83 protein-coding genes, 1 tRNA gene and 1 riboswitch are annotated in these 94,357 nt (G+C 65.6%); of the genes, 67 read left to right on the forward strand and 17 right to left on the reverse strand.

Annotation, left to right across the window (positions count from 1 at the left end; translation table 11 throughout):
- Nucleotides 1–38 precede the first annotated feature (38 nt).
- From rpsA to cysM, 8 genes are all read left to right on the forward strand, one after another.
- Nucleotides 39–1,745, forward strand: coding sequence for a 30S ribosomal protein S1 (gene rpsA, locus LQV39_RS18335; RefSeq protein WP_290368605.1), 1,707 nt, complete (start codon nt 39–41; stop codon nt 1,743–1,745).
- 18 nt (nt 1,746–1,763) lie between these two features.
- Nucleotides 1,764–2,069 carry an integration host factor subunit beta gene (locus LQV39_RS18340; RefSeq protein WP_072787195.1) on the forward strand — a complete coding sequence of 102 codons (306 nt, stop codon included), beginning with the start codon at nt 1,764–1,766 and terminating at the stop codon, nt 2,067–2,069.
- A 216-nt stretch (nt 2,070–2,285) separates the two neighbouring features.
- The gene (locus LQV39_RS18345) at nt 2,286–2,588 is read left to right on the forward strand and encodes a lipopolysaccharide assembly LapA domain-containing protein (RefSeq protein WP_230027580.1); all 303 of its coding nucleotides are present in this window, start codon (nt 2,286–2,288) and stop codon (nt 2,586–2,588) included.
- Between the two features lie 15 nt (nt 2,589–2,603).
- The gene (gene lapB / locus LQV39_RS18350; RefSeq protein ID WP_230027581.1) at nt 2,604–3,779 is read left to right on the forward strand and encodes a lipopolysaccharide assembly protein LapB; all 1,176 of its coding nucleotides are present in this window, start codon (nt 2,604–2,606) and stop codon (nt 3,777–3,779) included.
- 12 nt (nt 3,780–3,791) lie between these two features.
- Complete coding sequence (locus LQV39_RS18355) at nt 3,792–5,159, forward strand: UDP-glucose/GDP-mannose dehydrogenase family protein (RefSeq protein ID WP_230027582.1); 1,368 nt, start codon at nt 3,792–3,794, stop codon at nt 5,157–5,159.
- 7 nt (nt 5,160–5,166) lie between these two features.
- Complete coding sequence (gene rfaE1 / locus LQV39_RS18360; protein WP_290368606.1) at nt 5,167–6,168, forward strand: D-glycero-beta-D-manno-heptose-7-phosphate kinase; 1,002 nt, start codon at nt 5,167–5,169, stop codon at nt 6,166–6,168.
- 98 nt (nt 6,169–6,266) lie between these two features.
- Nucleotides 6,267–6,608 (forward strand): helix-hairpin-helix domain-containing protein, encoded by a 342-nt coding sequence (locus LQV39_RS18365; RefSeq protein ID WP_230027583.1) that lies wholly within the window; start codon nt 6,267–6,269, stop codon nt 6,606–6,608.
- 182 nt (nt 6,609–6,790) lie between these two features.
- Entirely contained in the window at nt 6,791–7,693 is a 903-nt protein-coding gene (gene cysM, locus LQV39_RS18370; RefSeq protein WP_230027584.1) for a cysteine synthase CysM, read from the forward strand.
- A gap of 140 nt (nt 7,694–7,833) precedes the next feature.
- Here the strand turns inward: cysM and LQV39_RS18375 are convergent, their stop codons facing one another.
- The 5 genes from LQV39_RS18375 to LQV39_RS18395 form a co-directional block, all read right to left on the reverse strand.
- Complete coding sequence (locus tag LQV39_RS18375) at nt 7,834–8,172, reverse strand: hypothetical protein (RefSeq protein ID WP_230027585.1); 339 nt, start codon at nt 8,170–8,172, stop codon at nt 7,834–7,836.
- Nucleotides 8,173–8,622: 450 nt separating this feature from the next.
- Nucleotides 8,623–9,798: a lytic murein transglycosylase B gene (gene mltB, locus LQV39_RS18380; RefSeq protein ID WP_230027586.1), complete on the reverse strand. Its 1,176-nt coding sequence runs from the start codon at nt 9,796–9,798 to the stop codon at nt 8,623–8,625.
- Nucleotides 9,795–11,813 carry a DUF3488 and transglutaminase-like domain-containing protein gene (locus LQV39_RS18385; RefSeq protein WP_230027587.1) on the reverse strand — a complete coding sequence of 673 codons (2,019 nt, stop codon included), beginning with the start codon at nt 11,811–11,813 and terminating at the stop codon, nt 9,795–9,797. Before LQV39_RS18385 ends, mltB begins: the two co-directional genes overlap by 4 nt.
- Nucleotides 11,810–12,823 carry a DUF58 domain-containing protein gene (locus LQV39_RS18390; protein WP_230027588.1) on the reverse strand — a complete coding sequence of 338 codons (1,014 nt, stop codon included), beginning with the start codon at nt 12,821–12,823 and terminating at the stop codon, nt 11,810–11,812. The genes LQV39_RS18385 and LQV39_RS18390 overlap by 4 nt, the downstream gene beginning before the upstream one ends.
- Before the next feature lie 16 nt (nt 12,824–12,839).
- Nucleotides 12,840–13,760 (reverse strand): MoxR family ATPase, encoded by a 921-nt coding sequence (locus LQV39_RS18395; protein WP_230027589.1) that lies wholly within the window; start codon nt 13,758–13,760, stop codon nt 12,840–12,842.
- 71 nt (nt 13,761–13,831) lie between these two features.
- Here LQV39_RS18395 and LQV39_RS18400 point away from each other — a divergent pair, with 71 nt between their 5' ends.
- From LQV39_RS18400 to ylqF, 6 genes are all read left to right on the forward strand, one after another.
- Nucleotides 13,832–14,761, forward strand: coding sequence for a histone deacetylase family protein (locus LQV39_RS18400; RefSeq protein WP_230027590.1), 930 nt, complete (start codon nt 13,832–13,834; stop codon nt 14,759–14,761).
- A 56-nt stretch (nt 14,762–14,817) separates the two neighbouring features.
- Nucleotides 14,818–15,690 (forward strand): hypothetical protein, encoded by an 873-nt coding sequence (locus LQV39_RS18405; protein WP_230027591.1) that lies wholly within the window; start codon nt 14,818–14,820, stop codon nt 15,688–15,690.
- Nucleotides 15,691–15,874: 184 nt separating this feature from the next.
- On the forward strand, nt 15,875–16,762 hold the full coding sequence (locus LQV39_RS18410) for a hypothetical protein (protein ID WP_230027592.1): 888 nt from the start codon (nt 15,875–15,877) through the stop codon (nt 16,760–16,762).
- Complete coding sequence (locus LQV39_RS18415; RefSeq protein ID WP_230027593.1) at nt 16,752–18,044, forward strand: hypothetical protein; 1,293 nt, start codon at nt 16,752–16,754, stop codon at nt 18,042–18,044. The genes LQV39_RS18410 and LQV39_RS18415 overlap by 11 nt, the downstream gene beginning before the upstream one ends.
- Nucleotides 18,045–18,054: 10 nt before the next feature.
- A complete protein-coding gene (locus tag LQV39_RS18420) occupies nt 18,055–18,672 on the forward strand; it encodes a DUF416 family protein (RefSeq protein ID WP_230027594.1) in 618 nt (205 codons plus the stop codon).
- A gap of 30 nt (nt 18,673–18,702) precedes the next feature.
- A complete protein-coding gene (gene ylqF / locus LQV39_RS18425; RefSeq protein WP_230027595.1) occupies nt 18,703–19,650 on the forward strand; it encodes a ribosome biogenesis GTPase YlqF in 948 nt (315 codons plus the stop codon).
- Here the strand turns inward: ylqF and LQV39_RS18430 are convergent.
- Nucleotides 19,647–20,567, reverse strand: coding sequence for a LysR family transcriptional regulator (locus LQV39_RS18430; RefSeq protein ID WP_230027596.1), 921 nt, complete (start codon nt 20,565–20,567; stop codon nt 19,647–19,649). The genes ylqF and LQV39_RS18430 overlap by 4 nt on opposite strands.
- Nucleotides 20,568–20,663: 96 nt before the next feature.
- On the opposite strand from LQV39_RS18430, the gene LQV39_RS18435 reads away from it, so the two are divergent.
- On the forward strand, nt 20,664–22,055 hold the full coding sequence (locus tag LQV39_RS18435) for a S41 family peptidase (protein ID WP_230027597.1): 1,392 nt from the start codon (nt 20,664–20,666) through the stop codon (nt 22,053–22,055).
- Complete coding sequence (locus LQV39_RS18440; RefSeq protein ID WP_230027598.1) at nt 22,052–22,663, forward strand: pyridoxamine 5'-phosphate oxidase family protein; 612 nt, start codon at nt 22,052–22,054, stop codon at nt 22,661–22,663. The genes LQV39_RS18435 and LQV39_RS18440 overlap by 4 nt, the downstream gene beginning before the upstream one ends.
- Here the strand turns inward: LQV39_RS18440 and LQV39_RS18445 are convergent.
- The 3 genes from LQV39_RS18445 to LQV39_RS18455 form a co-directional block, all read right to left on the reverse strand.
- Nucleotides 22,645–23,472 (reverse strand): class III extradiol ring-cleavage dioxygenase, encoded by an 828-nt coding sequence (locus LQV39_RS18445; RefSeq protein WP_230027599.1) that lies wholly within the window; start codon nt 23,470–23,472, stop codon nt 22,645–22,647. The two genes, LQV39_RS18440 and LQV39_RS18445, sit on opposite strands and share 19 nt — an antisense overlap.
- Before the next feature lie 162 nt (nt 23,473–23,634).
- Nucleotides 23,635–24,567 (reverse strand): hypothetical protein, encoded by a 933-nt coding sequence (locus LQV39_RS18450; protein ID WP_230027600.1) that lies wholly within the window; start codon nt 24,565–24,567, stop codon nt 23,635–23,637.
- Nucleotides 24,564–26,801: a M1 family metallopeptidase gene (locus LQV39_RS18455; protein ID WP_230027601.1), complete on the reverse strand. Its 2,238-nt coding sequence runs from the start codon at nt 26,799–26,801 to the stop codon at nt 24,564–24,566. Before LQV39_RS18455 ends, LQV39_RS18450 begins: the two co-directional genes overlap by 4 nt.
- A gap of 112 nt (nt 26,802–26,913) precedes the next feature.
- Nucleotides 26,914–27,147: riboswitch (cobalamin riboswitch) on the forward strand.
- Between the two features lie 74 nt (nt 27,148–27,221).
- On the opposite strand from LQV39_RS18455, the gene LQV39_RS18460 reads away from it, so the two are divergent.
- The 4 genes from LQV39_RS18460 (at nt 27,222) to LQV39_RS18475 (ending at nt 31,301) form a co-directional block, all read left to right on the forward strand.
- Nucleotides 27,222–29,168 carry a TonB-dependent receptor gene (locus LQV39_RS18460; RefSeq protein WP_230027602.1) on the forward strand — a complete coding sequence of 649 codons (1,947 nt, stop codon included), beginning with the start codon at nt 27,222–27,224 and terminating at the stop codon, nt 29,166–29,168.
- Between the two features lie 329 nt (nt 29,169–29,497).
- Nucleotides 29,498–30,160, forward strand: a complete 663-nt coding sequence (locus LQV39_RS18465; RefSeq protein WP_230027603.1) for a thiol:disulfide interchange protein DsbA/DsbL — start codon at nt 29,498–29,500, stop codon at nt 30,158–30,160.
- Nucleotides 30,157–30,498 carry a hypothetical protein gene (locus LQV39_RS18470; protein WP_230027604.1) on the forward strand — a complete coding sequence of 114 codons (342 nt, stop codon included), beginning with the start codon at nt 30,157–30,159 and terminating at the stop codon, nt 30,496–30,498. Before LQV39_RS18465 ends, LQV39_RS18470 begins: the two co-directional genes overlap by 4 nt.
- Before the next feature lie 125 nt (nt 30,499–30,623).
- A complete protein-coding gene (locus LQV39_RS18475) occupies nt 30,624–31,301 on the forward strand; it encodes a thiol:disulfide interchange protein DsbA/DsbL (protein WP_230027605.1) in 678 nt (225 codons plus the stop codon).
- A 2-nt stretch (nt 31,302–31,303) separates the two neighbouring features.
- On the opposite strand, the gene LQV39_RS18480 is transcribed toward LQV39_RS18475, so the two are convergent.
- A complete protein-coding gene (locus LQV39_RS18480) occupies nt 31,304–32,620 on the reverse strand; it encodes an ATP-binding protein (protein ID WP_230027606.1) in 1,317 nt (438 codons plus the stop codon).
- Between the two features lie 238 nt (nt 32,621–32,858).
- Between LQV39_RS18480 and LQV39_RS18485 the strand changes: the two genes are divergently transcribed.
- The 4 genes from LQV39_RS18485 (at nt 32,859) to LQV39_RS18500 (ending at nt 36,492) form a co-directional block, all read left to right on the forward strand.
- Entirely contained in the window at nt 32,859–34,091 is a 1,233-nt protein-coding gene (locus tag LQV39_RS18485; protein WP_230027607.1) for a hypothetical protein, read from the forward strand.
- Between the two features lie 66 nt (nt 34,092–34,157).
- Nucleotides 34,158–35,036: a MipA/OmpV family protein gene (locus tag LQV39_RS18490; protein WP_230027608.1), complete on the forward strand. Its 879-nt coding sequence runs from the start codon at nt 34,158–34,160 to the stop codon at nt 35,034–35,036.
- Between the two features lie 2 nt (nt 35,037–35,038).
- Nucleotides 35,039–35,719, forward strand: coding sequence for a hypothetical protein (locus tag LQV39_RS18495; protein ID WP_230027609.1), 681 nt, complete (start codon nt 35,039–35,041; stop codon nt 35,717–35,719).
- 26 nt (nt 35,720–35,745) lie between these two features.
- Nucleotides 35,746–36,492: an SDR family oxidoreductase gene (locus tag LQV39_RS18500; protein ID WP_230027610.1), complete on the forward strand. Its 747-nt coding sequence runs from the start codon at nt 35,746–35,748 to the stop codon at nt 36,490–36,492.
- Here the strand turns inward: LQV39_RS18500 and LQV39_RS18505 are convergent, their stop codons facing one another.
- The 3 genes from LQV39_RS18505 to xseA all read right to left on the reverse strand — a co-directional run bounded on the left by LQV39_RS18505 (nt 36,493) and on the right by xseA (nt 39,489).
- Nucleotides 36,493–37,179 (reverse strand): response regulator transcription factor, encoded by a 687-nt coding sequence (locus LQV39_RS18505; RefSeq protein ID WP_230027611.1) that lies wholly within the window; start codon nt 37,177–37,179, stop codon nt 36,493–36,495.
- A 277-nt stretch (nt 37,180–37,456) separates the two neighbouring features.
- Nucleotides 37,457–38,032 carry a superoxide dismutase gene (locus LQV39_RS18510; RefSeq protein ID WP_230027612.1) on the reverse strand — a complete coding sequence of 192 codons (576 nt, stop codon included), beginning with the start codon at nt 38,030–38,032 and terminating at the stop codon, nt 37,457–37,459.
- 95 nt (nt 38,033–38,127) lie between these two features.
- Entirely contained in the window at nt 38,128–39,489 is a 1,362-nt protein-coding gene (gene xseA / locus LQV39_RS18515) for an exodeoxyribonuclease VII large subunit (protein WP_230027613.1), read from the reverse strand.
- 1,259 nt (nt 39,490–40,748) lie between these two features.
- On the opposite strand from xseA, the gene LQV39_RS18520 reads away from it, so the two are divergent.
- The 7 genes from LQV39_RS18520 to LQV39_RS18550 all read left to right on the forward strand — a co-directional run bounded on the left by LQV39_RS18520 (nt 40,749) and on the right by LQV39_RS18550 (nt 47,125).
- A complete protein-coding gene (locus LQV39_RS18520) occupies nt 40,749–41,354 on the forward strand; it encodes a MotA/TolQ/ExbB proton channel family protein (RefSeq protein ID WP_036237285.1) in 606 nt (201 codons plus the stop codon).
- The gene (locus LQV39_RS18525; protein ID WP_230027662.1) at nt 41,354–41,806 is read left to right on the forward strand and encodes a biopolymer transporter ExbD; all 453 of its coding nucleotides are present in this window, start codon (nt 41,354–41,356) and stop codon (nt 41,804–41,806) included. The genes LQV39_RS18520 and LQV39_RS18525 overlap by 1 nt, the downstream gene beginning before the upstream one ends.
- 182 nt (nt 41,807–41,988) lie before the next feature.
- A complete protein-coding gene (gene lpxK / locus LQV39_RS18530) occupies nt 41,989–43,032 on the forward strand; it encodes a tetraacyldisaccharide 4'-kinase (protein WP_230027614.1) in 1,044 nt (347 codons plus the stop codon).
- Nucleotides 43,013–43,186: a Trm112 family protein gene (locus LQV39_RS18535; protein ID WP_230027615.1), complete on the forward strand. Its 174-nt coding sequence runs from the start codon at nt 43,013–43,015 to the stop codon at nt 43,184–43,186. Before lpxK ends, LQV39_RS18535 begins: the two co-directional genes overlap by 20 nt.
- Nucleotides 43,187–43,193: 7 nt before the next feature.
- Nucleotides 43,194–43,946, forward strand: a complete 753-nt coding sequence (gene kdsB, locus LQV39_RS18540; RefSeq protein ID WP_230027616.1) for a 3-deoxy-manno-octulosonate cytidylyltransferase — start codon at nt 43,194–43,196, stop codon at nt 43,944–43,946.
- Between the two features lie 147 nt (nt 43,947–44,093).
- The gene (adk, locus tag LQV39_RS18545) at nt 44,094–44,750 is read left to right on the forward strand and encodes an adenylate kinase (RefSeq protein WP_230027617.1); all 657 of its coding nucleotides are present in this window, start codon (nt 44,094–44,096) and stop codon (nt 44,748–44,750) included.
- Between the two features lie 173 nt (nt 44,751–44,923).
- Nucleotides 44,924–47,125, forward strand: coding sequence for a sodium-translocating pyrophosphatase (locus LQV39_RS18550; protein ID WP_230027618.1), 2,202 nt, complete (start codon nt 44,924–44,926; stop codon nt 47,123–47,125).
- Here LQV39_RS18550 and LQV39_RS18555 read toward each other — a convergent pair.
- The gene (locus LQV39_RS18555) at nt 47,049–47,585 is read right to left on the reverse strand and encodes a thioredoxin domain-containing protein (RefSeq protein ID WP_230027619.1); all 537 of its coding nucleotides are present in this window, start codon (nt 47,583–47,585) and stop codon (nt 47,049–47,051) included. The two genes, LQV39_RS18550 and LQV39_RS18555, sit on opposite strands and share 77 nt — an antisense overlap.
- A gap of 75 nt (nt 47,586–47,660) precedes the next feature.
- On the reverse strand, nt 47,661–48,959 hold the full coding sequence (locus LQV39_RS18560; RefSeq protein WP_230027620.1) for an acetyl-CoA hydrolase/transferase family protein: 1,299 nt from the start codon (nt 48,957–48,959) through the stop codon (nt 47,661–47,663).
- Nucleotides 48,960–49,097: 138 nt separating this feature from the next.
- Here LQV39_RS18560 and LQV39_RS18565 point away from each other — a divergent pair, with 138 nt between their 5' ends.
- The 10 genes from LQV39_RS18565 (at nt 49,098) to map (ending at nt 62,115) form a co-directional block, all read left to right on the forward strand.
- Nucleotides 49,098–49,484: a VOC family protein gene (locus tag LQV39_RS18565; protein ID WP_230027621.1), complete on the forward strand. Its 387-nt coding sequence runs from the start codon at nt 49,098–49,100 to the stop codon at nt 49,482–49,484.
- Between the two features lie 85 nt (nt 49,485–49,569).
- The gene (locus LQV39_RS18570) at nt 49,570–50,355 is read left to right on the forward strand and encodes a hypothetical protein (RefSeq protein ID WP_230027622.1); all 786 of its coding nucleotides are present in this window, start codon (nt 49,570–49,572) and stop codon (nt 50,353–50,355) included.
- Nucleotides 50,356–50,446: 91 nt separating this feature from the next.
- Nucleotides 50,447–51,214 carry a 3-hydroxyacyl-CoA dehydrogenase gene (locus LQV39_RS18575; protein ID WP_230027623.1) on the forward strand — a complete coding sequence of 256 codons (768 nt, stop codon included), beginning with the start codon at nt 50,447–50,449 and terminating at the stop codon, nt 51,212–51,214.
- 107 nt (nt 51,215–51,321) lie between these two features.
- Nucleotides 51,322–53,103: a gamma-glutamyltransferase gene (gene ggt, locus LQV39_RS18580; RefSeq protein ID WP_230027624.1), complete on the forward strand. Its 1,782-nt coding sequence runs from the start codon at nt 51,322–51,324 to the stop codon at nt 53,101–53,103.
- Between the two features lie 81 nt (nt 53,104–53,184).
- The gene (locus LQV39_RS18585) at nt 53,185–57,447 is read left to right on the forward strand and encodes a two-component regulator propeller domain-containing protein (RefSeq protein ID WP_230027625.1); all 4,263 of its coding nucleotides are present in this window, start codon (nt 53,185–53,187) and stop codon (nt 57,445–57,447) included.
- A 65-nt stretch (nt 57,448–57,512) separates the two neighbouring features.
- Nucleotides 57,513–58,217 (forward strand): PleD family two-component system response regulator, encoded by a 705-nt coding sequence (locus LQV39_RS18590; RefSeq protein ID WP_230027626.1) that lies wholly within the window; start codon nt 57,513–57,515, stop codon nt 58,215–58,217.
- Between the two features lie 109 nt (nt 58,218–58,326).
- Nucleotides 58,327–60,468: a PAS domain-containing sensor histidine kinase gene (locus tag LQV39_RS18595; protein WP_230027627.1), complete on the forward strand. Its 2,142-nt coding sequence runs from the start codon at nt 58,327–58,329 to the stop codon at nt 60,466–60,468.
- Between the two features lie 47 nt (nt 60,469–60,515).
- A complete protein-coding gene (locus tag LQV39_RS18600; RefSeq protein ID WP_230027628.1) occupies nt 60,516–61,076 on the forward strand; it encodes a hypothetical protein in 561 nt (186 codons plus the stop codon).
- A gap of 32 nt (nt 61,077–61,108) precedes the next feature.
- On the forward strand, nt 61,109–61,321 hold the full coding sequence (locus tag LQV39_RS18605) for a ParD-like family protein (protein WP_230027629.1): 213 nt from the start codon (nt 61,109–61,111) through the stop codon (nt 61,319–61,321).
- Nucleotides 61,318–62,115, forward strand: a complete 798-nt coding sequence (map, locus tag LQV39_RS18610) for a type I methionyl aminopeptidase (RefSeq protein WP_230027663.1) — start codon at nt 61,318–61,320, stop codon at nt 62,113–62,115. Before LQV39_RS18605 ends, map begins: the two co-directional genes overlap by 4 nt.
- Here map and LQV39_RS18615 read toward each other — a convergent pair.
- Nucleotides 62,075–62,149 (reverse strand) — tRNA-Arg (locus tag LQV39_RS18615). The genes map and LQV39_RS18615 overlap by 41 nt on opposite strands.
- A gap of 144 nt (nt 62,150–62,293) precedes the next feature.
- On the opposite strand from LQV39_RS18615, the gene LQV39_RS18620 reads away from it, so the two are divergent.
- The 17 genes from LQV39_RS18620 to LQV39_RS18700 all read left to right on the forward strand — a co-directional run bounded on the left by LQV39_RS18620 (nt 62,294) and on the right by LQV39_RS18700 (nt 83,513).
- Entirely contained in the window at nt 62,294–64,222 is a 1,929-nt protein-coding gene (locus LQV39_RS18620) for an ATP-binding cassette domain-containing protein (protein ID WP_230027630.1), read from the forward strand.
- A 158-nt stretch (nt 64,223–64,380) separates the two neighbouring features.
- On the forward strand, nt 64,381–65,106 hold the full coding sequence (locus LQV39_RS18625; protein ID WP_230027631.1) for a CAAX prenyl protease-related protein: 726 nt from the start codon (nt 64,381–64,383) through the stop codon (nt 65,104–65,106).
- Between the two features lie 39 nt (nt 65,107–65,145).
- Nucleotides 65,146–66,345, forward strand: coding sequence for an XrtB/PEP-CTERM-associated polysaccharide biosynthesis outer membrane protein EpsL (gene epsL / locus LQV39_RS18630; RefSeq protein ID WP_230027632.1), 1,200 nt, complete (start codon nt 65,146–65,148; stop codon nt 66,343–66,345).
- Between the two features lie 18 nt (nt 66,346–66,363).
- A complete protein-coding gene (locus tag LQV39_RS18635) occupies nt 66,364–67,743 on the forward strand; it encodes an undecaprenyl-phosphate glucose phosphotransferase (protein ID WP_230027633.1) in 1,380 nt (459 codons plus the stop codon).
- Nucleotides 67,744–67,854: 111 nt separating this feature from the next.
- Nucleotides 67,855–68,970: a GDP-mannose 4,6-dehydratase gene (gene gmd, locus LQV39_RS18640; protein WP_230027634.1), complete on the forward strand. Its 1,116-nt coding sequence runs from the start codon at nt 67,855–67,857 to the stop codon at nt 68,968–68,970.
- A gap of 3 nt (nt 68,971–68,973) precedes the next feature.
- A complete protein-coding gene (locus tag LQV39_RS18645) occupies nt 68,974–69,954 on the forward strand; it encodes a GDP-L-fucose synthase (protein WP_230027635.1) in 981 nt (326 codons plus the stop codon).
- Nucleotides 69,955–70,134: 180 nt separating this feature from the next.
- Nucleotides 70,135–71,187 (forward strand): EpsD family peptidyl-prolyl cis-trans isomerase, encoded by a 1,053-nt coding sequence (locus tag LQV39_RS18650; RefSeq protein ID WP_230027636.1) that lies wholly within the window; start codon nt 70,135–70,137, stop codon nt 71,185–71,187.
- A gap of 34 nt (nt 71,188–71,221) precedes the next feature.
- On the forward strand, nt 71,222–72,010 hold the full coding sequence (gene epsE, locus LQV39_RS18655; protein ID WP_230027637.1) for a polysaccharide export protein EpsE: 789 nt from the start codon (nt 71,222–71,224) through the stop codon (nt 72,008–72,010).
- 63 nt (nt 72,011–72,073) lie between these two features.
- Nucleotides 72,074–73,483 carry a chain length determinant protein EpsF gene (epsF, locus tag LQV39_RS18660; protein WP_230027638.1) on the forward strand — a complete coding sequence of 470 codons (1,410 nt, stop codon included), beginning with the start codon at nt 72,074–72,076 and terminating at the stop codon, nt 73,481–73,483.
- A gap of 13 nt (nt 73,484–73,496) precedes the next feature.
- Entirely contained in the window at nt 73,497–74,366 is an 870-nt protein-coding gene (gene epsG / locus LQV39_RS18665; protein ID WP_230027639.1) for a chain length determinant protein tyrosine kinase EpsG, read from the forward strand.
- Between the two features lies 1 nt (nt 74,367).
- Nucleotides 74,368–75,273: an exosortase B gene (gene xrtB / locus LQV39_RS18670; RefSeq protein WP_230027640.1), complete on the forward strand. Its 906-nt coding sequence runs from the start codon at nt 74,368–74,370 to the stop codon at nt 75,271–75,273.
- A complete protein-coding gene (epsI, locus tag LQV39_RS18675) occupies nt 75,270–75,962 on the forward strand; it encodes an exosortase-associated protein EpsI, B-type (protein WP_230027641.1) in 693 nt (230 codons plus the stop codon). The genes xrtB and epsI overlap by 4 nt, the downstream gene beginning before the upstream one ends.
- Before the next feature lie 9 nt (nt 75,963–75,971).
- Nucleotides 75,972–77,453, forward strand: coding sequence for an O-antigen ligase family protein (locus LQV39_RS18680; protein WP_230027642.1), 1,482 nt, complete (start codon nt 75,972–75,974; stop codon nt 77,451–77,453).
- 6 nt (nt 77,454–77,459) lie between these two features.
- A complete protein-coding gene (locus LQV39_RS18685; RefSeq protein ID WP_230027643.1) occupies nt 77,460–78,989 on the forward strand; it encodes an oligosaccharide flippase family protein in 1,530 nt (509 codons plus the stop codon).
- Nucleotides 78,986–80,197, forward strand: coding sequence for a glycosyltransferase family 4 protein (locus LQV39_RS18690; RefSeq protein ID WP_230027644.1), 1,212 nt, complete (start codon nt 78,986–78,988; stop codon nt 80,195–80,197). Before LQV39_RS18685 ends, LQV39_RS18690 begins: the two co-directional genes overlap by 4 nt.
- Entirely contained in the window at nt 80,187–80,957 is a 771-nt protein-coding gene (locus LQV39_RS18695; RefSeq protein WP_230027645.1) for a glycosyltransferase family 2 protein, read from the forward strand. Before LQV39_RS18690 ends, LQV39_RS18695 begins: the two co-directional genes overlap by 11 nt.
- Nucleotides 80,958–81,281: 324 nt before the next feature.
- Entirely contained in the window at nt 81,282–83,513 is a 2,232-nt protein-coding gene (locus LQV39_RS18700) for a DUF4962 domain-containing protein (RefSeq protein WP_230027646.1), read from the forward strand.
- Between the two features lie 2 nt (nt 83,514–83,515).
- Here the strand turns inward: LQV39_RS18700 and LQV39_RS18705 are convergent, their stop codons facing one another.
- The gene (locus LQV39_RS18705) at nt 83,516–84,097 is read right to left on the reverse strand and encodes a hypothetical protein (protein WP_230027647.1); all 582 of its coding nucleotides are present in this window, start codon (nt 84,095–84,097) and stop codon (nt 83,516–83,518) included.
- A 61-nt stretch (nt 84,098–84,158) separates the two neighbouring features.
- On the opposite strand from LQV39_RS18705, the gene LQV39_RS18710 reads away from it, so the two are divergent.
- The 9 genes from LQV39_RS18710 to LQV39_RS18750 all read left to right on the forward strand — a co-directional run.
- Complete coding sequence (locus LQV39_RS18710; protein ID WP_230027648.1) at nt 84,159–85,400, forward strand: glycosyltransferase; 1,242 nt, start codon at nt 84,159–84,161, stop codon at nt 85,398–85,400.
- Between the two features lie 6 nt (nt 85,401–85,406).
- A complete protein-coding gene (locus tag LQV39_RS18715; RefSeq protein WP_230027649.1) occupies nt 85,407–86,744 on the forward strand; it encodes a phenylacetate--CoA ligase family protein in 1,338 nt (445 codons plus the stop codon).
- A gap of 81 nt (nt 86,745–86,825) precedes the next feature.
- Nucleotides 86,826–87,899 (forward strand): glycosyltransferase family 4 protein, encoded by a 1,074-nt coding sequence (locus LQV39_RS18720; protein WP_230027650.1) that lies wholly within the window; start codon nt 86,826–86,828, stop codon nt 87,897–87,899.
- Entirely contained in the window at nt 87,899–89,869 is a 1,971-nt protein-coding gene (locus LQV39_RS18725; protein WP_230027651.1) for an alginate lyase family protein, read from the forward strand. Before LQV39_RS18720 ends, LQV39_RS18725 begins: the two co-directional genes overlap by 1 nt.
- Nucleotides 89,870–89,922: 53 nt before the next feature.
- Nucleotides 89,923–91,047 carry a non-hydrolyzing UDP-N-acetylglucosamine 2-epimerase gene (gene wecB, locus LQV39_RS18730; protein WP_290368607.1) on the forward strand — a complete coding sequence of 375 codons (1,125 nt, stop codon included), beginning with the start codon at nt 89,923–89,925 and terminating at the stop codon, nt 91,045–91,047.
- A gap of 18 nt (nt 91,048–91,065) precedes the next feature.
- Entirely contained in the window at nt 91,066–91,809 is a 744-nt protein-coding gene (locus LQV39_RS18735; RefSeq protein WP_230027653.1) for a WecB/TagA/CpsF family glycosyltransferase, read from the forward strand.
- Nucleotides 91,810–92,052: 243 nt separating this feature from the next.
- Entirely contained in the window at nt 92,053–93,051 is a 999-nt protein-coding gene (galE, locus tag LQV39_RS18740) for a UDP-glucose 4-epimerase GalE (protein WP_230027654.1), read from the forward strand.
- Nucleotides 93,052–93,067: 16 nt separating this feature from the next.
- Nucleotides 93,068–94,234, forward strand: a complete 1,167-nt coding sequence (locus LQV39_RS18745; protein WP_230027655.1) for a sugar phosphate nucleotidyltransferase — start codon at nt 93,068–93,070, stop codon at nt 94,232–94,234.
- A partial coding sequence (locus tag LQV39_RS18750; protein WP_230027664.1) for a sugar phosphate nucleotidyltransferase occupies nt 94,231–94,357 on the forward strand: 127 nt, incomplete at its 3' end. The genes LQV39_RS18745 and LQV39_RS18750, both read left to right, overlap by 4 nt.

The following is a 94,357-nucleotide window of genomic DNA, read 5'->3' on the forward strand; positions in this document are numbered from 1 at the left end:
GCATATCGCCGTTCTGCTGGCTAACCTTTAAAAATCTCATGGCTACTGCAGCAAATCAAGATACCGGTATGGAAAGCTTCGCAGCACTCTTCGAAGAGTCGCTGTCGCGTCAAGACATGCGTTCGGGCGAAGTCATCTCGGCCGAAGTCGTGCGTCTGGATCACAACTTCGTGATCGTCAACGCAGGCCTGAAGTCGGAAGCTTTCATCCCGGTCGAAGAATTCAAGAATGACCAGGGCGAACTGGAAGTCCAGATTGGCGACTTCGTTTCCGTGGCCATCGAATCGCTGGAAAACGGTTTCGGCGATACCATCCTGTCGCGCGACAAGGCCAAGCGCCTGGCATCGTGGCTGGCTCTGGAAAAAGCAATGGAGTCGGGCGAGATCGTCACCGGCACCGTGAATGGCAAAGTCAAGGGCGGCCTGACCGTCCTGACCAACGGCATCCGCGCATTCCTGCCGGGTTCGCTGGTCGACACCCGTCCGGTCAAGGACACCACCCCGTTCGAAGGCAAGACCCTCGAATTCAAGGTTATCAAGCTGGACCGCAAGCGTAACAACGTCGTGCTGTCGCGTCGCGCCGTCATCGAAGCATCGATGGGCGAAGAGCGTGCGAAGCTGATGGAAACCCTGAAAGAAGGCACCGTGGTCACCGGCGTCGTCAAGAACATCACCGACTACGGTGCGTTCGTCGACCTGGGCGGCATCGACGGCCTGCTGCACATCACCGACCTGGCATGGCGTCGTGTGCGTCACCCGTCGGAAGTCCTGACCGTCGGCCAGGAAATCACCGCCAAGGTCCTGAAGTACGATCAGGAAAAGAACCGCGTCTCGCTGGGCGTGAAGCAGCTGGGCGACGATCCGTGGACCGGTCTGTCGCGTCGCTACCCGCAAGGCACCCGCCTGTTCGGCAAGGTCACCAACCTGACCGACTACGGTGCGTTCGTGGAAGTCGAGCAGGGCATCGAAGGCCTGGTGCACGTCTCCGAAATGGACTGGACCAACAAGAACGTGGCTCCGAACAAGGTTGTCCAGCTGGGCGACGAAGTCGAAGTCATGGTCCTGGAAATCGACGAAGAGCGTCGCCGTATCTCGCTGGGCATGAAGCAGTGCAAGGCGAATCCGTGGGATGACTTCGGCATGACCCACAAGAAGGGCGACAAGGTCAAGGGTTCGATCAAGTCGATCACCGACTTCGGCGTGTTCATCGGCCTGCCGGGCAACATCGACGGCCTGGTGCACCTGTCGGACCTGTCCTGGACCGAAGCCGGCGAAGAAGCCGTGCGCAAGTTCAAGAAGGGCGATGAGCTGGAAGCCGTTGTTCTGGCAATCGACGTCGAGCGCGAGCGTGTCTCGCTGGGCGTGAAGCAGCTGGAAGGCGACCCGTTCAACAACTACGCTTCGCTGAACGACAAGGGCACCCTGGTCACCGGCACCGTGAAGTCGGTTGAGCCGAAAGGCGCCGTGATCGCGCTGAACGAAGAAGTCGAAGGCTACCTGCGCGCTTCGGAAATCTCGCGTGACCGCGTGGAAGACGCCGGCACCCACCTGAAAGTGGGCGACAAGGTCGAAGCCCTGGTCATCAACATCGATCGCAAGGCTCGCAGCATCCAGCTGTCGATCAAGGCGAAAGACAATGCCGACACCCAGGAAGCCATGCAGAAGCTGGCTACCGACAACAGCGCTGCTTCCGGCACCACCTCGCTGGGCGCACTGCTGAAGGCCAAGTTCGACAACAAAGGCTAATAACCTGGATACGCGCAGATGACCAAGTCCGAGCTGATCAACCGCCTGGCTGAGCGTTACTCTCAGCTGGTGGCAAAAGATGCGGAATACGCTGTCAAGACCATTCTGGATGCGATGACCAACGCTTTGTCGACCGGTCAACGCATCGAGATCCGCGGTTTCGGCAGCTTCGCGCTGAACAGCCGGCCGCCCCGCATCGGACGCAATCCGAAGTCCGGCGACAAGGTGATGGTGCCCGAAAAACGGGTGCCCCACTTCAAGCCGGGCAAGCAGTTGCGCGAACGGGTCGACGCGATGGTCGGGCAACCGATCATCGAAGACTGAGTCGTCTGCCGTCGAGCGGACAGAAACGGCGTCCTTCACGGGATGCCGTTTTTTTTCGCTTAAACGTCATCCCCGCGAAGGCGGGGACCCAAGTTCGTGGCAAATAGCAAAACTTGGGCTCCCGCCTTCGCGGGAGCGACGTAGCTGTGTTTTGAAAACTCGATCCAAATATGCGACACTTCGCCTTTGACGTGTTTCCTGACAGGACCTAATGAGATGAAGATTGTTTCCGCCATCCTCGGATGCATCCTGTTCGTCCTCTTTTTCGGCTTCGCCCTCAAGAACACCGACCAGGTGGACCTGCATTTCTTCCTGGGCTATGAGCTGCGCGGCCCCCTGGTGCTGATGCTGCTGGCTTTCTTCATCGCCGGCGCCTTCCTCGGCATTCTCGCGGTCACGCCGACTGTGTTCCGTCATCGCCGCGAAAGTTCCCAGCACAAGAACACCATCCAGGCCCTGCAGAGCGCCGCCGGCACCGCCGCCAGCGCTCCGCAACCCGACAGCGTCACCCCCCGCTAACAAAAAAAGAATCACATGGAATTTGAAATCTGGTGGCTGCTCGGCATCCCCGTCTTTTTTGCCCTCGGCTGGATCGCCGCCCGCGTCGACATCAAGCAGCTGGTTTCCGAATCGCGCAGCCTGCCGCGCGGTTACTTCAAGGGCCTGAACTTCCTGCTCAACGAACAGCCCGACAAGGCGATCGACGCCTTCATCGAGATCGTCAAGCTCGACCCGGAAACGGCCGAAATGCACTTCGCGCTGGGTAACCTGTTCCGCCGCCGCGGCGAGACCGAGCGCGCCATCCGCGTCCACCAGAACCTGCTGTCGCGTCCCGACCTGCCGATCGAACAGCAGGTGCATGCCCAGTACGAACTCGGCATGGACTACCTGAAAGCCGGCCTGCTCGACCGCGCCGAGGAAACCTTCAACCTGCTGGTCGATACGCAATATGGCGTGCAGGCGCGGCGTGCGCTATTGGAAATTTTCCAGCGCGAAAAGGAATGGCGCCGCGCGATCGCCGCCGCCGAAGGCCTGCAGGAATCCGGCGCCGGCGCCCAGCACAAGGAAATCGCCCAGTTCTACTGCGAGCTGGCCCAGGATGCGCTGGTCCACATGCAACCCGCCGACGCGATGCAACTGCTGGATAAAGCCCTGCAGGCCGACCGCAAGAGCGTGCGCGCCACCATGCTGTACGGTGACGCCCAGACCGCCCAGGGCGACATCGAAGGCGCCCTGAAGACCTGGCGCCGCGTCGAGCAGCAGAGCGTGCCGCACGTGGCCCTGGTGGCCGCGCGCCTGATGGACGGCTACCGCAAGGTCGGCCGGCCGCAGGAAGGCGTCAACCTGCTGCGCTCCTACCTGTCGGAGGCCTCCTCCATTGATCTGATCGAGGTCGTGTTCAAGGCCGTCATCGAACTGAACGGCGTGGACGCTGCCAAACAGCTGGTGGTGGAAGAATTGCGCCGCAATCCCACCCTGCTTGGCCTGGACAAATTGCTCGAAGCGCGACTCATGGATGCGCCGGCAAACGTCTGGGAAGAACTCTCGATGGTGAAGAACCTCGTCCACGGCTATACGCAGAAGCTGGCGCGCTACCAGTGCAGCCACTGCGGTTTCAAGGCCCGCCAGTACTATTGGCAATGCCCGGGTTGCAGCAAGTGGGAAACCTATCCGCCGCGCCGCACCGAAGAACTGAATGTGATGAACTAAGGTCCTGAAAAGATGAAAATTACGATTATCGGCACCGGCTACGTCGGTCTCGTCACCGGTGCCTGCCTCGCGGAACTCGGCAACGATGTATTCTGCCTCGACGTCGACCAGCGCAAGATCGACATGCTCAACGAGGGCGGCATCCCCATCCACGAACCGGGCCTGGAAGAAGTCGTCGCGCGCAACCGCGCCGCCGGCCGCCTGCATTTCTCGACCGACGTCGCCGCCAGCGTGGCCCACGGCCAGCTGCAGTTCATCGCCGTCGGCACCCCGCCGGACGAAGACGGCTCGGCCGACCTGCAGTACGTGCTGGCCGCCGCCCGCAACATCGGCCGCCACATGGACGGCTTCAAGGTCATCGTCGACAAGTCGACCGTGCCGGTGGGCACCGCCGACCGCGTCTCGGCAGCGATCCGCGAGGAGCTGTCCGCGCGCGGCGCGCAGACTGAGTTTACCGTGGTCTCGAACCCGGAATTCCTGAAAGAGGGCGCCGCCGTCGAGGACTTCATGCGTCCCGACCGCATCGTCATCGGCCACGACAGCTCGGCCAACGGCCAGCGCGCGCGCGAGCTCATGAAGCTGCTGTACGCGCCTTTCAACCGCAACCACGAGCGCACCTACTGGATGGACGTGCGCTCGGCCGAGTTCACGAAATACGCCGCCAACGCCATGCTGGCGACCCGCATCTCCTTCATGAACGAACTGGCCAACCTGGCCGATAAAGTGGGCGCCGACATCGAAGCGGTCCGCCACGGCATCGGCTCCGACCCCCGCATCGGCCACAGCTTCCTGTACGCCGGCGCCGGCTACGGCGGCTCCTGCTTCCCGAAGGACGTGCAGGCGATCGAGCGCACCGCGCGCCAGTACGGCCAGGACCTGCTGATCCTGAGCGCGGTGGAAGCCGTCAACGAGCGCCAGAAGCATGTGCTGGGCCGCAAGGTCGTGGCGCGCTTCGGCGAAGACCTGGCCGGCAAGCGTTTCGCGGTCTGGGGCCTGGCCTTCAAGCCGAACACCGACGACATGCGCGAAGCGCCGTCGCGCGTGCTGCTGCAGGAGCTGATCGAGCGCGGCGCCAGCGTCTCCGTGTACGACCCGGTGGCGATGGAAGAAGCGCGGCGCGTGTTAGCCCTGGACCTGGGCGAGGACAAGCTGTCCCGCATCGCCTTCAAGGATGCGCCGATGGAAGCGCTGGACGGCGCCGAGGCGCTGGTCATCGTCACCGAATGGAAGGCCTTCCGCAGCCCGGACTTCGAACAGGTCAAGGCGCGCCTGAAGCAGCCGGTCGTCATCGACGGCCGCAACCTGTACGAGCCGGCGCAGATGACCGGGCTGGGCATCGAGTACCACGGCATCGGCCGCTCGGTCCTGACCAGCAAGTGAGGTAGAGATGGCCAAGGATATTCCAAGCCGCCTGCTGCCCACCGACAGCTACCGGCAGGCCGAAGCGCCGGACCTGGACGCCGTCCGCCTGCTGGTGGTCGGCGACGTCATGCTCGACCGCTACTGGTTCGGCGACGTCTCGCGCATCTCGCCGGAAGCCCCGGTGCCGGTGGTGCGCATCGAGAAGCGCGAAGCCCGCCTCGGCGGCGCGGCCAACGTGGCGCGCAACGCCGCCGCCCTCGGCGCCCAGTGCGGCCTGCTGGGCGTGGTCGGCAACGACGAAGCCGGCGACGAAGTCGAGCAGATCCTGCGCGAATCGAGCATCGCGACCTACCTGAAGCGCGACGAGCAGATCTCCACCATCGTCAAGCTGCGCGTGATCGGGCGCCAGCAGCAGATGGTGCGCATCGACTTCGAAGAAGCGCCCAGCGAGACCACGCTGCGCGACAAGCTGACCCAGTTCAAGGCCGTGCTGCCGGATTACGATGTGATCATCTTCTCCGACTACAACAAGGGCAGCCTGGTGAACGTGGCGGAGATGATCCGCATGGCGCGCGAGGCCGGCAAGACCGTGATGGTCGACCCGAAGGGCGACGATTTCTCGCCCTATGCCGGGGCGACCATGCTGACCCCGAACAAGTCGGAACTCAAGCGCATCGTCGGCAGCTGGAAGACCGAGGAGCAGCTGACGCAGAAGGCCCAGGACCTGCGCGAAGAGCTCGGCCTGACCGCGCTGCTGCTGACCCGCTCGGAAGAGGGCATGAGCCTGTACACGGCCAATGAGGTGCTGCACGTGCAGGCCGACGCGCGCGAGGTGTTCGACGTCTCCGGCGCGGGCGACACCGTGATCGCGACCATGGCCGCGATGCTGGGCGCAGGCAGCGCGCTGGACGAAGCGCTGGCTACCGCCAACCGCGCCGGCGGCATCGTGGTCGGCAAGCTGGGCACCGCCACCGTCACCCGCGACGAGCTGTTCGCGCATCGCCGCCGCACCGACGACTCCGCTTGATGGCGCACAAACGCCGGCGGTCAACGCCGGCGCGCCTGATCCGTTGATTATCCCGGGCGGCACTTGCCGCCCGTCCTACAACCAACGGAGAAAACCAGATGATCAAGAAACTGTTCCTTGCAATCGCCGCGCTGGCCGCGTCGATGAGCATGGCCTTCGCCCAGGTCGACGTCAACAAGGCCGATGCCGCGGCGCTGGACTCGGTGAAGGGCGTCGGCCCGAGCATGTCGAAGGCCATCATCGACGAACGCGCCAAGGGCGAATTCAAGGACTGGGCGGACTTCCAGAAACGCGTGAAGGGCGTGGGCGACAAGCGCGCCGCCAAGCTGTCGGAAGCCGGCCTGCAGGTGAACGGCAAGGCGAAGGAGGGTGCGGCCATGGCCAAGCCGGAAGAGAAAGCCGCCGCAAAGCCCGCCAAGGCTGCCAAGGCGACCAGCTGACCCGTAGGGTGGGCTCTCCGAGCCCACCCTATGCCGGCGATATGCAATCGCCATCGGTGGGCACGGGGTGCCCACCCCTACCTCTTGCCTTGAATCATGGTCGCTTCGGCCGGCCTCGTACGCCTCTCCTGATTCCGAATTAGAATGGCGTTTTGAGATCGCAAGAAAGCAGACGCACACCCATGGCATACAAGACCATCCAGGACACGATCGGCAACACCCCGCTGGTGCAGCTGGTCCGCATTCCCGGCGCCGAGGCCGCGGCCCGCGACAACGTCATTCTCGGCAAACTCGAAGGCAACAACCCGGCAGGTTCGGTCAAGGACCGCGCCGCCATCTCCATGCTGAGCCGCGCCGAGGAGCGCGGCCAGATCAAGCCGGGCGATACGCTGATCGAGGCCACCAGCGGCAACACCGGCATCGCGCTGGCCATGGCGGCGGCGATCAAGGGCTACAAGATGCTCCTGCTGATGCCGGACAACCTCTCGATCGAGCGCCGCCAGAGCATGGCGGCCTACGGCGCCCAGATCATCCTGACCCCGAAGACCGGCGGCATGGAGTATGCGCGCGACCTCGCCGAGTCGATGCAGAAGGACGGCAAGGGCATCATCCTCGACCAGTTCGCCAACCAGGACAACCCGCGCGCCCACTACGAGACCACCGGTCCGGAAATCTGGCGCGACACTGAAGGCCGCATCACCCACTTCGTCAGCGCGATGGGCACCACCGGCACCATCATGGGCGTGTCGCACTACCTGAAGGAAAAGAACGAGGCGATCCGCATCATTGGGGCCCAGCCGGAAGAGGGTTCGTCGATCCCGGGCATCCGCAAATGGCCGGAAGCCTATCTGCCGAAGATCTTCGACAAGGCGCGCGTCGACCAGGTCGAGAACGTGACGCAGGCTGCTGCGGAACAGATGGCGCGCCGCCTGGCGGCCGAGGAAGGGATCTTCTGCGGTATTTCCGCGGCCGGCGCCTGTGAAATCGCATTGCGCATTTCGCAGACCGTGGAGAATGCGACGATCGTGTTCGTCGTCTGCGACCGCGGTGATCGTTATCTGTCGACGGGTGTGTTCCCCGCCTGATTCTGCTGGATTAGCTCTTGATTCCCGGCGCGGGGCTTTGGCGCTGGGTGTCTCCCCTCACGAGGAAGAATTGCTGCAACGATGACTGCTACGACGGTGCGGCGGCATGCTGTGCCGCCGTCCGTAGTCGCGCCCACGGTTTATTCCGCGCCGACGCTGTTGTCCTTGTCCTTCGGCTTGAACTGCTTGTCGCTGATGCGGAATTTCGCACGGCGGTCGCCCATCAGGTAGCGCAGGTCGCGGATCGACAGGTCGCTGACTTCGTGCATGCGGATCAGCAGCGAAGCGCCGACCGGCAGGCGGTGGTGGCGGATCTTCGAGATGACCGGCGGCGCAACTTCCAGGGCGCGGGACAGGGCTGCGTCGTTCTTCAGGCGCAGGTTCTCGATCAGGGTGTCGAGCAGGCGGTTCGGGTTGTACTGCAGCAGTTCGTCATTCTCCGAATCGCTGTTCATATCAATGCCGACTTGGTTCGTCATGATGTCACTATTCCTATTTTTGGGTTGAAGGAGCTCGCTGGCGGCTGTTATTTCCCAACAAGGTTACGAGAATTTCTACTAAATTATACAACTAATTTCTAATTTAGTACTTAAGAGCAATAAGGATCAGTCACGCTTGCTCAGTCCGTTGTCTTGCTGCAACAATAGCCGCAATGCAATTCTCTCACAAACTCACTGAAAAATTAATTGCTATTTATTTAAACTTAAGTGTAAAGCAATTCTCGATGCGCTGCCGCACGTTTCCAAACAGCATAGTGAAACGCCATGAATAGTGGGGGTATCGGGACGAAAGGACTGTTTCCTAGGAGAACTAACGAGAGGAAAAAAGGATACCCCTGGGGAGTATCCTGTTGTCAGTACTGCATTAACTCAGCAATAACAGCTGTTGCATCGTTACAAAGAGATACAAAGTTTCTGGCCAGTTAACGGTCAAATACCGCGCGCCAGGCGCACCGCCCGGCCCAGTTCGACCACCGACATGGCATAGAAATAACTCCGATTGTATTTAGTGATAGCAAAGAAGTTAGCATTTGCCACCCAGTACTCGGTCGGGTCGGCCCCGTTCTGCAGATCGATCAGGCCGTAATTACGCTGATCCGGCAGGGCGGTGCGGGTGACCACGCCGGCCCCTTGCAGCTCGGCCGCGGCGTAGCGCGCCTCCAGGCCGCCCAGCAGCGGCTCCCAGGCCAGGCTGGGGGCGACGTCGGCGGGGAACACGGACGGACCCGTCGCATTGCGGTCCCAGCCATGCGCGATGAGGAAGTTGGCCACGCTGCCGATTGCATCGGCCGGCGAGTTGCGCAGGTCGACGATACCGTCGCCGTCGAAGTCCACGCCATATTTCAGGATATTGCTCGGCATGAACTGCGGCATGCCGACCGCGCCGGCAAACGAACCCAGTAGCGAGAACGGGTCGATGTTTTCCTTGCGCGCCAGGAGCATGGTCTGTTCCAGCTCGCTGCGGAAGAACTGCATGCGGTCATTCCGGTTCGGCGATTCCGGATAGGCAAAGGCGAGGGTGGCCAGCACGTCCATCACGCGGAAGCGCCCGGTGTCGCGGCCATAGATGGTCTCGACGCCGATGATGCCGGCGATGATCTCGGCCGGCACGCCGTAGAGGGCCTCGGCGCGCGCCAGTTCGGCCGCGTTCTCGTTCCAGAAGCGCACGCCGGCATGGATGCGGATCGGTTCGATGAAGCGCTCGCTGTAGGCTTGCCAGTTCTTCGGCTTGCCCGGCGGCGCCGGTTTTACCAGCTGGACCGCGGAATCGATGAAGCGCAGCTTCGCCACCACGGCTTCCACCTCGGCGCGTTCGAAGCCGTTGCGGTTCACCATATCGTCTTCGAAGCCGCGCACCGCCTGCCATTCGCCAAAGTTGACCTGCTCGCCGTCGTAGTCGATGGCCGGGCGCCTGGGCGCAGGTGCGGCCTTGGCGGCCTTGCCCTTTTTGCCAGCTTTGACGGCGGTCTTGCCAGCCTTGCCAGCCTTGGCCGATTTGGCGGCGGCCTTGGCGCTGGTATGGTGGATCGAGGAAGCGGCGATGGCGTGGGACGCCTGCCCGGCGCCGAGGGCGAGGGCAAGCAGCAGCGGAGCAAAGGATTTCATCGAACTCGGGACAGCAACTGTTTCAAGGTAGTCAGCAGGCCGGTGCCCTGGGGCTGGGACTGCGGTGGCGGTGCGTAGCGCCAGGCACTGTAGCGGCGCAGGAATTCGGCCGCGGCGGCCTTCGGTTCGGGGGCCAGGGCGGCGCCGGCGACACGTGCGGCATAGGCCGTCGGTCCTTCGTCCGGTGCACGCGGCAGGCCCAGCTGGCCGAGGCGGTGGCACAAGGCCGAGTATAGCTTATCGACGGGGTCGACTCGCCTTTGCCGAGAGAATTTTCCTGCGATCAGCAACAGCATCCAGGCCAGCGCCAGCAGGGCCAGGCTGCGCCAGCCGAGCAGGTTTTCCTGCAGGGTTTCCATCAAGGCTTGCTGGCGCTGCGCCGTATAGTTCAGCACCCACTGGTTCCAGCCATTGTTGGCGGCGCCGATCGCATAGCGGACTTTTGCCAGGATGGAATCGGGCGCCGGCTGCATCAGCCGGCCCAGGGCCCTGAAGCCGAAAGGTTCGGGCGCCGGCAAGGCCTGGGCCAGGTTGCGTTGCACGCGGTCGGGCGCCACCGCCGCGGTCGGGTCGATCCGGACCCAGCCCAGGCGCGGCAGCCAGACTTCGCTCCAGGCATGGGCGTCCGACTGGCGCACCGTGAAGTAGCCGTCGATGGGGTTCAGCTCGCCGCCCTGGTAGCCGGTCACCACGCGCGCCGGGATGCCGGCCGCGCGCATCAGGAACACGAAGGCGCCGGCGTAGTGCTCGCAGAAGCCGGCGCGGGTCTGATAGAGGAATTCGTCGACCGCGTCGCCGCCCAGCAGCGGCGGCTGCAGCGTGTAGGAATAGCCGCCCGTGGCGAACTGGCGCAGCACCGCCTGCACCCGCCGCATCGGCACCGGGTAGTCCTGGCGCAGGCGTTCGCCGGCCGCCAGCGCCTGCGGATTGCGGCCATAGGGCAGCAGCAGCCATTGGTAGGCGTTCTCCAGGGTGTCGCCGGCCTGTAGGCTGAAGTCCACGTAGGAGCTCAATTCGTAGCGGATGCGTTCGCGCACCGGGCTCGCGGCCTGCAGTTCGAGTTGCGGGCTGACGCTGGCGGCGCCGCTCGCCAGTTGCGGCAGTGCGCGCGGGATCTCGAGCGCGAACAGCCAGCGCGTGTCGGTGGGCTCCAGCGTGACCTCGTAGTGCAGCGGCTGGCCGCGCACCGCAATCGCCACTGCCGGCGGCGCCTTGCGGCCGAACTGGGGGCGCGGCAGCAGGCGGGTCCAGGTGCGCCCGTCGTAGGCGCCCAGCACCGGGCCGCGCCAGTACAGCTGCGGCTGGGCCGGGAGCGGGCCGTCGAACTTCACGCGGAAGGCCGGGTCGTCGGACTGCGCCAGGTTCGAGAACTGGCCCGGCGCCATGGTGTCGGACAGGCCGGCGCGGGCGCTGTGCGCATCGTCGGGCAGGCCCCACAGCGGGCCTTCGACGCGCGGGAACAGGACGAAGCCGAGCGCCGCCAGCGGCGCCGCCAGCGCCAGGATCTTCGCCCCCATCAGCAGGCGGGTGCGCAGGGGCGGCACGGCCCCCGTCAGCTGGAACGACAGCTGGGTGGTCAGCAGGGCCAGGATCGAGACGATCATCAGGAAAGCGGTGCCCATGCTCTGCGAGTAGAAGAAGTTCGTCAGCACCAGGAAGAAACACAGGAACACCACCACGAACAGGTCGCGCCGCGCGTGCATCTCCAGCATCTTGAAGGCCACCAGCAGCACCAGCATCGCGACCCCGGCATCGCGCCCGAGCACCGTGTGGTAGGTGTAAAGCACGCCCCCCATCGCGGCGATCGCCAGCGGCACCAGCAGCAGGTTGGCCGGCATGCGCCTGCCCAGCATCGTCAGGACCGCGCGCCAGACCAGCGTGGCGCCGCACACCAGCGTCACCCAGGGCGGCAGGTGGGCCGTGTGCGGCAGCAGCACCAGCACCGTGCTGGCGAGCAGCAGCAGGGTGTCCTGCTTGTCGCGCGACAGCGGCATCGGGAAGCGCAGGACGCTCATCGCTCCTCGCCCACGATGCCGTACAGGGCCAGCGCTTCCAGGCAGGCCGCCTGGTGGGCCGGTCCGAGCGCCGCGGCGACGCTTTGCCGGCCCAGGTGCAGCGCGTAGGGCAGGGAGCGCAGCTCTGCCTCCAGCACCCAGCGCGTCAGGCGCGAGAGCTTGCGTTCCAGGTCAAGGCGCGGATCGATTGCCTCCAGGTCGAGCACCAGTTCGTCGAGCGAGCCGCCTTCGAACAGTTTGCTCACCAGCTGGCCGCCCAGCGAAGGGTCGAGGCGGGCGATGTGGCGCCAGGCCAGCTGGCGCAGCGGGTCGCCCGGCTGGTAGCTGCGCACGCCGGCGAAGTCGTCGCTGCCGGCGCTGCCGAAGCCGTCCGGGCTCGGGTGGCCGCTGACCGGCAGCGGCGGCGCATCCTGTTCGGGGAAGGGATAGACCAGGGCGCGGCTGTCCGGCTGCCAGTAGCTCCAGGCATTGAACAGGCCAAGCGGAAAGCGGGTCGACAGGCGCACGCGCGGCGCCTTCATCCAGCCGCGCTGCGTGCTGGCGCTGGTGAGGACCACGGTGGTGCCGGAGCCGGCTGCGACGTCGACCGCATGGCGCGGGTCGCTGGCCGTATCGAGGTCGATCCAGACCGCGAAGCGGGCCAGGCGCGTGCGGTTCGACAGCTGCAGCTCGAAGGGCGCTTCCTCGCCCGCGAACACGGCGCCGGCGCGGCCGGGGCGCAGGTGCAGGTGGGCCAGGTTGCGGTAGGTGTAGATCATGTCGACCAGCCCGCAGGCGGCGGCCACGAAAGTCAGGCCGAAGCCCAGGCCCAGGCTGTAGTTGATCGAGCCGACCAGCAGCGCCAGCAGCAGGGCGCCGAAACCGAGGCCGGCGCGGGTCGGCAGGATGTAGACGCGGCGCTGGTTCAGCTCCACTTCGCCGCGGTCGCGCGCGGTGGTGCGCTCGCGCCAGGTGCTGCGCCGTCCGCGCAGCCACGCATAGACACGGGCGCCGAGCGGGAGTCTTGCCACAGCAGCCGTCGTCATTTCAGACCGGCACCGACTTCTGCAGCTGCAGCACCAGGTCGCGGCTGGCGCTGCCCCCGCCGTGAGTCGCCTTCAGCGGCCGCAGGCGGTGCGCGCAGACCGGCACCAGCAGGGTCTGGATGTCTTCCGGGATCACGTGGTCGCGTCCCTCCAGCGCGGCCCAGGCGCGGGCGGCCTGCAGCAGGGCCAGCACGGCGCGCGGCGACAGGCCTTCGGCGAACAGCTTGCCGGAGCGCGATTCCTGGGCCAGGGCCTGCAGATAGTCGATCAGCGCGCTGGAAGCATGGATCGCGCGCAGCGAGCGCTGCGCGTCCATCAGCTCTTCCGGGCGCATCACCGGCTGCAGGGTCTTCAGCATGGCGCGCCGGTCTTCGCCCATCAGCAGGGCGCGCTCGGCGCTGGCGCCGGGGTAGCCCAGCGAGAGGCACATCAGGAAGCGGTCGAGCTGGGATTCCGGCAGCGGGAAAGTGCCGACCTGGTGCGCCGGGTTCTGGGTGGCGATCACGAAGAAGGGTTCGGGCAGCGGCCGCGTGACGCCGTCGGCCGTGACCTGGCGCTCCTCCATCGCTTCCAATAGTCCCGATTGGGTTTTCGGCGTGGCGCGGTTGATCTCGTCGGCCAGCAGCACCTGGCTGAAGATCGGGCCGGGGTGGAACACGAAGCCGCTCTTTTCGCGTTCGTACACCGAGATGCCGGCGACGTCGGCCGGCAGCAGATCGCTGGTGAACTGCACGCGGTTGAACTGCAGGCCCAGGGTCAGGGCGAGGGCATGCGCCAGCGTGGTCTTGCCGACCCCGGGCACGTCGTCGATCAGCAGATGGCCGCCGGCCAGCAGGCAGGTGAGGGCAAGGCGGACCTGCTGGTCCTTGCCCACCACGATCTGGCCGACCTGGCGGGCGGCGGAATGTAATTGTTTGAACATGGATGGCTTTTTCTCGTCGATCCTTCGCGCATGGTAGATTAACGCCATTGGCAATCTACCATGCGCAGCACATGAGCACAGCAATATACAGCCACCCCGACTGTTCCCTGCACGAGATGGGCGACTGGCATCCCGAAACGCCGGCGCGCCTGCAGGCGATCGAGGACCAGCTGATCCTGGCGCGCCTGGATGGCCTGGTCGAGCGCCGCGGCGGCTCCCTGGCCGGGGAAGCGGCAATCCTGCGCAACCACAGCCGCGGCGTGCTCGACCTGGTGCGCGAGAACCTGCCGGCCGCCGGCGAGCATTATCCGCTCGACGGCGACACCCTGCTGTGCAAGCACAGCTACCAGGCCGCACTGCGCGCCGCCGGCCTGGCGCTGGCCGCCACCGACGACGTCATCGCGGGCAGCGTCGACAATGCCTTCTGCGCGATCCGCCCGCCCGGCCACCATGCGCGTCCCGGCGAGCCGATGGGCTTCTGCCTGTTCAACAACGTCGCCATCGCCGCCCGCCACGCGCTGGACGTGCATGGACTCGAGCGGGTCGCCATCGTCGACTTCGACGTCCACCACGGTAACGGCACCGACGAATCCTTCCGCGACGACCCGCGCGTGCTGATGGCCAGCTTCTTCCAGCATCCATTCTATCCATATACCGAACCGACCCCGCTGACGGCGACCAGCGTCAACATTCCGGTCCCGGCCTACAGCGGCGGCGACGTGGTGCGCAAGCTGGTGCAGGAGCACTGGCTGCCGGCCCTGCATGCGCACCGCCCGCAAATGATCTTCATCTCGGCCGGCTTCGACGCCCACAAGGAGGACGACCTGGGCGGCATGGCCCTGGTCGAAGCCGATTACGCCTGGATGACCCATCAGCTGGTGGACGTGGCGCGCCAGCACGCGAAGGGCCGCATCGTCAGCTGCCTGGAAGGCGGCTACAACCTGTCAGCTTTAGGACGCAGCGTGGCGGTCCACGTCAAGGCCTTGGCCGAACTCGACTGAGAACCAACGCAGCGCGGCAGTATCTAACCTCGACAATAATTTGACTGGAGGGGAAGATGAAACTGCTGCGCATGATCCTTGCGTTGTGCCTGCTCGCGGCTGCGGGCATGGCGTCGGCAAGCAACTACACCCTGTGGATCAACGGCCGCACCGGCGGCGGCGCCATCGGCAACTACAACAGCTGGAATTACTGGGGCCTCTCCACGGCCCAGGCCGGCGTCAACAAGAAGTCCGTCAACTGGGATGGCCGCAGCAGCATCGCCAACCAGAGCGCCCTGATCCGCAATGCGCTCGACTGCTTCTGCACCGGTAACAACTGGTGCTACATCGCCACCCACAGCGCCGGCGACCTGATCCTCGGCTACACCCTGGCGAACTACGGCGGTTCGGCGCGGCTGCGCAAGAATGCGGTCGCGAATTCGTCCGGCGTGTGCGGCAACGCCGGCGGCTCCCAGACCGGCTGGAACATCAAGTGGGTGCGCGCCGCGGCAGGCTCGGGCGGCGGCTCGGAGCTGGCGGACATCGGCGCCTGGACCACCTCCGAGCCGCTGGTTCAGGACGTCAAGACCAGCACCGCGCGCGCCATGTACGACCACAACCAGACGCGCGGCATCTGGTTCTACATGTATGCCGGCGCCGCCGGCGGGCTGGGCTCGGCCATCCTCCCGGGCCAGGACGATGGCGTCGAGGCCTACCACAGCGCGGGCGGGGTGTCCGGCAGTTCCGGCCGCTCCCTCTGCAATCCCGACGACTGGTTCTGCAACGACCTGCGGCTCGGCACGGAAACGAACCAGGGCGGCAGCACCAAGTGGGCCTACCACTCGGTCGCCTTCCGCGACGACAACGAAGCCTTCAGCCACTTCACGGAAGGGAACTGGAGCGGCATCGTGGCCGTGGTCCGAAGTGACATGGTGAACTTCGCGCGCTAGGCTTTTCATGCCTGATTCATGCGTGTTCATGCGGTGGAAATGGCCCGTGCGCCATTTCCGCCACACTCATCAATTTGGCTCGTGCGGTAATTGACTAGTACATACGTCCCATCTACATTCGACTCATCCGTAGCACGGTCGTGCGGATTTTCCAACCAACGATAACGATACGAGTGGAGAAAAGATGAGACTACTGCGCATGATGATGGGGCTGTGTCTGCTCGCCGCTGTTTCACTGACCCCGGGGCTGGCATCGGCAACCAACTACACCTTATGGATCAACGGCCGCACAGGAGGCGGCACGATCGGCAATTACAACAGCTTCACCTACTGGGGTCCGTCCTCGACCGCGGCGGGCGTCAACAAGAAGGCCGTCAACTGGGACGGCTACAACAGCATCTCCTCGCAGAGCGGCCACATCCGCGATGCACTCGACTGCTTCTGCACCGGTAACAACTGGTGCTATATCGCGACCCACAGCGCCGGCGACATGATGATGGGCTATGTGCTCGCCAACTACGGCGGTTCGGCGCGCGTGAAGAAGAACGCCAGCCCGAATTCGTCCGGCGTTTGCGGCAATTCCGACGGAAGCTCGCAGACCGGCTGGAACATCAAGTGGGTGCGCGCCGCCTCCGGCGCCGGCGGCGGTTCCGAGCTGGCGGATTACGGTTCCTGGGCCGTGGGCGACCCGCTCACCAAGGACCTGAAAACCGCCACCGCACGCGCCATGTACAACCACAACACCACGCGCAACATCTGGTTCTACATGTACGCCGGCGCCAAGGGCACGGCCTATTCGGGCATCCTGCCGGGCCAGGACGACGAAGCGGTGGCCTACCACAGCTCGGGCGGCGTCGCGGGCAGTTCCGGCGGCTCCTACTGCAACCCCAGCGACTGGTTCTGCAACGACCTGACCCTCGGCACCGCCGCCAACGAAGGCGGCTCGACCAAGTGGAGCTACCACTCGGTGTCCTTCAGGGACGACAACGAGGCCTACAACCACTATGCGAACGGGAACTGGCAGGGCATCGTTTCCGTCGTTCGAAGTGCGATGGTGAGCAGTGCCCTCTAAAAAGCCACCGCAGCAGCCGCGCCGCCCGGCGCAGCCCAGGTCCGCACCCAGGCCCTGGCTGCGCCGGCTGGCGCTTCCCATTCTTGCGCTAGCGGTGCTGGCCGCCCTGGTCTGGAGCCTGGTGCCGCATCCGGACCCGCTCCCAACGGCCACCGCGGCCGCGGCGCCGTCGCCCCAGGGCCAGCCTTTCTTCCACCCGGTGGGGGAGAGCGGGCTGCCGGCCGTCGACGAACGCGGCCAGCGCCGCCAGCAGCTGGTCAGCAATTACCAGTTGGCCGACCACACCTTCTGCAGCTACCGCGAAGGCAGCCAGTACCCGATCGGCTCACGCCCGATGGCCGAGAACGCCGACCAGAATTACCCCAACAACCCGGTCACCGACATGCAGCCGATGCGCCTGCAGGGCGGCGGCGTGGAAGGCAGCGTGCAGCTGCAGACCTCGCAGTCGCGCGTCTACATGGCGTCCAGCGAAGCGGTCGCGTTCTCGCTGCGCGCCGTGAATGCCGCCGGCCAGGTGCAGCCGCTGGTGATCACCCGCGCGGTGTCGCAAGGCATCACCTACAGCGGCACCCGCCAGACCCCGCAGGTGAGCGTTCCCTTCACCGACGATGGCGGCGGCGCCGACCCGGTCCCCAACGACGGCGCCTTCGCCGGCGTGCTGGCGCCCGCACAGACCGGCCTGGCCGGCTTCAACGGCACCATCCGCACCCAGGTCAGCTACAACGTCAACGGCAAGAACGGCATGGTGGTGTTCGACGTGATCTACACGCCCGAGCTGCCGGCGGTCTGGACCGGCCAGGTCCGCGAGGCGGTCGAGAACGGCTCCCTGGTCTTCCTGCTGCCGGCCGAGGTGCGCATGCCCGGGCGCTACATCATCAGCGGCCGGGTCGACGATGCGCGAGGCAGGCCCTTCGCCCTGCTGACCTTCAACGACCTGCTCGGCCCCGGCCCGAATGTCGTCAAGCTGACCATGTTCGGCAAGCTGATGCGCGACCAGGAAGCGGCCCTGCCGCTGACCCTGCGCGACGTCGACGGCTACCTGCTGAAGGAGAACACCGACCCCGACCGCGCCCTGATGCCGCGCCTGGAAGGCAAGGTCTTCACCGGCAAGAACCATCCATTGAAGGGTTTTTCGGATGCCGAATGGCAGAGCGAGGAGCGGACCCGCTACCTGACCGAGTTCGCGAAAGACCGCACGCTGGCAAAGAACGCGCTGCAGGCCTTCGACCCCAGCCAGCCCTTGCCGCCGAGCGAGTGTGTGCCTAAAGGAGGAGCGCGTTAGAATACAGGCAATGACCGCATCCTTATTCTCCTACGACAAGCCGCGTTTGCTCCAGGCGCTGGCGGCAATGAGCCCGCCGGCGCGGCTGGCCTGCGCCACCGCGGCCGCCACGCGGCTGATGCCTGTCTGCGAGCGCTTCGCGGCCGTGCAGGCGACCGGCAAGCAGGACCGGGCGCGCGAGATCGTCGCCGAGCTGTGGCAATGCATCCTCGCGGACGATGCCGGCCAGCAGCCATGGACCGCGGTGCTGGACGAGGTGATGGCCATGATCCCGGGCAAAGAGGTCGAGGGCGGCCTGTTGACGATGATGGCCGAGGATGCGCTGGCCTCGCTGGCCTATGCTGTGCGCTGCCTGCTGGTCGACACGCCCCAGGAAGCCGAATGGGCCGTGGGACGCGAGTACGACGCCACCGACCAGGCCGCCATCAAGCTGATGGGGGTGGTCCCGAACACCCCGAAAAAGGAAGCCCGGCTGCTGGCCCATCCCCTGATCCAGCGCACCCTCGGGCGCCAGCACGAAGACCTCGTTTTGCTGCGGCGCGGCGATTTTGCCGAGCTGCTGCGCCAGGCTGTGGCGAACCCGACCTTTAGCGAACAGGAGCTGACGGGCTATGCCAGCGTAAAATAGCGTCTTGTACGCACAATATTGAGAGTAAGCATGTCGATTCAATGGTTCCCGGGCCACATGGCCGCTGCCCGCAAGCAGGCCGCGGAGCAGATGGAAAATACCGATGTGGTCATCGAGGTCCTGGATGCCCGCCTGCCCGAGGCAAGCAGCAACCCGATGGTCGAGGAACTGCGCAAGTTCCGCAACAAACCCTGCCTGAAGGTCTTGAACAAGACCGACCTCGCCGACCCTGTGGCCACCGCCGCCTGGGCTGCCTGGTACGACGCCCAGACCGGCGTCACGGCCTATCCGATGACGACCAAGAAGCCGTCCGACGTCGCCCGCATCCCCGAGCTGTGCAAGCAGCTGGCGCCGCACCGCGGCGTGCCGACCAAGCCGCTGCGCATCATGATCATGGGCATCCCGAACGTCGGCAAGTCGACCCTGATGAATGCGCTGCTGAAAAAGCGCGTGGCCAAGGTCGGCGACGAGCCGGCCGTCACCAAGGCCCAGCAGAAGATCTACCTGGACAAGTTCACGGTACTGGTCGACACCCCCGGCATGCTGTGGCCGAAGATCGCCATGGAAAGCGACGGCCTGATGCTGGCAGCCAGCCACGCGGTCGGCACCAATGCCGTGATCGAGGAAGAAGTGGCCGAGTTCCTGGGCACCCTGCTGCTGCAGCGTTACCCGCAGCTGCTGGCGGCGCGCTACGGCCTCAAGACCGAGGGCATGGACGGCTTCGGCGTGATCGAAGGCGTGGCCCAGCGCCGCGGCTTCCGCGTGCGCGGCGGCGACTTCGACTACGAAAAAGCCTCCCACGTTTTCCTGCAGGACTACCGCCAGGGCGCGCTGGGCCGCATCAGCCTGGAGACGCCGGTCACCCGCGCCGAGGCGCTCGAGAAGCACCGCATCGAGATGGAAGAGAAGGCGCGGATTGCGGAAGAGAAGGCGGCGAAGAAGGCTGAGGAAGCGGCGCGCGGCAAGCGCGGGACCTAAATCTCCCGGGCAGCCCAGGGACGGGCGCCGAGCGACTGCCTGAGCAGATCGAGAAAGCGCATCGTCCTGGCCGAGCGCTGCCTTTGCGCAGAACCGAGCAGGGCGACGATGTCGGCGCCGGGCAGCGCGTGATCCGGCAATATCCGCACCAGCGTCCCGCTACGCAGTTCCTGTGCCACGTCCCACTCGGAACGCATCATGATGCCGTGTCCTTTCAGGGCCCACTGCTTGACGACCCGCCCATCGTTGCTGGTCAGGCGTGGCCGTATCCTGATCGAGGCATAGGCGTCCGCGCCCGGCGCCTGCAAACGCCACATCGTCACGTCTTCCGCGTTCTCCTGCAGGGAAATGCAGGCATGATGGCGCAGGTCCGCAATGTTCGCCGGCCGGCCACAACGCGCGACATAGTCCGGCGCCGCGCACAGGAAGCGGCGGTTCTTCGCCAGCACCGTTTGCAGCATCGATGAATCGGGCAGGGCGCCGATATGGATCACGATGTCCCAGGCCTCCGGGGTTTGCCGGTTCGGGCTGTCCGACAGCACCAGCTCCACCGACACGTTCCTGTGCTGCGCCTGGAATTGCGCGGCAAGCTCGGCGACATATTCGTTGCCGAAGCCCAGCGGCGCCAGGATGCGCAAACGCCCGACCAGTTCGTTCTTGCGGTCGTGCAGGGATTCCTGCAGCTCGTCCATGTCAGCCAGGATCAGACGCGCCCGTTCGGCCAGCAATTGCCCCTCGTCCGTCAGCGTCGTCGTCCGGCCCTGCCGGTTGAGCAGTTTCAACTTCAGCTTGTCTTCGATCGCCTGCAGGCGCTGGGTGATCGAGGAGGGCGTCACGTTGAGTGTCCGCGCGGTTTGGGCAAGCGAAGGCTGGCCCGCCAGGACGCAGAAAAATCGCAGGTCGTCGCTATTGAGCATTAAGGCTAGGCTTAATTAACAAGTTAGAAACCTTAATCATAATCCTTCTGCGACATTGCTAGAATGCATTCCTTGTTTAAATTTTATTGAACAGCCATGTCCACGTTTACCAAGCTGCATACTGTCGTCGTCACCCTGGGCCTGCTGATCTGCCAGGGCGCAGTGGCGCAAGCGGCGCCGGCCGAGCCGGTCTATTCGCCGGCAGCGCTGCAGCAGGATTTTCGCTTCCTGCGCGAAGAAATCGACAGGGTCCACCCCGACCCCGGTCTGTTCACCAGCCGCGAAACGCTGCGCAAGGCCTACGACAGGCTCGAGGCGCAGCTTCGGCAGCCAATGACACGTGACCAGGCGTGGCGCGCGTTTGCCACGCTCAACCCGCTGTTCGCCGATGCCCATATGTTCGTGCTGCAACCGGACTGGAAAGCGCTTGCCCGGGCACACCTGGCCGCGGGCGGCGTGCTGTTCCCCTTCGAAGTGCAGGTGTCGGAGAGCGGCGAGATCGCCATCCGCGCGGAACTCGACGGCAGTCCCAGCGCGCTGGCCGGCATGCGCATCGAACAGATCAACGGCGTGCCCGCCGCGCGCGTCGCGCACGAGCTGCTTGCGTTGACGGCGGGCGATACGCCGGCGCTGCGGGCGAACGTCCTGTCGCGCCGCACCTGGTTCGAATACTGGCGGACCTATGGCGCGCCGCGCCAGTTCGACCTGGTGGTCGCCAAACCCGGCGGACCCGCCCACATCCGCGTTGCGGGCAGCCACAAGACGCCGGCCGTGCTGGACACGGACGGGCCTGGCGGCTTCAACAAGACCTTCCGCCTCGAACTCCTGCCGGAAAACGCAGCGCTGCTGACGATCAACCATTTCTTCTGGCCGGACAAGCAGGCATTCAAGGACTTTGCCCGCGATGCGTTCACCAGGATACGTGATGCGAAGGTCAGGACCCTGATCATCGACGTCCGCGAAAATCCCGGCGGCGACGACGACATGTGGAAAGACGGTGTCCTGGCTTACATTGCCGACAAGCCCTTCCGCAATGGCTCCAGCTACGTCAAGAAAGTCATCGCAGGGCGTGCGAGCGGCACCGAAAAAGTCGGCGACGTCGCGCATGGCTTCGTCGATAGCTGGGTCGAGCCCAACCCGGGCAATCCGCTGCATTTTTCGGGCAAAACCTATGTGCTGGTCGGCCGCATGACCTACTCGTCGGCCGTTCTGTTCAGTAATGTCGTGCAGGACTTCGGCTTCGCCCGGTTGGCCGGCGCGGGAGGGTATGCGCACACCCGCCAGACCGGCGGCGTCCAGAACATCGAGCTGCCGAACACGCATCTGCTCCTCACCATTCCGCGTTTCGTGCTCGACCGTCCTTCGGGCGAGCGCGAGCCTGCGCTGATCCATCCGGACATCGTTTTGCCGGACAGCCCGTTCGACCGCATGGTGACCGTGAAGGCCCTGCTCGAACATGTGCGCCGGACACAGGAGCCATCCGCATGAGCACGGCCATCACCTCCCTGGCGGCGCTGCGCGCACTCTACCCGGAGCCCGCGGGCCGCGCCGTGCTCAAGCAACTGGACCATCTGGATGCGCACTGCGCCCGCTTCGTCGCGCTGTCGCCTTTCGTGGTGCTGGCCACCAGCGATGCCGAGGGCAGGGCGGATGCTTCGCCGCGCGGCGGATTGCCGGGCTTCGTGAAGCTCGCGGATGCACGCACGCTGCTGCTTCCGGACGCGCCGGGTAACAACCGGCTCGACTCGCTGGAAAACATCATCGGCACCGGGCGAGCCGGCCTGCTCTTCATGATCCCGGGTATCAATGAGACCTTGCGCGTGAACGGCAAGGCGGTGCTGTCGCTCGATCCTGCCGATATCGCGGCGTGCGCGGACGAGCGCCGGGCGCCCGCTCTGGTGATCAGGCTGAGCGTCGAGGAAGCTTTTCTGCACTGCGCGAAAGCCTTCATGCGCTCCGGGCTGTGGAAGCCGCAGAGCCAGGTGGCGCGCGATGCGCTGCCGAGCATGGGCCGCATGATGGCCGACCAGACCAGCATGGCCGGACCGGTCGAGACGCAGGAAGAGACGGAGCGGCGTTACGCGGCTTCCTTGTAGGCGGCATCGCCGAACCTGAAACTCGACACCGTCAGCGCCCCGAAGAAGCTGTCCTCGTGATACACGCAGGCGGCCTGCTCCTGCTCGGCCGCGCCCAGCGCCACCCACAGCGGCACCAGGTGATCCTCGCGCGGATGCGCATGGCGCGCGTAGGGCGCTTCGCTCCAGCCGAGCAGCGCCTGTTCGCGGTCGATCGGAGATAATTCCAGCAGCACGTGCTGCAGCCAGGTGTCGAAGGCGTGCGAGGCGAGGGCGCCGCCGGGGCCGAACTGGCGCAGGTTGTGGAAGGACAGGCCGCTGCCGACGATCAGCACGCCCTCGTCGCGCAGTGGCGCCAGCGCGCGGCCGGCGGCCAGGTGCACGGCCGGATCGTAGCCGCGGCGGATCGACAACTGCACCACCGGCATGTCGGCTTCCGGGTAGACCGGCTGCAGCATCGAAAAGGTGCCGTGGTCGAAGCCGCGTTCCGGGTCGATGCTGGCCGGGTGGCCGGCGGCATTCAATAGCGCCGCGACCCGTGCGGCCAGCTGCGGTTCGCCCGGCGCCGGGTACTGGATCTGGTAGGTGTGCGGCGGGAAGCCGCCATAGTCGTAGATCATGCCGGGCGCCGGGTTGCCCGACACCGTGAATTGATCGGTCTCCCAGTGGCTGCTCACCACCAGGATCGCCTTCGGGCGGCTGCCGACCTGGCGCTTGATGTCGACCAGCGAGGCTTCGAGCTTGTCGTAGGCGTTGCCGTACTGGGCCTTCATCCAGGGCCAGGGGCCGCCGCCGTGGGAGACGAAGTAGGTGGGTAGGCGGGTGGGCATGGCGGCTCCTTGATACAGATGATGAAGAGGCCATGGTAGCGCAGCCGTCGTTCCCGCGCAGGCGGGAACCCAAGTTTGCACGCGTATCGTCAGCTCAAGCAGAACTTGGGTCCCCGCCTGCGCGGGGACGACGGCGAAATATGCGCGAAGACGACGAGCTATCTACTGCGGCCTGGCCCGCACCAGCGCCATCATCGCAAACAGCCGCGCACTGCGCATCCACCCCAGCACCAGCACCGCCAGCTGGGTCAGCAGGAAGGCTGCCGCCGTACCGCCGGCGCCGATTGCAGGAACATGCAGGCGCGCCAGCGCCAGCAGGGCGGCGATGACAAGGCCGGCGCCGGTGACGATCACGTACACGCCCAGCAGCGTGAGCGGACGGCGGATCATCAGGCGTACGCCGCCCCACCAGGCCACGATGGCCGAGCGGCGCCGGCGTTCGTTGGCGAGCAGGGCGCGGCCGGCGTCGATCGTCGCGTGGACCAGCACGAAGGCCAGTGCGGTCACCGCCAGTGCGATATGCGAGGCCCGTTCGGCGTCGCTTTCCAGGATCGCGCTCTCGGCGCTTTTGCCGGCTACCTTGAAGGCGACGCCGGCGACGATGCCGACGACGAGCAGCGGGAACGCGCTCCACACCAGCATGCGGAACATGCGTGCGTATTCCTGGGCGCCGCCGGCCAGCAGGTCGATGAAGCCGGGCCGTTTGGCGGCGCGCGCGGCGTGGATCGTCATCCCGGCCAGCAGCGGCGACAGCAGCAGGGTCAGCGCCAGCGCGACAATGCCGCCGCTGCCGATGGCCGCGCCGAAGCGGTCGCGCGCGCTGCCGATCAGGTCGGCGATGGCGAGCATGTCGAGCTTCTGGGCCAGCTGTGGCGCGTGCACCGAATGGTCGAGGCTTGCGCCCAGCATCTGCCACACCGGCAGGCTGGCGACGAGGGTCGGCAGCAGGAGCAGCACGGTCCACCACAGCATCAGGCGCCACTGCAGCGCGGCGCGCATGGCGCCAAACAGCGGACGCAGGCCATGGCGGCGGCGCACGCCCGCGTTCTGCGGCGCCAGGGAAGGGGAGTCGAGGGTCTGGTCGGTGCTCATCATACGGTCGCGATCAGGGTGAGGAGGTATTCGATGAAGGCGGAAGCATCCATGCCCCAGCGGCGCGAGGCGCTGGCGTCGGCCTTGATGGTGCGGCTGTCATCGAGCTTGTTGACGTCGAGGTAGTGCAGGCGCTGCGGGTCGAGTTCGGCCGAGACGGCCTTGGCCGGTTTGGTCCAGCTGAACTTGTGCCAGCTCTCGCTGGCGTCCCAGCGCACGTTCTCGACGCTGCCGTCGGCGAATTTCACGGTCAGCAGCTGCGGCACCGCGGCGCCGTAGCGGCGCACCAGCACTTCGGTGCGGAAGGGGTAGGGACCGGTGCCTTCCTTGGCTTTCGGGTTCGCCTTCTTCCAGGCTTCGCGCTCCTTCTCGACGCGCTTGTCGATATCGTCCTGCTTGTCCTCGACCCAGTTGCTGCCGGCCTGGCGCGTGCCCGGCAGCGGCAGCTGTTCGCGGCTGGTGAGTTCGGCGACGCGGTCGTCGACCCTGGTCACCGCATAGACCTGCTGGGCGAACACGGCTTCGACGGCGGCGCGCTGGCCGGTGACTTCGGCCAGGGTCTCGCGCAGGTCGGCGGTGCTCGGATGGCGGAACTTCCAGCGGCGGTAGTATTCCTTGAAGGCGCGCTCCATCGGCTCCTTGCCGACACGCGCTTCGAGGTCGCGCATCAGGGTCGCGGTGCGGCTGTAGACCGGGCCGATGTCCTGCAGGCGGTCGTAGGCGTTCTGGCCCGGCGCGTCGGCCGGGTCGTTGCGCGGGGTGCCGGTGCGCTCGGCCGCGAAGGCGTCGAAGCTCGGCGTGATGCCGATCTTGCGCATGAAAGGCGAGGCGGCGTGGATCTTCTGGCCGCGCTCGCGGATCATGCGCAGGTCCCAGTATTCGTTCAGGCCCTCGTCCAGCACCGGCTCTTCGAACTCGTTGTTGGCCAGCAGACCGTAGAAGTAACCGTGGCCGAATTCGTGGATGGTGACGAAGTCCAGCATGTACTGGTTCATGAGGTCCGGCTCGACCCGGGCATAGCCTTCGGCGGTGAAGAATGTCGGGTACTCCATGCCGCCGGCTTCCTCGGCGTTGTGCGGCGGGATCACGACCGTCAGCGTTTTATAGGGATACGGTCCGAGCGTGTTCGAGAAATAGGTCAGCGAATCCTTGGCCGCCTTCATCGCCGGCGCCGCGCTGGCCGCGTACTCGGGCGGGTAGAGCACGGTGACGGTGACGTTCGGGCTGCCCGGGCCGGTCCAGGTCTCGACCATCGGCCTGGCCGAGCGCTTGTCGGCGGTCCAGGCGAAGTCGTGGACGTCGCCCTGCACGTAGCGGTGGGTCAGCATGCCGTTCTTCTCGACCGGGGCGCCCTGCGGCTCGCCGGTGGCGCCGACCGTATACTCCTTCGGCGCGGTCAGGCGCACGTCGAAGCTGCCGAAATCGGCGTAGAACTCGGAGTTCAGGTGCATCTCATGCGCATTCCAGCGCGGTGCGGTGGCGCCCCGTTCACCCGGCAGTTCCAGCACGCCGATCTTCGGGAACCACTGGCCGACCAGGTGGAAGCTGCCGAAGTAGCCGGTGCGCGCCATCACCCGCGGCAGCTGGGTGTGGAAGTCGATGTCCAATAGGGTCGAGGCGCCCGGCGCCACGGCCGTGGGCAGGTCGAAGCGCACCACGGTGTGGTCGGTGGCAGGTCCGTTGTCCGGGTGGACGAAGGTCCAGGGCACGGTGGCATCGCCCTGGGTAACCGTGCGCAGGGCGATGTGGCCCCATTCGCCGGACCGGATGTCGACGCCGGAGCGGAAGGCGCCCTCGCGCAGGCGCTTCTCGGTGAAGAAGGTGCTGCCTTCGCCTTCGAATGCGTTCATGTACAGGTGCACGTAGACGCTCTTCACCGGCACGCTGCTGCGGTTGCGCCAGGTGAGCTTTTCGCGGCCCGTGACCGTGTGCTTGACCGGGTCGAGGGTGGCGTCGATGTCGTAGTGGACGACCCGGTCCGACAGCGTCGGCTCGAGGCCGGTGCGGGCGCCGCCCCAGGCGTTCGGTGCGCTTGGAACCAGGACCGCGGCGGCGTTCGGCGCCGCCAGCGCGATGCCGTCCAGTGAAGGCGCCGGCGCGGCAGCGGGCGCGGGCGCTGGCGCTGGCGCTGGCGCGCCGGCGTCCGGCCCGGCCAGCAGGTCGGCGGTGACCGCCACCCCCGCCGCCAGCAGGACCGCCGCTGCGCCCGTGCGCAGGAATGTGGAACCCAATCTCATCTAAGACCCCCAAAGTCTGAATTGCGTTTTATTAAGTTGCTTTTGTGCTCACACTATATTCGAAAATCACCCCGAATAGACCACCCGCTGCCAGAGATGTTGCTTATTAGGTTTATAATTTCGGGGTTCTGGTGCCCGCACGCGTCTTCCCTCGCGTGCAGTTAAACGGGAAACACGGAGCGCAGGCGCCCCCGGCGCCGCGCCAACGTGTGCTGCCCCCGCAACGGTAAACAAGCGCCATCGTCATGATGGCTGGCTGCTTCTGACACCACTGCGCGATGCGCGTAGGAAGGTGGAGCGGTCTGTCTTGCTAGCCCGGATACCGGCCAGACAGGGGGAAGCGGGTGTACTGCCGCGCTTCCGTATTGAGCCGGCATGCGGGGACGCGCGCCGGCCTAACGAACGACCAAAAATAATCCGATGAATTCCAAAAAGCCGCTCGCGCTGGCCTGTGCCATTGCCATTACCCTTCCTTTTGCCGTCCACGCGGATGAAGCCCCGACCAGCACCGTCGTCATCACCGGTTCGCGCTTCCCCAGCGCCGAATCGCTGGAGCCGATCGGCGCTACCGTCATCACCCGAGACGAGATCCGCCAGGCCGGCGTGAACGACGTCAACGGCGCGATCCGCAAGATCGGCGGCGTGTTCGGGCGCCAGAGCCTGGACTCCTCGCCGGACTTCGCGCTCGACCTGCGCGGCTTCGGCACCAACGGCGCGCAGAACATGGTGATCCTGGTCGACGGCGTGCGCCTGAACGAGAACGAGCTGGCGAACTCGGTGCTGTCGACGATCCCGATCGACACCGTGGAGCGCATCGAAATCGTCCGCGGCGGCAGCAGCGTGCTGTACGGCGAAGGTGCGACCGGCGGCGTGATCCAGATCGTCACGCGCAAGGATGCGCGCCATGCCCGTGCGGGCACGCATGGCTCGGTATTCGCCGAGGCCGGCCAGTTCAAGGAGCGCGATGTGCGCGCTTCGCTGGCGCACGTGGCGGGGAATGTCAGTGCGGACCTCGCCCTGGCGCGCCAGGACAACGACAACTACCGCCGCAACAGCGCGTTCAAGCAGAACAGCGTGTCGGCAGGCGTGCAGGTGGCCTATGCGGGCGGCCGCGCCGGCGTACGCGTGGAAAGCGCGCGCCAGGATACGCGTCTGCCTGGCTCCCTGACCCTGGCCCAGTTCGAAGCCGATCCGCGCCAGAGCCAGACCCCGAACGATTTCGGCAAGCTGGATACGGACCGCGTCAACGCCTTTGCCGAATACCGCGTCGGCGAAGTCGACCTGGCGGCCGAGCTGTCGCACCGCGAGCGCGACGTCGACTCGAACTACTACTTCGGCTCCAGCGCCTCGGTGACGAAGTACAAAGGCCGCCAGAACCAGTTCTCGCCGCGCGCGCGCTGGCTGCATACGCTGGACGGCGGCATGCTGAACGAGCTGGTGACGGGCGTCGACGTGATCGACTGGCAGCGCAAGACGACGTCCGACTATTCGCTGGCCGACGCTAGCCAGAAATCGAAGGCCTTCTATGTGCGCGACGAGCTGCGCTTCGATCCGGCCCACGACGGCCGCATCGCGCTGGGCGCGCGCCGCGAGATCTTCGACAAGGACTACATCGACGCCATGGCCGGCGGTGTCGCGGACAATGGCTCGCAGGGCCAGAACGCCTGGGAGGCGCAGGGCAGCTACCGCGTGCTGCCGCAGGTGGAGCTGACGGCGCGGGCAGGGCAGAGCTACCGCGTGGCGAACGTCGACGAGAACAGCTTCCGTACCAGCCTGAGCCTGCTGAAGGTGCAGACCTCGCACGACCTGGAATTCGGCGCCAGCTGGGGCGATGAGGCGCGGAAGCTGACGGCGCGCGTGTTCCGCCACAAGCTGGACAATGAGATCTTCTACGACCCGACCGCCTTCGCCAACACCAACCTCGATCCGACGCGCCGCCAGGGTGTCGAAATCGACGCTGAAGCCCAGATCGCCGCCAGCTGGCGCGCCACCGCCCACCTGCAGCACGTGAACGCCAAATTCACCGACGGCCCGAACGCCGGCCGCGAAATGGTGCTGGTGCCGAAGAACGTGCTCACTGCCCGCCTGAGCTGGCTGCCGGGCAATGGCCAGAGCGCAGACTTCGGCGCGCAATGGGTCGACCGCCAGCGTTACGGCAGCGACTTCGACAACCGCTGCGCCGCGACGATGCCGTCCTACGTCACTTTCGACGCTCGCTACGCGGTCAAGCTGGGCCCGTGGGAAGTCGCCGTGAACGGCCTCAACCTGGCCGACCGCCGCTACTACAGCTACGCCTACGGCTGCCAGTCGGGCATCTACCCGAGCGACGGCCGCCAGCTGAAACTCTCGGCCCGCTACGACTTCTGATAATTCGGTAATTCGGGGTCAGAGCGATTTTTAGCTTGAATTCGGGGTCAGAGCACTTTTTCGGTCACGCGTAAACCGCGCTCTGGCGGCCCCGCGGCGGCGGACATACGATGCGGAAGTCACGCTGCGTGATGCTTTCATTTCCCGCAGTCGATTGCCACAAAATGTGCTCTGACCCCGAATTTCAGAATAAATGTGCTCTGACCCCGAATTAAGGGGGTGGTGTAACAAGCGGTAAGCAATGCAAAAAATAAGCCGGGGCTAAGGCTGGCGGGCGAAAAAGTGGTAATCTCGCGGTCGTTTGCTCAATCAATTCGAGAAGGATACTTATGCGTTCCCTGCGTTTCGCCCTGCTTGCCGCCAGCCTCGTCGCTAGCACCGCTTTTGCTTCGCCGACCGATCCGAAAAGCGGCGTCGAATACGTGACGCTCGCTCAGCCGCAGCCCGTGCAGGCGGCCGGCAAGAAGGTCGAGGTGATCGAGTTCTTCATGTACCACTGCCCGCACTGCAATGCGCTGGAACCGCAGTTCGAACAATGGGTCAAAAAGCAGGGCGACAATATTGTCCTGAAGCGTGTGCACTTCCCGTTCACCGGCCCCAACGATCCGGAAGCTCACCTGTACCTGACGCTGGAAGCGATGGGCAAGGTCGACGAGATGCATGCAAAAGTGTTCAAGGCCATCCACCAGGACCGTATCCGCATGAAGGACGACGCTACCGTGATCGACTGGGCTTCGCGTAACGGCCTGGACCGCGCCGCGTTCACCAGCACCTGGAATTCCTTCGGTGTGATGACCAAGCTGCGCGGCCTGGGACGCATCGTCGAGGCCTACAAGGTCGACGGCGCCCCGACCATCGTCGTCGACGGCAAGTACCAGACCTCGCCGGCCAAGGTCTACGAATCGGTCAAGACGAATAGCGAACCCCAGCTGTTCGCCGCCACCCTGCAGGTCCTGGACGCGCTGGTCGCAAAGGCAGCCAAAACGAAATGAGCGATGCGGAAGGCAAGATCCTGAAGATGTACGACAAGTCCAAGCCGGAAGACGAGGACTTGCACGACGTTAGCTACTACCTGCACTGGCTGTGGGGCGTGGTCGCGCTCCTGGTCGGCATGGTCTTCTGGCTCTGCATCGCCCTCGTGAATGCCGAAAACCAGCGCTATGCCCTGGTGTCGAACAAGTGCGCCGATCCGGTGTTCAAGGGCGAGATCGACCGCGCCTGCCTGCGCACCGTGAAGTCGCGCGAGCACTGGTGGGAGCACCTGTGGTACGGCGTTAGCCATATCCGCGCGGAAATGCCGGAACAGCCGCCCAAGCCCAGGAAGCATTAATCTTCAGTCAGCCAAAAAATCCCGCCCGAGCGGAATTTTTTACGTCCCCTAAGTTTCCTTTAAGGCAATCTTTCCATGAAAGAATGCTAAGCTATGCATATTGCTCACGTCGAAAGGACCTTCAAATGCGTCTCCTGCGCATCGTCGCCGCCGCCTGCCTGCTCGTCACCGCTGTCTCGGCCACCACCCCCGCCTTCGCCTCGCCGGCGAATCCGCAGAATGGCGTCGATTACCTGACCCTCGCCCAGCCGCAGCCGGTGCAGGCGGCCGGCAAGAAGGTCGAGGTGATCGAGTTCTTCATGTACCACTGCCCGGTGTGCAATGGCCTGGAAGCCGGCTTCGAGGACTGGGTCAAGAAGCAGGGCGACCGCATCCAGGTGCGCCGCATCCACATGCCCTACACCGGCGCCGCCGACCCGGAAGCCCACCTGTACCTGACCCTGGAAGCGCTGGGCCGCCTGGACGACATGCACGCCAAGGTCTTCAACGCCGTGCACCAGCAGCGCATCCGCCTGAACCAGGACGCCGCCATCATCGACTGGGTGTCGAAGAACGGCATCGACCGCGCGACCTTCCTGAACGCCTGGAATTCCTTCGGCGTGCTGACCCGCCTGCGTGGCCTCGAGCGCGTCATCGCCAGTTACAAGGTGGAATCGGTGCCGACCATCATCGTCGATGGCAAATACATGACCTCGCCGTCCATGGCCCACGACAGCATCAAGACCAACAATCCGCAGGAAATGTTCCAGGCGACGCTGCAGATCGCCGACGCGCTGGTGGCGAAGGCGGCGGCATCGAAATAGACCTAAGTGCTCAGCACGCCGTCGGGCAGGGTGATCACGAAGCGAGCCCCGCCCAGCGGCGAGCGCTCCACGCACAGCTCGCCGCCGTGCAGCTTGACCGCCTTGCGCGCGATCGACAGCCCGAGTCCGAAGCCGCCGGTGGCGCGGTCGCGGCTGCGGTCGAGCCGGTAGAAGGGCTCGAAGATGCGTTCCCGCTCCGCCTCGGGAATGCCGGGGCCGTCGTCGTCGACCAGGATCTCGAGCAGGCCCTCGTGGTGGCGGGCGCTCAGGGCCACCGTGTGCGCCGCGTATTTCTGGGCATTGCGCAGCAGGTTGCCGACGGCGCGCGCCAGCAGGCGGCGGTCGCCATCGACGCTGCCCAGCCTGGTGCCGAACTCGACGTGCAGGCTGGCCGGGCGCGGATGCAGGGTATCGAGGCATTCGCGCAGCACCGGCTCGACCTCGAACAGGGCGCGCTGCGGCTCGCTTGCGTTGTCCAGCTTGCTCATCGACAGCAGTTCGTTGACCAGCTCGTTCAGCTCAGCCAGGTCGCCATCCATCGCCGCGATGCGCTTGGACAGGGCCGGGTCGCCGGCCTGGTCTTCGAGGATCTGCAGCGCGAACTGCAGCCGCGCGATGGGCGTGCGCAATTCGTGCGACACCGAATGCAGCAGGTTCTTTTGCGATTCCAGCAGTCCCTGGATCCGTTCGGCCATCGCATTGATGCGTTCGGCCAGCGGATAGGCCGCGTCCGAGGGCTTCATTTGCGCGCGTGCCGACAGTTTGCCGGCGCCGAACTCGTCGGCCGTGCGGGCCAGCATCTGCAGGCCCTGCCAGTGCGCGCGCGACCACAGCGCAATCGGCACCAGCAGCGCCAGCGCCACCACCACGTAGCGCACCACTTCCATCAGCAGGGCCTGGTTGAGGTCGATCGGCAGGCTGGAGGCGCGGATCGCTTCGTCGTTGCTGCCGATATAGCGGTCACCGAGCAGGTCGACGCGCCGGTAGAAGCTCTTGCGGGCCGGGTCCAGCACGATGTCGCCGCGCTCGAAGGCGGCCAGGGTGGAGCGCGGCAGGGTAGAGCGGGCCTGGTCCAGCGGGATCAGGTCGAAATGCGCGGTCGACACTTCGCGCACCTTGTTCAGGCGCCCCAGCCATTCGTCGGCCGGGGCCTGGTCCACGTACTGTTCGAGCAGGAAGATCTGGGCCGAGGCCTGGCGCCGTGCGATGTCTTCCAGCGGATCGCCGAACAGGCGCGTGAAAATGAAATAGATGACGAAGCTAGCTGCCGTAATCGACAGCATGACCAGGATGAAGAATCGGAAGAACAGGCGGTTCACGCCGCCGCGGAAGTCGTCTTGCTCATGGGCGGAATTGTATAGGAGTAATAATTAAAAAAACCATATCTTACAAAATCAAGACAAAAGCCTGACATGTCGAGGGGGATTCGCTTGCAAGCCATGCGTACGATGGCTACTCATCAGGTTTTTCCGTTTGGCCCACCTGATGCGCGACTGACGGTGGGCCTTTTTTTATTCCCCCAACAAGACTTCGTAAGAGAGGAAGCAGAAGATGGCGATGCTTGAACGTGCAAAGTTTTCGCTGCCGCTCGCCGGCGCAATCCTGGCAGCCGGATTGGCCGGCTGCGGTGGCGGATCGGATACCCAGCCCGACCGCCAGGCTGGCCAGGTCAGCCAGGGCGTGGCTGTGGGTGAGCCGGCCCCGTCGCTGGTCATGACCGATTTCCAGAACATGGCGCGCGAAGCGATCTGCACCGAAAACCGCAACCGCCTCTTCATCATCGACGGCAAGCAGGTCTTGTGGGACCACGCAGGCAATTGCGCCGATGCCTCCTACGAACAGGTGCTGTTCGGCGCCAAGCCGGACCAGGTGCTGTGCTCGGTCGGCGACACCATCGCCGGCCCGCGCACCACCTGCCCGGACGCGGCCTCGCGCAGCATGTTCGACATCATCGTCAAGAACCTCGACAAGGCCGACCTCGGCCTGGGCAGCGCCCACAAGGTCGAACGCTTCAGCTTCCTGCCGAAAGCCGGCACCCAGATGCCTTTCGACCGTGTCGCCAAGGACAGCTTCTCCGGCATCGTCGACAAGAAGAACGTGGTCATCAAGGATGAGGCCGCATGGGCCCGCCTGTGGACCGAACACACCGCCGGCCGCAACCCGGCGCCCGAACTGCCGAAGATCGACTTCAGCAACAAGATGCTGGTTGCCGTGTTTGCCGGCGAATCCGGCAGCGGCTGCCACACGATCGCGATTCCGCGCGTGGTCGCCGGCGCCGCCTCGATCAAGGTCGAGGTCGACGAGCGCGAACTGCAGACCTTCGATGTCTGCCCGGCCGTGGTCACCCATGCGATGCAGGTCGTGGCGATCGAGCGCAGCGATGCTCCGGTCGAGTTCGTCAAGCCTGCCGCGGGTACGGACATCGCGTTCAAGACGATCAGCCAGACCACCGCCTCCGGCGTGGAAGAAGCGCGCAACGTGGTGATCAAGGATGCCGAGGCCTGGAAACTGCTGTGGGCCTACCACGCGCCCGAGCAGCCGGTGCCGGTGGTCGATTTCGGCACCACCATGGTGGTCGGCGTCTTCATGGGCAGCACCAGCCCGTGCTATTCGACCTCGATCGCCGGCGTGAGCCGCGGCGACGGCAAGATCGTCGTGCAGAAAGTCGACCGGCATCCGCCGATCGGCGTGATGTGCGCGATGCTGGTGACCCACCCGGCCCACCTGGTGGCGATCGAGCGCAGCGAGCTGCCGGTCGAATTTGCGACAGAAGTCGTGCAGCAGAACTGACAGAGTTGGGAGGAGGGAAGACAAGCACGTAGAATATTGTTTTCCTGAATCTTTTTACTCGGCTATATGAACAAGCTTCTCTCCTTCGTCCTGCGCGCCGGCGCCGTGGCAGGCTCGCTGGCCAGCGGCACGGTCCTGGCCCAGACGCCGGCCACCAATCCGATGCCGGACGGCAGCCGCGACATGTATGCGGGCCTCGGCCTGCAGTCGGCCGCGCGCTACGAAGGTTCGGGAAGCCGCAGGGTGTCCGCACTGCCGGTGCTCCAGGTCCAATGGAGCAACGGCGTCTTCGTTTCGGGGATGAGCGCAGGCATGCATCTGTCCAGTTCGCCCACTGTCGAGTACGGCCCGCTGCTGGCGATCCAGCCAGGCCGCGACGAATCCGGCACCGGCCTCGGCGCCGACGGCGTCGGTGCGAGCGGCCTGAACGGCATCGCCCCCGCCGCACCGGGCGAGAAGGCCATGATCCTGACCGGGCGCCTGGCTGGTATGGATGAGATCGGCGCGCGCCTGCAAGTCGGCGCCTTTTACAATACCTACCTGAATCCGCAGTGGCGCCTGACTTCCAGCCTGCTGGTCGGGTCGGGCAGGGACCATGACGGCGCGCGCCTGGACCTGGGCGTCCAGCGCCTGGCTTTTGTTGCCGGCGAGCGCCACCGCGTCTCGCTGTCGGCCGGCCTGGGCCTGGTCAACCGCCAGTACAACGAAAGCTATTTCGGCGTCACCATGGAGGAGTCCTCGCGCAGCCGCTTTGCCGCCTGGCAGCCGGGCGGCGGCCTGCAGGACGTGCATGCAGGCGCCCGCTGGAACTGGGTCCTGAGCCCATCCTGGATGCTGACCTCGAACCTGCAGGCCAAACGCCTGCTGGGCGACGCCGGCAAAAGCCCGCTTACCGAGCGGTCCACCAACGTGACGGTTTCGACCGCCCTCGCTTATCGATTCTGACGATGCGTCCCGTCCGACAATTCATCGCATCCCTTGCCCTGCTGCTGGCGGCCGGTTCGGCCGCCGCACAGGCGCACGATGGGGATGCCGTGAGTTACCGGGACGCCTACCGGGCCATGGTCGTGTTCGAAAAATACGGCGGCCCGAAAAACCTGCTGGTGAACCAGTTGCAGGTCCTGCCGAAAGAGCGCGGCGCGCTGGCCGAGGGCCTGCAGCTGAGCCTGTCCGGCCGCTCGACCCAGGTCAACCTGCCGCTCGACCCGCTGGGACGCACCGTGTTCCCGCTGCAGAAGGCCGCCTACGACGAGAATGCGGCCCTGTCCCTGAACCGCAGGGGCCTAGGCTTCAGCCTGCGCCCGCAGGTATCGATCGCAGTGCGCCCGGACGGCGTCTACGACATCGCCGAGCTGCGCGCCGCCTGCCTGCAGGCACTGGGCTTCGCACGCTACGTCGACGCCTCGCAGCGCGCGCGCCAGTGCGCCGGCGTGCGCTTCCTGTTCCCGAAGAAGGCCGAGGGCGGGGCACGCCTGCGCCGTCCGGACAGCCAGGAGCAGGCCTTGCCGCTGGCGGTGGGCGAGCCGGACGAGTTCCCGTCCGTGGTCTACCGTTTTACCGGCAGCCCAGAGCGCGGGCAGGTGGCGACCTTCAATGCGCCGCTGGCCATCCTGCCGCTGTTCGAGTAGGCGCGACATGCGCTATGCTCGGGCGCATGAATAAAACCATTCTCATTACCGGCGCCAGCCGCGGCATCGGCGCCGCCTGCGCCCTGCTGGCCGCCGCGCGCGGCTACCAGGTCTGCATCAACTACCGCTCCGATACCGCGGCCGCCTTGCAGCTCGTGCGCGCCATCGAAGACGCCGGCGGCAGCGCCTTCGCCGTGCAGGCCGACGTCTCGCGCGAAGACGAGGTGATGCGCATGTTTGCCGGGCTCGACGCGCGCTACGGCCGCCTCGACGCCCTGGTCAACAACGCCGGCATCCTGGCGCGCCAGATGCGGGTCGAGCAGATGGACGCTTCACGCATCGAACGCATCTTCGCCACCAACGTCACCGGCAGCTTCCTGTGTGCGCGCGAAGCGGTGCTGCGCATGTCGGCAAAGCGGGGTGGGCGCGGCGGTGCGATCGTCAACGTGTCCTCGCGCGCCGCCGTGCTCGGCTCGAGCGGCGAATACGTCGACTATGCGGCCTCGAAGGCGGCCCTGGACGTGCTGACGATCGGCCTGGCGAAGGAAGTGGCGGAGGAGGGCATCCGCGTGAACGGCGTGCGGCCCGGGCTGATCGCCACGGAGATGCACGCCAGCGGCGGCGAACCGGGCCGCGTCGAGCGTCTGAAGAATTCTGTGCCGATGGGGCGGGGCGGCGAGGCCGAGGAGGTGGCGCGGGCCGTGCTGTGGCTGCTGTCCGATGAAGCGTCCTATACCACGGGAAGCTTCATCGACGTGTCAGGGGGACGGTAGTCAGTTCCAGGCGGAGGGCGAGAACAGATAACCCTCGCCCCACACGGTCTTGATCTTTTCCGACAGGTTGTCGTCGAACTTCTTGCGCAGCTTGGAGATGCAGTTGTCGATGCTGCGGTCCAGGCCATCGAACTCGATGCCGCGCATCTTCTTGAGCAGCTCGTCGCGCGACAGCACCCGCCCGGCCGCCTCGGCCAGCACCAGCAGCAGCTTGTACTCGGTATTGCTGAGAACGCACGGCTGGCCGCGCCAGCTGACGCTGCGGTCGTTGGTCATGATGCGCAGCCCGCCGAATTCCAGCACCCTGGTATCCGGCGCTGCCTTCTGCTGCGTCCGGCGCAGCAGGGCGCGCAGGCGCGCCAGCAGCACGCGCGGCTGGACCGGCTTGTTGACGAAGTCGTCCGCGCCCTGTTCCAGTCCCGAGACTTCGTCGTAGGTGTCTTCGCGCGCCGTCAGGATCAGGATCGGCACTTCGGACTGTTCGCGGATCTGGCGGCAGACGACCATGCCGTCCATGCCGGGCAGCATCAGGTCGAGCACGACGATGTCGGGCTGGCTCTGCTTGAAATGCTCGAGCGCGGTGTCGCCCCGGGTGACGAGGTCCACCGAAAATTCATAACTGGACAGGTATTCCGTGACGAGCTCCGCCAGGCGGGGATCGTCTTCGACCAACAGTACACGATACATGGAGTTCTCCTTGACCCGGTATTGTATAAGAGCAAGTCATCGGAAAGCGCAATTGCCGTAAAGACTGGACATTTTGATACAGTTTCACGACAAAAGACGACTTGTAAACGTAAAAATCCGCCGCGGCGGATTTCTTTTGGTTACAGAGCCATGAACTCAGCGCATACCTTTGCGGCGCGCAGGCTATTGCCCGTCACCGTTTAGAGCTTGCCGGAACCGTTAACGGCAACGGCCCGCCGAAGCGGGCCGCAGGATGCGTGAAACGCCGTAGCTGCGCTTACGCGAAGTTCTGGTTCACGAAGTCCCAGTTGACGATGTTCCACCACGACTCGACGAACTTCGGACGGGCGTTGCGGTAGTCGATGTAGTAGGCGTGCTCCCAGACGTCGACGGTCAGCAGGGCCTTGTTCTCGGTGGTCAGCGGGGTGCCGGCGTTCGAGGTGTTGACGATGTCGACGGTGCCGTCGGTCTTCTTTACCAGCCAGGTCCAGCCCGAGCCGAAGTTGCCCACGGCCGATTTCTGGAACTCTTCCTTGAACTTGTCGAACGAGCCCCACTTGGCGTTGATGGCGTCGGCCACCGGACCGGCCGGCGCGCTGCCGTTCGGGGTCATGCAGTTCCAGAAGAAGGTGTGGTTCCACACCTGGGCGGAGTTGTTGAAGATGCCGCCCTGCGATTTCTTGATGATCTCTTCCAGGGACAGGTTTTCGAACTCGGTGCCCTTGATCAGGTTGTTCAGGTTGGTGACGTAAGCCTGGTGATGCTTGCCATAGTGGAATTCCAGGGTCTCAGCCGACATGGTCGGCTGGAGGGCATCCTTGGCGTACGGCAGCGGCGGCAGAGTATGTTCCATGTCTTATTCCTTGATTGGTTGGAAACGGGTCGTTCTTCCTAAACGGTCGCATATTCTAAACCGGATGCGCGACGGTTGCATGTTTGGCTTTCGTTTCATTCAAGCAGGTCTTGCACGCTCGCCACGCCGACTTCGGCGCTGCCCTCGGCCAGGCGCACCACGATGGTGTCGCGCGGCTTGATCTGGCCGGGCGAGTGCAGCACCTTGCCCTTGGCATTGCTGACGATCGCATAGCCGCGCTCCAGCGTGCGCTGCGGGTTCAGCAGTTCCAGCTGGGCCGACAGTGCGCCGAGCGCCTCGCGCCGCTGGCGCAGCTGGCTGCTCATGCTGGCCGCCAGCTGGCGCCTTTCTGACGATAGCAGTGCGCGCAGCGAGCGCACATCCGGCAGGTGGCGAGCCCAGCGTTGCTGCAGCTGGGCCAGCAGCACGCCGTTACGGTTGACCGGCGTGCGCACCGCATGCGTCAGACTGCTCGCCATGCCCAGGAGTTTCAGGCGCTGGTGGGCGATGCGGTCCGAGGGACTGATCATCCGGCGGCTGAGGCTGTCGAGGCCCTGGTTGGCCTCGGACAGGATGCGCTCCATGGCGCGGCGCAGGTCGCCGGCGTCCGCTTCCAGTGAGCTCATCCAATCGTCGCGGGCCGTCGCGGCCAGCTCGGCGGCGGCGGTCGGTGTGGCGGCGCGCAGGTCAGCGGCGAAGTCGGCGATGGTGAAGTCGGTCTCGTGGCCGACGCCCGAGATCACCGGCATCGACGCGGCGGCGATGGCGCGCGCCACCACTTCCTCGTTGAAGCTCCACAAGTCCTCGATCGAGCCGCCGCCGCGGCAGACCAGCAGCAGGTCCACTTCTTTCCGGCGCGAGGCGGTGGCGATGGCTTCGGCGATCTTCTCGGCCGCACCTTGGCCCTGCACTGGGGCAGGGTAGAGCACCACGCGCACGTGCGGGGCGCGGCGCTTCAGGGCGGTAAGGACGTCGCGCAGGGCCGCCGCCTGCAGGCTGGTGACGATGCCGATGGCGCGCGTGAACAGCGGCAGCGGACGCTTGCGTTCCTGGTCGAACAGGCCCTCGTTGCCCAGCCTTTCCTTCAGGCGCATGAAGGCTTCGTACAGGGCGCCGACGCCGGCGCGGCGGATCGCCTCGACATTGATCTGGTAGTCGCCGCGCGCGCCGTACAGGGTGACCAGGGCGCGCACCTCGACCTTGTCGCCTTCACGCGGCGTGAAGCCGGCGTACTGGGCGCGGCCGCGGAACATCACGGCGCGCACCTGGGCGGCATCGTCCTTCAGCGTGAAGTACCAGTGGCCCGAGGCGGCGCGGGTGAAGTTCGAGATCTCGCCGCCGATCCACACCAGCGGGAAGGAGCGCTCCAGCAGCCGCGCCACCTGCTGGTTGAGCGCGGTGACGGTGAGGACGGGTGGGGCGGCGTAGGCGGGATCGGCGTCGGATGGCGGGAACATAGGAATGGGCTTTTAACTGTCCACAAAAACATGGCTGCATATTGTGGGCGCCATATCTGCGGTAATACAACAAATAGTTTTTGTAAACGCTTGATTTTTAATGCTAATTTTCGCTGCCTGATTTCGATGCAGAAACAAAATTTCCTTACGGATCAAAGACTTGTCAGGCCCGGATGGCACTTGGCCACAATCTTATCCACAGAAATTGTGAGGAAGTGGATAAGCCTTGCATCCTATTTCCGGTGCGTAAAAATCAGGCATGCAGTTGTTTTCTCAAGGCAATCAAGGACTTAGCCTGCTGTTCGGGGTCTTGCTCACATCGTTTTCCACAATTTATGTGCAAACCTGGGCTATTCGGGCAGTCATCCAGTCCAACGGTGCATAAGTCGGGCTGTGCCTAAAAATGCTGCAGCAGGTATTTGTCCTTTAAATTCAAACACTTTGATCTTGATCAAGGTCCTTGCTCACAATCTTTTCCACAAAATTTGTGAAGAAGCGCAGGGCTGCGAACGGGATTTCTGCGGCGCTCGGTAAGGCCCGGCACAGGAGCAAGCTGAGGCGTCCATCGACGGGCCCCGGTTTCGTCAGGGATGGGACTATACCAGTCTGGCGCGGTCATTGCCGCTTGCACAAGCTGGACTGACACGGAGGAGCTTGCCTAAATTTTGTGCGTGTCGAGCTTTTTCCTTTGGATTCAAACACTTGGGAACTGGTCGCCGGGATTGCACACATCGTTTTCCACAGTTTATGTGCAAAGTCCGCCTGAAACGGGGATAAGCCAGGCTGCCTAAAAAACGGGCTTCGGAACTTTTTCCTTATGAATCAAGGGGTTTAGTGTCGCTATGTGCGCTTGCGCACAATTTTGTCCACAAAAAATGTGAAGAAGCGGGCCGGACTGTAAGGAAGTTACGCGTGTGCCGTGTTGCCACAAATTTCATCGCCAAAATTTCCATCAGTAAAATCAATGACTTACCTTAAGGAAAGGGTATTCCACACAAATTTATCCACAGAAATTGTGGGCAAGTTTCATCCGGCCAGCGTGCTTTGGTTGCAACAAGGAAATACACAAACAAGCCTGCCAAGTTTTTACGCATGGAAAAATATCCTTTAAGAATCAAGGATCTTTCCTGCAGCAAAGCCTCTTGCGCACACTTTTATCCACAGAAAGTGTGCAGAACTCTACTTGCCGCAAAGCTGGCAACACGTTACATTGCGCAATTCGTTTCCGCCTTGTTTTTCTACCTATTCAGGAGTTCCTTTTGCTCGCCATTCTTCAAGCCGCCGGCTGGCCCATCTGGCTGTTGCTGATTGCCTCGATCATCGCACTGGCGCTGATCATCGAACGCCTGATCTACCTGCGCCGCGAGAAAATCCTGCCGCGCCAGCTGCTCGACGAAGTCATCCAGGTCTATCGCAGCGGCAAGGTCACGCCGGACATCATCGACAAGCTGCAGACCAACTCGCCGCTGGGCGCCGTGCTGGCCGCCGCGCTGCGCAACGTCGATGCCCCGCGCGACGTGATGAAGGAGTCGATCGAAGAAGCGGGCAGGGGCGTGGCCCACGTGCTCGAGCGCTTCCTCACCACCCTGGGCACGATCGCCTCGCTGGCGCCGCTGATGGGCCTGTTCGGTACCGTGGTCGGCATGATCGAGATCTTCGGCGCCCAGAACGCCTCCGGCACCAATCCCGCCCAACTGGCCCACGGCATCTCGGTGGCCCTGTATAACACCGGCTTCGGCCTGGCGATCGCAATGCCGGCTTTGGTGTTCTACCGCCACTTCCGCGCCCTGGTCGACAGCTTCATCATCGACATGGAGCTGCAGGCCGTGAAATTCGTCGACGTCGTCCACGGTGCCCGCAAATGATGGACTTCCGCCGCGGCCGCAAGCGCGAGGATCCGGAGATCAACCTGATCCCGTTCATCGACGTGCTGCTCGTGGTGCTGATCTTCCTGATGGTCACCACCACCTACAGCAAGTTCACCGAGCTGCAGATCACCCTGCCGACCGCCGACGCCGAGAAGGCGATCGACAAGCCTTTCGAGATCAACGTCACCGTCGATGCCAAGGGTAACTACACCGTCAACAATGTGCCGGTCTCCTTCCACGGCGTGGCCGGCCTCGCCGAGGACCTCAGGCATGCCGCCGCGACCGGCCCGGACGGCCAGCCGCTGGCGAACCCGGCCAAGGACCCGGTGATCATCGTGAATGCCGACCAGTTCGCCATGCACCAGATGGTGATCAATGTGCTGGAAGCAGCGCGGATGGCGGGGTATGACAAGCTGACGTTTGCGGCGCAGAGCGGCGGGCAGAAGTAAGCACCGTTTGTCGTGCCGGGCATTGCCCGGCCCACCTCCCCGCGACCTTAACTCGTCGTCCCCGCGTAGGCGGGGATCCAAGTTTGCAAGCGTTTCGATAGCTCGAGCAGAACTTGGGTCCCCGCCTTCGCGGGGACGACGTTTACCGGCTAACGCTTCTTTCACGAGCTAGCGCTTTTCACATGGCTTCATCCCTCGAATCGACCCTCACCCGCGCCTGGCTCCGCCGAGGCCCCCTGGCCCTGGCCCTGTGGCCCCTGTCCCTGCTGTTCCGCCTGCTCGCCGCGCTGCGCGTCATCCTGTTCCGCGCCGGCATCCTGCAATCCGAACGTCTGCCCGTCCCTGTCATCGTGGTCGGCAATATCTTTATTGGCGGCACCGGCAAGACGCCGCTCACCATCTGGCTGGTCGAGCAGCTGCGCGCCGCCGGCCTGCAGCCTGGCGTGATCTCGCGCGGCCATGGCGGGGAAGGGGACAGCGGCCCGCGTGAAGTCCTGCCAGGTTCGAGCGCGCGCGAGGTCGGCGACGAGCCCCTGCTGATCGGCATGCGCACTGGCTGCCCGGTCGTGGTCGGGCGCCGCCGTGCCGAGGCCGGCCGCCACCTGCTGGAAAGCCATCCCAAGGTGGACGTGCTGGTCACCGACGACGGCCTCCAGCACTACGCCCTGCAGCGCGACGTCGAGCTGGTGCTGTTCGACGGCCGCGGCGTCGGCAATGGCTGGACCCTGCCGGCCGGGCCGCTGCGCGAGCCGCCTTCGCGCCGGCGCGATTTCACGGTCGTGAACACGCCCGAGCTGACGCCCGCGCTGGCGCTGGCGGTCGGCGGCCGCCCCTACCGGATGCAGCTGGCGGGAGAGTACGCCGAACAATTGCGCGACCCGCAACAGCGCCTGCCGCTGTCCACGCTGGCCGAAACCATGGCCGGCAAGCGCATCGTGGCCGCCGCAGGCATCGGCAATCCCTCTCGCTTTTTCAGCATGCTGAAGGCGGCCGGGCTGCGGATCGAGGAACTGCCGCTGCCCGACCACCACGACTTCCTCGACGACCCCTTCAAGGACCTCGATGCCGAGCTCATCCTGATGACCGAGAAGGATGCAGTAAAATGTCGGCAACTTGAACATCTGAACAACGACCCGCGCTTGTGGGTCGTCCCGGTCACTGCGCAGATCGATGCTGCGCTGGCCGCTCAAATCGTGGAGAAATGTCGTGGACGCCCGACTGCTTGATATCCTGGTCTGCCCCCTGTGCAAGGGACCGCTCGAATTTGACAAGAAAGCGCAGGAGCTGACCTGCCGCCCGGACCGCCTGGCCTATCCGATCCGCGACGGCATCCCGATCATGTGGGCCGACCAGGCCCGCAAGGTCGAGCCGTCGGTCTGATCCCGCCATGAGTTTCGTCGTCATCATCCCGGCCCGCCTGGCATCGACCCGGCTGCCGAACAAGCCGCTGGCCGACCTCGGCGGCAAGCCGATGGTGGTGCGCGTGGCCGAGCGCGCCCGGGAATCCGGCGCCAGCCGCATCGTCGTCGCCACCGACCACCCCGACATCCTGGCTGCCTGCGCCGATCACGGCGTCGAAGCCTGCATGACGCGCGCCGACCATCCGTCGGGCACCGACCGCATCGCCGAAGTCGCGCGCGCCCTCGGGCTGCCGGATGACGCCGTGGTGGTCAACCTGCAGGGCGACGAGCCGCTGATCGACCCGGCCCTGCTGTCCGCCTGCGCCGCCCGCATCGGCCGCGAGGTGCCCATGGCCACCTGCGCCCACCCGCTGATTGATGCTGCCGATGCCTTCAACCCGAACGTGGTCAAGGTCGTGCTCGACAAGCTCGGCCGTGCTTTGTATTTTTCGCGCGCCACCATCCCCTGGCATCGCGACGCCTTCGCGCAAAGCCGCGAGCAGCTGCCGGCAGGCTATGTCCCGCTCCGCCATATCGGCTTGTATGCTTATAGCAACGGTTTCCTGCAGCAATATCCGCAGCTGGAGCCATCGCCGCTAGAGACGATCGAAGCGCTGGAACAGCTGCGCGTGCTCTGGCATGGCGTGCCGATCGCCGTGCACGTGACCGACAGCGCGCCGGCGGCGGGCGTCGATACGCCGGAAGACCTGGCGCGGGTGCGCGCTTTCTTCGCGTCTTGATCCAGCAGGAAATATCTTCAGGTCCGGTCTGCGCCACCTCAAGCAGCCCCTTCGATCCCTCCCCCGCAGTGGCGTTGGGCGCTGCTTTTGTGGTAACTTTCGGATTAGCTAGTTAAATATGCATCAACACCTTTTAGGAAATCCTTCATGCGTCTCATTCTGTTAGGAGCCCCCGGCGCCGGTAAAGGCACCCAGGCGAATTTCATTAAAGAAAAATACAATATCCCTCAAATTTCCACCGGCGACATGCTGCGTGCCGCCATCAAGGCCGGCACCGAGCTTGGCCTGGCAGCGAAAAAGGTGATGGACGCAGGCCAGCTGGTGTCGGACGACATCATCATCGGCCTGGTGAAGGAGCGCCTGAAGGACGCCGATTGCGCCAATGGTTACCTGTTCGACGGCTTCCCGCGCACCATCGCGCAGGCCGACGCCATGAAGGAAAGCGGCGTCAACATCGATTACGTGCTGGAGATCGACGTGCCGGACGAGATGATCGTCGAGCGCATGACCGGCCGCCGCACCCACCAGCCTTCGGGCCGCGTCTACCACGTCAAGTTCAATCCGCCCAAGGTGGAAGGCCAGGACGACGTTACCGGCGAAGCGCTGGTCCAGCGTGACGACGACCAGGAAGAGACCGTCAAGAAGCGTCTGGCTGTCTACCATAACCAGACCGAAGTGCTGCTCGGCTATTACAACAAGTGGGCCCAGTCGGGCCTGCCCGGCGCGCCGAAATACCGCAAGATCTCGGGCGTGGGTCCGGTCGATCAGGTGCGCGAAGCGGCCTTTGCCGCGCTGGCCGAGTAAGCCGGGCACATCTATACAGGCGGTCTTTCGAGGCCGCCAAAGAGTTTTCCGGGCGTCGCACATCGCGCTGCCCGTTGGCTCCGGATGACTTATAGCCATCCGTCCAGGTTTTTGGATCAAAGTTTCGCAACAGTGCGTAGTACTTGATCGAAGGACAAGGGGGGAGAGACTATATGGCATCCACACAGCTGGGCTTCGCCGTCGCATGCGGCGTCATCGCGGTACTTTACGGATTGTGGTCACGAAGCTGGATCCTGCAACAGGATCCCGGCAACGGCCGCATGCAGGAAATCTCGCTGGCCATCCAGCAGGGCGCGTCGGCCTACCTGGCGCGCCAGTACCGTACGATCGGCATCGTCGGCCTTGTCCTGCTGATTGCCATCTTCTTCCTTCTCGGCGGCCTTACCGCGGCCGGCTTCCTGGCCGGGGCGGTGCTGTCCGGCGCCTGCGGCTTCATCGGCATGAACGTCTCGGTGCGGGCCAATGTCCGCACCGCCCAGGCCGCCTCGCACGGCATGGACCGGGCCCTCGACGTCGCCTTCCGCGGCGGCGCGATCACCGGCATGTTGGTGGTCGGGCTGGGGCTGCTCGGCGTCTCGCTGTTCTACTGGTTCCTGATCGCGGCCTCGGGGCCGTCGCTGTCGCCGCATGATGCCATCCAGCCGCTGGTCGGCCTGGCCTTCGGCGCCTCGCTGATCTCGATCTTCGCGCGTTTGGGCGGCGGTATCTTCACCAAGGGCGCCGACGTCGGCGCCGACCTCGTCGGCAAGGTCGAGGCCGGCATTCCCGAGGACGATCCGCGCAACCCCGCCGTCATCGCTGACAACGTGGGCGACAACGTCGGCGACTGCGCCGGCATGGCGGCCGACCTGTTCGAGACCTATGTCGTGACCCTGGTCGCCACCATGCTGCTGGGCGCGCTGATGGTGCCCACCACCGGCAGCGCGGCGGTCATCTTCCCGATGCTGCTGGGCGCGGTGTCCATCATCGCTTCCATCGTCGGCTGCATGATGGTCAAGAACAAGCCGGGGAAAAAGATCATGTCGGCCCTGTACACGGGGCTGTGGTGGGCCGCCGGGCTGTCGCTGATCGGCTTTGCCGTCGTCACCTGGATGGTCTGGGGCGAGGACGCGATGCGCTGGCGCATGCTGGGCTGCTCCCTGGTCGGCATTGTGCTGACCGGCCTGATGGTCTACATCACCGAGTACTACACCGGCACCGAGTTCCGCCCCGTGCAGCACATTGCCGAGGCCTCGACCACCGGCCACGGCACCAACATCATCGCCGGCCTGGGCGTGTCGATGAAGTCGACCGCCTACCCGGTGCTGGTGGTGTGCGCCGCGATCCTGGTGGCCTACGCCCTGGGTGAGCTCTATGGCATCGCGATCGCCGCCACCTCGATGCTGTCGATGGCCGGCATCATCGTCGCGCTGGACGCCTACGGGCCCATCACCGACAACGCCGGCGGCATCGCCGAGATGAGCGGCCTGCCGGACAGCGTGCGCGCCGTCACCGATCCGCTGGATGCGGTCGGCAACACCACCAAGGCCGTCACCAAGGGCTATGCGATCGGCTCGGCCGGCCTGGCCGCGCTGGTGCTGTTCGCCGACTACACGCATGCGCTGGAGGCGGGCGGTACCCGCATCAGCTTCGAGCTGTCGAATCCGATGGTGATCGTCGGCCTGTTCATCGGCGGCCTGGTGCCCTACCTGTTCGGGGCGCTGGCGATGGAGGCCGTAGGGCGGGCCGCCGGCGCCGTGGTGGTCGAGGTGCGGCGCCAGTTCCGCGAGATCGTCGGCATCATGGCCGGCACCGGCAAGCCGGAATACGACAAGGCCGTCGACATGCTGACCGCATCGGCAATCCGCGAAATGGTGCTGCCTTCGCTGCTGCCGGTGGTGGTGCCGGTGGCGGTCGGGATGCTGCTGGGCCCGGCGGCCCTGGGCGGCATGCTGATGGGGACCATCGTAACCGGCCTGTTCGTGGCGATCTCGATGACCACCGGCGGCGGCGCCTGGGACAATGCCAAGAAGTACATCGAGGACAACCACTTCGGCGGCAAGGGCTCGGACGCGCACAAGGCGGCCGTGACCGGCGACACCGTGGGCGACCCCTACAAGGACACGGCCGGCCCGGCGGTGAATCCGCTCATCAAGATCATCAACATCGTCGCGCTGTTGCTGGTGCCGCTGCTGCCGGTCGGCGGCGGCTGGCTTGCCGTGAAGGCGCCGCAGTTGACGCCGCAGATGATGCGCGCGCCCGGCGCCCCGCCGCCCTCGGCGGTGGCCACGCGGACGCTCAGCGCCCCAGTGCCGCCGTCAGCGCTTGCCGCAGCGACGCCTGGTCCGAATCGCCCCGATAGCGTTGGCCGTTGATGAAGAAGGTCGGCGTCCCGGTGGCGCCGTCGTGGTGGGCGCGTTCCAGGTCGCCCTGAACGCGCGGGCGGTGGCGGCGCTCCAGGACATCGGCGCGGAAGCGCTCGATGTCGAGGTCCAGGCTTTCCGCCAGCACGGCCAGGTCCTGCTTGTCCATCACCGTGCGCTGCTGCTCGAACAGGATGTCGTGCATGTCCCAGAACTTGCCCTGGCTGGCGGCGGCTTCGGCCGCCTCCGCCGCCAGTTCGGCCAGCGGATGGCGGTCCGCCAGCGGCAGGTGGCGGTACACCAGGCGGATGCCGCCCAGCTCATCGGCCAACTCGGCGCTCAAGCCGCTCAGCGCCGCATGCGCCCGCGCGCAGTAGGGGCACTGGAAGTCGCCGTATTCGATCAAGGTCAGCGCCGCATCCTGCGGGCCACGCACGTGCTCATCGGGGCCGATCTGGTCCACACGATCCATGAAATTCTCCTGTGTTCGCAATGGAGAGAATCATGGCATGCGCAGTGGATCGCCGCCGCGAGTTTCGGGTAGGAATCAGAAGACGCACATCTTGTCGGCTTCTTCGCGCAGCCACGGCCGGAAATCCGGATGCGCAATCGCAATCAGCGCCTGCGCCCGCTGCTTGGCCGACTTGCCGCGCAGCTGGGCCACGCCCCATTCCGTGACCACGTAGTTGACATCGTTCTTGCTGGTCGTGGCATGGGTGCCGGGCGAGAGCGTCGGCACGATGCGCGAGACGGTGCCGTCCCTGGCGGTCGAAGGCAGCACGATGAAGGACTTGCCGCCGCGCGAGCGGTTGGCGGCGCGCACGAAGTCGACCTGGCCGCCGGTGCCGGAATAGGGCAGGTGGCCGATGCTCTCGCTGCCGCACTGGCCCAGCAGGTCGACCTGCAGGCTGGCGTTGATCGTCACCAGCTTGTCGTTCTGGCCGGCGATGTACGGGTCGTTGGTGAAATTGGACGGGTGCATCTCCAGCATCGGGTTGTGGTGCATGAACTCGTACAGCTTGCGCGAACCGAGCGCGAAAGTGGCGACCATCTTGCCGGGCAGGAGGGTCTTTTTGCTGTTGTTGACGGCGCCGGATTCGACCAGGGTCAGGATGCCGTCGCCGATCATCTCGGTGTGGATGCCGAGGTCGCGCTTGCCAGTCAGCTGCATCACCACCGCGTCCGGAATGCCGCCGTAGCCGATCTGCAGGGTCGAGCCGTCCTCGATGTGCTCGGCCACCAGGGCGCCGATGGCTTCCTGGACCGGGCCGATCTTCGGCAGGCCGACTTCCAGGATCGGCTCCTCGTTCTCGACGATGGCCGTCACCTGCGACAGGTGGACGTGGCACTGGCCGTGGGTGAAGGGCACGTTGGGATTCACTTCGAGCACCACCACGCGCGCCCTGGCGACCGCCGCCATCGTGTAGTCGGCGCCCAGGCTGAGGGCGAAGTGGCCGGAGGCGCTCATCGGCGAAGCCATGGCGAACACGACGTCGGCGGGCATCAGGCCGCGCTCGATCAGGGCCGGGATCTCGGAAAAATAGTTGGGGATGAAGTCGCACCAGCCGCCCTGGCCGCCGGCGCGCGAGGCGCCGCCGAAGAACAGGGCGGCGTGGCGTACGTGGGGCCGACAGGCCGGGTCGAAGTAGCCGTATTTGCGCATCGCCAGGATCTGGGCGACCTTGATGTCATTGAAGCGCTGATGCTGCTCCGACAGCGCATGCAGCAGGGTGGGCGGCTCGCCGACGCCGGTCGGCACGATGATCATGTCACCGTCGAGCAAGTGGTCGAGGGCGTCGAGGGCGCTGCCGCGTTTCGACTGATACATCTCCTGCAGGTTCTGCATGGTCGTCTCCTGTCGTTTTTGTGTGATGCGCTGATGCTTTCCAGCATAGCAAACTACCTGCGGAAGATGACAGGGACCTGACAGCCTATGCTAGAGTGAAACAGTTTTAAATCGACAACTATTACAAGCGGAGATCGTATGAAAAGGGTGACTGGGATAGGCGGCATTTTCTTCAACGCGAAGGACCCGGCGACGATGCGCGCCTGGTACAAGCAGCACCTCGGCATCGACGTGATGGACTGGGGCGGCACCGCCTTCAGCTGGAGCGACGACGAGGGCAAGCCGACCGGCGGCATGACGGTCTGGTCGATCAACGGGGCCGACACCACGCTCTACGACCCCAGCAAGTCCACCTTCATGATCAACTACCGCGTGGCCGACCTGGCCGCGCTGCTGCAGGCTCTGCGCGAGGAGGGCTGCCAGGTGCTGGACAAGCTTGAAGATGGGGAATACGGCAAGTTCGGCTGGGTCATCGACCCCGAAGGCAACAAGGTCGAGCTGTGGGAGCCGCCGCCGGGGCAGTAAGCCTTCACGCCGGGGGAGGACAGGCGCGCGCCCTCCGCCCCCGCAGCGGCCGATAATGGACTCATCCAGCTTAACGAGGTGAGCCATGAGACAGTTCCTCATCCCCGGCGCCATGGCGCTGTCCGCGCTGCTTGCCGGCACGGCCGCCCAGGCGCGTCAAACCCAGGCGCAGCCGCAAGTCCAAACCCCACAGCAAACCCAGCAGGCAAACCAGGCCCGCCAGCAGGCCGAATCCTTCCTGCGCAAGGAGGAATCCGCCGCCACCGGGCGCCAGACCCAGAGCACCGACCGCGCCAACCAGGACGCCACCGTCGCCGACGAAGCCGCCGGCCACAGCGATGCCGCCCGGCCCGCGCGCAGCACGAGCCCTAACGCGCTCCCGCCATCCACGCGGCCGAGCGGCAGTACGCAGGTGCCCAGCTACGGCCCGGTACTGAACCCGCGCCAGCCGCAGGCCGCCGATCCGGCGCGCAAGGACCCGGCCGAGGTCCACGACGAGACCGACAGCCTGACGCGCGAGGCGCCGCCCCCGCAGTCGCAGCCGCCATCGCAGCAGCCGAAGCCGAAGCAGCAGAAGCAGGCCAGGCAGGCCCCGCGCCGGCGCGAAGCCTGGCAGCCGGCGGGTCCGCTGGCGCCGCGTCCGCTGAGCGGCAACGAGGCCGCGGCGATCGGTTATGGCGCCGTCCCGGTGCCGGCGCCGGCCCAGGCGCCCCAGCCGGTGCTGCCGAGTACGACGCTGCTGAATTCCTGCGTCGGCGGCGCCTGCCGCGATGCTGCCGGCGCCACCTACAACCTCGGCACCACCGGGTCCGGCGTCAACAGCGCGGGACGGCCATGCACCCGTAATGGCGCGACCGTCCAGTGCTTGTAAACATGGCGTTGCGGGCTGAAGCTCGCTACAATCCGGGAGTTGACGTTTACGTAAACGTTAGAACCATCCAATACCCGGAGGAGACAGCAGCATGCAGATTCAGAACAATGTATTCATCGTCACCGGCGGCGCGTCGGGCCTGGGCGCCGCCACCGCGCGCATGATCGTGGACGCCGGCGGCATGGTCGTGCTGGCCGATGTGCAGGCGGAAGCCGGCGAGAAGCTGGCCGCCGAGCTGGGCGCCGGCAAGGCCCGTTTCGTGAAGTGCGACGTGACCTCGGAAGCAGATGGCATGGCCGTGGTCGAAGCGGCCACCGCCATGGGCACGGTCCGCGGCCTGGTCAACTGCGCCGGCGTGGCGCCGGCCATCAAGACCGTCGGCAAGGACGGCCCGCACCCGCTGGACGCCTTCCAGCGCGCGATCAACATCAACCTGGTCGGCACCTTCAACATGTGCCGCCTGGCGGCCGACGCCATGGGCAAGACCGAAGGCCTGGAGCACGGCGAGCGCGGCGTGATCATCAACACCGCCTCGGTTGCGGCCTTCGACGGCCAGATCGGCCAGGCCGCCTATGGCGCCTCGAAGGCCGGCGTGGCAGGCATGACGCTGCCGATGGCGCGCGACCTGTCGCGCAGCGGCATTCGCGTGATGACCATCGCCCCGGGCATCTTCGAGACCCCGATGCTGATGGGCATGCCGCAGGAAGTGCGCGACGCGCTCGGCAAGATGGTCCCGTTCCCCCAGCGTCTGGGCATGCCGGGCGAATACGCCCACCTGGCGAAGACCATCATCGAAAACACGATGCTGAACGGCGAAACCATCCGCCTGGATGGCGCGATCCGCATGCAGCCGAAGTAAGCCTGCATGTGAGCGCTTTGCCAATTTAGGGTAGGATGCTCCGTGATATCGGGCGCGCAGGTCGGCCACATCGCCGGCCGCGCGCCCTGTTTTTTCCGGAGAACCGAATGACCCTGAAGCTGCTTGCCCTTGCCGCCGTCCTGGCCGGCACCCAGATCCAAGTCCCCGTCCTCGCCCAGGACTCGCTCCAGAAATCCCCCGAGGCCGGCACCGGTTTCACCGAAAAAGCCGGCTGGGCCGCGCGCAAGTACATGGTCGCGGCCGCCAATCCGCTGGCGGTCGAGGCGGGTTACGAAATGCTGAAGCAGGGCGGCACGGCAATCGACGCCGGCATCGCGTCCCAGCTGGTGCTGACCCTGGTCGAGCCGCAGTCGTCCGGCATCGGCGGCGGCGCCTTCCTGATGTATTACGACGGCAAGAAGGTGCAGGCCTACGACGGCCGCGAGACCGCGCCTTCAAAGGCCGACGAGCACCTGTTCCAGCATCCGGATGGCACGCCGCTGTCGCGCACCGAGGGTATCGTCGGCGGCCGTTCTACCGGCGCGCCGGGCGTGCTGCGCATGATGGAACTGGCCCACCGCCAGCACGGCAAGCTGCCCTGGAAGACCCTGTTCGGGCCGGCAATCCGCCTGTCCGAGAACGGTTTCAAGGTCAGCCCGCGCCTGAACGGCCTGCTGGCCTGGGATCCCTACATCCGCAAGGACCCGGCCGCGCGCGCCTATTTTTACGGCCCGGACGGCAAGCCGCGTCCGGTCGGCTATCTGCTGAAGAACCCGGAGCTGGCCAAGACCCTGCGCGAGATCGCCGAGGGCGGCGCCGAGGTCTTCTATAAAGGCCGGATCGCGCGCGACATCGAGGCCAAGGTCAGGAGCCACCCGACCAATCCGGGCCTGCTCACCGCCGCCGACATCGCCGCCTATCAGCCCAAGCTGCGCGAGCCGGTCTGCAACGATTACCGCAGCTACACCGTGTGCGGTATGCCGCCGCCGTCCTCGGGCGGCATCGCCGTGGCCCAGATGCTGGGCATGTTCGAGACCCGCGACATGAAGGCGCTGGCGCCAAGCAAGGGCATCCCGGGCGCCGACGCGGTGCACGTGTTCTCGGAAGTCGGGCGCCTGGCCTATGCCGACCGCGACCGCTACGCCGCCGACACCGACTTCGTGCCGCTGCCGGGTCGCGGCATCCCGGCCCTGCTGGACAAGAACTACCTGGCCAGGCGCGCCAGCCTGATCGGGCCGCGCTCGATGGGCAAGGCAGAAGCCGGCAACCCGCCGGGTGTCGAGACCGCCTGGAACTGGGGCCTGGACAATTCGATCGAAGCCCACTCGACCTCGCACATCGTGGCGGTCGACCAGTACGGCGCCGGCCTGTCGATGACCACCAGCGTCGAGGATGCCTTCGGCTCGCGCCAGATGGTCGACGGCTTCATCCTCAACAACCAGCTGACCGACTTTTCCTTCGACTCGAAGGATGCCAGCGGCCCGATCGCCAACCGCGTCGAGCCGGGCAAGCGGCCGCGCAGCGCGATGAGCCCGACCATCGTCTTCGACAAGAAGACCGGCCGCTTCGTCGAGGCGATCGGTTCGCCGGGCGGCCCGCTGATCATCAACTACGTGGCCAAGGTCCTGGTCGGCACCCTCGACTGGGGCCTGAACATGCAGGAGGCGATCGCCTTGCCGAACTTCGGCAGCCGCAACGGTCCGACCGAGCTCGAAGCAGGGCGCTTCCCCTCCGCGACCATCGAGCAGTTGAAGGCCCGCGGGCATGCCATCCGCATCGGCGAACAGACCTCCGGCCTGCAGGGCATCGAGCGCATGGATATCCATGGCGTGTCGCTGTGGTTCGGCGGCGCCGATCCGCGCCGCGAAGGTGTGGCAAAAGGCGACTAAAGCGATGGCAAAAGACTAATTATTCCACTCGGTAGGGTCAGAGTTTGTTACTCTTGCCGAGTGGATATTAAACAAGACTTCATGGGGCGCTTGCTGCAGCGCCTTTGCTCGTTGCTGGTGCTTGCGCTGGCCTGCCTGCTGGGCGGGTCGGCGCTCGCCGCGCCGGCGCCGACCCTGCGCTTCGAGCACCTGTCCGTGGAGGACGGCCTGGCCCAGGAATCGGTGCTGGCGATCGTCCAAGACCGCGACGGTTTCATGTGGTTCGGCACCCAGTCGGGCCTGTCGCGCTACGACGGCTATCGCTTCACCAATTTCCGCAACGTGGTCGGCGATCCGACGTCGCTGCCCAACAACTGGGTGCGCGTGCTGTATGCCGACCGCAAGGGAAGGCTGTGGATCGGCACCGACGGCGGCCTTGCGCTCTACCATCCGGAGAGCGGCAGCTTTTCGAATTATCTTCCCGACGAGCCGGCCAAGCGCGGCAACGGCAACCGCCACATCCGCGCCATCGCTGACGACGGCAAGGAAGGGCTGTGGCTGGCCACCGGCGACGGCCTGCAGCACTTCGACATCGCCACCAAGCGCTTCGCCACCTGGCACCACGTGCCCGGCGTGACCGACAGCCTGGTTTCCGACAAGCTGACTTCGCTGGCGCTGGCGCCGGACGGCCGCCTGTGGATCGGCAGCATGAGCGGGCTGGACAGCCTGGCGCCGGACCTGATGCGCTTCAGCCACCACCCGTCCCCGCAGGGCGGCAAGTTCGACGCGGTGCAGACCCTGCTGCTGGATGCCAGCAAGCGCCTGTGGATCGGCAGCCTGGCCGGCCTCGAGCGCCGCGCGCTGGACCAGCCGGACAGCGTCACCCGCTTCGACGAGGCGGAAGGCATGCCGCACGGCGATATCGGCATTCTGTACCAGGACGCCCAGCGCCAGGTCTGGGTCGGCACCCACGACCGCGGCCTGTACCGCTGGCTGCCCGCGGCCAGCCGCTTCGAGCATTATCCGCACCGCATCACCGACCAGTACAGCCTGGGCGACAACCAGGTCTCGGCCCTGTACGGCGACCGGGTCGGCACCTTCTGGGTCGGCACCTGGTCCAACGGCGTCTCGCGCGCCGACCTCGGCGGCGGCGGCTTCGCCCGCATCAAGCGCGGCCCGGACCTGCCTGCCACGCTCAACGACAACAAGGTGCGCGGCATCGCCTGGGACGGCGCCGGCAAGCTGTGGCTGGCCAGCAGCGGTGGCCTGCATCATTTCGATCCGGCGACAGGGCAGGAGAAGACCTACCGCCTGGCGGCCGGGTCCGACGCGGCCTCGGAAACCACGGCCTACGCGGTGGCCCCGGCGCCGGACGGCACGCTGTGGGTGGGCGCGCAGAACGGCCTGATCCGCTTCGACCCGAAGAGCGGCCGGATGACCCGCCGCCAGCTGGTGCCGGGCGACGTCGACGCCAACTACGTGCGCAACCTGATGCTGGCGCACGACGGCATGCTGTGGATCGCCACCCGCGGTGGCCTGCACAGTCTCGACCCCAGGACCGGCAAGCTGAGCACCTGGCAGCACGATCCGGCGGTGGGCGCGAGCCTGGCCGACAACGTGGTGCGGCCGATGCTGGAAGACCGCGAAGGCCGGCTGTGGATCGGCACCTTCGACGGCCTCGACCTGCTCGACCGCGCGACCGGCAAGTTCCGCCACTTCCGCCACGATCCGAACGACCCCACCAGCCTCAGTCACGACGAGGTCCATTACCTGATGGAGGACCGCCACGGCACCCTGTGGGTCGGCACCGCGGTCGGCGTGAACAAGATGGTGATCGGCAGCGACGGCACCCCGCGCTTCCAGCGCTACACCAGCGCCGACGGCCTGGTCGACGATGCGGTGGCGGCGATGCTGGAAGACCAGGACGGCCAGATCTGGGTCAGCACCTCCAGCAATATCGCGCGGCTGGACCCGGTCAGCGGCAGCTGGCGCCTCTACGACGCCGCCGACGGCACCATCGAGGGCGCCTATTTCGACGCATCATGCCTGCGCGCGCCCGACGGCACGCTGTACTTCGGCGGCATGAACGGCATCACCGCCTTCCATCCGCGCGCGCTGCACGACAACCTGATCGCGCCGCGCGCCGTGATCACCGGCCTGCGCATCTTTGGCGAGCCGGTGCAGAAGCGCCATCCGGGCCTGGTCTCGTGGCCGATCGAACGCGCGGCCGGGATCACGCTGTCCGCGTCGGACGCCGTGTTCTCGCTGGAGTTCTCGGCGCTGCATTTCGCGGCGCCGCAGCGCAACCGCTTCGCCTACCGCCTGGCCGGCTTCGACCAGGACTGGACCGCCGCCGACGCCGGCAAGCGCTTCGCCACCTACACCAACCTCGACCCGGGCCACTACACCTTCCAGGTGCGCGCCGCCAACAAGGACGGGGTCTGGAGCGATGCCCCGGCCAGTTTCGAGATCACGGTGCTGCCGCCGTACTGGAAGACCTGGTGGTTCCGCGCCCTGGTCGCGCTGCTGGTGGTGGGCATCGGCTACGGCATCTTCCGCATCCGCGTGGACGGACTGCGGCGCCAGAAGGACCAGCTCGAGGTCCAGGTCAGCGCCCGTACCGAGCGCATCGAGCAGCAGAACCGCCTGCTCGAGCACCAGACCGCCGAGCTGCGCGAGCAGCAGCGCCAGGTGCGCCGCCGTACCGACGAGCTGGCGCGCGCCAACGGCGCCCTGCAGGAAAACGAGGAGCGCCTGTACCAGGCCAAGCGGCGCGCCGAAGATGCGACGCGCCAGAAGTCCGAGTTCCTGGCCAACATGAGCCACGAGATGCGCACCCCGCTGGCCGGCGTGATCGGCATGCTCGGCTTTGCGCTGCGCGACGGCCAGCTGAAGGATTCCACGCGCGAGCAGATCCTGCGCGGCCAGGCCAACGCCCAGTCGCTGCTGGCGATCATCAACGACCTGCTGGACTTCTCGAAGATCGAGGCCGGCAAGCTGACCATCGAGAACATCGACTTCGCCCTCGATGAAAGCATTGGCCACGTCGTGACCCTGTTCGAAGAGCAGGCCGGCGCCCACAGCGTGGGCTTCGCGGTCCACCTCGACCAGGACCTGCCGCGCTTCGTGGTGGGCGATCCGACCCGCCTGCGCCAGGTGCTGGTCAACCTGGTCGGCAATGCGTTCAAGTTCACCGAGAACGGCACCGTCACGGTGCGGGTCGAGCGCCGCCCGGAAGACCAGACGGACGCCCAGGGCCGCAACATGATCCGCTTCTCGGTCGAGGACACTGGCATCGGCATCGAGCCGGATGCGCTGCCGCGCCTGTTCCAGCAGTTCGAGCAGGCCGACGCCACCACCACCCGCCGCTACGGCGGCACCGGCCTGGGCCTGGCGATCTGCCGCCAGCTGGTGGAGCTGATGGGCGGGGCTATCGGCGCCGCCAGCACGCCGGGCGAAGGCTCGACCTTCAGCTTCGTGCTGCCGCTGGCCGACGGCGTACAGCCGCCGGTGGTGGAGCAGGTGCCGCTCGAGCCGCATACGCACCGCCTGCGCGTGCTGTGCGCCGAGGATTACCCGACCAACCAGATCATCGTGCGCACCATGCTGGAAGAGCTGGGCCACCAGGTGGACGTGGTCGACAACGGCGCGCTTGCCGTGGCGGCCTGCGCGCGCACCCGCTACGACCTGATCCTGATGGACGGCCGCATGCCGGAGATGGACGGCGCCACCGCCACCCGCCTGATCCGCGCCGGCGGCCCGATCGAGGCCCCGGTGCTGGACCAGAGCCTGATGATCGTGGCCCTGACCGCCAACGCCAGCGAGGAAGACCGCTCGCGCTACCTGGCCTGCGGCATGGACGCCTTCCTCACCAAGCCGATCGACGACGCCCATCTGCACTTCCACCTGAGCCGCGCGATCGAGCGCCAGCTGCAACGCGGCATCGCGCTGCAGCCCATGGTGCCGCCTGAAGTGCGCGGCCCGGCCATGCCGAGCACGGCCGACCTCGATGCGATGTTCGGTGTGGTCAGCGGCCCGCCGGCCTCGCCGCAGGCGCCGGACGTGCCGCCGCGCTACGGCCGCCGCGCCACCGACCTGAAGGGGCGGATGCGCGCCGCCTTCGCCGCCGACCTGCCGCGCCGCCGCGGCGAGCTCGATGCGGCGCTGGCGGCCGGCGACCTCGACACCTGCGGCCGCTTGCTGCACGGCATGCGGGGCAGCGCCGGCTACCTCGGTGAAGCCGAGCTGCACCAGCTTTGTACCGAACTCGAGCGCGACGCCGACAACGGCCGCCTGGACCAGCTCAAGACGCGCCTGCCCAGGTTATTGAACATGCTGGCCCGTTTCGAAGAAACCACAGCCTAAATCGTGCGCACCGGCGTGCTCTGTATAATTTGCTTCATAACAATAGTGAGATCGGCGGAGGCGCGGTGAAAGTTCTGATAGTCGATGACGACGTGGTATCGCGCATGATGCTGATGCACATGATCGACAGCGCCGGCAGCTACGACGTGCTGGAAGCCGAGGACGGCGAGGAAGCCTGGCAGCATCTCGACACCGGCGCGCGCCCGGCGATGCTGTTCTGCGATTTGCGCATGCCGCGCCTGTCCGGCATGGAGCTGCTGGCCCGGGTCAAGGCCGACGAGCGCTTTGCCGGGCTGCCTTTCGTGCTGGTCTCGGCGGCCGCCGACGGCGCCACCATGGAGCAGGCGCTCGGCCTGGGCGCCAACGGCTACATCGTCAAGCCCTTCGACGGCGACAAGGTGCGCGGTTTCCTCGACGGCCTGGCCAGGGCTGAGGAAAGCCCGGACGAAAGCCCGGAGGCCACCCTGCGCCGCCTGGGCATCGACGCCGGCCGCCTGCTGCTCTACCTGGGCGGCCTGCACCGCCAGCTGGCCGGCGCCGGCGCCGATCTCGCGCAGATGCTGGCGGCCGGCCAGCCCGACCCCGTGCGCGCCCACCTGGGGCGGCTGGCCGAAGGCTGCCGCACGCTCGGCCTGCTGCGGGCCGCCGCCGCGCTCGAGACCCAGGCCGCCTTGCCGCTGACCGCCGCGGCCACCGCCAGTGTGCTCGAGTCCGCCTGCGCCGCGGTGCTGCGCCAGCTCGAGGCGGCACGGCGCCTGGCGCCGCTCTAGCGCGCGTCACCGCACAGACCGCTTTTGGCAGGCTGTGCCAATTGCGCGCCGTCCGGAAGTAATTTCTTATTACAATTACCCGGATGAGTGTTTTTCCATGGACAGTACGGTGAACGATTCCCTCGGCTTTCTCACGGGCGGCGGCCTGATGGGGGAGCGCATCGCCGGGCATGACTGGTCGGCAACAAGCCTGGGCCCGATGTCGGCCTGGCCGGCAGCCCTGCGCACGACGTTGGGCACGGTTCTCAGTTCCCGGTTCCCGACCTATATGTGCTGGGGTCCCGAGCTGATCGGTTTCTACAATGACGCCTACCTGCCCATCCTGGGCATGAAGGAGGCGCTCGGCCTGCCGTTCCGCGAGGCCTGGAGCGAAGCCTGGGGCACGGTCGGCCCGATCGCCGAACGTGCCTACGCCGGCGAAGCCAGCTACTACGAAGATCTGCCGGTGACCAGCGAGCGCCTCGGTTACCCGGAGCAGCACCATTACACCTTTTCCTACAGCCCCGTGCGCGACGAGCAGGGCCGCGTGGGCGGCATCCTGTGCACCGTGTTCGAGACCACGCACAAGGTCAAGGCGATCGGCGAGCTGCGCGAGCTGAACGAAAACCTGAGCCACCAGGTGGCCGCGCACGCCGCCGACCGCGACCGCCTGTGGCGTATCTCCCCGGACGTGATGGCGGCGGCGTCGCTGGCGACCGGGCGCTTCCTGACCGTCAACCCGGCCTTCACCGAGAGCTTCGGCTGGACCGCCGAGGAAGCGACCACCCGGCCCTTCATGGACATGGTCCACCCGGACGAGCGCGAGGACGTGGCGCGCCACATGCTGATCCTGGCCGGGGGCACGCCCCTGGTCAACTACGAGACCCGGGTGCTGCACAAGGACGGCTCCTGCCGCTGGGTGCAGTGGACGATCTCGCCGGAAGGGGAGCTGCTGTACGGCGTGGCGCGCGACATCACGGCCGAGAAGCAGCAGGCCGACGCCCTGCGCCAGGCCGAGGACGCGCTGCGCCAGTCGCAGAAGATGGAAGCGGTGGGCCAGCTGACCGGCGGCCTGGCGCACGACTTCAACAACATGCTGGCGGGCGTGGCGGGCCACCTGGAGCTGATGAAACTGCGCCTGCGAATGGGCCAGACCGGCGACCTGCCGGCGCGCATCGACGCCGCACTCGGCGTGACCCAGCGCGCGGCCGCCCTGACGCACCGCCTGCTGGCGTTCTCGCGCCGCCAGGCGCTGGATCCGAAGCCGACCAGCGTGAACGCCCTCGTGGAGTCGATGACCGACCTGGTCAAGCGCTCGGCCGGTCCCGCGATCACCCTGCGCACCCAGCTGCAGGCGGCGCTGTGGACCACGCTGTGCGACCCCAACCAGCTCGAGAGCGCGCTGCTGAACCTGGCCAACAATGCGCGCGACGCCATGCCGGAAGGCGGCGCCATCGTCATCGAGACCGAGAACGCCGTCATCGCGCCGCTGCAGGCAGGCCGCTACGGCGACCTGAAGCCGGGCGAATACGTGCTGGTGACGGTGCGCGACAGCGGCGCCGGCATGCCGCCGGACGTGCTGGCGCGCGCTTTCGACCCCTTCTTCACGACCAAGCCGATGGGGCGGGGCACCGGCCTCGGGCTGTCGATGGTATACGGCTTCGCGCGCCAGTCGGGCGGCCATGTGCGCATCGATTCGATCCCGGGGCAAGGCACCGAAGTGCGCCTGCTGCTGCCGCGCCTGGTGGCCGAGATGCCGGCGCCGCAGGCCGTGGACGGCGACGCGCCGCTGCCGGCCGCCTGCCGCAAGGGCACCGTGCTGGTGGTCGACGACGAAGCCGACATCCGCAACGTGATGGCCGAAGTCCTGCGCCTGCAGGGCTATACGGTAATGGAAGCGGCCGACGCCCCGCAAGCCCTGCGCCAGCTGCAGGAACGGGGCCAGGAGCGCGGCCGCAGCGGCCGCCCGGACATGCTGGTGACCGACGTCGGCCTGCCGAACGGCATGAACGGCCGCCAGCTGGCCGACCAGGTGCGCATGCTGTGGCCGCAGATCCCGGTGCTGCTGGTGACCGGCTACGCCGAAAGCACGGTAATGCGCAACGAGAGCCTGCCGGCGCAGATGGAGCTGCTGACCAAGCCCTTCGCCATGACGGCGCTGGCGGCCAAGGTCGGGGCGATGCTGGGCGCGTGCGCGGGCACCGCTGCGGGCGCTGCTGCCGGCGTGGCCCAGGCCGCGGATACCGGCGCGGCCGACGAGGTGCCCGCCTGAGCGGACCTGCCCAGCCGCCGGCGCGCAGCATCCTGTTTTCGGCGGCAATGGTGCGCGCGCTGCTGGCCGGCGCCAAGACCCAGACCCGGCGCGCCCTGCGATTCCCCGAGGATGCCGCGCGCAATCGCTTCGGCCGGCCCGGCGACCTCCTGTGGGTGCGTGAGACTTTCTTTGCTTACGGCCGCTGGGACATCCGCTTCAATCTTCGCAAGCAGCATGCCGAATGGTTCTTTACCGACATGACGCAGGCCGCCGGTTACGCCTGGCGTTATGCGGCGGACGACGGGCAGGGCGCCGACCCGCACGCGCGGCGCGAAGCCGGGGCGGCGCCGGCCTGGCACAAGCGTCCGGCACTGTTCATGCCGCGGGCGGCGAGCCGGATCCTGCTGGAGATCGTCGGCGTCAGGGTGGAGCGCTTGCAGGAGATCGGCGTGGCGGATGCGCTGGCGGAGGGGCTGCCGCCGGGAGCGGAGGACGATCCGGTCGGGGCTTATCGTGGCGTGTGGGAGGGAATCAACGGGCCGGGGAGTTGGGAGGCGAATCCGCTGGTGTGGGTGGTGGCGTTTGCACAAATACCACTTGCCGGACGCCCGAGTCGGAATATATGATCCGTATATGGAACATATATTGAGGATATAAAATGGGCATCGTGAACATCGAAGAGGATCTGCACGACCAGATCCGCAAGGCGAGCGGCGTATCCTGCCGCTCGATCAACGCGCAGGCCGCCTTCTGGGTCCGGATCGGCATGCTCGCCGAGCTGAACCCGACCCTGAGCTTCAATGAGATCATGGCGCGCGAGCTGCGCGCGGCCGGGGTGGTGACGCCGCATCTCAAGGTGGCGGGATCATGACCAAGCGGCCGGAAGAGATCGTCCTGATGGCGGAGGCGGGCCGCCTGCTGGCAAGCGTGTTCGGCTACCTGGACCGTCTGCAGCTGATCGGCATGTCGACCATGGCCGTCAACGACCTGGTCGACGCCTATATCGTGGACACGCTCAAGTCGCGCCCGGCCAGCAAGGGCCAGTACGGCTATGCCTACGCGCTGAATTCGTCGCGCAACAATGTCGTGTGCCACGGCGTGCCGTCGCCGGCCGAGATTCTGAAAAGCGGGGACATCGTCAACTTCGACATCACCCTGGAAAAGAACGGCTACATTGCCGATTCCAGCAAGACCTATCTGGTGGGCGAGGTGTCGCCGCTGGCCAAACGCCTGGTGCAGGTGACCTACGAAGCCATGTGGAAGGGCATCAAGGCCGTGCGTCCCGGTGCGCGGCTGGGCGACGTCGGGCATGCGATCGAGCGGCATGCGCGCAGGCACGGCTATGCGGTGGTCAGGGAGTATTGCGGGCACGGCATCGGCCGCGAAATGCATGAGGAGCCGCAGGTCCTGCATTGGGGCAAACCGCAGACGGGCCTGATGCTGCGCGAAGGCATGGTGTTCACCATCGAGCCCATGCTGAACCAGGGCCGGCATGCGGTGCGGACCGAGGACGATGGCTGGACGGTGGTGACGCGCGACGGGCAATTGTCCGCGCAGTTCGAGCATACCGTGGCGGTGACCCGGCATGGGGTGCGGGTGCTGACCTTGCGGGCAGATGAAAGAGTGGTCCCCCCGACAGGAATCGAACCTGTATCTCACGCTTAGGAGGCGCGCGTACTATCCATTGTACTACGGGGAGGACTCTGCGATTCGGCGAGCGGACCCTGCAAAACAGGCCGGGATCGTGAACCGCCCGCAATTATAGCCGAGGATTGGCGGTATATTGGAAGTGTGGGCTCGGTAGTCGGTACAATGCGCCTTTCTTTCATTGCCGCACACGATCATGGCTGTCATCTCCCTATCCTCCGCGCAACTGGCTTTTGGCCACGTCGCACTGCTCGACCACGCCGACTTCTCCATCGAGGCCGGCGAGCGCGTCGGTCTCATCGGCCGCAACGGCACCGGCAAATCCTCGCTGTTGAAAATCATTTCCGGCCGCTCGAAGCTGGACGATGGCCTGCTGGTCATGCAGCAGGGCATCAAGATCGCCTACGTCGAGCAGGAGCCGAGCTTCGATCCTGCCATGACCGTGTTCGATGCCGTCGCCGGCGGCATGGGCGAGCAGAAGGCGATGCTGGCCGAGTACGAGGCGCTGACCGGGCAGTTCGGGCAGGGTGATGACGAGGCGCTGATGGAGCGCATGCACGAGCTGCAGGTCAAGCTCGACGCCACCGATGCCTGGAGCCTCGATAACAAGGTCGAGACCACGCTGGGCCGCCTCGGCCTCAACGGCGAGGCCCAGATGGGCACGCTGTCGGGCGGCATGCAGAAGCGCGTCGCGCTGGCGGTGGCGCTGGTGTCCGCGCCGGACGTACTGCTGCTGGACGAGCCGACCAACCACCTCGACTTCACCTCGATCCAGTGGCTGGAAGGCCTGCTGCGCGAATACCGCGGCTCGGTGCTGTTCATCACCCACGACCGGCGCTTCCTGGATAATGTCGCCACCCGCATCATCGAACTCGACCGTGGACGCCTGCTGTCCTTCCCGGGCAACTTCAGCAAGTACCAGGAGCGCAAGAAGGAACTGCTGGCGATCGAGGAAATCGAGAACGCCAAGTTCGACAAGGTGCTGGCCCAGGAAGAAGTCTGGATCCGCAAGGGCGTGCAGGCACGCCGTACCCGCGACGAAGGCCGCGTGCGCCGCCTGGAAGCGCTGCGCCTGGAACGTGCGGCGCGCCGCGACCAGCAGGGGCAGGTCAAGCTCGACGTCGGTAGCGGCGAACGCTCCGGCAAGATCGTGGCGGAACTGGAAAACGTCGCCAAGTCCTACGGGAACAAGGTGATCATCGAAGGTTTCAGCGGCATCGTGCTGCGCGGCGACAAGGTCGGCCTGATTGGTCCGAACGGCGCCGGCAAGACGACTTTGCTGAAGATCATCCTCGGCGAGGAAACGGCCGACAGCGGCATGGTCAAGCTCGGCACCAAGCTGAACGTCGCCTACTTCGACCAGATGCGGGCCCAGCTGAACGAAGAAGCCTCGCTGGCCGACACCATCTCTCCGGGCAGCGACTGGGTCGAAGTCAACGGCCAGCGCAAGCACGTGATGAGCTACCTGGGCGACTTCCTGTTCGCGCCGGAGCGTGCGCGTTCGCCGGTGAAATCGCTGTCCGGCGGCGAGCGCAACCGCCTGCTGCTGGCGCGCCTGTTCGCCAAGCCGGCCAACTGCCTGGTGCTGGACGAGCCGACCAACGACCTCGACATCGATACGCTGGAACTGCTGGAAGAACTGCTGGCCGAGTACAGCGGCACGGTCTTCCTCGTCAGCCACGACCGTACCTTCCTGGACAACGTCGTGACCGAGGTGATCGTTTCCGAAGGGCAGGGCATGTGGCGCGAATACGTCGGCGGCTACAGCGATTGGGAGCGCGTGAAAGCCGAGGCGGCGAAGGCGCCGGCGGCGGCCCCGATGCCTGCTGTAAAGACGACTTCGCCCAAAACGAATGAAATGTCATCCAGCGCACAGAACGCGTCCAGCAAGAAGGTAAAGTTGAGCTACAAGGAACAGCGCGAGCTGGAGGAACTCCCACAGTTCATCGCCAGTCTTGAAGACGAGCAGTCGGCGATCACGGCCCAGCTGAATGCGCCAGACTTTTACAAGACCAATCCCGCCGATGCGCGCAGAATCAACGCACGTTTTGCGGAGATCGAGGACTTGCTGCTTGATACCCTGGATCGCTGGGAGCGCCTCGAGGCGCGCGCCAGGGGGGAGTAGCCATGTTTTGAAGAGCCTCGAGAAACCGTAGCGAGCGGCAGCCATGCTGGTCGAGAAGCGCAGCTGTACGGAGGTACAGCGAGCATCGCAGACCGGCAGGGCAACGCGCAGTAGGTTCATCGAGGTTCTTTGCAGGCCAGGCCTGCTGATGGAGAGACATGACCGAACATGACGACCGCATCGCTCCACCCGCCGCGGCAGCCCTGCCGGCCGATGCGCCCATGTTCAACCGTGCGGCCTGGGCCCGCATCCTGCCTTTCGCGGCCTACCTGTTCTTCATCGTCGCCGGCGACGTCCTCGAACGCCTGGGCGTCGCACCTTCCGTCCTGCTCTGGCTCTACCCCCTCAAGATCGCAGCCGTCGCGCTGCTGCTGGCGCTGTTCTGGCGCCAGTATCACGAACTCCGTCCTCTCCGCCTTTCCGCCACCCAGGCGCTGACCGCGCTCGCCACCGGCGTGGTGGTGCTGGTCCTGTGGGTCAGCCTGAACGCCGACTGGATGATCATCGGCTCTCCCTCCGGCTTCGATCCGCAGCGCCAGGGCCGGATCGACTGGCTGCTGGTGGCGATCCGCATCTTCGGTGCGGCCCTGGTCGTGCCCCTGATGGAAGAATTGTTCTGGCGCTCCTTCCTGATGCGCTGGATTGTCGCACCCGATTTCGAGTCGGTTGAGCCATCTCAACTTGCCTTCAAAAGCTTCATCATCACCGTCCTGCTGTTCGGCTTCGAGCATAACCTGTGGCTGGCCGGCATCGTCGCGGGCGCGGCCTACAGCTTGCTGTACATGCGCCACCGCACGCTGTGGTCGCCAATCCTCGCGCATGCCGTCACCAACGGCTTGCTGGGACTCTGGGTCGTCCGGACCGGCAACTGGTCGTATTGGTAGTTCCGTCCAGCGCATTTAACTTTAAGAAGACAAACAATCATGTTGAATTCCCGCGTGCGTCCCCTTGCTCTGCTGATCCTGTCCGCCTTCGCCGCCATCCCGGCCGGGGCCGGCCCCAACGATGCGCTGCATGTGTATGGCGGCGTTGCTTACGGCCACGACGACAACCTGCTGCGCATTCCCGACGGCCGGCCCGCGTTCGACAACACCCGCGCCGATTCCTGGTGGACGCGTGAAGGCGGTCTGATCTTCGACAAGACTTACAGCCGCCAGCGCATCACGCTCGTGGCCAAGCTGTCGAAGACCAACTTCGACCACTTCAAGCAGCTCGACTACGATGGCAAGGATTTGCAGGCCAACTGGGCATGGCAGCTGGGCAATCACCTGGAAGGCAGGATCGGCACCACGATGCAGCAGGTGCTGGCGCCGTACACCGATTTCAGCAGCAGCGAACGCAACCTGCGCCGCGTGCACAGCAGCTATGCCGAAGGCGCGTGGCGCTTCCATTCGGCGTGGCGGGTGCGCGCCGGCTTCCAGACCGACAAGTACACCTATGAGGCCATCAGCAACCGCTTCAACAACCGCACCGAGGACGCCAGCGAGCTCGAGCTCGACTACCTGCCGCGCAGCGGCAGCACGGTGGGCCTGGTGGCGCGCCACGTGAAGGGCAAGTATCCGTTCCCGCGCCCGACCGGTCCCTTCACCTTCAACGACAGCTTCACCCAGGACGAGCTGAAGGCGCGCGTGAAATGGATCGCGACCGGCTCGACCACGCTGAATGCGCTGGTCGGCTACACGCGCCGCAACCAGGCTTCCTTCGGCGAAGGCAGGACCAGCGGCCTGGCCGGCAAGATCGACGCGACCTACCAGCCGCGCGGCAAGATGATCTACACGGCCTCGGTCTGGCGCGACTTCGCCCCGCTGGAGAGCACCCTGGTTAGCTACACCCAGAACACCGGCGCCAAGGTCGGCGCCCAGTGGGACGCGACGGCCAAGATCTCGGTCAATGCCGACGCCATGTATGAGCGCCGCAACTACAGCGCGCGCCGCGAATTCAACGGCTCCGACAACCTGCGCGATTCGGTCCGCACGCAGACCCTGCGCGCGACCTGGCATCCGCGCCCCATGCTGCAGGTGCAGGGCGGGGTCGCGCACCAGACGCGCAGCGGCTCCGCGGCCCTCGGCACTGGCAGCTTCAAGTCGAACAGCGTGACGCTGACGGCCAACGCCCAGTTCTGAGGCTTCTGCAAGGCTCCCATGACGGTCAATGACATACCACTGATATCGTTTTTCCAGCGGGTGCTCGATCCGCTGATCATCATGGGCACGCTGTACCTGTCCGCGCTGGTCTTCCACGAACCGTTCTCGGGCTACATGCTGGTGCTGATGATCCTGGCCTTCTTCATCTCGTCGGCCGTGTACCAGCACATCGATCCCTACCGCACCTGGCGCAGCGGGCGCATGTGGGCCTACGCGCGCGACACCGTGTTCGGCTGGGCCGTGACCCTGGCCGTGCTGTGGTTCCTCGGCTCGTCGAGCGGGCTGAAGTACTTCTACGACGAACGCGTGCTGATCAGCTGGGCGATCGCCACCCCGGCGATCCTGCTGACCAGCCACATCGCGGCGCGCATGGCCAACTCACCGGGCCGCAGCAAGGAAGTGCGCTCGGTGGTGGTGGTCGGCGTCAACGATGTCGGCCTGAAATTCGCGCGCGTGGTCGAGCAGCACCCGAATCTGTTCATGGCGGTGCGCGGCTTCTTCGACGACCGCACCGACGACCGCATTCCTGCCGGCATGCATTATCCGATGCTGGGCAAGACCGGGGAGCTGGCGCAATACGTGCGCGAGCACGGCACCAAGATGATCTTCATCAGCCAGCCGATCTCGGCCCAGCCGCGCATCCGCAAGCTGATCGACGAGCTGCAGGACACCACGGCCTCGGTCTATTTCCTGCCCGACGTCTACATCTTCGACCTGATGCAGGCGCGCTTCGACAACGTCGGCGGCATGCCGGTGATCGCCATCTGCGAGACGCCCTTCATGGGCCTGAACAGCACCATCAAGCGCGCCTCCGACATCGTGCTGGCCTCGCTGATCCTGCTGCTGCTGGCGCCGCTGATGCTGGTGGTGGCCGCCGCCGTACGGATCAGCTCGCCGGGACCGGTGATCTTCCGCCAGCGCCGCTACGGCCTGTATGGCGACGAAATCATCGTCTACAAGTTCCGCTCGATGTCGGTGATGGAAAACGGCGCCGCCGTGACGCAGGCGCAAAAGAACGACGGCCGCGTGACGAAGATCGGCGGCTTCCTGCGCCGCACCTCGCTGGACGAGCTGCCGCAGTTCGTCAACGTGCTGCAGGGACGCATGAGCATCGTCGGCCCGCGCCCGCATGCGGTCGCGCACAACGAGCAATACCGCAAGCTGATCAAAGGCTACATGTTGCGCCACAAGGTCAAGCCGGGCATTACCGGTTGGGCCCAGGTCAATGGCCTGCGTGGTGAAACCGCCACGCTGGACAAGATGGAAGCGCGCATCCAGTACGACCTCGATTACCTGCGCAACTGGTCCCTGTGGCTGGACCTGTGGATCGTATTGAAGACGGTCAAGGTAGTGCTGACGCGCGAGAACGCGTTTTGACCTTAACCGTAACTTAAAGGGGCGCATTCAAACGGATCGGCGCTTGCGGGTCCGGTTGGGCTGCGTAGAATAATTGATGAGAATGCAATATTTTGAAGGGCACGCCAGATCATGAAAAAAGCGCTGATCACGGGAGTGACCGGGCAGGATGGTTCCTATCTCGCCGAGCTGCTGCTCGCCAAGGGCTACGAAGTACACGGGATCAAGCGGCGCGCTTCGCTGTTCAACACCGAGCGCATCGACCACATCTACCAGGATCCCCACGTCGAAAACAAGAATTTCTTCCTGCACTACGGCGACCTGTCGGATACCTCGAACCTGAACCGCATCATGTGCGAGGTCAAGCCGGACGAGGTCTATAACCTGGGCGCGATGAGCCATGTGGCGGTCTCTTTCGAATCGCCGGAATACACGGCCGACGTCGACGGCATCGGCACCCTGCGCCTGCTGGAAGCGATCCGCTTCCTGGGCCTGGAAAAGACGACCCGCTTCTACCAGGCCTCGACCTCCGAGCTCTACGGCCTGGTGCAGGAAACCCCGCAGCGCGAGACCACGCCTTTCTATCCGCGCAGCCCGTATGCGGTGGCCAAGCTCTACGCCTACTGGATCACGGTCAATTACCGCGAAGCCTATGGCATGTATGCCTGCAACGGCATCCTGTTCAACCACGAATCCCCGCGCCGCGGCGAAACCTTCGTCACCCGCAAGATCACCCGCGGCCTGGCGAACATCGCGCAGGGACTGGAGCAGCAGCTCTTCCTCGGCAACCTCGATGCGATGCGCGACTGGGGCCATGCGCGCGACTACGTCGAGATGCAGTGGCTGATGCTGCAGCAGGACAAGCCCGAGGACTACGTGATTGCCACCGGGCGCCAGTACTCCGTGCGCTACTTCGTCGAGCTCGCCGCGCGCGAGCTGGGCATCGAACTCGCCTGGCAGGGCGAGGGCGTGAACGAACGCGGCGTGATCGCTTCCGTCACCGGCGATAAAGCGCCAGGGGTTGTGATAGGGCAACCGATCGTCGCGGTCGATCCTCAATACTTCCGCCCGACGGAGGTCGATACGCTGCTGGGGGACCCGGGCAAGGCGCGCACGCGCCTGGGCTGGGAACCGCGCACCAGTTTCGAAGCGATGGTGCAGGAAATGGTGGCGACCGACCTGGACAAGGCGCGCCGCCACAAGCTGCTGGCATCGCATGGTTACGACGTTGCAATTTCACTGGAGTGAACGTTGACTACTCAGCCCCGGATCTACGTCGCCGGCCATAACGGCCTGGTCGGCTCGGCCATCGTGCGCATCCTGCGTGCGCAAGGCCACACGAATATCGTCACCCGCAGCCACAAGGAACTGGAACTGACCGACCAGGCCCAGGTACGCGAGTTCTTCCGCACCGAGCGCATCGACCAGGTCTACCTGGCCGCGGCGAAAGTGGGCGGCATCCACGCCAACAATACCTATCCGGCGGATTTCATCTACGACAACATGATGGTGCAGGCCAATGTCGTGCACGAAGCGCGCTTCAACGGCGTGCAGAAGCTGCTGTTCCTGGGCTCGTCCTGCATCTATCCGCGCATGGCGCCGCAGCCGATCAAGGAGGAGTACCTGATGAGCGGCATGCTGGAGCCGACCAACGAACCCTATGCGATGGCGAAGATCGCCGGCATCAAGTTGTGCGAAAGCTACAACCGCCAGTACGGCACCGACTACCGCAGCGTGATGCCGACCAATCTCTACGGACCAGGCGACAACTACCACCCGGAAAACAGCCACGTGATCCCGGCCCTGATGCGGCGTTTCCATGAAGCCAGGATGAGCAATGCACCCGAAGTCGTGATCTGGGGCAGCGGCAAGCCGATGCGCGAGTTCCTCTACGTCGACGACATGGCGGCCGCCTGCGTCCACGTGATGAATCTCGACCACGACACCTATGCAAAGCACACCGACCCGATGCACTCGCACATCAACGTCGGCACCGGCGAGGATGTCACCATTGCCGACCTGGCGCGCCTGGTGGGCGACACCGTCGGCTACAGCGGCCGCATCGCCTTCGACACCAGCAAGCCGGACGGCACGCCGCGCAAGCTGCTGGACGTCTCGAAGCTGAAGCAGCTCGGCTGGCAGGCCAGCACGCCACTGCCGGAAGGTCTGAAACGCGCATATGCCGCCTTCGTCGAACTGACGGCAGCGGAACAGAATCGGGCTGCGGCCTGATCCGGCGGGAGCCGCACGCAAGCCTAAGGTTGAGTGTTAGGCGACGAACAGAGCCCCAAGCGTGCGGCACCCAGAATGCATCAGTAGCAGACTGAACAACGGAGACTTTTTGACCTCCCTGCATAAAAAGAGTTCCACCAACCCGAGGAAACTAAAGTGAACATACACCACCTGCCTGCCATGAAAACGACATCTGCTCCCTCCACTCGCAAGCGCGTGCTGTGCGCCGCGCTGATCCTGGTTGCGGCAAGCTTGAGCGCATGCGGCGACAAGGCAAAGGAAAAGAAACCGGGACAAGCCCTGGCCAGCGTCAACGGCGAGGAAGTCACCGTGCTGCAGCTGAACGAGGAGCTGCAGCGCGCCGGCGTCACGGCAGCCCAGCAGGAAACCGCCAGCAAGCAATTGCTGCAGGTCCTGATCGACCGCCAGCTGCTGCAGGAGGCGGCGGCCAAGGAAAACCTGGACCGCGACCCCAAGGTCATGCAGGCGATCGACCGCGCCAAATCGCTGATCATCGCCCAGGCCTATCTGCAAAAACGCGTGGGCAACACGAACAAGCCCACGGCGAAAGAGGTGGAAGACTACTTCAACGCGCATCCCGAATTCTTCTCCAACCGCAAGCAATTCAGCATGAACGAAATCGTGATCGCCGCCAACGACCTCACGCCTGAGGTGCGCGCCGCGGCCGATGGCGCCAAGTCGCTGGAAGAGGTCGCGGTGTGGATGGACGCGCACAAGATCAAGTACGGACGCACCCAGATCACCCGCAGCACCGCCGACGTGCCGCCGCAGCTGTCGTCCAAGCTGCTCGGCATGCCGAAGGGACAGCTGTTCGTGGTCAAGGAAGGCCAGCGCGCGATGTTCATTTCCGTGACCGAGGTCAAGGACGCGCCGGTCACGCTTGCCGTCGCCGGCCCGCAGATCGAACAGTTCCTGGTCAACAAGAAGAACAAGGAACTGGCCAACGCCGAGCTGCAGCGCCTGCGCGCCGACGCCAAGATCGAATACATCAACAAGTCGATGATGCCGGATCCGAAATCCGCGCCGACCCTGCCGGCGGGCGCCGCCCCGACCAGCGCGGTGGCCGGCGCCGAGGCGGCGCCGGTTGCCGACCAGAATGGCGGAGCGCCGGGCGCCGCCACGCCGGCAGGCGCCGGCGCCACCCCGGCGCCAGGGGCCGAGGCGAATACCGACAAGGCAGCGCTGGACCGCGGCGTCGCCGGGCTGAAGTGATACGTTCAACATTGATCAAAAAGAGGGAACAAAAATGAAACGACTCGTACACTGGATGATCGCAGCAACCCTGGCACTCGCCGCCGGCTTTACCAGCGCGGCCGAAGTCGTGCTCGGCCCGGGCGACGTGGTCAAGGCATCGGTCTATGGCAGCCCGGACCTGGCCACCGAGACCCGCGTCTCGGAAGCCGGCAGCATGACTTTCCCGCTGCTGGGCGAAGTGCAGGTCGGCGGCCTGACCACGCAGCAGGCCGAGAAGAAGATCGGCGGGCTGCTGGAGAAGGGCGGCTACCTCAAGAAGGCCCAGGTCAACCTCTTGATCACCACGCTGGCCAGCCAGCAGGTGTCGGTGCTGGGCCAGGTCAACCGGCCGGGCCGCTATCCGATCGAAGGTAAACGCAAGGTGCTCGATCTGCTGGCGATTGCCGGCGGCGCCAACGCAGAAGGAAGCGACATGGTTACCCTGGTGCGCACCCGTAACGGCACCACCACCCGCGAAACCATCGACATCGTCGACATGGTGCGCAAGGGCGAACTGAACCGCGACTACGAAGTGGCCGGCGGCGACATCATCTTCGTCGAGCGCGCCCCGCGCGCCTACATCACCGGCGAAGTGAACCGTCCGGGTCCGTTCCGCATCGAGCGCGCCATGACCGTGCAGCAGGCCCTGTCGGCCGGCGGCGGCCTGACCCCGCGCGGCACCCAGCGCGGCCTGCGCGTGACCCGCAAGGATGCGAGCGGCGTGGCGCATACGATCGACGTGAAGAACGACGACCTGGTCCAGACCGATGATGTAATCACTGTAAAAGAAAGCTGGTTCTAAGGTAATCGAGGCCCCGGCTCGCCGGGGTCTCTTTGTTCCACCCCGTTTTGAAAAAGGTTCAACATGAACGTCCATCAATTCCTGCTGATCTTGCTTGCACGGAAGAAGATCATTCTGACGACCCTGCTGGTCACGGTTGCGCTGGCCCTCGGGGTCAGCCTGATCCAGGCCAAGACCTACAAGGCGACAGCATCCGTTCTGTTGAACTACAAGGGCGTGGATCCGCTGACCGGCCTGACCATGCCGGGCCAGCTGCTGCCTGGCTACATGGCCACCCAGATCGACATCATCAGCAGCAAGAACGTGGCCTTGCGGGTGGTCGATGCGCTGCATCTGGCCAACAGCTCGGCCGTCGTCCAGCAGTTCAACGACGATACCGGCGGCCAGGGCTCGGTGCGCGACTGGCTCGCCGACCTGCTGCTGAAGAAGCTCGAGATCGTGCCTTCGCGCGAATCCTCGGTGGTCGAGATCAGCTTCAAGGGCGCCGATCCCGCCTTCGCGGCGGCGGTCGCCAATGCCTTCGCCGACGAGTACGAGAAGATTTCGGTCCAGCTCAAGACCCAGCCGGCCAAGAAGGCGTCGTCGTATTTCAATGAACAGACCAAGCAGCTGCGCGACAACCTCGAAGCCGCCCAGGCCAGATTGTCCAAATACCAGCAGGAGAAGGGCATCGTCAGCCTGGACAACAACCGCGTCGACGTCGAACTGTCGCGTCTGAACGAACTGTCCGGCCAGCTGGTCCAGGCCCAGACCGCCGCCATGGAAGGCAATTCGCGCCAGGCCGCCGCCGGCTCGGCCCTGACTTCGCCGGACGTGGCCAACAATGCCCTGATCCAGCAAATGCGCGCCAACCTGGCGACCGCCGAAGGCAAGTTCGCCGACACCTCGCAGCGCTACGGCCGCAATCACCCGAGCTATATGGCCGCCAAGGCCGAGCTGGACAAGGTGCGCGGCGAGCTGAACGCCGCCCTCGGCACCGTGTCGCGCAGCGTCGGCGCCAACGCCCAGGTGCTGCGCGCCCGCGAATCCGAACTGCGCACCGCCGTGGCCGAGCAAAAGGCCAAGGTGCTGCAGCTGAACCGCGCCCGCGACGAACTCGGCGTGCTGTTGAAAGATCTCGACAGCGCCCAGCGCGCCTTCGACGCCGCTTCCCAGCGCTTCTCGCAGACCCGCATCGAGGCCCAGTCAGAGCAGTCCGACATCTCCTTGCTGAACCCGGCCGTGCCGCCGACCGAACCGGCAGGCCCGCGCGTGCTGCTGAACACCCTGATCGGCATCCTGGCCGGTACCGTGCTGGGCGTTGGCCTGGCCCTGCTGCTGGAACTGCTGAACCGCCCGGTGCGCTCGCCGGACGACGTCAAGGACATGCTGGGCATTCCGGTGCTCGGCACCATCGAATGGAAGCAGGCCGGCCCCCGTACCGGCGGCATCCGTTCGCTGATGAACTCGCGCCGCCTGCTGCGACTGAACTGACCGAGGACCGATTATGAATTCTCCGATGCTATCCGCCGTCCCCGCCGACCACGCCGCCGAAATGAGCATGGGCGCGCTCCTGCTCGATTCCGGCAAGCTCAATCCCGAAGATGCGGAGCGCGTGCTGCGCATGCAGAAGGAAACCGGGATCCGCTTCGGCGAAGCGGCCGTGCGCCTGGGCCTGGTGAGCGAGGACGACATCCAGCAGATGCTGGCGCGCCAGTTCTCCTATCCCTATCTGCAGAAAGGGCAGGCCGGCCTGTCGCCCAAGCTGATCGCGGCCTACGAGCCGTTCTCGCCGCAGGTGGAATCGCTGCGCGCGATCCGCAGCCAGCTGATGCTGCGCTGGTTCGCACGCGGACGGCGCGCCCTGGCCATCGTCGGCGTCGACCAGGACGACGGCGCGGCGCTGTTCGCTGCCAACCTGGCGATCGTGTTTTCGCAACTGGGCGAGCAGACCCTGCTGGTGGACGCCAACCTGCGCGCCCCGCGCCAGCAGGATGCGTTCGCGATCAAGCCGCGCGCCGGCCTGTCCGATTTGCTGGCCGGACGCGCCGACCTCGACGTGATTGCCCGCGTGCCGGCCTTCGTCGACCTGTCGGTAATGCCGGCCGGGACCCTGCCGCCGAACCCGCAGGAACTGCTGGCGCGCGAAGGCTTCCGCAACCTCAATACCCAGCTCGAGAGCCGCTACGACATCGTGCTGTACGACGTGCCGCCTTTCCAGGCCGGCGTCGACGCGGTGGCGGTGGCGAGCCGCGCCGGCGGCGCGCTGCTGGTCACGCGCAAGAACTACACCCGCATCTCGCACATCGGCCGCACCGCCGAGCAGCTGGTCGACGCCGGCTGCGAGATCCTCGGTTCGGTGGTGATGGAGTTCTGAGATGAATACGCTGGCCATCCGTTCGATGCAGCAGATACGTGCCGCACTGCCCGAATGGTGGCCGGTGCTGCTGGGCCTGGCCGTGCTGTTCGTGCCGACCTTCTACGACCTGTTCACCGGCGCCTGGGTCGGCGAAGAGCAGGGCCACGGCCCGATCATCTTCGGCCTGGCCTTGTGGCTGATCTACCGCAAATGGCCGGAGATGCTGGCCGCCACCACGCCGCCGCGCGTCCACTGGGCCGGCTGGCCCATCCTCGTGTTCGGCCTGCTGTGCCACACGCTGGGCCGCTCGCAGAAGATCCTGATGCTGGAAGTCCTGTCCATCATCCTGGTGATGATGGCGGTGCTGCTGGTCAAGCGCGGCGGACGCGCGCTGGGCGTGCTGTGGTTCCCCTTCTTCTTCATGATCTTCATGGTGCCGCTGCCCAGCGAATTCGTGGCCGCGGTGACGATGCCGATGAAGATGGCGGTGTCCTGGGCCACCGAGCACATCCTGTTCGCCTTCGGCTACCCGATCAGCCGCTCCGGCGTGATCCTGCAGATCGGCCAGTACCAGCTGCTGGTGGCGGACGCCTGCGCCGGCCTGCAGACCCTACTGACCCTGGAAGCGCTGGGCCTGTTCTACCTGAACCTGATGCGCCATCCGTCGGCCTTCCGCAACATCGGCCTGGCGATCTTCATCATCCCGATTTCCTTCTCGGCCAACGTGATCCGCGTGATCGTGCTGACCCTGATCACCTATTACTACGGCGACGCCGCGGGGCAGGGCTTCCTGCACGGCTTTGCCGGCATGGTGCTGTTCGTCACGGCGCTGGTGCTGATCCTGGCTATCGACTCGGCCCTGCAGTGGTACATCCGGCGCAAGGAAAGCACGACGACGCCCTTGCGCACGAAGGAGGCCGCATGAACCGCAGATTCGTTGCCAGTATCGTGCTGGGCCTGGCAATGGCCGGGACCACGGCCCTGACCGCGGCCCTGACGCCCAAGCAGAAGATCGCCGACGCCAAGGCCAACTTCAGCCTCGACACCATGATCCCGACGCGCTTCGCCGGCTGGACCGTCGACGCCAGCGTGGTGCCGCTCACGCCCGAGCCCTCGCAGAAGGAAATGATCGCGGCGCTCTACGACCAGACCCTGTCGCGCACCTATGTGAACGCCCAGGGGCAGCGGGTGATGCTGTCGATCGCCTACGGCGGCGACCAGAGCAAGCAGTTGCAGCTGCACCTGCCCGAAGTCTGCTACGTGGCCCAGGGCTTCGACATGCTCAAGAACCATACCGACCAGCTGGCGACCAGCTACGGCACGGTACCGGTCAAGCGCCTGGTGGCGCGCCAGAACACGCGCAACGAGCCGATCACCTACTGGGTCACGATCGGCGACAAGGCCGTGATGTCGGGCGTGGAGCAGAAAATGTCGCGCCTCATGTACGGCCTGTCGGGCCGGATTCCGGACGGCATGCTGGTGCGCGTTTCCACCCTGGGAACGGACGAGGCCGGCGCGTATGCGCTGCAGGACCGCTTCGTCAACGAGATGCTCGGCGCCCTCGACAAGAACGGCAGGGCTCGCCTGCTGGGCGCCGCCACCACGCACGGATAAGGGCTTGCTATGCAGAACCTGACCCTTTACCTGTATACCTCGCTGCCTTTCATCATCGTCGTGCTGCTGTGCTTGCTCATGGTGATCGGCGCCGGCGTCGGCATGGTGCGGCCGCGCTGGCTGGCCTACGGCTACATGCTGGTCTTCTTCCTGATGAACTCGACCAGCTATGGCTCGCTGTCGACCATCTCTTCGCCCGGCATCTATACGCGCGGCTCGGGCATGCTGCTGTTCCCGCTGCTGTTCTGGATGATGCTGGCCTTCTGGTGCTGCGCCCGCGTGTCGGCCACCTTCCAGGGCTATCCGGCGCCGCCCTGCAACCTGCGCTCCTGGTTCCTGGCCTGGTTCCTGTTGCTGATCGGCCATCTCGCGGTCGGCCTGTTTGCGGACGTCAAGCTGCAGGACATCCTGGCCGTGTCGGGTTTCTCGAACGTCATCTGGATGGCGCCGCTGATCTCGCTCCTGCTGCTGTGCTTCCGCACCCGCGAGGACGCGATCGAGCTGTCGCGCTTCATCATGCTGGCCGGCCTGGGCCGGGCCATGTTCGGCCTGGCGCGCTGGGCCGCCTTCGGTGGCGACCCGAACAACGTGTACGCCAACATGAATGCGATCAAGATCAAGCTGACCTTCTTCGACATCAACGACAGCCTGCTGTGCACGGTCGCCTTCGCGATCGCCGCGGTCAACCTGTTCCAGATCGTCAAGACCCAGCGCTCGGCCTTCTGGCGCCTGGTGGAGTGGGCGACCCTGGGCGCGACCGCCATCTGCGTGGTGCTGTCCTACCGCCGCAGCGCCTGGATCGGCTTCGTGCTGGCCTTCCTGATCATCATGATGCGCTTTCCGATGCGCCGCCGCATTCACATGATGGCGCTGGGCGCTCCGGTGGTCGGCGCCGGCCTGCTGTATGCGGCGCTCAAGCGCCTCGGCCAGACCAAGGGCGCGGGCCATGGCCTGTCCAGCCTGTTCTTCGACATGCAGTCGCACCGTTTCGGCGCCGAGAGCGAGCGCGTGATGGAGCTGAAGTTCGCGCTGGCCGACTTCATCTCGCATCCTTTCACCGGTATCGGCACCTGGGGCCGCTACACCGGCTACCAGCAGATCTCCTGGCAGGCGAATCCGGACGGCGGCCTGTTCCTGCACAGCGGCGTGCTGCACATCGCCCTGAAAGCCGGCCTGCCGGGCCTGATCCTGCTGGGCGGCACCATCTGGGCCTTCTGCGTCTTCGCGCGGCGCGCCCTGCGCACGGTTTCGCCCGAGGTGCTGGGCCTGGCCACCGCCGGGGCGGCGGGGCTGGCCTTCATGCTGCCCGACCTGCTGGTCGGCACGCCTTTCCCGCAAGTGCGCACGACCCAGATGCTGGCGATCTGCCTGGCCCTGCCTTACGTGGCGATGGCCGTGTGCCGCGCGCAGTCGGCCGTGGAAGTGGCGGCGGAGAGGAAGAAGCGCCACCACGTCAAGCTGGTGCCGGCGCAGGTGGCGGTTCGAGGTTAGCCGAGGATGAACCTGAGCCTGCTGCGTAACGCTTTTTCCAACCTGCTCGGCGCCATGATTCCGGCCCTGGTTGCCCTGGGGACGGTTCCGCTCGTGGTCAAGGGACTCGGCGACGCCAACTACGGTGTGTATTCGCTGGTCACCGCCATCGTCGGCTATTTCGCCGTCATCGACATCAACGTCACCGCTGGCTCCGTCAAGTACATCGCCGGCTTCAACGCGAACCGCGACAAGCCCGAGGAGCGCGAGCGCATCAACGAGACCGTGTTCTTCGGCCTGTCCGTCTACACCCTGCTGGGCGTGGCGGGCGGCCTCGGCCTGTTTTTCGGGGCGCATTTCTTCGTGACCCGCGTGTTCACGGTGGCGCCCGGCCTGGTGGAGGAGGCGACCAGGACCCTGCAGCTGGCGGCGCTCGGCTTCTTCCTCGGCCAGCTGCAGAGCTACCTGCAGAGCATTCCCCAGGCGCTGCTGCGCTACGACATCGCCAGCCGCGTCGAGATGCTGTTCGGCACCTGCGTGCCGCTGCTGACGGTGGCCGTGCTGATGCTGGGCTATGGCCTGTTCGAAGTCATCCTGGTGCGGGTGGTGGCCAGCGCCATCAACTGCGTGGTGCTGTGGCGCGCCATCCGCCGCCTGCTGCCCGACCTGGCCTGGCGTACGCCGGGGCCGGCGATCCGGCGCGGCCTGCTCGGCTTTTCCGCCTATTCCTTCCTGAGCCGCTTCGCCACGCTCTCGTATGCCTATGCGGACAAGCTCATCATCGGCGCCCTAGTGGGCGTGACCGGCCTGGCTTACTTTACGGTGGCCTCGACCCTGGCCAACCGCGTGCTGGGCCTGACCTTCCGCCTGTCCGGCGTGTTCTTCCCCGCCACCAGCGCCCTGGCCGCGCGCGGCGAGCTGGAATCCCTGCGCATGCTCTACCTGAAGGCCAGCCGCTATGTGGTGTTCCTGAACGCCTCGGTGCTGGTGCTGGTCTCGGCGTTTTCGTACCAGATCCTGTTCTACTGGATGGGGCCGCAGTTCGCGCGTGCCGGCCAGGTGGTGCTCTCGGTGATGGCGCTGTCGCAGTTCATCGACTCGCTCACCAGCCTGCCTTCGCTGGTCAACGACGGCATGGGCCATCCGCGTTATTCCGGCATGTTCGCGCTGGCGCGGGCGCTGGTCGGCCTGGTGCTGGTCTGGCTGGGCGTGGACGGCTGGGGCATCGCCGGCGCCGCCTGGGGCCACCTGATCGCCTCGATCCTCCTGACCAGCAGCTTCCTGGCCGCGGTGCACGGCCGCACCGTGCCGGCCCGCCTGGCCGACCTGCTGCGCCGGGCCTATCTGCCCAGCGTGTTCGGGGTCGGGCTGGTCGCCATCGTGGCCGGCGCCGGCAACCGCCTGTTCGACCGCGGCCCGCTCGACCTGGTGCTGCTGGTACTGCTGACGATGGCGCTGCTGTTCGCCTGGGGCGCCCTGTTCGTGATCGAAAAGGACGACAAGATTCTCGCCTGGTCGCGCGTGAAAGGATTTTTATCGATGAGGAAACCTGTGTGAAGATCCTGATGGTTTCCGAAGACTTGCCGGGCGCCCAGATCGGCGGCCTGGGCAAGCATGTGGTCACCCTGTCCAACGCCCTGCTGGAGCAGGGGCACGACGTCGACATCATGGGGCGCAGCGACCGCTGTCATGCGGACAGCAGCAAGGAGATCGGTTTCAACGGCCGCCTGCTGCCGGGCTTCGACTTTTCCCGGCCCGGCTGGAAAGAGTCGCAGCTGGGCTTCTTCAACCCGATCAAGCGGCCCTGGTTCGCGCGGAATATCGCGCGCGCGCTGCTGCGCGAGGCGGCCAGATACGACGTCGTGCATTACCACGGCCATCTGCCGATGGCCGGGCGCTACGTGCCGCGCGACGTGAACTTCGTGCAGACCCGCCACGACCAGGGCAGCGAGTGCGTGATCCACCTGCGTTTTAAACAAGAACACGTCTGCACGACAATGGATGCGCGCGATTGCGCGGCCTGCATCCATCCGACCCCGAACGCGCTGCGGCGTTCCGTCTCCGGGATGGCGGTGCGGCGCTACCGCTCGGAGACCGCGGATTCCTTCTCGCGCCACAAGACCATCTTCGTGTCGGACTTCCTGCGCCGGTCTTTTCTCCGCGCAGTGCCGGACGCCGACCTGTCGCGCGCCCGCGTGATCCACAACTTCATCCGCTATCCCTACCTGCGCGAGCGCGCCGCCGCCCCTGGCGAGGTGGAGAAGGGCGAGGTGCTGCTGGTCGGGCGCATCGATTCGGGTAAAGGCTTCGGCGAGTTCCTGGCCCAGGTCCAGGGCTGGCTGCCGGCGCACGCGCGCGTGAGCATCATCGGCGACGGCCCGCTGCGGCCCCGGCTCGAGCAGAAATACGCGGGCCCGCAGATCCGCTTCCTCGGCTGGCGCGGCTACGACGAGGTGATCCGCATGTCGGCGCGCAGCCATGTGCTGGTAATTCCCTCGGTGTGGGAGGAGCCCTGCGGCACGACGGTGCTGGAGGCGCTGGCTCTGGGCAAGCAGTGCCTGGCGCTGGCGCGCGGCGGCACGCCGGAGCTGGCGGCCTACCAATACTACGACGGCCAGCTGCAGCTGGCCGAAACCATGCCGCGCCTGGTGGGGCGGCTGGCCGAGCTGCTGGGATGTGCGCCAGTGACGGTGCCGCTCCCGGCTTCCTTCCCCATGGACGTATCAAACGCCATCCCCCGGATACTGGACTTCTATGCAGAATAATACGAACACCAAGCCGACCTTCTCGATCGTCACCTGCACCTGGAACAGCGCCGCCACCCTGGCCGATACCCTGGCCTCGGTGCAGCGCCAGACCTGCCAGGACGTCGAGCACATCTTCGTCGACGGCGGCTCCACCGACGGCACCCTGGAGCTGATCGCCGCCTACCCGGGCCGCAAGCGCGTGCTGCGCGACGTCGGCGGTGGCATCAGCCGCGCCATGAACCAGGGGATCGAGGCGGCCACCGGCGAATACGTGGCGCACCTGCACTCCGATGACTATTACGCCACCGACGACGTGCTGGCCACGGTGGCCGAGCGCTTTGCCAGGGAGCGGGTCGACTGGGTGTTCGGCAGCGTGCAGGTGCTGAAGGACGGCGAATTGATCCCGCCGTATCCGGTGCTGCCCTTTACCTACCGCTCGTTCGCCGCCGGACGCGCCTCGGTGCCGCATCCGGCCGTGTTCATACGCCGCAGCGCCTTCGGACGGGTCGGCATGTTCGACGAAAAGCTGAAGTACGCGATGGACATCGATTTGTGGCTGCGCCTGGGCCAGGTTGCCAGGCCGGCCACGGTCGACCGCCCGCTGACGGTGTTCCGCGACCACGCCGGCAGCGTGTCCTCGGCCAACAAGATCAAGGCGCGCCAGGAAGAATTCCAGGTGCGGCGCCGCTACATGCACCAGGCGCCGCTGGCCTTCGGCATCTACTGTTTGCGTTACATGAAACGGATGCGGGCCTTGCGCGCGGAGGCGGCGCACTGATACAGCTACTTATGGTATTCGTGACAAGTTTGACAAATCGCTCTCGGAGTTTCAAGACTGTCTTTTCAGTGAAAAAACGTACTTGGCATTTTTGAAAATATTGCTTCATCAAACTTGTCGTTACGCTCGTTGGATTTTCGCGATGGACGAGAAAAATCTTTGATTTCTAAGGGAAATTTTCCGCAAGTCAATTGATGTGCGGTACTATTATTCGTGATCGGACAGCGCTTTTCACTCGCAAGAGCGCGCGTCGCCGAATACGCCTGGCGCCACGCCGACGGGCCATCTCTTGTAAGTCTTAGTCAATTTTCTCGGAGCTTCCACATGAAATTTCATCGGAAAGGTATCGTCCTCGCGGTTGCACTGACGTCGCTGTTCTGCTCGTTCAGTGCGCGTGCCGACTGGGCGCAATCCACCGATCCCCTGGTCGTCCAGCCGGCACCGGCCAACGGCCAGGTGCAGGCGCAGAACCCGCCGGGTTTTGCCTGGGCGCGCTACGCGACCGGCCCGGCCAGCTATGAAATCGAGATCACCCCCGTCGGCGGTTCGCCGGTGAAAGCCACCGTCGACCGTAACTGGTACCTGCCGACCAAGGCCATGGCGCTCGGCAACTACACCTGGCGCGTGCGCCCGGCCGGTTCGAGCGACTGGTCGAGCCCGCGTTCCTTCGCTATCACCAGCAAGTCGGTCACCTTCGAAGTGCCGGACAACGCCACCCTCCGTGCGCGCATCCTGGCCAAGGCCCGCCCGCGCTCGCTGCCGTTGACCACCACGCCGTTCTCGACCTGGAATACCGCCAAGAAGACCGAGCTCGAGCCGTACCTGAGCCGCCTGACCAACGTCGTCAAGCTGCAGGCGAGCGCGCTGCCCGACCTGAGCGATGCGCGCTGGCCGATCGTCATCGGCGCCCCGCTGACCGCGCAGATGGCCGCCCAGCAGACCGATGTCCGCAACAAGATCAACGAAGCGACCAGCCAGATGGAAGCCGCGGCCCTGTTGTGGCGCATCAAGAAGGACCCGATCTACCTGACCGAGGCGATCAAGCGCGGCGACCAGCTCGCCTCCCTGACCCCGAGCGGCCCGACCAGCTACGCCAATCAGGACCAGGCGACCCGCCAGATCGCGCTCTCGCTGATCAAGACCATCGACATGCTGCCGGGCGACCTCGACGGCGCGCGCCGCAACCGCTGGCTGGACATCGTGCGCGTCCGCACCAACGAGATGTACAACAGCCTGGCCGGCGACAACGGCCGCCTGGACCAGTTCCCGTTCGACTCGCACGGCAACACGCTGATGATCTTCATGTCGCTGATCTCGAGCCTGTCGCTGGGCGACATCCCGGACGCGCAGAAGTGGTTCGACTTCTGCTTCCGCGCCTACGTCAACAATCCGTCGCCCTGGGCCGGCCCGGAAGGCGGCTACGCCAACGGCACCGCCTACGCCGAGTACGCGGCCGCCTACATGGTCGCCCTGTGGGACTCGATCAACCAGGCGACCGGCGTGAACATGTACGCCAAGCCCTGGACCCTGGGCTTCCTCGACTTCGCAATGATGCTGACCCCGCCGGGCGCCAAGGTCCACGCCTTCGGCGACGGTGCCGAGACCAAGCCGGATCCGCGCGTGTTCCGCGCTTTTGCACAGCGCATGGTCAACCCGCGCGCCAACTGGTACCAGTCCAAGCTGAGCGGCCTCGAGGATGCCATGCAGGTGCTGGAAGCGCCGTACCCGATGCCGATCGCCGGCAACACCGTGTTCTCGCCGCCGTCGAACGAAGCCTACTATCCGAGCACCGGCTGGGTTGCGATCCATAGCGATATCGGCAACACCAACCGCAGCTCCTTCTACTTCAAGTCGAGCCCCTACGGTTCCTTCAACCACAGCCACGGCGACCAGAACGGCCTGCTGCTGTCGGTGGCCGGCCAGCCGCTGCTGGTCAAGGCCGGCTGGTATGACTGGTACGGCTCGCCGCAATGGAGCGACTGGTACCACCAGACCAAATCGCAGAATGCCGTCACTTTCGACGGCGGCAAGGGCCAGCTGGTGAGCGGCTACCGCGAGCAGCTGCAGCGCAACGGCAAGATCACCGGCTGGGCGGTGAACGGCAACTACGACTATGCCGAAGGCGATTCGACCCCGGCCTACGGTGGCCAGCTGACCATGGCCAAGCGCCAGATCTGGTACATCAAGGGCCAGGATGCGATGCTGGTGCGCGACAAGCTGTCGGCGGTGGTCCCGCACACCTACGAGTTCAACATCCACGCCCCGGTGGCGTTCACGGTGGAGAGCCCGTCGAGCGTGAAGATCTCGGCCGGCGGCCAGTCGGTCTGCCTGCGTGACCTGAACGGCAACGCACCGTTCGCCACCTGGGCCGGCCCGGCCCCGAAAGCCGGCACGACCGAAGCCCACGGCGCCTTCTACCTGAAGAACGACGGCAAGTCGGTCGGCGAGTTCCTGGTCCTGATGGACGTCGGCTGCAAGCGTCCTGCGGTCAAGATCGCGGCCAGCGGCACCAGCCGCGCGGTCACGATCGGCAGCCAGACCATCACCGTTAATTGAGCCTAGCGCGGCTGGAACTGTTCCAGCCGCGCGCGCATCCGGGCCGCCAGTTCTTCCTGCAGGCGGTGTTCCGCCGCCGACGCCGCATCCATGCGCTCGCCCTGGCGCTCAGCCTCCTCGAAGTCGTCCTCGTTCGCAAACAGCGAACGCTCCACCCGCGGATCCAGTTCCCGTGCCCGCTGCGCCAGCCGGAAGATGCTGCGCGCCGCGTCTATCCATTCGCCGCGCGCCTGCAGGCTGAGGTGCTGGTGCTGCATCTGGGCCTGCAGCGCCGCCATCAAGCCATCCGAGATGTCCTTGCGCTGGTCTTCGGGATGCTCCTCGAGCACCGGCACCAGCTGGCGGGTCGCTTCGACCAGCCACTGCCGGACCAGCTTCCGGTGTTCTTCCACCAGCGCTTCCAGCGCGGCGATCACGGCCAGCGAGGTCGCCACGCCTTCCATCGAGGACAGCCTTTCCACCGTCACCACCTTTTCCAGTTCGAGCGCAGTCTGGCGCGCGGCGTAGGCCTGGGACAGGGCCAGGCCATTGCGCTGCAGTTGCAGCATGAGCTGGATGAGGGCTTGCCGGGGTGGGAGTTCCATAGGCTGTACGCTTGGCTTTTGCGTGGGCGGTGTGTGCCCACCCTACGTTAGAATCGGCTCCATGTCGAGTCAACAACCGAACTCCCCGCTGTCGATCGCCTTCATCGTCCGCGATCCCTTGCCGCCGATCCGCGCGGACGTCCTGACCCTGTTCGGCGCCGAAATGCCGCGCTATGGCGTCCACACCGAGCTGGTGGGGCAGGGCGGCAGCGAGGCGCCGGCGTCGCCCTGGCCGGCCGGCGGCATGCACGTGGTGGGCAGCCTGCGCTCGCGCTTCGCCAGCATCTGCTCGCCCTTGTGGGACCTGGTCGGCCTGTGGCGCTCCTTGCGCAAGCAGCGTCCGCACTGCCTGCAGGTGCGCGACAAGATCGCCAGCGGCGTGCTGGGCCGCGTGATGGCCGCGCTGCTGCGCGTGCCTTTCGTCTACTGGATGTCCTTTCCCATCGTCGAAGGCTTCGAGGTGCGCCGCGACGACATCGCGCGCCAGGAACGCGGCCTCAAGGGACGCCTGAAATGGGCCGCCCACGCGCTGCGGGCCTGGGCCTCGCGCATCGCGATCTATAAACTGGTGCTGCCGGGCGCGCGCCACATTTTCGTCCAGAGCGATGCGATGGCCGACTGGCTGGCCGCGAAAGGTTTCGAGCGCGCGCGCATGACGGCGGTGCCGATGGGCGTCGACGCCGCCCTGTTCGACCGCGCCGCCGTCGCTCCGGTCGAGGACGCGCGCCTGGACGGCCGCCGCGTGGTGCTCTACCTGGGCCGCATTGCGCAGTCGCGCAAGTCCGATTTCCTGCTGGACGTCGCGGCGCAATTGCGCGAGGCCATGCCCGAGACCCTGCTGGTGATCGCCGGCGACGCCCCCTCGGACGACGAAATGGCCTGGATGCGCCGCGAGATCGCCGGCCGAGGCCTGGAAGAGCACGTGCTGCTGACCGGCTGGCTGCCCCAGCGCACGGCGCTCGGCTATGCGGTGCGGGCCGAGGTCGGGCTGTCGCCGATTCCGCGCGGCACCCTGTTCGACGTCTCCTCGCCGACCAAGCTGGTCGAGTACCTGGCGCTGGGCATCCCCAGCGTGGCCAACGACATTCCCGACCAAAAGCTGGTCGTCGAGCAGAGCGGGGCGGGGCTGTGCGTGCCCATGGAAGCCCGCGCTTTCGCCACGGCCACCCTGCAATTATTGAAGGATCCCGAGCAAGCCCGGCAGTTCGGGATGCGTGGCCCAGCGTACGTAAAGGGCCACCGCACCTATGATATTCTCGGTCGAAATGTTGCAAAAACTTACAAGAAGATCCTGATGGAGTAAGCGTGCATGTCGTGGACCCGGTCGCTCAAGTTTTCCCTGCGTTCGCTCGGGCGTGAGCTGGTCCGCAACATCTGGGGGCGCGTCTTCGTCTACCCGGCCCTGGCCGCCAACGAACGCTCGCGCGAGCACCTGGCCCGCTACGTGGCGCAGCGCGCGGCAAAGGCGGGCGTGCCGCTGGACGGCGATCCCTTCAGCCTGCCGCGCCTGGCGCCGGATACGCCGCTGCTCACCAAGCAGGACGTGCGCCAGCATCCGGAACGCCTGCTGCGTCCGCGGCGTTTCGGCTCCCTGATCCGCTCCACCATCAAGACCAGCGGTACCTCGGGCACCCCGCTCACCATCGTGCAGTCGCTCGGCAACATGGTGCGCGAGGAGGGCTTCGTCTACCGCCAGCTGCGCTGGATAGGCTGGCGCCCCATGCAGCGGCGCGCCTGGATCCGCGGCGACATCGTCTGCGCCGACCATCCGCAGGACGGCCGCTACTGGTGCCGCGACTGGGTCGGCAATATGCTGATGATGTCGTCCTACCACTTGTCCAATGAGACCATCGGCGCCTATATCGCCGCGCTGGAAGCCTTCGAGCCGGTCGTGATCCACGCCTACCCATCCTCGATCGCGGCGCTGGCCGCCTGGCTGAACGCGCGCGGACGGCGCTATGGCGGGCACAAGCTGCGCGGCGTGATGACTTCGTCCGAAACCATGGAGCCGGAGGTGAGGGCGGCGGTCGAGCAGGCCTTCGGCGTGCGCGTGTTCGACTGGTACGGCCAGTCGGAACGGGTGGCTGCCATCGGCAGCTGCGAGCACGGCAGCTACCATGTGATCACCGACTACAGCGGCGTGGCCCTGCTCAAGATCGAGGAACTGAGGGACAAGCCGGATGCGTGGGAGCTGGTCGGCACCAGCCTGAACAACCTGGCGATGCCGCTGGTCCATTACCGCACCGGCGATACGGTGGTCCCCGGCGACGAGCCTTGTCCTTGCGGCCGCGTGTTCCCGACCATCAAGACCGTACTGGGACGCCAGGAAAAAGTCATCACCTTGCCAAACGGCCGGCTGATCGGCCGACTGGACCGCATCTTCCAGGGCCACGACCGCCACCTGGTCGAGGGGCAGGTGTCGTACCGCGGCAACGGCCGCTTCCTGCTGAGAGTCGTCACTACCGAGGGCTGGAGCGAGGCCGACGAGCGCGCCATGATCGCCAAATTCCTGTTGCGCGTGCCCGGCGTCGAGGTGACGGTGCAAAAAGTCGACGCCATCCCGCGCGGCCGCAATGGCAAATTCGAATTCGTTGTTGTCGAAGAAGAAGGTGAACTGTGCGCACCCCGGGAAATTCATGATGTATGATCGAAACATTGCCCTATTAATAAGAGCGTGTATTTTGTTACAACGACAAACGACGAGGGGTGTGGAATCGGAGCCCAGCGCTTGAAAACGCAGGCGCCGCGAGTCCTGATGGTCGGCACCGCCCTGGAAGGCAAGGGCGGGGTTGCGGCCGTGGTCTCCGTGCTGCGCCACCACGGCCTGTTCGAGCGCGAGCAGGTGCGCTATGTCGCCACCCACCGCGAAGGCTCGGCCGCCATCAAGGCGAAGGGCGCGCTGTCGGGCTTCTCGCAGACCCTGCTGGCCTGTTTCAGCCAGCATCCGTCCGTCGTGCACGTGCATGCGGCCTCGCGCGCCAGCTTCGTGCGCAAGTCCATCGTGCTGCTGATCGCCCGCCTGGCGGGCTGCAAGACCATATTTCACCTGCATGGCGGCGGCTTCCGCCAGTTTGCGACCGTCGAGGCCGGCGCGCTGATGCAGCGCTGGATCCGCCACACGCTGGAAGCCAGTTCGGTGGTGATCACGCTGTCGAACGGCTGGGCCGGCTTCGTGCGCGGCTTCGCGCCCAGGTCACGGGTGGCGGTCGTGCCGAATTCGGTGCCGCTGCCGCCGGCATCCGGCGTGCAGGGGGAGCCGGGCCGCATCCTGTTCCTGGGCCGGCTGGAGGAAGCGAAAGGCGTCTTCGAACTTCTGGGCGCTGGGGCCTTGCTGGCGGCAAAGTTCCCGTCGCTGCGCCTGGTATTCGGCGGCGAGGGCGATGCCGAGACCCTCCGCAAGAAGGCGGCCGAACTCGGCATGGCGGACCGCATCGAACTGCCGGGCTGGCTCGGCGCCGGGGAGCGCGACGAGCAACTGGCGCGCGCCAGCGTGTTCTGCCTGCCCTCGCATGCGGAGGGGCTGCCGATGTCGATGCTGGAAGCCATGGCCGCGGGCAGGGCGGTGGTCGCCAGCAGCGTCGGCGGGATTCCGGAAACCATCGCCGATGGCGACAACGGCCTGCTGGCGCCGCCGCGCGACGCCGCGGCGCTGGCAAGCAGGCTGGAACAGGTATTGGGCGATGAGGCCCTGCGCGCAAGGCTGGCACGCAACGCGCGCGTCACAATCGAGCAGCACTATTCAACCGAGGTGGTGTGCGGCCAGTTGTCCGCTCTCTACCGTGAACTGGCGGGGACTCAATGATGAGCGAGGCGACAGGCGTGACCTGGTTGGTGAACCGTTTGCGTTGCATGTCGATGGCCGAGGTCGGCTATCGGATCCAGCAGGCGGCGGCGAAGGGCGTGGCGAAACGGGTGCGTCCGCGCGCCGCGCCGCCGCTGCCGCGCGCCCGTACCTTCGGCGTGTCGTCCGCACCCGCCATGTCCGCCGCAGAGCGGGAATCCCTGCTGGCCGACGCCGACAGCATCTGCGCCGGCCACGTAGTCCTGTTCGCGAACCGACGCTTCGACGTCGGCATGCCGCCCTTCTGGAACCGCGACCCGGAAAGCGGCGTCACCGGCCCCTCGGTCTACGCCGGCGACATCGCCATCACGAACCGCGAGCTGGTCGGCGACATCAAGCATGTATGGGAGCTGAACCGCCACCTGCACCTGACGCGCCTGGCCCAGGCCTGGGCCGCCACCAACGACGTCGCCTGGCTGCACGCGCTGCACCACCAGCTGCGCAGCTGGCTCGACCAGTGCCCGCCGCTCACCGGCCCCAACTGGACCAGTTCGCTGGAACTGGGCATCCGCCTGATCAACTGGAGCCTGGTCTGGCAATTGATCGGCGGGGAGGGCAGCGGCCTGTTCGCGGGCGAGGACGGCGAGCGCCTGCGCGCCGACTGGCTCGATTCCATCCACGCCCATTGCTCGGCGATTTCGCGTCATCTCTCGCGTCACTCTTCGGCCAACAACCACCTGATCGGCGAGCTGGCCGGCCTCTACGTCGGCGCCTCGATCTGGCCCTGCTGGAAGTCGTCCGGCGCCTGGCTGGAGCAGGCGCGGCGCGAGCTGGAACACGAGGCCCAGGCCCAGTTCTCGCGCGACGGCGTGAACCGCGAGCAGGCCTTCGCCTACCACATCTTCTCGTCCGAATTCCTGTTCGTGGCCGGCCTGGTCGGCCAGGCCTGCGGCCACCCCTTCTCGCGCGCCTACTGGACCAGCCTGCAGCGCGCATTACGTTTCTTGCGGTCGGTGCGCGACGTCGGCGGCAACGTGCCGATGGTGGGCGACGCCGACGACGGCATCGTGTTCCGCATGGACGCCCCTGGCAGCGACCGCGCGGCCCAGCTGCTGGCCCTCGGCGACGCCGTGCTGCACAAGCATGAGGCCAACTGGGTCAGCGAGCACATCGGCGTGCGCTGGCTGCTGCACACCCTGCCGGGCAAGCGCCCGGAAGCCGATCCGCACGAATCCGAGACCGGCTGGGCCTTCCCCGACGGCGGCTACCTGCTGTTCGGCTCGCACTTCGGCGAAGCCAACGAGATCAAGGGCATGGTCGATTGCGGCCCGCTGGGCTACCTGGGCATTGCCGCCCACGGCCACGCGGACGCGCTGGCGCTGAACCTGTCGGTCGGCGGCGAGGAATGCCTGGTCGATCCGGGCACCTATTCCTACTGGCAGGAGCACAAGTGGCGCGACTATTTCCGCGGCACCTCGGCCCATAACACCGTGCGCATCGACGGCCTCGACCAGTCGGTGTCGGGCGGGCGCTTCATGTGGTTGAAGAAGGCTAGGGCCAGCATCGAGCGCATGCCGCAGTCGCCGCATGAGTTCGATTTCCGCGGCTCGCACGACGGCTACGAGCGCCTGGCCGATCCGGTGCGCCACATGCGCAGCGTGCGCTTCGACGCCGCCAGCGCGAGCCTGGTGGTGAAGGATGAGTTCTCGGCGAAAAAGCAGCATCAGGTCGAGCTGTTCTGGCATTTCGCCCCGGGCCTGAGCGTCCGGCTGGACAGTTCCGGTCTGCACGTGCGCGGCAAGCGCTTCGCCCTGCAGATGCACGCCCACGGCGCCGATCTCAAGTTGGAACTGGTGCGCGCCAACGAAAATCCGCCGCTGGGCTGGTATTCGCGCAGCTATGAATCCAGGCAGCCTTGCGACGTGCTCAAGATCAGCACCGTATCGTCCGCCGTCCCGGTCGAGTGCAGGTTTACAATAACGTTTTTTTAATACCCCGCTGTCCGCAGTGTTGTTCACATACTAATTACTAGGGAAACAGTTTCATGCTTATTTATCTGGTTGCGGGCGCCCGGCCCAATTTCATGAAGATCGCTCCGATCGTCCGCGCGCTTCAGGCTCAGAACCCGAAAACGCTGTCCTGGAAAATCGTCCATACCGGACAGCACTATGACCGCGACATGAACGACGTGTTCTTCGAAGAACTCGGCATTCCGCAACCGGACGTCTTCATGGCCGCCGGCGGCGGCAGCCATGCCCAGCAGACCGCCAAGATCATGGTCGGCTTCGAAGAGCTGTGCCAGAACGAGCGCCCGGCCGCCGTGCTGGTGGTGGGCGACGTGAATTCCACGCTGGCCTGCTCGATCGTCGCCAAGAAACTGAACATCCCGGTCGCCCACGTCGAGGCCGGCCTGCGCTCGGGCGACATGACCATGCCCGAGGAAATCAACCGCCTGGTCACCGACAGCATCTCGGACTGGTTCTTCGTCACCGAACCCGCCGCGCTGGAACACCTCAAACGCGAAGGCAAGGCGGATTCCGCCGTGCACTATGTCGGCCACGTCATGGTCGACAACGTGCTGTTCCAAGCCGACAAGCTGGCCCACACCGACACTTCGGGCTTCGAGACCAGCGCCTTCAAGCAAGCGCGCCAGGATGCCGGCCAACGCTACGGCGTGGTCACCATGCACCGTCCGAGCAACGTCGACGATGCCGAGACCTTTACCCGCATCGCCGGCGCGCTGAAGGAAATCGCGGCCGAGCTGCCGCTGATCTTCCCGGTGCACCCGCGCACCCGCGCCAACATCGAGAAATTCGGCATCGACCTGGGCCCGAACATCACCCTGGCCGGCCCGCAGGCCTACATGGCCTTCCTCAACCTGTGGAAGGACGCGGCGGTCGTGCTGACCGACAGCGGCGGCCTGCAGGAAGAGACCACTGCGCTGGGCGTGCCCTGCGTCACGATTCGCGAGAACACCGAGCGTCCCGTCACCGTGGACGAAGGCTCGAACGTACTGGCCGGCACCGATCCGGCAGTCATCATGCTTGAAGCGCGCAAGGTCTTGCGCGGCGAAGGCAAGCAGGGCCGCCGGCCGCACCTCTGGGACGGCAAGGCGGCTGAACGTATCGTCGCCGTGTTGGCAACTGAGCTGGCGAAAGTACCCGAATGAGTAGAAAAGGATGATCACATGAGCGAACGCATCACACTGATGGGGTGCTCCATCGACAACCTGTCGATGGAGGAAACACTGCAGACCATCGAGGGCTTCATCCATACAGGACGGCCCCATCAGCATGTGGTGGTGAACGTGGACAAGCTGGTCAAGGCCAGCCGCGATCCCGAGCTCAGGCAGATCATCAACGACTGCGCACTCATCAACGTCGACGGGATGCCGGTCGTGTGGGCTTCGCGCCTGCTCGGCAAGCCGCTGAAGGAGCGCGTCGCCGGCGTCGACCTGTTCGAGGCGCTGATGCGCCGGGCGGGGGAGAAGGGCTGGCGGGTATTCCTGCTGGGCGCGAAGGAAGAAGTGGTGAGCAAGGTCGCCTCGACTTACCAGAACAGGTATCCGCGGCTGGTGCTGGCAGGCTACCGCAACGGCTACTGGAAGGGCGAGGCGGAAGAAGCGCAGGTGGTCGAGCAGATCCGCGACGCCAGGCCCGACCTGCTGTTCGTGGCGATCAGCTCGCCGAAAAAAGAGCAGTTCCTCGGCCGCTACCAGGCCGAGATGAAGATTCCGTTCGCGATGGGCGTGGGCGGCACCTTCGACGTGGCGATCGGCCACGTGAAGCGTGCGCCGGTGTGGATGCAGAAGTCGGGCCTGGAATGGTTCTATCGCTTCCTGCAGGAACCGCGCCGGATGTTCCGCCGTTATTTTATTGAAGACATGGCGTTCCTGAGGCTGTTCCTGAAAGAGTTGAGGGGAGGCCGATAAACCTACTGCGCGTCGGATTTTCGTCCTGCGATGCTCCGCTTCGGCGGACCGGCCGTACCGTAAGTACGGCTGCGCTTCTCGAACGAAACTCCTTCCGCTCGCTACGGTTTCTCGGCCTCCCGTGAAGCTGGTAGTTTGCAAAGAGATTCATAGGGATGTCGGCGGCTAGCCGACCGAGACACAACAATAGGCGCCAGCGCATTTGCATGGCGACAGTAAATTTTTAAAGAAAGCAGAGCACGCATGAAAATTCTCGTTACAGGCGGCATGGGCTACATTGGTTCGCACACGGTCGTCGAACTGCAGAACGCCGGCCACGACGTGGTGGTGTTCGACAACCTTTCCAACGCCGACCCTTCGGTACAGGGACGGGTGCAAAAGATCACGGGCAAATCCTTCGAGTTCGTCAACGGCGACATCCGCGACCGCGCGGCGCTGGAAGCCGCCTTCGGCGCGCACAAGATCGACGCCGTGATCCACTTTGCCGGCCTGAAGGCGGTCGGCGAATCGGTGGCGCAGCCGCTGCGCTACTACGACAACAACGTCACCGGCAGCGTGGCGCTGTTCGAGACCATGGCCAAGTTCGGCTGCAAGACCCTGGTGTTCTCGTCCTCGGCCACCGTCTACGGCGACCCGGCCTCGGTGCCGATCAAGGAAGACTTCCCGCTGTCGGCCACCAATCCCTACGGCCGCAGCAAGCTGATGATCGAAGACATCCTGCGCGACCTGTTCAAGGCCGAGCCGGACTGGCGCATCGCGCTGCTGCGCTACTTCAACCCGGTGGGCGCCCATGAAAGCGGCCTGATCGGCGAAGAGCCGAACGGCATCCCGAACAACCTGGTGCCCTATATCGCCCAGGTCGCCAATGGCCAGCGCGAAAAGCTGTCGGTCTACGGCGGCGACTACCCGACCCCGGACGGCACCGGCATGCGCGACTACATCCACGTGGTCGACCTCTCCATCGGCCACGTCAAGACCCTGGACAAGCTGGTCCAGGGCGCGGGACTGCATACCTATAACCTCGGCACCGGCAACGGTAACAGCGTGCTGGAAATGGTCCATGCCTTCGAAAAGGCTTGCGGCAAGCCGATTCCCTACCAGATCGTAGACCGTCGCCCCGGCGACATTGCGAAGTGCTACGCCGATCCGACCCACGCCCGCGAGGAACTCGGTTGGACGGCGCAACGTGACATCGCGCAAATGTGCGCCGACTCCTGGCGCTACCAAACTACCCCAAAATAAGCATGAGGACCGAACCATGAAAGCGATGATTCTTGCAGCAGGCAAAGGCACCCGCGTACGTCCGCTGACCTATGACCTGCCGAAACCGATGATCCCCGTGCTGGGCAAGCCCGTCATGGCTTACCTGATCGAACACCTGCGCAAGCACGGTATTTCCGAGATCATGGTCAACGTCAGCCACCTGCACGAAAAGATCGAGGAATACTTTGGCGAGGGCGAACAGTTCGGCGTCCAGATCGGCTACTCCTTCGAAGGCTATACCAAGGAAGACGGCGAAGTCGTGGCCGTCCCGATCGGCTCGGCCGGCGGCATGAAGAAGATCCAGGAATTCGGCGGCTTCTTCGACGACACCACCGTGGTCCTGTGCGGCGACGCCCTGATCGACCTCGATCTGAAAGCGGCCCTGCTGGAGCACCGCCGCAAGGGTGCGATGGCCACCGTGATCACCAAGGAAGTGCCTTGGGACAAGGTGTCGAGCTATGGCGTGGTGGTCACCGACCAGAACGGCCGCATCACCCAGTTCCAGGAAAAGCCGAAGCAGGAAGAGGCGCTGTCGAATTTCATTAGCACCGGCATCTACATCTTCGAACCGGAAGTGATCGACCTGATCCCGTCGGGCGTGGAATTCGACATCGGCTCCCAGCTGTTCCCGCTGCTGGCCGAGAAAGGCATGCCTTTCTATGCCCAGGGCCGTCCGTTCAACTGGCTGGACATCGGCAGCGTGTCGGACTACTGGGAAGTGCTGCAGAACGTGCTGACCGGCGAAGTCAACCACATGCACGTGCCCGGCATCGAGATCGAGCCCGGCCTGTGGACCGGCCTGAACACCAGCATCGACTGGCGCGGCACCACCATCAAGGGCCCGGTCTACATCGGTTCGGGCGTCAAGATCGAAGCCGGTTCTACCATCATCGGCCCGACCTGGATCGGCCATGGCAGCCACATCTGCGAGGGCGCCGAAATCGTCCGTTCGGTCCTTTTCGAATATACTCGCGTGTTAAATGATGTAACCTTGCATGAAATGATCGTCTTCAAGGACTACAGCATCGACCGTGCCGGCGAGATGAAGCATTCGTCCGAATACAGCTCGGACGAATGGCTGAACGCCCGCGATCGCCGCCGCAGCCGCCGCAAAGAGGGCGCGGAAGAGACAGATTCCAATCTAGAGAAAATAAGCGCATGAAAATCTATCCAGTCATCCTCTCCGGCGGCGCCGGTACCCGCCTGTGGCCGCTTTCGCGTGCTTCGATGCCAAAGCAGCTCCTGCCGCTGGTCACCGACAAGACCATGCTGCAGGAAACCGCCT

This window comes from Massilia sp. Bi118, assembly GCF_918697865.1.
In the GTDB taxonomy this organism is placed as follows: Bacteria; Pseudomonadota; Gammaproteobacteria; order Burkholderiales; family Burkholderiaceae_D; genus Telluria.

Bases quoted from the DNA above. Each gene is read 5' to 3' on its own strand.
- rpsA (WP_290368605.1), top strand. From the start codon at position 39: ATGGCTACTGCAGCAAATCAAGATACCGGTATGGAAAGCTTCGCAGCA.
- LQV39_RS18340 (WP_072787195.1), top strand. From the start codon at position 1,764: ATGACCAAGTCCGAGCTGATCAACCGCCTGGCTGAGCGTTACTCTCAG.
- LQV39_RS18345 (WP_230027580.1), top strand. From the start codon at position 2,286: ATGAAGATTGTTTCCGCCATCCTCGGATGCATCCTGTTCGTCCTCTTT.
- lapB (WP_230027581.1), top strand. From the start codon at position 2,604: ATGGAATTTGAAATCTGGTGGCTGCTCGGCATCCCCGTCTTTTTTGCC.
- LQV39_RS18355 (WP_230027582.1), top strand. From the start codon at position 3,792: ATGAAAATTACGATTATCGGCACCGGCTACGTCGGTCTCGTCACCGGT.
- rfaE1 (WP_290368606.1), top strand. From the start codon at position 5,167: ATGGCCAAGGATATTCCAAGCCGCCTGCTGCCCACCGACAGCTACCGG.
- LQV39_RS18365 (WP_230027583.1), top strand. From the start codon at position 6,267: ATGATCAAGAAACTGTTCCTTGCAATCGCCGCGCTGGCCGCGTCGATG.
- cysM (WP_230027584.1), top strand. From the start codon at position 6,791: ATGGCATACAAGACCATCCAGGACACGATCGGCAACACCCCGCTGGTG.
- LQV39_RS18375 (WP_230027585.1), bottom strand. From the start codon at position 8,172: ATGACGAACCAAGTCGGCATTGATATGAACAGCGATTCGGAGAATGAC.
- mltB (WP_230027586.1), bottom strand. From the start codon at position 9,798: ATGAAATCCTTTGCTCCGCTGCTGCTTGCCCTCGCCCTCGGCGCCGGG.
- LQV39_RS18385 (WP_230027587.1), bottom strand. From the start codon at position 11,813: ATGAGCGTCCTGCGCTTCCCGATGCCGCTGTCGCGCGACAAGCAGGAC.
- LQV39_RS18395 (WP_230027589.1), bottom strand. From the start codon at position 13,760: ATGTTCAAACAATTACATTCCGCCGCCCGCCAGGTCGGCCAGATCGTG.
- LQV39_RS18400 (WP_230027590.1), top strand. From the start codon at position 13,832: ATGAGCACAGCAATATACAGCCACCCCGACTGTTCCCTGCACGAGATG.
- LQV39_RS18405 (WP_230027591.1), top strand. From the start codon at position 14,818: ATGAAACTGCTGCGCATGATCCTTGCGTTGTGCCTGCTCGCGGCTGCG.
- LQV39_RS18410 (WP_230027592.1), top strand. From the start codon at position 15,875: ATGAGACTACTGCGCATGATGATGGGGCTGTGTCTGCTCGCCGCTGTT.
- LQV39_RS18420 (WP_230027594.1), top strand. From the start codon at position 18,055: ATGACCGCATCCTTATTCTCCTACGACAAGCCGCGTTTGCTCCAGGCG.
- ylqF (WP_230027595.1), top strand. From the start codon at position 18,703: ATGTCGATTCAATGGTTCCCGGGCCACATGGCCGCTGCCCGCAAGCAG.
- LQV39_RS18430 (WP_230027596.1), bottom strand. From the start codon at position 20,567: ATGCTCAATAGCGACGACCTGCGATTTTTCTGCGTCCTGGCGGGCCAG.
- LQV39_RS18435 (WP_230027597.1), top strand. From the start codon at position 20,664: ATGTCCACGTTTACCAAGCTGCATACTGTCGTCGTCACCCTGGGCCTG.
- LQV39_RS18440 (WP_230027598.1), top strand. From the start codon at position 22,052: ATGAGCACGGCCATCACCTCCCTGGCGGCGCTGCGCGCACTCTACCCG.
- LQV39_RS18445 (WP_230027599.1), bottom strand. From the start codon at position 23,472: ATGCCCACCCGCCTACCCACCTACTTCGTCTCCCACGGCGGCGGCCCC.
- LQV39_RS18450 (WP_230027600.1), bottom strand. From the start codon at position 24,567: ATGATGAGCACCGACCAGACCCTCGACTCCCCTTCCCTGGCGCCGCAG.
- LQV39_RS18455 (WP_230027601.1), bottom strand. From the start codon at position 26,801: ATGAGATTGGGTTCCACATTCCTGCGCACGGGCGCAGCGGCGGTCCTG.
- LQV39_RS18460 (WP_230027602.1), top strand. From the start codon at position 27,222: ATGAATTCCAAAAAGCCGCTCGCGCTGGCCTGTGCCATTGCCATTACC.
- LQV39_RS18465 (WP_230027603.1), top strand. From the start codon at position 29,498: ATGCGTTCCCTGCGTTTCGCCCTGCTTGCCGCCAGCCTCGTCGCTAGC.
- LQV39_RS18470 (WP_230027604.1), top strand. From the start codon at position 30,157: ATGAGCGATGCGGAAGGCAAGATCCTGAAGATGTACGACAAGTCCAAG.
- LQV39_RS18475 (WP_230027605.1), top strand. From the start codon at position 30,624: ATGCGTCTCCTGCGCATCGTCGCCGCCGCCTGCCTGCTCGTCACCGCT.
- LQV39_RS18485 (WP_230027607.1), top strand. From the start codon at position 32,859: ATGCTTGAACGTGCAAAGTTTTCGCTGCCGCTCGCCGGCGCAATCCTG.
- LQV39_RS18490 (WP_230027608.1), top strand. From the start codon at position 34,158: ATGAACAAGCTTCTCTCCTTCGTCCTGCGCGCCGGCGCCGTGGCAGGC.
- LQV39_RS18495 (WP_230027609.1), top strand. From the start codon at position 35,039: ATGCGTCCCGTCCGACAATTCATCGCATCCCTTGCCCTGCTGCTGGCG.
- LQV39_RS18500 (WP_230027610.1), top strand. From the start codon at position 35,746: ATGAATAAAACCATTCTCATTACCGGCGCCAGCCGCGGCATCGGCGCC.
- LQV39_RS18505 (WP_230027611.1), bottom strand. From the start codon at position 37,179: ATGTATCGTGTACTGTTGGTCGAAGACGATCCCCGCCTGGCGGAGCTC.
- LQV39_RS18510 (WP_230027612.1), bottom strand. From the start codon at position 38,032: ATGGAACATACTCTGCCGCCGCTGCCGTACGCCAAGGATGCCCTCCAG.
- xseA (WP_230027613.1), bottom strand. From the start codon at position 39,489: ATGTTCCCGCCATCCGACGCCGATCCCGCCTACGCCGCCCCACCCGTC.
- LQV39_RS18525 (WP_230027662.1), top strand. From the start codon at position 41,354: ATGGACTTCCGCCGCGGCCGCAAGCGCGAGGATCCGGAGATCAACCTG.
- lpxK (WP_230027614.1), top strand. From the start codon at position 41,989: ATGGCTTCATCCCTCGAATCGACCCTCACCCGCGCCTGGCTCCGCCGA.
- kdsB (WP_230027616.1), top strand. From the start codon at position 43,194: ATGAGTTTCGTCGTCATCATCCCGGCCCGCCTGGCATCGACCCGGCTG.
- adk (WP_230027617.1), top strand. From the start codon at position 44,094: ATGCGTCTCATTCTGTTAGGAGCCCCCGGCGCCGGTAAAGGCACCCAG.
- LQV39_RS18550 (WP_230027618.1), top strand. From the start codon at position 44,924: ATGGCATCCACACAGCTGGGCTTCGCCGTCGCATGCGGCGTCATCGCG.
- LQV39_RS18555 (WP_230027619.1), bottom strand. From the start codon at position 47,585: ATGGATCGTGTGGACCAGATCGGCCCCGATGAGCACGTGCGTGGCCCG.
- LQV39_RS18560 (WP_230027620.1), bottom strand. From the start codon at position 48,959: ATGCAGAACCTGCAGGAGATGTATCAGTCGAAACGCGGCAGCGCCCTC.
- LQV39_RS18565 (WP_230027621.1), top strand. From the start codon at position 49,098: ATGAAAAGGGTGACTGGGATAGGCGGCATTTTCTTCAACGCGAAGGAC.
- LQV39_RS18570 (WP_230027622.1), top strand. From the start codon at position 49,570: ATGAGACAGTTCCTCATCCCCGGCGCCATGGCGCTGTCCGCGCTGCTT.
- LQV39_RS18575 (WP_230027623.1), top strand. From the start codon at position 50,447: ATGCAGATTCAGAACAATGTATTCATCGTCACCGGCGGCGCGTCGGGC.
- ggt (WP_230027624.1), top strand. From the start codon at position 51,322: ATGACCCTGAAGCTGCTTGCCCTTGCCGCCGTCCTGGCCGGCACCCAG.
- LQV39_RS18585 (WP_230027625.1), top strand. From the start codon at position 53,185: ATGGGGCGCTTGCTGCAGCGCCTTTGCTCGTTGCTGGTGCTTGCGCTG.
- LQV39_RS18600 (WP_230027628.1), top strand. From the start codon at position 60,516: ATGGTGCGCGCGCTGCTGGCCGGCGCCAAGACCCAGACCCGGCGCGCC.
- LQV39_RS18605 (WP_230027629.1), top strand. From the start codon at position 61,109: ATGGGCATCGTGAACATCGAAGAGGATCTGCACGACCAGATCCGCAAG.
- map (WP_230027663.1), top strand. From the start codon at position 61,318: ATGACCAAGCGGCCGGAAGAGATCGTCCTGATGGCGGAGGCGGGCCGC.
- LQV39_RS18620 (WP_230027630.1), top strand. From the start codon at position 62,294: ATGGCTGTCATCTCCCTATCCTCCGCGCAACTGGCTTTTGGCCACGTC.
- LQV39_RS18625 (WP_230027631.1), top strand. From the start codon at position 64,381: ATGACCGAACATGACGACCGCATCGCTCCACCCGCCGCGGCAGCCCTG.
- epsL (WP_230027632.1), top strand. From the start codon at position 65,146: ATGTTGAATTCCCGCGTGCGTCCCCTTGCTCTGCTGATCCTGTCCGCC.
- LQV39_RS18635 (WP_230027633.1), top strand. From the start codon at position 66,364: ATGACGGTCAATGACATACCACTGATATCGTTTTTCCAGCGGGTGCTC.
- gmd (WP_230027634.1), top strand. From the start codon at position 67,855: ATGAAAAAAGCGCTGATCACGGGAGTGACCGGGCAGGATGGTTCCTAT.
- LQV39_RS18650 (WP_230027636.1), top strand. From the start codon at position 70,135: ATGAAAACGACATCTGCTCCCTCCACTCGCAAGCGCGTGCTGTGCGCC.
- epsE (WP_230027637.1), top strand. From the start codon at position 71,222: ATGAAACGACTCGTACACTGGATGATCGCAGCAACCCTGGCACTCGCC.
- epsF (WP_230027638.1), top strand. From the start codon at position 72,074: ATGAACGTCCATCAATTCCTGCTGATCTTGCTTGCACGGAAGAAGATC.
- epsG (WP_230027639.1), top strand. From the start codon at position 73,497: ATGAATTCTCCGATGCTATCCGCCGTCCCCGCCGACCACGCCGCCGAA.
- xrtB (WP_230027640.1), top strand. From the start codon at position 74,368: ATGAATACGCTGGCCATCCGTTCGATGCAGCAGATACGTGCCGCACTG.
- epsI (WP_230027641.1), top strand. From the start codon at position 75,270: ATGAACCGCAGATTCGTTGCCAGTATCGTGCTGGGCCTGGCAATGGCC.
- LQV39_RS18680 (WP_230027642.1), top strand. From the start codon at position 75,972: ATGCAGAACCTGACCCTTTACCTGTATACCTCGCTGCCTTTCATCATC.
- LQV39_RS18685 (WP_230027643.1), top strand. From the start codon at position 77,460: ATGAACCTGAGCCTGCTGCGTAACGCTTTTTCCAACCTGCTCGGCGCC.
- LQV39_RS18695 (WP_230027645.1), top strand. From the start codon at position 80,187: ATGCAGAATAATACGAACACCAAGCCGACCTTCTCGATCGTCACCTGC.
- LQV39_RS18700 (WP_230027646.1), top strand. From the start codon at position 81,282: ATGAAATTTCATCGGAAAGGTATCGTCCTCGCGGTTGCACTGACGTCG.
- LQV39_RS18705 (WP_230027647.1), bottom strand. From the start codon at position 84,097: ATGGAACTCCCACCCCGGCAAGCCCTCATCCAGCTCATGCTGCAACTG.
- LQV39_RS18710 (WP_230027648.1), top strand. From the start codon at position 84,159: ATGTCGAGTCAACAACCGAACTCCCCGCTGTCGATCGCCTTCATCGTC.
- LQV39_RS18715 (WP_230027649.1), top strand. From the start codon at position 85,407: ATGTCGTGGACCCGGTCGCTCAAGTTTTCCCTGCGTTCGCTCGGGCGT.
- LQV39_RS18725 (WP_230027651.1), top strand. From the start codon at position 87,899: ATGAGCGAGGCGACAGGCGTGACCTGGTTGGTGAACCGTTTGCGTTGC.
- wecB (WP_290368607.1), top strand. From the start codon at position 89,923: ATGCTTATTTATCTGGTTGCGGGCGCCCGGCCCAATTTCATGAAGATC.
- LQV39_RS18735 (WP_230027653.1), top strand. From the start codon at position 91,066: ATGAGCGAACGCATCACACTGATGGGGTGCTCCATCGACAACCTGTCG.
- galE (WP_230027654.1), top strand. From the start codon at position 92,053: ATGAAAATTCTCGTTACAGGCGGCATGGGCTACATTGGTTCGCACACG.
- LQV39_RS18745 (WP_230027655.1), top strand. From the start codon at position 93,068: ATGAAAGCGATGATTCTTGCAGCAGGCAAAGGCACCCGCGTACGTCCG.